The 115,343-nt window shown below is 42.1% G+C and carries 105 protein-coding genes and 2 riboswitches (2 of these 107 only partly in view); of the genes, 54 read left to right on the forward strand and 51 right to left on the reverse strand.

Annotation, left to right across the window (positions count from 1 at the left end; translation table 11 throughout):
• The 7 genes from EGM47_RS03770 to uvrC form a co-directional block, all read right to left on the reverse strand.
• On the reverse strand, positions 1-415 hold the beginning of the coding sequence (locus EGM47_RS03770; protein ID WP_124979410.1) for a tryptophan 2,3-dioxygenase family protein. Its footprint begins 575 nt before the window's first position; only the first 415 of its 990 coding nucleotides appear in the window; its start codon is at positions 413-415; its stop codon lies off the left edge, out of view.
• 136 nt (positions 416-551) lie between these two features.
• Entirely contained in the window at positions 552-1,346 is a 795-nt protein-coding gene (locus tag EGM47_RS03775) for a DUF3108 domain-containing protein (protein WP_124979411.1), read from the reverse strand.
• An 87-nt stretch (positions 1,347-1,433) separates the two neighbouring features.
• Positions 1,434-2,597 carry a 4-hydroxyphenylpyruvate dioxygenase gene (gene hppD, locus EGM47_RS03780; RefSeq protein WP_124979412.1) on the reverse strand — a complete coding sequence of 388 codons (1,164 nt, stop codon included), beginning with the start codon at positions 2,595-2,597 and terminating at the stop codon, positions 1,434-1,436.
• A gap of 108 nt (positions 2,598-2,705) precedes the next feature.
• Complete coding sequence (locus EGM47_RS03785) at positions 2,706-3,293, reverse strand: CCC motif membrane protein (protein ID WP_124979413.1); 588 nt, start codon at positions 3,291-3,293, stop codon at positions 2,706-2,708.
• A gap of 35 nt (positions 3,294-3,328) precedes the next feature.
• On the reverse strand, positions 3,329-4,486 hold the full coding sequence (locus tag EGM47_RS03790) for a homogentisate 1,2-dioxygenase (RefSeq protein ID WP_124979414.1): 1,158 nt from the start codon (positions 4,484-4,486) through the stop codon (positions 3,329-3,331).
• A 188-nt stretch (positions 4,487-4,674) separates the two neighbouring features.
• Positions 4,675-6,936 (reverse strand): patatin-like phospholipase family protein, encoded by a 2,262-nt coding sequence (locus tag EGM47_RS03795; RefSeq protein ID WP_124979415.1) that lies wholly within the window; start codon positions 6,934-6,936, stop codon positions 4,675-4,677.
• Complete coding sequence (uvrC, locus tag EGM47_RS03800; protein ID WP_124979686.1) at positions 6,920-8,722, reverse strand: excinuclease ABC subunit UvrC; 1,803 nt, start codon at positions 8,720-8,722, stop codon at positions 6,920-6,922. The genes EGM47_RS03795 and uvrC overlap by 17 nt, the downstream gene beginning before the upstream one ends.
• Positions 8,723-8,911: 189 nt before the next feature.
• Here uvrC and EGM47_RS03805 point away from each other — a divergent pair, with 189 nt between their 5' ends.
• The 9 genes from EGM47_RS03805 (at position 8,912) to EGM47_RS03845 (ending at position 16,166) form a co-directional block, all read left to right on the forward strand.
• Positions 8,912-9,883, forward strand: coding sequence for a type I phosphomannose isomerase catalytic subunit (locus EGM47_RS03805; RefSeq protein ID WP_124979416.1), 972 nt, complete (start codon positions 8,912-8,914; stop codon positions 9,881-9,883).
• A 91-nt stretch (positions 9,884-9,974) separates the two neighbouring features.
• Entirely contained in the window at positions 9,975-10,268 is a 294-nt protein-coding gene (gene trxA / locus EGM47_RS03810; protein WP_124979417.1) for a thioredoxin, read from the forward strand.
• A 127-nt stretch (positions 10,269-10,395) separates the two neighbouring features.
• A complete protein-coding gene (locus EGM47_RS03815; RefSeq protein WP_124979418.1) occupies positions 10,396-11,796 on the forward strand; it encodes an alpha/beta hydrolase family protein in 1,401 nt (466 codons plus the stop codon).
• Positions 11,797-11,877: 81 nt separating this feature from the next.
• Positions 11,878-12,927, forward strand: a complete 1,050-nt coding sequence (locus EGM47_RS03820; RefSeq protein WP_124979419.1) for a sensor histidine kinase — start codon at positions 11,878-11,880, stop codon at positions 12,925-12,927.
• Complete coding sequence (locus EGM47_RS03825) at positions 12,924-13,649, forward strand: LytR/AlgR family response regulator transcription factor (RefSeq protein ID WP_124979420.1); 726 nt, start codon at positions 12,924-12,926, stop codon at positions 13,647-13,649. The genes EGM47_RS03820 and EGM47_RS03825 overlap by 4 nt, the downstream gene beginning before the upstream one ends.
• An 87-nt stretch (positions 13,650-13,736) precedes the next feature.
• A complete protein-coding gene (locus EGM47_RS03830) occupies positions 13,737-14,123 on the forward strand; it encodes a DUF2237 family protein (protein ID WP_124979421.1) in 387 nt (128 codons plus the stop codon).
• On the forward strand, positions 14,116-14,631 hold the full coding sequence (locus EGM47_RS03835; protein ID WP_124979422.1) for a GreA/GreB family elongation factor: 516 nt from the start codon (positions 14,116-14,118) through the stop codon (positions 14,629-14,631). The genes EGM47_RS03830 and EGM47_RS03835 overlap by 8 nt, the downstream gene beginning before the upstream one ends.
• Before the next feature lie 109 nt (positions 14,632-14,740).
• A complete protein-coding gene (locus EGM47_RS03840) occupies positions 14,741-15,880 on the forward strand; it encodes an Mrp/NBP35 family ATP-binding protein (RefSeq protein ID WP_124979423.1) in 1,140 nt (379 codons plus the stop codon).
• 1 nt (position 15,881) lies between these two features.
• Positions 15,882-16,166 (forward strand): NifU family protein, encoded by a 285-nt coding sequence (locus tag EGM47_RS03845; RefSeq protein WP_317126859.1) that lies wholly within the window; start codon positions 15,882-15,884, stop codon positions 16,164-16,166.
• Between the two features lie 12 nt (positions 16,167-16,178).
• Here the strand turns inward: EGM47_RS03845 and EGM47_RS03850 are convergent, their stop codons facing one another.
• The 9 genes from EGM47_RS03850 to EGM47_RS03890 all read right to left on the reverse strand — a co-directional run bounded on the left by EGM47_RS03850 (position 16,179) and on the right by EGM47_RS03890 (position 24,881).
• A complete protein-coding gene (locus tag EGM47_RS03850; protein WP_124979425.1) occupies positions 16,179-17,141 on the reverse strand; it encodes an L-histidine N(alpha)-methyltransferase in 963 nt (320 codons plus the stop codon).
• A complete protein-coding gene (gene egtB / locus EGM47_RS03855; RefSeq protein ID WP_124979687.1) occupies positions 17,138-18,304 on the reverse strand; it encodes an ergothioneine biosynthesis protein EgtB in 1,167 nt (388 codons plus the stop codon). The genes EGM47_RS03850 and egtB overlap by 4 nt, the downstream gene beginning before the upstream one ends.
• A 160-nt stretch (positions 18,305-18,464) precedes the next feature.
• Positions 18,465-19,109 carry a hypothetical protein gene (locus tag EGM47_RS03860; RefSeq protein WP_124979426.1) on the reverse strand — a complete coding sequence of 215 codons (645 nt, stop codon included), beginning with the start codon at positions 19,107-19,109 and terminating at the stop codon, positions 18,465-18,467.
• Between the two features lie 10 nt (positions 19,110-19,119).
• On the reverse strand, positions 19,120-19,944 hold the full coding sequence (locus EGM47_RS03865; RefSeq protein ID WP_124979427.1) for a thymidylate synthase: 825 nt from the start codon (positions 19,942-19,944) through the stop codon (positions 19,120-19,122).
• A 100-nt stretch (positions 19,945-20,044) separates the two neighbouring features.
• Complete coding sequence (locus tag EGM47_RS03870; RefSeq protein WP_124979428.1) at positions 20,045-20,446, reverse strand: SpoIIAA family protein; 402 nt, start codon at positions 20,444-20,446, stop codon at positions 20,045-20,047.
• Positions 20,447-20,539: 93 nt separating this feature from the next.
• Complete coding sequence (locus EGM47_RS03875; protein WP_206052102.1) at positions 20,540-22,282, reverse strand: NupC/NupG family nucleoside CNT transporter; 1,743 nt, start codon at positions 22,280-22,282, stop codon at positions 20,540-20,542.
• Positions 22,283-22,298: 16 nt separating this feature from the next.
• Positions 22,299-22,910 carry a bifunctional nuclease family protein gene (locus tag EGM47_RS03880; protein ID WP_124979429.1) on the reverse strand — a complete coding sequence of 204 codons (612 nt, stop codon included), beginning with the start codon at positions 22,908-22,910 and terminating at the stop codon, positions 22,299-22,301.
• A 104-nt stretch (positions 22,911-23,014) separates the two neighbouring features.
• A complete protein-coding gene (locus EGM47_RS03885; protein WP_124979430.1) occupies positions 23,015-23,983 on the reverse strand; it encodes an electron transfer flavoprotein subunit alpha/FixB family protein in 969 nt (322 codons plus the stop codon).
• Positions 23,984-24,134: 151 nt separating this feature from the next.
• Entirely contained in the window at positions 24,135-24,881 is a 747-nt protein-coding gene (locus EGM47_RS03890; protein ID WP_124979431.1) for an electron transfer flavoprotein subunit beta/FixA family protein, read from the reverse strand.
• 290 nt (positions 24,882-25,171) lie between these two features.
• On the opposite strand from EGM47_RS03890, the gene EGM47_RS03895 reads away from it, so the two are divergent.
• Positions 25,172-26,152 (forward strand): pyruvate dehydrogenase complex E1 component subunit beta, encoded by a 981-nt coding sequence (locus EGM47_RS03895; RefSeq protein WP_124979432.1) that lies wholly within the window; start codon positions 25,172-25,174, stop codon positions 26,150-26,152.
• Positions 26,153-26,318: 166 nt separating this feature from the next.
• Here EGM47_RS03895 and EGM47_RS03900 read toward each other — a convergent pair whose 3' ends face one another.
• Positions 26,319-27,176 carry a hypothetical protein gene (locus tag EGM47_RS03900; protein WP_124979433.1) on the reverse strand — a complete coding sequence of 286 codons (858 nt, stop codon included), beginning with the start codon at positions 27,174-27,176 and terminating at the stop codon, positions 26,319-26,321.
• Between the two features lie 160 nt (positions 27,177-27,336).
• Here EGM47_RS03900 and EGM47_RS03905 point away from each other — a divergent pair, with 160 nt between their 5' ends.
• Positions 27,337-29,859: a DUF5686 and carboxypeptidase-like regulatory domain-containing protein gene (locus EGM47_RS03905; RefSeq protein ID WP_240642172.1), complete on the forward strand. Its 2,523-nt coding sequence runs from the start codon at positions 27,337-27,339 to the stop codon at positions 29,857-29,859.
• Positions 29,860-29,974: 115 nt separating this feature from the next.
• Here the strand turns inward: EGM47_RS03905 and EGM47_RS03910 are convergent, their stop codons facing one another.
• Both EGM47_RS03910 and EGM47_RS03915 read right to left on the reverse strand, forming a co-directional pair.
• Positions 29,975-30,715 (reverse strand): LVIVD repeat-containing protein, encoded by a 741-nt coding sequence (locus EGM47_RS03910; protein ID WP_124979434.1) that lies wholly within the window; start codon positions 30,713-30,715, stop codon positions 29,975-29,977.
• A 3-nt stretch (positions 30,716-30,718) separates the two neighbouring features.
• A complete protein-coding gene (locus EGM47_RS03915; protein WP_124979435.1) occupies positions 30,719-31,219 on the reverse strand; it encodes an LVIVD repeat-containing protein in 501 nt (166 codons plus the stop codon).
• Between the two features lie 208 nt (positions 31,220-31,427).
• Here EGM47_RS03915 and EGM47_RS03920 point away from each other — a divergent pair, with 208 nt between their 5' ends.
• Positions 31,428-33,908, forward strand: coding sequence for a sodium-translocating pyrophosphatase (locus tag EGM47_RS03920; protein ID WP_124979436.1), 2,481 nt, complete (start codon positions 31,428-31,430; stop codon positions 33,906-33,908).
• Between the two features lie 83 nt (positions 33,909-33,991).
• Here EGM47_RS03920 and metK read toward each other — a convergent pair whose 3' ends face one another.
• On the reverse strand, positions 33,992-35,248 hold the full coding sequence (gene metK, locus EGM47_RS03925; RefSeq protein WP_124979437.1) for a methionine adenosyltransferase: 1,257 nt from the start codon (positions 35,246-35,248) through the stop codon (positions 33,992-33,994).
• Between the two features lie 605 nt (positions 35,249-35,853).
• On the opposite strand from metK, the gene ilvD reads away from it, so the two are divergent.
• From ilvD to argH, 14 genes are all read left to right on the forward strand, one after another.
• Positions 35,854-37,530: a dihydroxy-acid dehydratase gene (gene ilvD / locus EGM47_RS03930; protein ID WP_124979438.1), complete on the forward strand. Its 1,677-nt coding sequence runs from the start codon at positions 35,854-35,856 to the stop codon at positions 37,528-37,530.
• A gap of 17 nt (positions 37,531-37,547) precedes the next feature.
• On the forward strand, positions 37,548-39,281 hold the full coding sequence (gene ilvB / locus EGM47_RS03935) for a biosynthetic-type acetolactate synthase large subunit (RefSeq protein ID WP_124979439.1): 1,734 nt from the start codon (positions 37,548-37,550) through the stop codon (positions 39,279-39,281).
• A gap of 41 nt (positions 39,282-39,322) precedes the next feature.
• Positions 39,323-39,850: an acetolactate synthase small subunit gene (gene ilvN / locus EGM47_RS03940; protein WP_124979440.1), complete on the forward strand. Its 528-nt coding sequence runs from the start codon at positions 39,323-39,325 to the stop codon at positions 39,848-39,850.
• Between the two features lie 10 nt (positions 39,851-39,860).
• Positions 39,861-41,360 (forward strand): ketol-acid reductoisomerase, encoded by a 1,500-nt coding sequence (ilvC, locus tag EGM47_RS03945; protein WP_124979441.1) that lies wholly within the window; start codon positions 39,861-39,863, stop codon positions 41,358-41,360.
• 32 nt (positions 41,361-41,392) lie between these two features.
• Positions 41,393-42,658, forward strand: coding sequence for a threonine ammonia-lyase IlvA (gene ilvA, locus EGM47_RS03950; protein ID WP_124979442.1), 1,266 nt, complete (start codon positions 41,393-41,395; stop codon positions 42,656-42,658).
• 357 nt (positions 42,659-43,015) lie between these two features.
• Complete coding sequence (locus tag EGM47_RS03955) at positions 43,016-43,642, forward strand: GNAT family N-acetyltransferase (RefSeq protein WP_124979443.1); 627 nt, start codon at positions 43,016-43,018, stop codon at positions 43,640-43,642.
• Positions 43,629-44,822, forward strand: a complete 1,194-nt coding sequence (locus EGM47_RS03960; RefSeq protein ID WP_124979444.1) for an argininosuccinate synthase — start codon at positions 43,629-43,631, stop codon at positions 44,820-44,822. Before EGM47_RS03955 ends, EGM47_RS03960 begins: the two co-directional genes overlap by 14 nt.
• Positions 44,819-45,814, forward strand: a complete 996-nt coding sequence (argC, locus tag EGM47_RS03965; protein ID WP_124979445.1) for an N-acetyl-gamma-glutamyl-phosphate reductase — start codon at positions 44,819-44,821, stop codon at positions 45,812-45,814. Before EGM47_RS03960 ends, argC begins: the two co-directional genes overlap by 4 nt.
• 9 nt (positions 45,815-45,823) lie before the next feature.
• On the forward strand, positions 45,824-46,624 hold the full coding sequence (gene proC / locus EGM47_RS03970; RefSeq protein WP_124979446.1) for a pyrroline-5-carboxylate reductase: 801 nt from the start codon (positions 45,824-45,826) through the stop codon (positions 46,622-46,624).
• Positions 46,621-47,745, forward strand: a complete 1,125-nt coding sequence (locus tag EGM47_RS03975; protein WP_124979447.1) for an aspartate aminotransferase family protein — start codon at positions 46,621-46,623, stop codon at positions 47,743-47,745. The genes proC and EGM47_RS03975 overlap by 4 nt, the downstream gene beginning before the upstream one ends.
• The gene (locus EGM47_RS03980) at positions 47,742-48,677 is read left to right on the forward strand and encodes an N-acetylornithine carbamoyltransferase (protein WP_124979448.1); all 936 of its coding nucleotides are present in this window, start codon (positions 47,742-47,744) and stop codon (positions 48,675-48,677) included. Before EGM47_RS03975 ends, EGM47_RS03980 begins: the two co-directional genes overlap by 4 nt.
• Complete coding sequence (gene argB, locus EGM47_RS03985) at positions 48,674-49,456, forward strand: acetylglutamate kinase (RefSeq protein WP_124979449.1); 783 nt, start codon at positions 48,674-48,676, stop codon at positions 49,454-49,456. The genes EGM47_RS03980 and argB overlap by 4 nt, the downstream gene beginning before the upstream one ends.
• On the forward strand, positions 49,453-50,520 hold the full coding sequence (locus EGM47_RS03990; RefSeq protein WP_124979450.1) for a M20 family metallo-hydrolase: 1,068 nt from the start codon (positions 49,453-49,455) through the stop codon (positions 50,518-50,520). The genes argB and EGM47_RS03990 overlap by 4 nt, the downstream gene beginning before the upstream one ends.
• A gap of 10 nt (positions 50,521-50,530) precedes the next feature.
• Complete coding sequence (gene argH / locus EGM47_RS03995; RefSeq protein ID WP_124979451.1) at positions 50,531-51,811, forward strand: argininosuccinate lyase; 1,281 nt, start codon at positions 50,531-50,533, stop codon at positions 51,809-51,811.
• 303 nt (positions 51,812-52,114) lie between these two features.
• Here argH and EGM47_RS04000 read toward each other — a convergent pair whose 3' ends face one another.
• From EGM47_RS04000 to EGM47_RS04055, 13 genes are all read right to left on the reverse strand, one after another.
• A complete protein-coding gene (locus EGM47_RS04000; protein ID WP_240642181.1) occupies positions 52,115-52,633 on the reverse strand; it encodes a YdeI/OmpD-associated family protein in 519 nt (172 codons plus the stop codon).
• Positions 52,634-52,685: 52 nt separating this feature from the next.
• The gene (locus EGM47_RS04005; protein ID WP_124979453.1) at positions 52,686-53,078 is read right to left on the reverse strand and encodes a RidA family protein; all 393 of its coding nucleotides are present in this window, start codon (positions 53,076-53,078) and stop codon (positions 52,686-52,688) included.
• A gap of 80 nt (positions 53,079-53,158) precedes the next feature.
• Entirely contained in the window at positions 53,159-53,848 is a 690-nt protein-coding gene (locus tag EGM47_RS04010) for a helix-turn-helix transcriptional regulator (protein WP_124979454.1), read from the reverse strand.
• A gap of 122 nt (positions 53,849-53,970) precedes the next feature.
• Positions 53,971-54,375 carry a hypothetical protein gene (locus tag EGM47_RS04015; protein WP_124979455.1) on the reverse strand — a complete coding sequence of 135 codons (405 nt, stop codon included), beginning with the start codon at positions 54,373-54,375 and terminating at the stop codon, positions 53,971-53,973.
• A 35-nt stretch (positions 54,376-54,410) separates the two neighbouring features.
• A complete protein-coding gene (locus EGM47_RS16275) occupies positions 54,411-54,563 on the reverse strand; it encodes a hypothetical protein (RefSeq protein ID WP_164510815.1) in 153 nt (50 codons plus the stop codon).
• A 207-nt stretch (positions 54,564-54,770) separates the two neighbouring features.
• Positions 54,771-56,063, reverse strand: coding sequence for an APC family permease (locus tag EGM47_RS04020; protein WP_124979456.1), 1,293 nt, complete (start codon positions 56,061-56,063; stop codon positions 54,771-54,773).
• A gap of 576 nt (positions 56,064-56,639) precedes the next feature.
• On the reverse strand, positions 56,640-57,500 hold the full coding sequence (locus EGM47_RS04025) for a mechanosensitive ion channel family protein (RefSeq protein ID WP_124979457.1): 861 nt from the start codon (positions 57,498-57,500) through the stop codon (positions 56,640-56,642).
• Between the two features lie 113 nt (positions 57,501-57,613).
• Positions 57,614-58,189 carry a hypothetical protein gene (locus tag EGM47_RS04030; RefSeq protein WP_124979458.1) on the reverse strand — a complete coding sequence of 192 codons (576 nt, stop codon included), beginning with the start codon at positions 58,187-58,189 and terminating at the stop codon, positions 57,614-57,616.
• 700 nt (positions 58,190-58,889) lie between these two features.
• Positions 58,890-59,552: a hypothetical protein gene (locus EGM47_RS04035; protein WP_124979459.1), complete on the reverse strand. Its 663-nt coding sequence runs from the start codon at positions 59,550-59,552 to the stop codon at positions 58,890-58,892.
• Positions 59,553-60,103: 551 nt separating this feature from the next.
• On the reverse strand, positions 60,104-61,222 hold the full coding sequence (gene leuB, locus EGM47_RS04040) for a 3-isopropylmalate dehydrogenase (protein WP_124979460.1): 1,119 nt from the start codon (positions 61,220-61,222) through the stop codon (positions 60,104-60,106).
• Positions 61,223-61,354: 132 nt separating this feature from the next.
• Complete coding sequence (gene leuD / locus EGM47_RS04045) at positions 61,355-61,948, reverse strand: 3-isopropylmalate dehydratase small subunit (RefSeq protein WP_124979461.1); 594 nt, start codon at positions 61,946-61,948, stop codon at positions 61,355-61,357.
• A 4-nt stretch (positions 61,949-61,952) separates the two neighbouring features.
• Positions 61,953-63,344, reverse strand: a complete 1,392-nt coding sequence (gene leuC / locus EGM47_RS04050) for a 3-isopropylmalate dehydratase large subunit (RefSeq protein WP_124979462.1) — start codon at positions 63,342-63,344, stop codon at positions 61,953-61,955.
• Positions 63,345-63,419: 75 nt separating this feature from the next.
• The gene (locus tag EGM47_RS04055) at positions 63,420-64,595 is read right to left on the reverse strand and encodes a 2-isopropylmalate synthase (protein WP_124979463.1); all 1,176 of its coding nucleotides are present in this window, start codon (positions 64,593-64,595) and stop codon (positions 63,420-63,422) included.
• 146 nt (positions 64,596-64,741) lie between these two features.
• Here EGM47_RS04055 and EGM47_RS04060 point away from each other — a divergent pair, with 146 nt between their 5' ends.
• From EGM47_RS04060 to EGM47_RS04075, 4 genes are all read left to right on the forward strand, one after another.
• Positions 64,742-66,283 (forward strand): hypothetical protein, encoded by a 1,542-nt coding sequence (locus EGM47_RS04060; RefSeq protein WP_206052103.1) that lies wholly within the window; start codon positions 64,742-64,744, stop codon positions 66,281-66,283.
• A 229-nt stretch (positions 66,284-66,512) separates the two neighbouring features.
• Positions 66,513-66,636: riboswitch (SAM riboswitch) on the forward strand.
• 133 nt (positions 66,637-66,769) lie between these two features.
• On the forward strand, positions 66,770-68,059 hold the full coding sequence (locus tag EGM47_RS04065) for an O-acetylhomoserine aminocarboxypropyltransferase/cysteine synthase family protein (RefSeq protein ID WP_262707049.1): 1,290 nt from the start codon (positions 66,770-66,772) through the stop codon (positions 68,057-68,059).
• Positions 68,060-69,076, forward strand: a complete 1,017-nt coding sequence (locus tag EGM47_RS04070; RefSeq protein WP_124979465.1) for an alpha/beta fold hydrolase — start codon at positions 68,060-68,062, stop codon at positions 69,074-69,076.
• A 22-nt stretch (positions 69,077-69,098) separates the two neighbouring features.
• The gene (locus EGM47_RS04075) at positions 69,099-70,184 is read left to right on the forward strand and encodes a homoserine dehydrogenase family protein (RefSeq protein ID WP_124979466.1); all 1,086 of its coding nucleotides are present in this window, start codon (positions 69,099-69,101) and stop codon (positions 70,182-70,184) included.
• Positions 70,185-70,214: 30 nt separating this feature from the next.
• Here EGM47_RS04075 and EGM47_RS04080 read toward each other — a convergent pair whose 3' ends face one another.
• Positions 70,215-71,447: a tail fiber domain-containing protein gene (locus EGM47_RS04080; RefSeq protein WP_124979467.1), complete on the reverse strand. Its 1,233-nt coding sequence runs from the start codon at positions 71,445-71,447 to the stop codon at positions 70,215-70,217.
• Positions 71,448-71,574: 127 nt separating this feature from the next.
• Positions 71,575-72,780, reverse strand: a complete 1,206-nt coding sequence (locus EGM47_RS04085) for a sensor histidine kinase (RefSeq protein ID WP_124979468.1) — start codon at positions 72,778-72,780, stop codon at positions 71,575-71,577.
• Between the two features lie 343 nt (positions 72,781-73,123).
• Here EGM47_RS04085 and EGM47_RS04090 point away from each other — a divergent pair, with 343 nt between their 5' ends.
• The 8 genes from EGM47_RS04090 (at position 73,124) to EGM47_RS04125 (ending at position 82,579) form a co-directional block, all read left to right on the forward strand.
• Entirely contained in the window at positions 73,124-73,531 is a 408-nt protein-coding gene (locus EGM47_RS04090) for an RrF2 family transcriptional regulator (protein ID WP_124979469.1), read from the forward strand.
• A 578-nt stretch (positions 73,532-74,109) separates the two neighbouring features.
• Complete coding sequence (locus EGM47_RS04095) at positions 74,110-75,177, forward strand: NAD(P)/FAD-dependent oxidoreductase (protein WP_124979691.1); 1,068 nt, start codon at positions 74,110-74,112, stop codon at positions 75,175-75,177.
• A complete protein-coding gene (locus EGM47_RS04100) occupies positions 75,177-75,500 on the forward strand; it encodes a 2Fe-2S iron-sulfur cluster-binding protein (RefSeq protein WP_124979470.1) in 324 nt (107 codons plus the stop codon). Before EGM47_RS04095 ends, EGM47_RS04100 begins: the two co-directional genes overlap by 1 nt.
• 176 nt (positions 75,501-75,676) lie before the next feature.
• A riboswitch (SAM riboswitch) is annotated at positions 75,677-75,777 on the forward strand.
• A 118-nt stretch (positions 75,778-75,895) separates the two neighbouring features.
• Positions 75,896-76,921 carry a homocysteine S-methyltransferase family protein gene (locus EGM47_RS04105; protein WP_262707050.1) on the forward strand — a complete coding sequence of 342 codons (1,026 nt, stop codon included), beginning with the start codon at positions 75,896-75,898 and terminating at the stop codon, positions 76,919-76,921.
• On the forward strand, positions 76,911-79,583 hold the full coding sequence (gene metH / locus EGM47_RS04110) for a methionine synthase (protein WP_124979471.1): 2,673 nt from the start codon (positions 76,911-76,913) through the stop codon (positions 79,581-79,583). The genes EGM47_RS04105 and metH overlap by 11 nt, the downstream gene beginning before the upstream one ends.
• Before the next feature lie 26 nt (positions 79,584-79,609).
• Positions 79,610-80,563: a methylenetetrahydrofolate reductase [NAD(P)H] gene (gene metF, locus EGM47_RS04115; RefSeq protein ID WP_124979472.1), complete on the forward strand. Its 954-nt coding sequence runs from the start codon at positions 79,610-79,612 to the stop codon at positions 80,561-80,563.
• 80 nt (positions 80,564-80,643) lie between these two features.
• Entirely contained in the window at positions 80,644-81,753 is a 1,110-nt protein-coding gene (locus tag EGM47_RS04120) for an acyloxyacyl hydrolase (RefSeq protein WP_124979473.1), read from the forward strand.
• Between the two features lie 13 nt (positions 81,754-81,766).
• Complete coding sequence (locus tag EGM47_RS04125; RefSeq protein ID WP_240642183.1) at positions 81,767-82,579, forward strand: GIN domain-containing protein; 813 nt, start codon at positions 81,767-81,769, stop codon at positions 82,577-82,579.
• On the opposite strand, the gene EGM47_RS04130 is transcribed toward EGM47_RS04125, so the two are convergent.
• From EGM47_RS04130 to EGM47_RS04140, 3 genes are all read right to left on the reverse strand, one after another.
• Positions 82,580-83,179: a DUF2911 domain-containing protein gene (locus tag EGM47_RS04130; RefSeq protein WP_124979474.1), complete on the reverse strand. Its 600-nt coding sequence runs from the start codon at positions 83,177-83,179 to the stop codon at positions 82,580-82,582.
• A gap of 75 nt (positions 83,180-83,254) precedes the next feature.
• Positions 83,255-84,061 carry a tRNA pseudouridine synthase A gene (locus tag EGM47_RS04135; protein WP_124979475.1) on the reverse strand — a complete coding sequence of 269 codons (807 nt, stop codon included), beginning with the start codon at positions 84,059-84,061 and terminating at the stop codon, positions 83,255-83,257.
• A gap of 170 nt (positions 84,062-84,231) precedes the next feature.
• Positions 84,232-84,894 (reverse strand): HD domain-containing protein, encoded by a 663-nt coding sequence (locus tag EGM47_RS04140; RefSeq protein WP_124979476.1) that lies wholly within the window; start codon positions 84,892-84,894, stop codon positions 84,232-84,234.
• Between the two features lie 263 nt (positions 84,895-85,157).
• On the opposite strand from EGM47_RS04140, the gene purH reads away from it, so the two are divergent.
• Genes purH through EGM47_RS04175 form a run of 7 tightly spaced genes read left to right on the forward strand, consistent with a single transcriptional unit; the run spans position 85,158 to position 93,043 of the window.
• Positions 85,158-86,705, forward strand: a complete 1,548-nt coding sequence (gene purH / locus EGM47_RS04145; RefSeq protein ID WP_124979477.1) for a bifunctional phosphoribosylaminoimidazolecarboxamide formyltransferase/IMP cyclohydrolase — start codon at positions 85,158-85,160, stop codon at positions 86,703-86,705.
• A gap of 53 nt (positions 86,706-86,758) precedes the next feature.
• Entirely contained in the window at positions 86,759-87,793 is a 1,035-nt protein-coding gene (locus EGM47_RS04150) for a rod shape-determining protein (protein WP_124979478.1), read from the forward strand.
• Positions 87,794-87,822: 29 nt separating this feature from the next.
• Positions 87,823-88,650: a rod shape-determining protein MreC gene (gene mreC, locus EGM47_RS04155; protein WP_124979479.1), complete on the forward strand. Its 828-nt coding sequence runs from the start codon at positions 87,823-87,825 to the stop codon at positions 88,648-88,650.
• Complete coding sequence (locus EGM47_RS04160) at positions 88,643-89,152, forward strand: hypothetical protein (protein WP_240642193.1); 510 nt, start codon at positions 88,643-88,645, stop codon at positions 89,150-89,152. The genes mreC and EGM47_RS04160 overlap by 8 nt, the downstream gene beginning before the upstream one ends.
• A complete protein-coding gene (mrdA, locus tag EGM47_RS04165; protein WP_124979480.1) occupies positions 89,149-91,077 on the forward strand; it encodes a penicillin-binding protein 2 in 1,929 nt (642 codons plus the stop codon). The genes EGM47_RS04160 and mrdA overlap by 4 nt, the downstream gene beginning before the upstream one ends.
• Before the next feature lies 1 nt (position 91,078).
• Complete coding sequence (gene rodA, locus EGM47_RS04170; RefSeq protein ID WP_124979481.1) at positions 91,079-92,356, forward strand: rod shape-determining protein RodA; 1,278 nt, start codon at positions 91,079-91,081, stop codon at positions 92,354-92,356.
• A gap of 21 nt (positions 92,357-92,377) precedes the next feature.
• Positions 92,378-93,043 carry an O-methyltransferase gene (locus tag EGM47_RS04175; protein ID WP_124979482.1) on the forward strand — a complete coding sequence of 222 codons (666 nt, stop codon included), beginning with the start codon at positions 92,378-92,380 and terminating at the stop codon, positions 93,041-93,043.
• Here EGM47_RS04175 and EGM47_RS04180 read toward each other — a convergent pair.
• The 7 genes from EGM47_RS04180 to EGM47_RS04210 form a co-directional block, all read right to left on the reverse strand.
• Positions 93,009-93,599, reverse strand: a complete 591-nt coding sequence (locus tag EGM47_RS04180) for a phosphatase PAP2 family protein (protein ID WP_124979483.1) — start codon at positions 93,597-93,599, stop codon at positions 93,009-93,011. The genes EGM47_RS04175 and EGM47_RS04180 overlap by 35 nt on opposite strands.
• The gene (locus EGM47_RS04185) at positions 93,599-93,904 is read right to left on the reverse strand and encodes a Sec-independent protein translocase subunit TatA/TatB (protein ID WP_317126860.1); all 306 of its coding nucleotides are present in this window, start codon (positions 93,902-93,904) and stop codon (positions 93,599-93,601) included. Before EGM47_RS04185 ends, EGM47_RS04180 begins: the two co-directional genes overlap by 1 nt.
• 21 nt (positions 93,905-93,925) lie before the next feature.
• The gene (locus EGM47_RS04190; protein WP_124979484.1) at positions 93,926-94,741 is read right to left on the reverse strand and encodes a hypothetical protein; all 816 of its coding nucleotides are present in this window, start codon (positions 94,739-94,741) and stop codon (positions 93,926-93,928) included.
• Positions 94,742-94,827: 86 nt separating this feature from the next.
• Complete coding sequence (locus EGM47_RS04195; RefSeq protein WP_124979485.1) at positions 94,828-97,125, reverse strand: M1 family metallopeptidase; 2,298 nt, start codon at positions 97,123-97,125, stop codon at positions 94,828-94,830.
• 62 nt (positions 97,126-97,187) lie between these two features.
• Entirely contained in the window at positions 97,188-97,781 is a 594-nt protein-coding gene (locus EGM47_RS04200; RefSeq protein ID WP_124979486.1) for a DUF6702 family protein, read from the reverse strand.
• A 19-nt stretch (positions 97,782-97,800) separates the two neighbouring features.
• Positions 97,801-98,331 (reverse strand): hypothetical protein, encoded by a 531-nt coding sequence (locus EGM47_RS04205; RefSeq protein WP_124979487.1) that lies wholly within the window; start codon positions 98,329-98,331, stop codon positions 97,801-97,803.
• Positions 98,332-98,365: 34 nt separating this feature from the next.
• Entirely contained in the window at positions 98,366-99,190 is an 825-nt protein-coding gene (locus EGM47_RS04210) for a carboxypeptidase-like regulatory domain-containing protein (RefSeq protein WP_124979488.1), read from the reverse strand.
• Positions 99,191-99,322: 132 nt separating this feature from the next.
• On the opposite strand from EGM47_RS04210, the gene pepE reads away from it, so the two are divergent.
• From pepE to EGM47_RS04250, 8 genes are read left to right on the forward strand one after another with little or no spacing between them, the layout of a single operon-like run.
• A complete protein-coding gene (gene pepE / locus EGM47_RS04215) occupies positions 99,323-100,045 on the forward strand; it encodes a dipeptidase PepE (RefSeq protein WP_124979489.1) in 723 nt (240 codons plus the stop codon).
• Between the two features lie 55 nt (positions 100,046-100,100).
• The gene (locus tag EGM47_RS04220) at positions 100,101-100,382 is read left to right on the forward strand and encodes a GNAT family N-acetyltransferase (protein ID WP_124979490.1); all 282 of its coding nucleotides are present in this window, start codon (positions 100,101-100,103) and stop codon (positions 100,380-100,382) included.
• Positions 100,379-100,897, forward strand: a complete 519-nt coding sequence (locus tag EGM47_RS04225) for a GNAT family N-acetyltransferase (RefSeq protein ID WP_124979491.1) — start codon at positions 100,379-100,381, stop codon at positions 100,895-100,897. Before EGM47_RS04220 ends, EGM47_RS04225 begins: the two co-directional genes overlap by 4 nt.
• Positions 100,898-100,901: 4 nt before the next feature.
• Entirely contained in the window at positions 100,902-101,354 is a 453-nt protein-coding gene (locus tag EGM47_RS04230) for a GNAT family N-acetyltransferase (RefSeq protein ID WP_124979492.1), read from the forward strand.
• Positions 101,351-102,037, forward strand: a complete 687-nt coding sequence (locus EGM47_RS04235; protein WP_124979493.1) for a M15 family metallopeptidase — start codon at positions 101,351-101,353, stop codon at positions 102,035-102,037. The genes EGM47_RS04230 and EGM47_RS04235 overlap by 4 nt, the downstream gene beginning before the upstream one ends.
• A 33-nt stretch (positions 102,038-102,070) precedes the next feature.
• A complete protein-coding gene (locus tag EGM47_RS04240; RefSeq protein WP_124979494.1) occupies positions 102,071-102,838 on the forward strand; it encodes a M48 family metalloprotease in 768 nt (255 codons plus the stop codon).
• Between the two features lie 43 nt (positions 102,839-102,881).
• Positions 102,882-104,537, forward strand: coding sequence for a M1 family metallopeptidase (locus EGM47_RS04245; protein WP_124979495.1), 1,656 nt, complete (start codon positions 102,882-102,884; stop codon positions 104,535-104,537).
• A 9-nt stretch (positions 104,538-104,546) separates the two neighbouring features.
• Complete coding sequence (locus EGM47_RS04250; protein ID WP_124979496.1) at positions 104,547-104,933, forward strand: RDD family protein; 387 nt, start codon at positions 104,547-104,549, stop codon at positions 104,931-104,933.
• Here the strand turns inward: EGM47_RS04250 and EGM47_RS04255 are convergent.
• The 6 genes from EGM47_RS04255 to EGM47_RS04280 form a co-directional block, all read right to left on the reverse strand.
• Positions 104,894-105,847, reverse strand: coding sequence for a TIGR01777 family oxidoreductase (locus tag EGM47_RS04255; RefSeq protein WP_124979497.1), 954 nt, complete (start codon positions 105,845-105,847; stop codon positions 104,894-104,896). The genes EGM47_RS04250 and EGM47_RS04255 overlap by 40 nt on opposite strands.
• A gap of 1 nt (position 105,848) precedes the next feature.
• Positions 105,849-106,256, reverse strand: coding sequence for a hypothetical protein (locus EGM47_RS04260; RefSeq protein WP_124979498.1), 408 nt, complete (start codon positions 106,254-106,256; stop codon positions 105,849-105,851).
• A gap of 3 nt (positions 106,257-106,259) precedes the next feature.
• Positions 106,260-106,613: a hypothetical protein gene (locus EGM47_RS04265; protein ID WP_124979499.1), complete on the reverse strand. Its 354-nt coding sequence runs from the start codon at positions 106,611-106,613 to the stop codon at positions 106,260-106,262.
• Positions 106,614-106,669: 56 nt separating this feature from the next.
• On the reverse strand, positions 106,670-107,176 hold the full coding sequence (locus EGM47_RS04270) for a GbsR/MarR family transcriptional regulator (protein ID WP_124979500.1): 507 nt from the start codon (positions 107,174-107,176) through the stop codon (positions 106,670-106,672).
• Between the two features lie 124 nt (positions 107,177-107,300).
• Positions 107,301-108,656, reverse strand: a complete 1,356-nt coding sequence (locus tag EGM47_RS04275; RefSeq protein WP_124979501.1) for a UDP-N-acetylmuramate--L-alanine ligase — start codon at positions 108,654-108,656, stop codon at positions 107,301-107,303.
• A 45-nt stretch (positions 108,657-108,701) separates the two neighbouring features.
• Complete coding sequence (locus tag EGM47_RS04280; protein ID WP_124979502.1) at positions 108,702-109,457, reverse strand: tetratricopeptide repeat protein; 756 nt, start codon at positions 109,455-109,457, stop codon at positions 108,702-108,704.
• 119 nt (positions 109,458-109,576) lie between these two features.
• Here EGM47_RS04280 and EGM47_RS04285 point away from each other — a divergent pair, with 119 nt between their 5' ends.
• Positions 109,577-115,343 carry the 5' portion of an alpha-2-macroglobulin family protein gene (locus EGM47_RS04285; protein WP_124979503.1) on the forward strand. The gene runs 635 nt beyond the window's last position, so only the first 5,767 of its 6,402 coding nucleotides appear in the window; the start codon lies at positions 109,577-109,579; its stop codon lies beyond the right edge, outside the window.

Genomic DNA, 115,343 nt, shown 5'->3' on the forward strand with positions numbered 1-115,343 from the left:
CGGGTAACAAAGACATACGGAATTTCAAGAATTGCTCTCGCTCCATTCCTTTGATCATCACTTCAAAGGAGTTGATCAATACATTAAAATACCGATTGATACGCTTGACCTTTTCCTCAAAAAAAGCAGCAGTCAGGTGTTCGTTTTCAATGATCTGAAGTTGCTCGTGGATGATCAGCTTAAAGTAGAGCTCTGTTATTTGATGGTAACCGATGAAGATCATTTCATCGGGAAATTCTGTCGATGGTACCTGCAAACTCAACAAGGTATCCAGTCGTATATAGTCCCAGTAGGTGGTATAGGTGTCATAGAGCAATCCGTCCAGGTAGGACAACATATCTTGACCAGAGTGTTTGAACTTATCTTCCAGTAGAGAGATGCGCTCGGCTATTTCTGGACTTATTTCTTTGGACATCATTAAGTTTTGGAATGTGGCAAAAATACTAATACCCAGCGAGTCTGTCAATACTTTTTTAAGATTGTCTTAACGTATTAACACTATTTATCAGAGCCGAGGATATATGTTTCCAAAGTGAACTATTTTAAACCGTTCAATCTACCTGAATCTTGAAAGAGTGCTTCAGGCCTTTAAAAGCATCCAGGTCCGCAGTTAAGGACCCTACGGCAAGTTTTGCCTGTATTCTCAAAGGAATTTTATTGTCATCCTTAGAAATCCAAACGGTAAGACTTTCTTCTTCCCTGAAAACTCTTCCAGATTGTACATAGGGCCTGAATTGCAAGGCTTTTACCTTGCCAAATTTGGTTTTGATCGTCTCTTCCCCTAAGTATTTTAACTTAAAATCAAAGTTCTCCTTATCAAAAAACATAGGCAATTTGAATTCGTCGCCTTTTTCAAGTGACTCGATGTCCACGATATTGCGTAAGTGATAAAAAGCGCTGACCATGTCTTGGGTATTCGGTTGAATACTTTCTGTGGTTTTTTTCTTGTGCTTCTTGTCGTGAACCAGGGCAGTTCCCGCTTCATGATCAAAATCGATTTGAATGTCCTTGGTATGGCCGCCTTCATCAATCTTTCTGATGAACCTGTAAGGCTTTACCGTTTCCCGATCAATGTAAGTCTCATATTTGTCATCTACTTCAAAAAACAGATGAAGTAAGCCCGTAGATTTACCCGTTCCTTTGATGTGGTAGACAGGTTTCCCTTTTAATCTGGATTTGTTCACCTTCAGTTCTGCATAACTCGCATTAAACATGCCGTAATGGATGCGAAATTTAAACCACTCTCCCTCTTCAAATGCCTGTTGCTCATTATCAGTAATCGTACCTGGAGTAAAGGCTGTGGTCGTTGCAAAAACTGCTAGCAATAATAGTAATGTCTTTTTCATATCTTAAAACCGTAATACGTGAAATAGGTTTCACGCTATACCAATTACAAAGTCCATTCCATAATTATTTAACAAGTCAATGAAACCCTAAAGCGTGCCTCTTAAAGCTTGTTCTCTTTCTATGGCTTCAAATAAGGCTTTAAAGTTACCAACACCAAAGGATTGTGCACCCTTGCGCTGGATTACCTCAATAAACATAGTAGGTCGATCCACGATGGTCTTTGTAAATAATTGTAGAAGGTATCCTTCCTCGTCTCGGTCAATTAAGATACCATGCTTTTTGAGCACCTCTACGTCCTCGTCAATGTCGCCCACACGCTCCAGCAGGTCGTCGTAATATTCATCTGGTACGTATAGGAATTCGACTCCTCGTGACCGCATTGCACTCACCGTAGCTACTATATCATCCGTCGCTACTGCAATATGTTGTACACCTGGGCCATTATAGAAGTCTAAATACTCTTCGATTTGAGATTTCTTTTTTCCTTCAGCCGGCTCGTTGATGGGAAATTTGACCCTGCCGTTACCGTTACTCATCACTTTGCTCATCAAGGCAGTGTACTCGGTAGAAATATCATCATCGGCAAAGGAGATAATTTGGGCGAAGCCCATTACCTCACCATAAAACTTACACCATGTATTCATTTCATCCCAACCTACGTTCCCCACCATGTGGTCAATAAACTTAAGACCTACTGGCTCAGGGTTGTAGTGAGACTCCCATTTTTTGAACCCGGGTAGAAAAGTACCTTGATAATTCTTGCGTTCAACGAAAATATGAACGGTCTCCCCATAAGTATAGATACCAGATCGCACTACTTCACCGTGTTCATCGGTTTCCACTGTGGGTGTCATGAAAGGTTTTGCACCTCGTTTTCTTGTTTCCTCAAAGGCCTTTCGGGCATCTTCTACCCAAAGAGCAACTACCTTAACCCCATCACCATGCTCTTCAATATGCCGATTGATTTCACCGCCTTTTTGAAGGGGAGAGGTGAGAACAAGACGAATTTTTCCCTGCCTTAACACATAAGATACCCGGTCTTTTTTACCAGTTTCCAGTCCGGCATAAGCTTCGGATTGGAAACCAAAGGCAGTTTTGTAAAAATGGGCGCTTTGTTTTGCATTACCGACATAAAGCTCTACATAATCCGTTCCCAAAAGCGGAAGAAAGTCTTCTGCCTCGGTAAACATTTTTTTTAAGGAGTACTCTGTATTTTTAAGGTCTTTGAGGTTTTTTATTTCTGCTGGCATGATGTTATTTTTAATTAAGGCAATGGATTTTTTACATGTGATAGCTGGACTAGTTACCACATGGCTCTCAAGTGAGGTGAAATGTCCATTCGCTGAATATACATCATTCTATATACTATCTATTGGAACTTCTTCTATTTCAATGATCGGCTCTTTCATCATCTCCAAAGAGTCTTGGTCATCTTCCATATATTCCCAGTCATCATCAGTGGTTTCATAGAGGTCTTCTGTGGCCCCATCGTCATAATCGTCGTAAGCTCGATCTTGGAAATCCTTAAGATCAAACTTCCCATCCAAGGCTTGAGAAAAAACAGCGCCAAAGAAAATTAGCATGATCAACCAAAATAACACTGTCACTCCGGATAGAGCAGCACCTATAATTCCGATAATCTTACCCGCATTTACACTTTTATATGTATTGCGGCTGTAGCGTTCAGGGTCTGAACGATAAATTCTTATGGCCTTATTAGCCATTACCCAGGCGATGATGCTTCCCACCAAGGTCAAAATTGATAGCAGGCCATAACAAATGCAACCAATCAGGTATAGCACTAATGATATGATGGCTATAGTGAGCGCGGCCGGGTCGTTAACCAATTTTTCTCCTTCGTAGTCATAACGATAGGAGCGCTGGCCTGTTGGTGATCCGGGTTGTTGTTGCCCAGAATTAGTGTAATTGGGGTTGTTTTCTTGCACGCAGTATGAATTAGATTGCAATAATACTGATTTTGTTATTCCAACCAGCTCTTGTGGTAACTTTCGTCGGCGATAGACAAAGCTTCTTTTGTAAGCATCAGTGGCTTGAAGGTATCGACCATGACGGCTAGTTCTTCTGTTTCTTTTTTACCCAGACTGCGTTCTACTGCGCCTGGATGTGGTCCATGGGGTATGCCAGCTGGATGTAAACTGATGTGACCTGGGGCAATATCATTGCGACTCATGAAGTCCCCATCTACATAATACAAGACTTCATCACTGTCGATATTGCTGTGGTTGTATGGCGCGGGTATTCCATCTGGATGGTAATCGTATAATCGAGGGACAAAACTGCATACCACAAAGGCGTCTGTTTCAAAGGTTTGATGTACTGGTGGCGGTTGATGTATTCTACCGGTGATCGGTTCAAAATCGTGAATGGAAAATGCATAAGGATAATTGTAACCATCATAACCTACCACATCAAAAGGATGGGTGGCATAGATCATCTCGAACATATCATCCTGTTTTTTGATCTTCATCAGGAAATCGCCTTTTTCATCGTGGGTTTCTAAACTTTCAGGTCTCCTTAAATCCCTTTCACAAAAGGGTGCATGTTCCAATAACTGGCCAAACCAATTTCTATAACGTTTTGGGGTGTAAATAGGTCGCCTGCTCTCTACAATAAACAAGCGGTTGTCCTCCGTATCAAAGTCAATTTGGTAAATAATACCTCTCGGAATTAACAGATAATCTCCGTATTTGAACGTAAGATTCCCCAAATGTGTTTTCAGGGTTCCAGTGCCCTTATGTACAAATAGCAATTCATCCGCGTCACTATTTTTATAAAAATAATCGGTAATGGATTGTTGGGGTGCAGCGAGAATGATGGCAACATCGCTATTGACCAAAATAGTTTTGCGGCTATCCAAATAATCTGCTTCAGGTTGAATATCAAAACCTCTCAATTTGTAGGATTTGATGTGGTTTTCCAGCGCAATTTCAGGTTTAAGGCTGTATTGATGGCGTATCTCCTTCACCTGTGTGGGGCGGTGTTCATGATACGAATTGGTAGACATTCCATCAAAACCGATGGTGCCAAACAATTGCTCAGAATACAAGCTACCATCTGGCTTGCGAAATTGGGTATGTCTTTTGGGAGGTATCTTCCCCAATTGGTGATAAAATGGCATGGACTGTCAACTTTGGTCTAAATTTCGGAAATTTCTGGCACCATTCCATGTGAATTCATGTTTTTTTATGGAGGACCATTATCTTAAAAGCAGATGCTCTTTCTATCCTTTAAGGTTTTTGAAATCACAAGAAACATTGACACTTTTCGCTTTAAGCGAAATAGTACACTGCAGAATAAAGCCGGAGTCTAAAAACGATATCCCAATTGCACAAAGAATTGCCCGTCATCCTGTTGCGGACTGAAGCTGTATTTCAATTTAATAGGTCCCAAAAAGGTCTCGATGCCATATCCCAAGGCATATCCGACATACTGCGCCTGGGTAAACCAGTCCCTGCGCTCAAAAAGGTCATCACTCACGTTGGCCAGATTAAAACCAAAACTTAGGTGGTTTTTTTTGAAAATCTCATAGTCGATCTCAGCCCCTGCATTGAGCATCGTATCTCCACCTAGGCTGATAAAGTCATAACCGTAAAAAGGAACTATATTATTAATGCGCCTGGCACCGTATCCTCCTAAGTAGAAATCCAAGGAAGAATTATTATGCTGCCCAATACTGATGCCCAGCATGGCATCCAACGCTAAAGTCCATTTACCCGCACTAATTGCTCTACCCACTTCAATCTGTGCTATCGAGAATTCATTAAAATCATCCCCGAATTCGGTGTTAAAAAGATACAAGTGAAAGTCTGTCTGCACCCACCAGCCGCTGTTAGGAAACTGCGCATTGTCGTATGAATCCAACAGAATTTTACCGTAAATGCTACCTAAGGTTCCATCTGAAAAATACGTGCGGTCGTTTTCTAAATCATTGGTTTCAAGTGTTTCGGTAAATGCGGTAAGCGATTTAATTTCAGCTCCTGCAACAAGATTAAAGGATTTTGCGAGACTCGTTTGAAGATAAAACTGCTGGGTCCAATCCCGGTATTGAATTTCGATAGAATTGACCCCAAGTGGCACACTATTATTGATATCCTCAACCAATGAAGCCCGAATGTCTTGCTCGAATTTTACAAATTCGCTGTGGAGCCCAATAGACCAATATCGTCCTTTATCAATGTAGTAATCAAAGTTGTACCGAATGTTATCGCCCACGATAAAGTCGGCAGATACAATATCATTGTCAAATAGAACATTCTTCCGGCTCAAATTAACCAGTGCGGCGCTGCGTAGCAATTCGTCATAATGCAGTCCAAGTCTAAGATAATTTCGTACATCGCTTTCTTCTACCCTAATCTCCAAAACGGTACCCACTTTCTTTTCTAAAATTTCGTAATTAATTTTTTTGAAATTATTGGTCGCTTGCAGGTTGTTGATACCATTATTGATATCCTCATAGGCCACCATTCCGGGTGTTTTAATTTTGAATCGCCCCTTGATGAATGATCGTGAGTAATTCTCATTACCGGTGATATCCAGATACTTCAAATAGATACTATCCTGGGCAATATTGGTCAATTCTGGTTTTTGGTAATTCCTTTGCCTGTAGGCTTTGAGTTGATTTATTTTTTTTGAAGTTGCGGTGAACCCACGTTGAATGATTTTATTTCCTTGATCAAAAGACACCACGCTGAATTCTGAGATATCTGGAGCGATATAAATATCAGTTTTTGGGATCTTTTGTTCCATATCGTGGATGGTACGAAAATTATTGATCTGAGTAAGAATATCTAATGCTCCATTTAGTTCGTCTAATGTTCTGAGGTCATCTTGAACATCTACGCCAATAATAATATCCATTCCTTTGGCCCGTAACTTCTCAACTGGGTAATTGTCGGTTACTCCACCGTCAATTAACAATCGGCCATCGATCTCTACGGGGGCAAATAGGGAAGGTAAAGCACCGCTAGCATTCACTGCCCTGGGCAAATATCCAGAGTCTAATACCACTTCCTCACCAGTGGTAACATCCGTAGCGATACAGAAAAATGGGATGGGCAAATTTTCAAAATTGTCAATTGACTTAACATTGGACAATAAGCGGGAAAGCAAATTGTAAATATTTTGTCCCTTGCTCAAAGATGAAGGCAGTTGTACTGAAAAATCCTTGAAAGGTAGGGTGACGGCATATCTCTCGTTCTCCCTACGTTCATAAAAGGTTTTCGCTTTTCTAGGGATATCGTCACTGATAATATTATCAAAATTTATGGTCTGGAATATAGAATCCAATTGCTGGCCTGTGTAGCCAGAGGCATATAGAGAACCTACAATTGCGCCCATACTTGTCCCGGCTACATAATCCACCTCTATACCCAGAGAATCAATGACCTTCAGTGCGCCTATATGTGCCAGACCCTTGGCTCCTCCACCCGACAAAACAAGACCAATCTTGGGGTCAGATTTTTTTATTGGACGAATCGTAGCTGTGCTATCCTGTTGAGCGCTGGCAACACTTGCGCAAAACAACAGCGCAATGAAAAAAAGGGGTTGTATGTTATTCTTCTTCTGCATTGATATAAAAATCAATAATTTTCTGTGCCTTGGACGGGCCTATAACTTCCGCAAGTTCTTTTTTTTCAGCCGATTTGATCCGTTTGACGCTCCTAAAGTTTTTAAGCAGTTCAACCGCCGTTTTTTCTCCTATTCCAGGGATCTGGTCAAGCTCGGTTTCGATGGCCTGCTTACTTCTTTTGTTCCTATGATGAGAGATACCAAATCTATGGGCTTCATTTCGCATCTGTTGGATCACTTTTAGACTTTCAGAACGTTTGTCCAGGTATAAAGGTACGGGATCGTTGGGGTAAAAAAGTTCTTCCAGTCTTTTGGCAATGCCGATGATTGGAACCTTGCCTCTTAGCCCAAGTCTTTCTAGGGCAATTACACCGCTGGATAGTTGACCTTTTCCACCATCAACGATCACCAACTGCGGTAGGGGTTCATCTTCCTCCATCAACCTTCGGTAACGTCGGTAAACCACTTCTTCCATGCTGGCAAAATCATCTGGTCCTTCTACCGTTTTGATATTAAAATGCCGGTAGTCCTTCTTGCTGGGTTTACCATCCTTGAATACCACACAGGCAGCGACCGGATTGGTTCCCTGGATATTGGAATTGTCAAAACACTCCATATGCCTGGGTTCTTCATCTAATCGTAAATCAGCTTTCATTTGTGCCATGAGTCGGTTCACATGTCGGTCAGGATCCACGATTTTAATGGTTTTAAACTGCTCTTGTCGGAAGAATTTGGCATTGCGCTCAGAGAGTTCGACCACCCGCTTTTTATCACCTGCTTTAGGGATGGTGACCTTGAGATTTTCTCCTAAATTCACATGAAATGGAACATATATTTCTGTGGACAGGGAATCAAACCTATTGCGTATTTCTACGATGGCCAGCTCTAGCAATTCCTTGTCTGATTCATCCAATTGCTTCTTGAGTTCCATAGTATGGGATCTGGTGATGGCGCCGTGGTTGATTTGTAGATAATTCACATATCCTGCGGCCTCATCGCTAGCGATAGAAAACACATCCACGTTTGAAATGGTGGCATTGACTACGGTAGATTTGGCTTTGTAGCGCGTCAATACATCCAATTTGTCTTTGATGCGTTGAGCGTCTTCAAATTCCATGCGTGAGGCGTGTTCCTGCATTAATTCTGTAAAATATTGCACGGCATCCTTAAAGTCTCCTTTTACAATGCCTCTGATCGCTTCTATATTGCGGTTATAGGAAGTCTCGTCTTGCAATCCCTCACATGGTCCTAGGCAATTTCCGATGTGATATTCCAGACACACCTTGAATTTCCCTTCCTTTATTTTATCCTGCTGCAGATCGTAGTTGCAGGTGCGTATGGGATATAAGGTTTTTACCAGCTCCAATAAAGTTCGGACAGTCCGAACACTGGTATATGGCCCAAAATATTCACTGCCGTCTTTGATCATTTTGCGGGTGAGAAATATTCTGGGAAAACGTTCTTTCTTGATACACAACCAGGGATAGGTTTTGTCATCCCTGAGCATGATGTTATACCTGGGGTTACGGCTCTTGATCAGGCTATTTTCCAACAGGAGGGCATCAGTCTCTGTATCCACCACAATATGCTCGATGCGGTGAATATTCTTTACCATAGTCTTGATACGGAAACTATCGTGACTTTTGTTGAAATAGGAAGCTACTCTCTTTTTCAGCTTTTTAGCCTTTCCTACATATAACAACCGGTCTTTTTTGTCATAATATAGATAAACGCCTGGCGATAAAGGCAGGGTTTTGATCTGTACCTCAAGCGGTGGTGATTCCATAGCAAGGTAAAGATAGGGATTGTTTTGGGTACGCTTTCGCGAAAGCGAAATTTTATACCTCAGATCAATTGATCGATCAATCTCAAGACGATCACCGTGTTTTGGCGCACTAGTAAAGTCAAGCCATCTAATCATGGCTAGTTAAAACAGGCTTATTTTGTAAATTGCGCCCGCATGCAAGCCGAACTGATGAAAAAATACCCCTTGAAATTTGAACCTATCTTCCAATATCGCATCTGGGGAGGAACCAAATTAAAAACAGATTACGATAAAGAATTTCAAGGAGACAATATTGGTGAATCATGGGAAATCAGCGCGGTACCTGGAAATGAAACCAAGGTCAGCAATGGGGATTATAAAGGTAAAACCTTGAACGACCTCATTGCAGATTTTGGAACAGAATTGTTGGGGGAACGTATTGATCAACAATATGAGGGAAAATTTCCCTTACTGATCAAATTTATTGATGCCAAAAAACCATTGTCCATTCAAGTACATCCCAGCGATGACCTGGCCAGGCAGCTTCATGGATCTTTTGGTAAAAATGAGATGTGGTATATCATGCCTTCCTTTGATGATGCAAGTATTATTGTAGGCTTTAACACAGATGTTGATGAAGCTGATTATCAAAAGCTGATACAGGAAAAACGTCTTCCAGAGGTGCTCAATGAGATTCCTGTGAAGGAAGGTGATGTATTTTACATCCCTACAGGAAGGGTGCATGCCATAGGAAGTGGCGTGGTGCTCGCAGAAATCCAACAATCTTCTGATGTTACCTACAGGATTTATGATTATGACCGTAAGGATGCACGTACTGGTCAGAAGCGTGAATTGCATACCGAACTCGCCTTGAAGGCTATAGACTTTAATAGGCCTGACCAATACCATACAGATTATTTAAAGAAGCCTAACCAGCCCAATTCTTTGGTGCAATCTTCATATTTTAAAACCAACTTCTGGTCGCTCAATGGCCGAATCGACAGGTCTTTGGATATACTGGATTCTTTTGTGATTTATATGTGCGTCAAGGGAAGCGCCACCTGTCATTATCAAGATAAAACTTATGCTTTGTCTCTGGGACAATGCTTATTGCTGCCTCATGGGGTAAAAGATATTACCTGGGAGGCCAAGGCAGCAGATTTAATTGAGATTTACTTGTAAGCGTCCCGATTTACTCCTTTTGATCAAGGCTACTTTATTAAATTCCTAACGTAATTCAAGCAAAAACCATCGTATTTTTAAAATAAAAATCATGGCCAGTTTTAAAGAACTCACCAACGGAGATGCCCCTGTTTTAATCGATTTTTACGCCACTTGGTGTGGGCCTTGCCAGACCATGTTACCTGTATTGGATCAGCTGAAAAAAGATCTAGGTGATCAAGTGCGCATACTCAAAATCGATGTTGATAAGAACCAGGCGCTCGCCCAAAAATTTGCCATCAGAGGTGTTCCTGCTTTTATGATCTTCAAAAATGGTAAGCAGGTGTGGAAAGGTGCTGGTGTACAACCGTTGAGCGAACTCAAACAAAGGTTGCTGAGTGCCTGATCGTTAAGTTTTTAAAACCGGTACCCTTTTTGAACCGTTGGACTTTCAACAATTACCGTTCGTCATAATTTGCTTTCTAGCGTGAGTCATAGCCTATAGATTTGAATTGATCTTTAAATTTATATCCATGAAAAATTTCACCCAAAAATGTATTTGGATCGCCTTTATCTTGGCATCCTTTTTTAGTCAAGCCCAAGATTTCGTCGGACCTTGGAACGGCAGCATCGGTGGTTTACCGTTGGTTTTTGAAATCACCAAAACCAGTGAGGGTTACGAGGGCAGCATGCAAAGTCCTAAACAATCTGAGGCCTATTTTCCACTGGACAAGGTAGAAGTAAAGCAGGATAGTATTTTTTTGGAGCTCAATTCCTTTAAAATCAAATATAAAGGTAGTCTTTCGGGTGATGAGATTAAAGGTTTTTTTAATCAAGGACCAGGTGGCCAGCCGTTAAATCTTCAACGTGGTAACTACACCGTCAAAGAACCAACCAGACCTCAAACACCCAAAGCACCATTTCCTTATCAAATAGAAGAAGTGGTTTTTACCAACAGTGCAGCTAACGGTATCAAGCTGGCAGGAACCTTGACCCTTCCTCAAAACAATAATCAGCCACCGGTAGCTATTTTGATTTCTGGTTCTGGACCACAGAACCGCAATGAGGAAATTTTTGGGCATGAACCTTTCTGGGTTCTGGCCGATCACCTGACCAGACAGGGTATCGCAGTATTGAGGTTTGATGATCGTGGCGTAGGGGAAAGTGAGGGAACTCAAGCCGGTGCTACGAGTGCAGATTTTGCCACAGATGTAGCTGCGGCTATTCAATTTCTAAAAGCTAGAAATGATGTCGACGACAAGGCAATCGGATTAATTGGCCATAGCGAGGGCGGATTAATCGCACCGATTGTCATGGCGGCACAACCAGAAGATGTTGCCTTTTTTATATCGCTGGCAGGACCTGCTATAAAAGGTGATCAGGTATTATTACCACAAATGAGAAAAAGCGCAGCCCTTCAAGGCGCACCAACTGTCGAATTGCAAGCTGAGATGGATTTGATGGAGCAAATATTTAAGCACATGAATTCCTCACCTAAAGCCACGGATGAAGAGCTGCAAAAGGATTTGATAAAAATGATTTCCCAGCGCAGATCTGCTTTACCAGAAAGCCTTCAGCCTAAATACAACGACACCTATATTGAAAAGTTTGTCAAAGAATTTTCATCCCCATGGATGCGCTTTTTTCTTGCCTATGATCCACAGCCGAACCTGGAGAAAATCACTGTTCCCACGCTAGTACTCAATGGCTCACTGGATTACCAGGTGATTGCATCTGATAACCTGCCTGGTTTTGAAGTCGCTTTCGCGAAAGCGAAACTCAAAGACTACAGCATCAAAGAACTCCAAGGTCTCAACCACCTTTTTCAACGTGCAGAAACAGGTGGAAGCAATGAATATGCACTTATTGAGCAAACCATAGATCCCTCGGTCTTACAACTTATGACCGAATGGATCCATAGCAGATTCAATTGATTATTTTAGGATTACCTTGCTTGATATCCTTGCGATGCTAAAATTGATCCTTTGTAGTACAAAATTGTTGTCAATCCACTCATGAAATTATCACAGAAGCATTTATACTGGTTGCTACAGGTACTAGGATGGGGAATACCATTTGGCCTGAATGCGGTCGCAAAAATTTGGATTGATAACCGCTTGAGCCACTACTATATTTTGGTGGAAAATGCGTCTATCATCATTTTGGGGATAGTGACTTCCCATAGCTTGAGATTTTTATGTAAAAATTGGATAGGATGGCCTGGTGAATGGAGTTGGATTAAATTGATAAAAACTGTGCTGAGTTTATTGGTGCTCGGATTCGTACTGACTTTTCTGATAGAATATGTATGTGGCTGGGCGTATGGTTATTTTGAACCTGAACAGTTGAATCGCAATCTTTCCCAATATGTCATTGCCTATATCAATACGGTGATTTACCTGGTATTGTGGTTGGCATTATATGTGGCCATTACCTATTTTCTACGTAGTCAGGAAATGAAGTGGGAACGATTACGGTTAGAAAATATGGCCAAAGAAAGTCAGCTCAACACGCTTAAAGGACAGGTCAATCCACATTTTATGTTCAATAGTTTGAACAACATCAGGGCGCTGATGTTAGAAGATGTAGACAAGGCAAGAGATATGCTGACCCAGCTTTCAGAAATGTTGAGGTTTTCGCTTACGCGAAATAATCAAAACCTGGTTCCTTTGAAAGAGGAATTAGGAATAGTGCGCAATTATATTGCTCTGGCCAAAATACACCTGGAGGATCGCCTGGCGTATGACGAAAATATTGAGGAAGGTCTTCAGACGGTTGATGTTCCACCCATGCTGTTACAAATGCTGGTGGAAAATGCAGTCAAACACGGAGTTTCTGAGCTCACCGCAGGAGGTTCAATAGTATTAAATATAGCAATCGTAGGAGATCAAGTAAGTATTAGATTGACCAACGATGGCCAGCTCAGGCAGGATACTCAGGGGACTCAGGTGGGCGTGAATAACATCAAAGAGCGTTTGCGTCTTATTTACGATGGTAAAGCTTCCTTCCATTTGGAAGAGCAAGAGAAAAAGGTAGTGGCCAGCGTCTTAATTCCTATCTCATGAAAGATGTTAAAGCCATTATAGTTGAAGATTCGCGTTTGGCCCGCAATGAGCTTAAACGACTGATCAAAGCCTATCCAGAAATCGAGTTAATTGGCGAGGCCGAAAACGCTGACCAAGCCCTAGAAATAATGAAGAGTGAGCGACCCGACCTTATGTTTTTGGACATCCACCTTCCTGGTCGAGATGGCTTTGAATTATTGGAATCGGTGGACTGGGTACCTAGCGTAATTTTTACAACCGCCTATGATGAATATGCAGTCAAATCCTTTGAATACAACGCATTGGATTACTTGTTAAAACCTATCAGTGCTTCGAGATTCCAGAAAGCCATTGAAAAGGCTTTAGAGAATATTAATGATTCAGAAAGTATCCAGAAATCGGAGATGCTGGAAGCTCACAGCAAATTATTTATCAAGGATGGGGAGCGATGCTGGATGGTTAAGGTAGGAGAAGTGAGTCTTTTTGAAGTGGAAGGTAATTACACAAAGGTTTACTGGGGTGCGCAATGCCCCATGATTTATAAATCACTGCACCAAATAGAAGAGCGATTAGATGACGCCATGTTTTTTAGGGTCAATCGGCAGCAACTCGTTAATTTAGAGCATATCGATAAAGTGGATCCCTATTTTAAAGGTAGCTTCAAAATCAAACTTAAAAATGGTTCGATCGTCAAGGTTTCCAGAAGGCAGGCCGTTATTCTGAAAGAAAAGTTTGGTATTTGAAATTCAACACTAGTTTCACATCATTAGTTTTCAACCATTAACCGCATTTTCACAATAGGCGTCCCCTAATTTTCTTACATTGAGGGCATGGAAGAAATACCCTCACACCCCAAACAAAAAAATGTTTATGGAAATCCGCTGATTTCCTGTTGTACAGATCCGATGACTGGATATTGGCGTGATGGTTTTTGCAGGACTGCCTTAGAAGATCATGGTACGCATGTAGTTTGTGCGGTGATGAACAAAGAATTTTTGGAATTTACCAAATCCAAGGGTAACGACCTATCTACACCAAATCTGAGGTATAATTTCCCAGGATTACAGGAGGGCGATCAATGGTGTCTTTGCGTGATGCGATGGGTAGAGGCAGAAAAAGCAGGCAAAGCACCAAAAATTTATTTAAAAGCTACTGCAATTCAGGCATTAGAGCACGTAAGCCTGGATACTTTGAAAAAATATGCTATCGATGAGTAGAGGTTTTGTCAAAGAAGGGGACCAAGAAGAACCTGTCATCATCCCGCAACGTGCAGTACTACCAGATCAGGTGATCAATTATGTGACTCCGCAAGGATATCAAGCACTTAAAGAAGAGCTCGATCAATTGGAACATGATTTCAGTCATATCGTTGAAACCAATGAAACAGAACGTAGACGGGTCCAAACTTTAATTTCAGGCAAAATTCAACTTTTAAAAGAGCGTTTGGCCAGTGCCAGACCAATTGACTTGCAGGAACAGCCCCAAGGGGAAGTGAGATTTGGGGCGAGGGTTAGTTTATATAATGCTGCGATAAAGAGCAAACAGGTATTCACCATTACTGGAGTCGATGAAGCTAATGTCAATGAGGGAAAAATCGCTTTTACCACACCCATCGCCAAAGCCTTGATGGGCGCCAAGGTTGGCGAAACCGTCGAATTTAAATTAGGGAATGAAGTAAGACTGTTAAGGGTCGATGAAATTGATTACACTTACGTGAAAGACTAATCCACTGGTCATTCCCTATAAATCCTTATAAAACACCTCATTTCTTTTATTTAGAATGATTTTTAATTGATCCGTTCGAACCTTATCTTTGTCGTCTCTAACAATTGTAATGAAGATAGAAAAGAAAGACGTGCTCAAGGCCTTAGAAAGCCTTTCTGTACCAGGAGAGGGTCAAAACATGGTGGAAAGCGGCGCCGTTAAAAACGTATTGGTTTTTGGTGAAGAAGTGGTAGTAGATATCACTATTAATAATCCCAGTCTTCAAGCTAAAAAAAAGGTGGAAGTGTCCATCTTAAAGACAATCCACGATCAAGTTCACCCCAAAGCCGAGGTAAAAGTCAACCTTAAAGTTGAGGTGCAACAAACCGCTGATAAGAAACCTGAAATCAAAGGAAAACCTATTCCAGGTATAGATAATATCGTAGCGGTCGCCTCTGGTAAAGGAGGTGTAGGAAAATCTACTGTTACCGCCAATATTGCGGTATCGCTAGCAAAAATGGGATTTAAGGTAGGTTTGTTGGATGCTGATATTTATGGTCCTAGTGCGACGATTATGTTTGATATCATCAACGAGCGACCTCTATCTGTTACTGTTGATGGTAAATCAAAAATGAAACCAGTAGAAAGTTATGGAGTTAAGGTGCTTTCCATTGGATTTTTTACCCAACCCGATCAGGCGGTAGTATGGCGAGGCCCAATGGCTGCCAAAGCGTTGAACCAAATGATTTTTGATGCCGCGTGGGGAAATCTAGATTTCCTGCTCGTGGATTTACCACCAGGAACTGGAGATATCCACTTGAGTATTATGCAATCGCTTCCTTTAACCGGTGCTGTCGTAGTTTCTACCCCACAAAATGTTGCACTGGCTGATGCACGTAAGGGAGTGGCCATGTTTCAACAGGAAAGTATCAATGTACCTGTTCTAGGTATCGTAGAAAATATGGCTTATTTCACTCCACCAGAATTACCGGATCACAAATATCATATTTTCGGTAAGGATGGTGCCAGACATTTGGCCGAGGACTTGAAGGTGCCTTTCCTAGGAGAATTACCGTTACAACAGAGTATTAGAGAAGCTGGGGACGTAGGTCGTCCAGCCGCCATGCAAGAGGGAACGGATATAGAAAAAGCCTTTGAGGAAATTACAAGAAATGTGGTTTCTGAAACGGTAAGGAGAAATGATGCCTTGCCGCCTACCAAAGCCATACAGATTACGACCATGGCGGGTTGCAGTGCCGTAAAAAAATAATATGATGACTGGAGCAAAACTTACCGCAGCAGTAGAAGCAGGTCTGGAAGAAATCCGCCCCTTCTTACAACGGGATAATGGAGATATTGAATTAGTTTCCATTAAAGATGATAAAGATGTGACCGTGAGACTTTTAGGAACTTGTGTGGGATGTCACGTCAATCAAATGACCCTCAAGTCAGGAGTCGAGCTGACGATTAAAAAACATGCTCCGCAAATTCAGACTGTCACCGATATTTCAGGTCAAGAACTGGCAGAGGACTATCGTGACCAATTGGACGACTGATTTTCTAGACTTTTATTGTTTGCGGAAGAGATAATCCTTGAAAAGATGATCGCTGTCTTCAAATATTTCTTCTATTTCTAGTGAAGCTTGTTCAGCGAGCCATTCCACGGTAGGATCGTCGTATTTCTGAGAGATCTCTGTATGAATAGTCTCCCATTGTCTGAAATCAATATTCAAATTTAACTTCTCTAATCGCACTTTACAGGCTTTGGTGGCGATAAGGTAACTTTTGGCTGTTCCGGACTCTGGATCATAGGCCTCCCAATGTTCAAAGATTTCGACTGGAAAGTCAGCACCGAATTCCCGATTCAATCGATGTAACAGATTACGGTTGAATTCTTGGGTGACGCCAGTTGGGTCTGCATAGGCAGTTTGTATAGTCAACGGGTCTTTCTTCTGGTCAAATCCCATAAATAACAAATCTGCCGGAGACATGCTCTCCTGAATTTCATGCAAGAATTGAATCGCTGCTTCGTGTTTAAGGTTACCGATATTGGACCCCAAAACCATGATCACCTTTGGTCGGGCATTGTAGCTAGACAGCTCTTTTAGCACCTTAAAATAGGTGCCTTGTTCCGGCTGAATCTCTAGTTCAGGCCATTCTGCTGTCAACCTTTCAGCCAAATCATCTAAAGCGTGTTGGCTGATGTCTATTGGAATATAAGTAAAATTGGTCTGGTGGTTAATTAATTCGCTCAGTAAGACTTTTGTTTTTTTTCCGTCACCAGCACCCAACTCGATCAGATCAAAGCCTTTGTCATTGCCAAATCTTTTGCGTAAGTCTGGGGCGTACCGCTCCATAATATTATACTCGGCATTGGTGAGGTAATATTCAGGGAGCGCCATAATCTGCTGAAATAAAGCATCTCCTTTATCATCATAAATGTATTTTGAACTTAGAAATTTGGGCGAACTCGTTAGTCCTTTACGGACGTGATCTTCAAATTCCTGTTGAAAGGATTCCTGTTTTGTCATAAAGATTGGGCCAATCTCAGGCTAGTGAACTGCCAACGCAGTGGTGGATGGAAAAAATTTCTATAGGTGGGTCTGGTGTGAAGGGATGCCGTGGCTATCGATCCGCCTCTCAGGACTTTTTGATTCACCATGAACTTACCATTATATTCTCCCAAAGCACCTTCTGGTTTTTGATAATTGGGATAGGGTAGGTAGGCACTTTCTGTCCACTCCCATCTCTTGCCATGATTAAAGTTAGATTGGGCCACTTCCCACTCAAATTCAGTAGGTAATCTCATGCCTTTCCATTGTGCGTAGGCAAAAGCCTCATAATAGGAAATATGGGTAACAGCTGCCTCACTATCAACGGGTCGAGTACCACTCAAAAGATATTGCTCCCATTGGCCTTGGCTATTGTGCCAATACATAGGACTATCAATCTTATTCTTTTTTACCCAATCCCAGCCTTCTGTATGCCAAAGCAATACCTTCTCGTAACCACCGTCTTCCATAAAATCTAACCACTCACCATTGGTTACCAGCTTTTTGGAAATCTCGTAAGCTTCCAGAAAGACCCGATGTTTAGGCTTTTCATTGTCGTAACAAAATTTGTCACCTCCATAGCCGACTTCATAAATTCCTTCTGGGATGGATATCATGGAAGCCGGTGTTGGTTCAAAGTATTCTTCATCCCCGGTCTTACCGTACATCGGCAACAATGGATTATGTCCCAGAATATATTTAATATCAGTAAGCAATAATTCCTGATGTTGCTTTTCGTGATGGATACCTATTTCCAATACAGGTAACCAATCCTCAGAAAAATGATTGCGTATCAAATCGGCCATGTGTTCAGTTACATGGCTGCGGTAGGCATAAATTTCTTCTACGCTGGGTCGGGAAAGGTTTCCCCTATCGGTGCGCACCACACGTTTGCCGACACTTTCGTAATAACTATTGAATACGTAGGCATATTGATCATGATATCTGGTGTATCCAGGTAGGTAAGGATCCAAAAGAAATTCTTCAAAAAACCAGGTGGTATGACCTAGGTGCCATTTGGGAGGCGACACATCTACAATAGGTTGCACCACATAATCCTCTGTTTGGAGAGGTCGACAAATCAATTCGGTCTGGGCTCTGGTATCAGAAAAAAAGCTTAGAAAGGATGCCTGGGTTGCCATGTATTTCAAAAGTAGGATGTTTTTAGGTTTTCCGCTTTCGCGAAAGCGTTAACCTCTCGTTAAAGCCTATCTACTTGATGAATATGTGCATTAATCAATGGAATATTTTTCCTCGATGAATATTTTTTAGCGGGATAAATACATTTCAATGATCCATTTCTTATTCCCACCCATCTGAATAGTCGCGGTTTTCCAAAATCCTATTTTCCCTGGGATCTCGATGTCTGGTCAGGTAGCGAACGAGAAAAATGACAAGGGTGGTAAAAATAGCCAGCCCTAAAATTACTGCCCCTATTACAATCAGCCGAACCGTTCCCCTTAATTCCTTTTCTGCTTTTAGCTGCTCTCTTCTCTTCTGAATGGCCTGATGACGTCGGTCCCTATCTGATATGATTTCATTTTTTCGGGTGACTTGTTGGGCAAGTTGGGCCGCAGTCAAGGGACGGTGGATGACTGTTTTTGGTTTGCCCAAAAGATTATTGGACAATGGCATGATTGTGTAATGAGCATTGGCCGGTCCAATAATGAAGTCTTTGCGTTGTATTTGACGATAAAATAATTCGCTGACACTAGAATCTCTGATCTCCACCAAAAATTTCTTGATAGATTTGTGTGCCACCCAGCTTACCTTGACCTGATTGGGTTGGTCAGTATCTTCTGCCCGCAATCTTTTCACGTAAAAACGATCTGACATTGGAAAACTGATGGTATCTACCTCACGATATCCAGCGTAAGGATCCTGCGCAGTCGCTTGAGCTTGGATTGCACTCATTAAAAAAAGCACAATGACTATGGCCTTGTTCATATTGACTGACTTAGACCGCCACAACGCCTTTGATGGCCGGATGCGGATCATAATTTTCCAGCTTAAAGTCTTCGTAGGTAAAATCAAAGATATTTTTGACGGATGGGTTCAGTTGCATGGTAGGCAATGGCCTGGGCGCTCTGGTTAATTGTAATTCCACCTGTTCCCTTAAATTATTGTAAATGTGAACATCCCCAAAACTGTGAATGAAGTCACCGTATTCATAACCACAAACCTGGGCCATCATCATGGTTAACAAGGCATAACTTGCAATGTTAAATGGCACACCCAAAAATACATCAGCACTGCGTTGGTATAGTTGACAGCTCAGTTTGCCATTGGCCACGTAAAATTGAAAAAAGGCATGACAAGGGGGCAAGGCAGCTTTGCCGTTAGATACATTCTCGGCAAAACTTTTGCTAGTGTCTGGCATAACACTTGGATTCCACGCAGTGACCATCATTCTTCTACTGTCTGGATTGGTTTTTAAGGTATGTATCACTTCTTTAATCTGGTCGATTCCCTCGCTGTTCCAGTTTCGCCATTGGTGTCCATAAACAGGACCTAGGTCTCCGTTTTCATCGGCCCATTCATTCCAAATGCGTACGTTGTTATCTTTTAAATATTTGATATTGGTATCACCAGACAACAACCATAATAATTCGTATATAATGGATTTTAGATGTACTTTTTTAGTGGTCACCAACGGAAAACCTTCACTGAGGTCAAATCTCATCTGATGTCCAAATAGGCTACGAGTTCCAGTTCCTGTGCGGTCTCCTTTATCCACACCTTCATCCAAAATAAGTTGTAGTAAATCTTGGTATTGCTTCATAATCATACGGATTGATCCTTGCTAGTTGTCCCAGCTTTCACAAAATACTCGAAAATTTAGATCAGATAAAAGTCAGGGTGCAAGAAGATATACTCAGTTATTAACCGGTAGGTTTACTTAGCTTATCCTGAACAAATGTTTTGGCCCAAAGTACTGCACTTTCCATATTGTTGAAATATCCAAATGAACCGTTGTACAGGGATTGTTCTGTAGTGGCCTGGATACGTTGAATGGATGAGTTTCCAACGATCGCAATCCCAATCATTTGCTTGGGGTTGATCAGCTTATAAACTTTAGGATCTACGCTATGTCCGAATTCACGGTTGGAAATATAAACCACTTTATTTTTGCCATAGTGGGATCGTATATCTGACAAAAGCTGTGTGGCAAGGGTAGTAGTTACCAATGAATCTTCGTCCAGCTTGCCGATCACATAATGGTCATAACAGAACAACTGGCCGAAATCATAATTAAATTTCTTATGGTAACCTTGTGGAATCATAAATGTGCCGGTGAATAGCTGGTTTTAAAAACAAAGATACAATATTTGGATTAACAAAACATTAAGAAACCTAAGTTTCATCAATATTTTTGATCAACCGAACAACATCCCTGCGATGGTAGCTGTAAGCAAGGCTGCGCAGGTACCTCCGATAAGTGCCTTAATACCAAATTTTGCCAATACCTTACGTTGTGAAGGAGCCAGCACACCAATACCGCCAATTTGAATACCTATGGAGGCAAAATTGGCAAAACCACACAGGGCATAGGTAGAAATGACAATGGATCGATAATTAGTCAATACACCTGTGTTTTTAAGCGTACTTAATGAACCATAGGCAAAAAACTCATTCAATATTGTTTTTTCCCCTAATAATTGCCCTACGCTCACGATGTCTTCAGAAGGAACGCCGATTAGCCAGGCCACAGGAGAAAACAAATTACCCATGATATATTGCATGGAAAAACTATCGTAGCGACCATCGGTAGAGTCAGCAATCCAACCATTTAGTCCGGTGGGTGCGCCAATCAGATCTCCCAGACCCCAATTGACTACTGCCATAATAGCCGTGAACACGAGAAGCATGGCTCCCACATTGACAGCAAGTTTAAGACCATCTGTAGTACCAGTAGAGATGGCATCCAATACATTGGAACCAATTTTATCTTTGGAGATATTCAATTTACGGTCAATTTTTTCAGGCGCGTCTTCTGGGAACAACATTTTGGCGATCAATATGGCTGCAGGCGCGCTCATAATGGATGCCGTGAGCAGGTGCTTGGTGAATATGACTTTTTCAGCATCGCTGTCTCCACCTAAAAATGCAATAAAGGCCGCGAGTACACCACCCGCAATGGTGGCCATTCCCCCGACCATGAGGCATAGAATTTCAGACTTGGTCATTTTTTCTAAGTAGGGTTTAACTACCAAAGGCGCCTCAGTTTGACCGATAAAAATATTGGCAGCAGCTGCCAGTGATTCTGCTCCACTCAATCGCATGGTTTTACTCATCACCCAAGCAAAGGCATAAACGATCTTTTGCAGAATCCCTAGATAATAAAGTAATGAAGTAAAGGCCGAAAAGAATACAATCGTAGGCAAGACTTTAAAGGCAAAAATGTATCCCATGCTGGCTGAAGGATCGATCAATTTTCCAAATACAAAATCTGCTCCTGCTTCTGCGGTATTTAAAAAGTTCACTACACCTTTGGAAACGGCATCAAATCCAGCTGCGACCCAATCCACCTCCAATACTAATACCGCAAATACAATTTGTAGGAACAATCCAGTCCCAACAAGTTTCCAGTCGATCTTTCGTCTATTGGCGCTCAAGAGAAAGCATACACCCAAAATAAAGACTATACCGATCACCCCACGATAAAAACTCTCAAAGGTAAAGCCCAATCCATTGGAAGGATCGATGGCAAAACTAGCTTTGCTATCTACAGGATCCACAGCAGTCGTTTCCAGCGGCGCTGTTTTACTTTCAAATGCATAGCGGTACTGACTGTTTTCAATGACCAATCCATCATTGGTCAAGGATTGTACGTCAAAAATACTGGTCACAGCCTTGGGTTGATAATAATGTAAGTTAAGCTGATTATTGGCTAAGGAGTAATTTCCGCTAGCCACAGTTCCATCAGCCTTGAAGGATTCAAAGTTTCCATTGAAAAACCTAAGGGAATCCACTTTGAAATCTGTACTATCGACAGCTGTGAATTGTTGACTATTGATCCAGGTACCTTCAATAGAAACCATGGATTCCTGAGCGACTCCGGTGCTGATAAAAAAGATAAACAACAATAGACTGCAGAGTCGGTGTAATGGATTTGTCATAAAAAACGAAGTGAGATTAACGCTTGGAGATCTCGTCTCTGATTTGGGCGGCTAGCTCATAATTTTCATTAGAAACAGCTTCGGCCAGCATGTTATTCAATTCCTTAAGACTATAACGGCTATAGTCTTCTCCTTCTGAACTGGCAGTGCTGATTAGCTCCTCGATCATTTCCTCATCATCGAGTTCAGTCATCTCCAATTCCTTGTCTGGTTTAATGTGCTGTTGGATTCCGGCTTCTTCCAGTATGTTTTCATAGGTAAATACCGGCGCTTTAAACCTAACGGCCAACGCGATAGCATCACTTGTACGGGCATCGATAATTTCTTCAATCCTGTCCCGTTCACAGATCAGGCTGCTGTAAAATACACCATCCACCAATTTATGGATGATCACCTGCTTGACCACAATGGAAAATCGCTCGGCAAAACTCTTAAATAAATCATGGGTAAGTGGTCGCGGCGGACTTAATTCTTTTTCCAGTGCGATGGCAATACTCTGTGCCTCAAAAGCACCAATCACGATGGGCAACTGCCTTGAACCGTCCACTTCCTTTAAAACTAGAGCATAGGCCCCATTTTGGGTTTGACTGTAAGAGATGCCTCTAATGTTTAATCGCTTTAGGCTCATGTGGCTTTGTGAACTGATATAATGAAAAAGCTGTGCAAAAATGAGATTTTTCTCGTATTGCACAGCCTTAAATCTAAGAAATTCTAAACGAATTATTTTTTTTCCTAGGCATTTGCCGCTTTAAAGGCCTTCAGTTTCTCAATCAAAACAGGGACTACTTCAAAGGCATCGCCTACTACACCATAGTCTGCCGCCTTAAAGAAAGGAGCTTCTGCATCTGTGTTGATGACAACTTTAACTTTGGAAGCGTTGATACCAGCCAGGTGCTGAATGGCTCCTGAAATACCAATAGCAATATATAAATTGGAAGCTACTGGTTTACCAGTTTGTCCAACGTGCTCGCTGTGTGGTCTCCATCCCATATCACTTACAGGCTTGGAACAAGCGGTGGCCGCACCTAATACATCAGCTAATTCTTCAATCATGCCCCAGTTCTCTGGTCCTTTTAGACCACGTCCAGCACTCACCACAATCTCTGCATCGGCAATAGTGACCTTATCTGTAGCCTTATCTACAGACTGTACTTCTACCATGAAGTCACCGTCAGATAGAGATGGAGTGAATTCCTTAACTGTACAATCGGTAGGGTTTTCTTTTAGTCCATAGGCGTTTTTACTGAGGCCAACCAATTTTACATCCGTGTTGATAGAGCTGTTGGCAAAGGCTTTGTTGGTAAATACCGTGCGTTTCACTGTAAAAGGCTCGGTAGAAGATGGCAATTCAGTTACGTTGGAAACATATCCAGCTTCTAAATGGACACTCAGCAGTGAGCCCAAATATTTAGCATCTGCACTAGAACTGATCACCACTACCTTAGCGCCAACTTCCTTAGCGGTTTGGGCGATGGCTTTTGCATAAGCTGCAGCTTTGAATTGTGACAATTGATCGTCTTTGATATTGTGCAGACTGCTTACCCCATAGGTCCCTAGCTCTCCGGCATCATTGGCATTAAAAGCAACCGCTGCCACATCGGTGCCCATCATGTCGGCAATTCCTTTGGCATAACTAGCCACTTCATAGGCAGTCTTTTTAAAAGACCCATTTTCTGATTCTGTATATACGAGTACTGACATATTCTATTTTTTTGTTGCGATTTGTTTGGAAATCGCGTTCCTATTTTAAGTAGGCTCAGCTGGTCAAACGACTTTTTGTGAAAACGCTTTCGCGAAAGCGGAACCTCTAATAATTAAACTGTAATGGTTGTCATGAAAGCATTTAGTCCACTTATATGGCTTTTGCTTCATTGTGCAATAAATCAATTAATTTGTCCAAGTTATCCGGCTCTACCAAGGTGACTTGGCCTTTTGGTGCTGGCTTTTCAAAGCTTACGGTCGCTGTTTCAGCTGAGGCGTCTACCGCCGGAATGACATTCAGCGGTTTTTTTCTGGCCATCATGATACCGCGCATATTAGGTATTCTTAAATCACTTTCCTCAACCAAACCTTTTTGACCACCAATGACTAATGGAAGGCTAGTGGTAACAGTTTCTTTTCCACCATCAATTTCACGGATCGCCGTCGCTTTATCGCCATCAATTTCCAAAGAAATACAAGTGTTGACAAAACTGGCATCTGTCATGGCAGCTACCATTCCTGGAACCATTCCGCCATTATAATCAATAGATTCACGACCAGCAATCACTAGGTCATAACCACCATCTTTAACTACCGCACTGATTTGCTGAGCTACAGCATATCCATCTGTTGCTGGAGTGTCTACTCTAATGGCTGTGTCTGCACCTATAGCCAAGGCTTTACGCAAAGTAGGTTCTACATCAGCGCCTCCTACGGTCACTACATCTACACTAGCACCTTGCTTTTCTTTGAACCACATGGCTCTGGTCAAACCAAATTCGTCGTTAGGATTAATGACAAATTGTACACCATTGGTATCAAATTGGGTATCGTTATCGGTAAAGTTGATTTTTGAAGTGGTATCTGGCACGTGGCTGATACATACTAATATCTTCATGTTTTATAGGCTTTAATGATGTTTTTCAATCGATTGCGAAATTAAGGAAAAAAGCACTAATAAACTATGCATGCATAATAAAAAAATCTTCAAATTTTGTTTAAGCCCTGAAAATCAATGGCTAGCAAAACCGGTTTCAAAAGGTTAAAATAAGCCCAATAGAATAGTAGGTTGTCTCAACTGTAATGATTGGTCCTTAAAATTGTACGTTTTTTACCTAAATTTCTTAGTATGCTTGCTTGCTGTAGGTTATTTTTGTTTCCTTGAAATTGAGATAATATCATTTCCATATGAAGACAATCCAGTTCCGCGAGGCGATCGCCGAAGCGATGAGTGAAGAGATGAGACGAGATGAGTCCGTCTATTTGATGGGAGAAGAAGTTGCAGAATACAACGGTGCCTACAAAGCCTCCAAAGGTATGTTGGACGAATTTGGTGCCAAAAGAGTGATTGATACACCTATTTCAGAATTAGGTTTTGCGGGTATCGCTATCGGTTCGACCATGACAGGAAACCGACCTATCGTTGAATATATGACCTTCAACTTCTCGTTGGTTGGGATTGATCAAATCATCAACAACGCTGCGAAAATCCGCCAGATGTCTGGGGGTCAATTTAAATGTCCGATCGTTTTTCGTGGTCCAACTGCCAGTGCTGGACAGCTGGCCGCTACCCATTCGCAGGCTTTTGAAAATTGGTTTGCCAACACTCCTGGTTTAAAGGTGATTGTACCTTCTAATCCTTATGACGCTAAGGGTTTATTGAAAGCTGCGATTCGCGATGATGATCCAGTCATCTTTATGGAGTCTGAGCAAATGTACGGTGACAAAGGTGAGGTGCCAGAGGATGAATACGTACTGCCTATTGGCGTGGCTGAGCTCAAAAGAGAAGGGACGGATGTGACCATTATCTCTTTCGGAAAGATCATTAAAGAAGCCTATAAAGCTGCTGAAGAACTGGAAAAAGACGGTATTTCATGCGAAATTATCGATTTGAGAACTGTACGTCCATATGATAAAGAAGCGATATTAGAAAGTGTAAAGAAAACCAACCGATTGGTGATTCTTGAAGAGGCATGGCCTTTTGGTAACGTTTCCACTGAAATCAGCCATATGGTACAAGCGGAAGCTTTTGATTATCTGGATGCTCCTATTTATAAAATCAATACCCAGGATACACCAGCACCTTATTCGCCCGTTTTACTGGCCGAATGGCTGCCTAATCATGAAGACGTGATCGAAGGGGTTAAGAAAGTAATGTACCGCAATTAAGCAAAACTAGTTGTTCTGTTGCAGTGGATGGAGGCTCCCTATAAAAAGCCCATCAGCTAGAATTTTGTCAGTCTGAGCTTGTCGAAGTCGTTCTGATAATCGGAAACGTAAAAATTTTTACGAGACTCAGTTTGACAGGAGAAAGTTACGCTAAGAGGCGCCCTCTCTATTTGTTGATAAGATAGCCGTTCATCACGCCAGAGTTTCTCATGTGAACGATTTGTCCTTCATCTGCAAATAAAGGCATAGCTGAAGGTCTGGCGCTGGATCCATCAGCGTTATTTGTACCTAAAAAAGCGACGGGCATTCCGTCAATCGTTATTTCGTTGATGGGATTATTGGTTGGTTGATTTGAATTTAAATACACAAATATCTTACCTGCAGGAACCATATAGGACATAGTTGCATAGATCGGATCAACCGTGGCGTCAGCAATAAATCCATTGATCACACAATTTCCACCAATAAAGTCATTTTGCCTACAGATCAGCGGATTCTGAAAACTTGGATACGCATAGGAAGCTCTGGTGTTGCTTACCAATACAAAAGGCAAGGATTGAGTGGAGTCAAAAACATTTAATGTGACTTGTGCACTACCGCTATTAGTCAAAGTTGAAGTGATATAAAGGTTTTTACCCGCAGGAATGGTATAATTACCTAAGGATAAATCTGCGGTGATGGGTTCGATACCTTTCATCCCATCTGGAAATTTTGGATGGGTCAATCGATCAAATTCGTTGCCATCCCCATCCAATAATTTTTTCCATCCACTACCGTCCTCATAATACCAATAACCTTTGCCAGGTGTTCCTGATCCGGTACAATAAATCATTAAGCCATCCTGATCTGCACTGACAAGCGCAGGAAATTCGTCCATTCGCGGTAGTAATATTCCATTGAGTTCGTCAACACTCCCGGCAGCAATATGCAAATTGGCCTTAGGGTCACTGGTATTGATACCTATCTGGCTATGAGCAGTCAATGATAATAAAATAAAGCAGAGTGGTATAAGTAGTGATTTCATTAATCAAAAAATTTATTGTACAGTAAATGGGTAGTAGCGGAAATTTGCTACATTCATCTATTGATGTACTCATCCATAAAAAGGTTAACATCATTTTTTTTGTGGCGGAATGCTTAGGCTTAAGGCAAGTATGTATATATTCGGCCATTTAATCTGTTACATGTACATAATGCATTTTCTCGCTTTCGCGAAAGCGAAATCCTCCCATATATCCATCCTGCTGTTCTGTTTGATCAGCTTTGGATTGCAGGCACAGACAAAGGTAGGAGGCGTGATATACGACGAGTTTGGTGATACGGTACCTTTTGCCAATGTGGTGTTTCCCGGATCTAGTGAAGGGACGATCTCCAATGACGATGGGAGATTTTATCTACAATCCGACCAGACCTTTGAGAACATTGAGGTTTCTTTTGTAGGTTATAAGACACAGTTGGTTCCGCTAGAGGGACGAGTGCAATTGGATTTGGTCATTAAATTGAGCACAGATACGGCAGAGCTAGATGCGGTGGTAGTGTACTCAGGGAAAACCTCTAAGAAAAACAATCCAGCCATTGATATCCTGCGCAAGGTTTGGGCCAATCGCAGAAAAAACGGCCTGTCACAATTCAACCAATACCAGTACGACAAGTATGAAAAACTGGAATTTGACATGAATACCATCGACAGCGCGATGATCAATTCAAAGTTGTTCAAGGGGATGGAATTTATTTTTGACTATGCTGATACCAGTAAAGTCACCGGTAAAACCTACTTACCCATCTTTATTAATGAATCCTTGTCTACGGTTTATGGGGATAATCAATTGAACAAAGAGAAGGAAGATGTCAAGGCCAATAAAAACTCGGGTTTCTCTCAAAACCAAACCATTATTGCTTTTGTCAAGGATTTATACAACGATATTGATGTTTACGATCGCTATTTAAAGTTCTTTGATAAAAGTTTTACCAGTCCGGTAGGGAAGAGTGGTATAGATACTTACAATTATGTACTGAGGGACACGGCCATGGTCGATGGGGTGGAAGCTTATAATATTGTTTATTATCCCAGAAGGAAAAACGAACTCACCTTTAAAGGAGATTTTTGGGTGGCGGCAGACTCTTATGCGATCAAAGAGATCAATATGCAGGCCACTAAGAGCGCCAATATCAACTGGGTCAAAGAAATTTATATCGAGCAGGAATACGATGTACTGAACGATAGTCTTTTCTTAATCACCAGGGATTATTTTTTAAGTGATTTTGCACTCAATAAAAAAGAAAAATCCAAAGGCATATACGGAAAACGAACCACCTTATTTGATGATTATCGTTTTGATGAGCAAAAGCCAGAAGATTTTTACAGACGCCGGGTCAATGACTATGATCCCGAAATATACAACAGGGATGAAGCCTATTGGGATGAGCATCGCTTGGAAAAACTGAACAAGGACGAGAAGCAGGTCTATACGATGCTGGACACACTCAAGGAAAACAAAAAATTCAAGCGACTTTATAATTTAGGGACTATCCTGGCATCAGGTTATTATGAGATTGACAATTTTGATATTGGTCCGGTGTTTTCTGTGTTTGGTTTCAATGAGGTAGAGGGACTGCGATTACGAGGAGGTGGGCGTACTTATTTTGGTGCAAATGATCCTTGGCGTTTGGAGGGCTATCTGGCTTACGGATTTAGAGACGATAAAGTTAAATACGGGATTTCTGGAAAATGGTTGTTGGACAAAAAGAGCCGACTTACCCTGTATGGTGGGAATAGGAGAGATGTGGAGCAATTGGCCGCCAGCTTAACCAATACCAATGATGTCTTGGGACGTAGCTTGGCATCCAGTGCATTGATTACTGCAGGAAACAACGGCAGGCTTTCCTCCATCAATCTATCCACTTTTGGGCTGAGTTTTGAACCATTATACAATCTGGAGTTCCGTATAGGTGCAAGTCACCGTACAATTAAGACTGCCAATCCAGGTGTGTTTAGTTTAGATTATAGAATTCCTGGGACGAGTATTGTAACTGGAGAGGTGTCCCAAACCGATGTATCCCTAACTACCACTTATACCCCAGGTCGCAAAACGTCCAATTATGGCGTAGACCGTACGATCATCAATGATGGGGACTATCCAATTCTATATGTCAACTACACCCGCGGTATTGAAGATTTTTTGGATAGTGATTTCAATTATAATCGGGCCCAATTTTATTATTCCCATCCATTTCAGATTGGGGCTTTCGGTCAGCTTACCGCTAGAGTAGAGGCAGGTAAAACATTTGGACAAGTGCCCCTGGCTTTATTGGATGTGATTCCAGGAAATCAGACTTACTTCAACTTGGCTGGAGCTTTTAACACCATGAATTTTTACGAGTTCGTTACCGATCAATATACCACCCTTCACCTCAATCATAATTTTAACGGTAGATTATTCTCTAGAGTTCCTTGGTTAAGAGATCTCAATCTTAGGGAGCTGGTAGGGCTGCGTGCAGTATATGGAACCATCAGTGATGAAAATATTGCGATCAACCGCAGTAATCTAGAATACCGGGCGCCAGAAGATATTTACTGGGAATACAGTGCCGGTATTGGCAATATCTTTAAGATCCTACGCATAGACGTAAGTTTCAGGGGAAGTTACAACTACCTGCCTGACGCCAGAAGTATTGCGGTTACTGGTAGTTTTGGGTTTAGTTTCTAAGACTACGCAACAGATTTTTCACTGTAGAGGGCTTACTTAATGATATTTTTTTACAGCTTTCCGTACCATGTTTCTGGTTCGAGAGTTGTTACAATTAATGAAAATAGGCTTAGACTTAATAGGTAAGTCGGCTGATCATTGTTGTATTGCTTATTTGTGCTGGATCTAGGTCAAATTGGATGATCTCCTCTGGGCCAATCGCAAAAAGCTGATGGCCTCTTACAATCACATCATAAGTATCGGCTGTAATTTGGTACACTACATGGATAGACCTTGGGTTAGTTATATCCAAAAACCGGATCTTATCTAAATCCGATAAAATTAAATAATCCTGATAGATGCCCATACCAATCGGCCGTTCAAAAGGCATGGTTCCCAGAAGAACAGGATGAGTAAGGTCGGAAGTTTCATAGACCTCTAATTGATTCAGTTGGCCCTGACAGGTGGCGTTGGTGTGGAGACTGACAAAGGTGTAATTGTAATTACTGACGACCGGGTCACAGGAACGCAGGTGATTGGCTTCTGACAGCAGTTGCGGACTGGTCGGATCGTCTAGCCCATAAATATACATACCCAGCTGGCTGCCTAAAAACAATGTGTTTTCAAACGAGTAAATGGTTTCAATACCAAAACCTATATATTGGCTATTCACTTTTACAGGTGCTTCAGCTTGATGAATGTCAAAAACGTGAAGGCTTTCCTCGTCCACGGTATAGAGATAGTCTTCTACAATGATGAATCTGGCTAAAGAACCACCCTGTCCAGTACCCTGATCGTTGAATGTAGTGCTGTCAGAATCGGCACTGCAGGAAATCGCCAGTGTTGCCAAAGCAATGAGAAAAATTATTCTATTCATGGTTTATAGGATTCTGTAATCAATAATAATGTGGTCTTCAGGGATTTCAAAATGATCTGCTGACCATCCGTTTGGGGTCTTAAGTTGTGGAAAAACATCTGGGCTGATATGTACTATTTGTAGATTACCTACGGTAAAATCAGGTCTTATGACTACCAGATCCGTATAATGATGAGCGTAGATCAAATTTCCCTTGATGGATATGTCGGTAATCCCGCCAATAGCGATGAAAAATTTAGGTACAGGTGTATTTCGGTTACTGTTATCATACACATGGATTCCCATGTCTTTTTCAATTACAAATAGAAAATCGTCTTTGATATAAATCTTGCCGGTATTGATGGACGTCTGGTGATCGGTCATTTCTATTTGAGCGTGCAATACAGCCCTGGAGACGCTGATGGGCTCGTAAATACTTGGGGGTTCAGTCAAAATATCATCCTCACCGCCGTAAAATAAACATGAGTTAAGTGCAAAAAAACAGAGGTATAAGAGACGTCTCATCAGTAGTTGGTTTTTGATTGGATGGAAAAAGTGCTTAAAGGTTGCCTAATAAAATTGCCTATTTTATTATTTTCTTACCAAACCCTAGTTTTTTTGTGCATTTGTCCGCCCAGTTACACCCACATTATGGGATCAGGAATCCTCAATCGTTTTCTTAACATTATTTTATTACATTTAGCCTCATTAAAAACCAAATACTTTAAAACATATGGAATCATATATGATTTATCTGCCGCTATTGCTGGCTGTTTTGGGCCTTGTTTACATGGTCGTCAAAAAATCTTGGGTTATGAAACAGAGTGCCGGTGACGGCAGTATGAAGGAGATTTCAGACCATATTTATGAAGGAGCATTGGCGTTCTTGAAAGCTGAATACCGCTTGTTAGCCATATTTGTCGTAATTGTCAGCATCTTATTGGCCATAGTTTCCTTTGTAGTCCCAACGACCCACTGGATGATCGTGATTGCTTTTGTTTTCGGAGCTGTGTTTTCAGCTTATGCAGGTAATATCGGGATGAAAATTGCTACCAAAACCAATGTGCGTACCACTCAGGCGGCACGTACCAGTTTGCCGAATGCCTTGAAAATTTCTTTTGGCGGTGGAACGGTGATGGGATTGGGAGTTGCCGGTCTTGCGGTATTGGGACTAACGGCCTTTTTTATCTTTTTCTATTGGTACTTTATGGGTAGTATTTGGGAGGCTGGAGCCTACAATGGCGCCGAGTTGCAACCTACCGAATTAATGACTGTTGTCTTGGAAACCTTGGCAGGATTTTCCCTAGGAGCAGAGTCTATAGCTCTATTTGCTAGAGTAGGCGGCGGTATCTATACTAAAGCTGCCGATGTTGGAGCAGACCTGGTAGGTAAAGTAGAGGCTGGAATCCCAGAAGACGATCCTCGTAACCCGGCCACCATCGCAGATAATGTTGGTGACAATGTGGGTGATGTAGCAGGTATGGGTGCTGATTTATTCGGTTCCTATGTGGCTACCGTTTTGGCTGCGATGGTACTTGGTAATTATGTGATACGCGATGTGGTCAAGTTCAATGGTGATATGTCAGGTGATGCCAATTATGGATTTATGGATGCTTTTGGTGGTATTGGTCCTATCTTATTACCGATGGCCATTGCTGGGGTAGGTATCATCATCTCAGTGATCGGAACCATGCTGGTGAAGATCAAAAATAATGAAGCCAAGGAAGCTCAGGTAATGGGTGCATTGAATGTAGGTAACTGGACTTCTATTATACTTGTAGCCATCGCTTGTTATGCATTATGTACCTGGATGTTGCCAGAAACCATGGAAATGAAATTCTTTGGTGAAGGATATCTCAGGGTATCTTCCTTGAATGTGTTCTTTGCTACCTTGGTTGGATTGGTAGTGGGCGCTGTAATTTCGTCAGTGACTGAATATTATACTGGATTGGGTAAAAAGCCGATTTTGAAAATCGTTCAACAGTCTTCTACTGGTGCAGGAACCAATATTATTGCCGGTTTGGCGACAGGGATGATCTCTACTTTCCCTTCTGTGTTATTGTTCGCCGGAGCCATTTGGGCTTCTTATGCCTTGGCTGGATTCTACGGTGTTGCCTTGGCAGCAAGTGCTATGATGGCCACCACCGCCATGCAATTGGCTATCGATGCATTCGGACCTATTTCAGACAACGCAGGTGGTATTGCCGAGATGAGTGAGCAAGATCCTATTGTGAGAGAGCGAACTGATATTTTGGATTCCGTAGGAAATACGACTGCGGCTACCGGTAAAGGTTTTGCGATCGCTTCTGCGGCCTTGACCTCACTAGCTTTATTTGCTGCATACGTAACTTTTACGGGAATTGACGGGATCAATATTTTCAAAGCTCCCGTATTAGCCATGCTGTTTGTGGGAGGGATGGTACCTGTTGTATTTAGTGCGCTGGCCATGAATGCGGTAGGTAAAGCTGCTATGCAAATGGTACAGGAAGTGCGGCGTCAATTTAAAGAGATTGCCGGTATCATGGAAGGTACGGGTAAACCAGAATATGATAAATGTGTAGACATATCTACCAAAGCTTCTCTTAAGGAAATGATGCTGCCAGGTCTACTTACCATTGGATTTCCATTGGTGATTGCCTTTTTACCCATGGCTTTTGGTATGAACCACGTATTGATCGCCGAAATGCTGGGTGGTTATATGGCTGGAGTAACCGTAAGTGGTGTTTTATGGGCCATATTCCAAAACAATGCTGGTGGTGCATGGGACAACGCTAAAAAGTCTTTTGAGGCGGGTGTAGAAATCAATGGAAAAATGACTTATAAAGGTTCAGATGCTCATAAAGCTGCCGTAACTGGAGATACTGTCGGAGACCCATTCAAAGATACCTCTGGACCATCCATGAATATTTTGATCAAACTTACCTGCTTGATAGGTCTGGTTGTCGCTCCTATCTTGGGCGGACACACCCTGAGCGATGAAACGGAATTAGGTGCAAATATGTCTTCTGAGGTGAAAGAAGTAGAATATGTTTCCGACAACATAAAAGTTCTCAAAACCCAAGATGAAGATACAGGTTTGGTAACTGCTGAGGTAACCATCACCACCAAAAAAAATGGAGCCAATATCTCCAAAACACAAGTCATTACTGGGACTGACGCTCAGGTAGACGCCAAAATCGAGTCACTCGAAAGGTCTATCGACAACTTTAGATAAGAAGTCTAATTGTTGCTTTCAACGAAAACCCCATTTCAAATCATTGAAATGGGGTTTTTAACTATTATTTACTCAGTGAGCGTCTACAGACCAAATGCTGCTTTCACTTGATCTACATAATCCAACTTTTCCCAAGTGAACAATTCAACTTCGCGTTCGACGCGCCCATTATAAGGCGATTCGAACACCAGAGTCTCCATTCGTGGTGTACGACCCATATGGCCATAGGCCGCTGTATCGCTATAGATCGGATTTCTCAATTTCAACCTGGACTCAATCGCTGCTGGTCGCATGTCAAAAATTTCCGCTACTTTTTTTGAAATTTCGCCATCGGTCATATCTAAGGTAGAAGTGCCATAAGTTTCTACATTGATGGAAGTTGGCTCAACGACTCCAATTGCGTAGGAAACCTGTACCAGCACTTCGCTCGCCAATCCAGCGGCCACCAGATTTTTAGCGACGTGTCTGGAAGCGTAGGCAGCGCTGCGATCTACCTTGGAAGGATCTTTCCCTGAAAAGGCTCCTCCTCCATGAGCTCCTTTACCTCCATAGGTGTCCACAATAATCTTTCGACCGGTAAGTCCAGTATCACCATGAGGCCCGCCAATTACAAATTTACCCGTAGGATTTATATGGTAAGTGATGTCGTCGTTAAACAACTTTTGTGCATATTCTGGTAATTGAGCTATCACTCTCGGTATTAATATCTCCACCAAATCCTTTTTGATCTGGGCCAACATCGCATCATCATCTTCCAAAAATTCGTCATGTTGGGTGGATATAACGATAGCATCTATACGTTGTGGTACATTGTCGTCGCTGTACTCAATCGTGACCTGAGATTTGGCATCGGGCCTGAGGTAGTTGATTTGATCTGCTTCTCTGCGCAAAGCTGCTAGTTCGATCAATATTTTGTGAGAGATATCCAGCGCCAACGGCATATAGTTTTCAGTCTCATTGGTGGCATACCCAAACATCATTCCTTGATCACCAGCGCCTTGGTCTTCCTTGGTTTCACGATCTACACCTTGATTAATATCTTGGGACTGCTCATGGATAAGGGATATGACGCCACAGGAATCTCCAGAGAATTGATAAGCACCTTTGGTATAACCTATTTTGTTGATTACATCCCGGGCAATTTGTGCAGCATCGATATAGGTATTGGATTTTACTTCACCTGCCAATACCACCTGGCCAGTAGTGACCAAGGTTTCACAGGCCACTTTTGACTCAGGATCAAAAGCAAGAAAGTTGTCCAATAAGGCATCGCTGATCTGGTCAGCAACTTTATCCGGGTGTCCTTCACTCACGGATTCTGATGTAAATAAATATGGCATCTTTAAAATGTGCGCTTTCGCGAAAGCGTGAACAGTACAAGCTTCGCAAGATTAATAATCACAAGAAAAAATAGGCTGTCGTCTGATATGCAGTACACTGTTTTAGCGTTTGTGCTCCATTGTCAATGGAACGAGGTCGCAAGCAGCCAAATCTTTCCTCATGCTGAAGGGCAAATGTAATAAACTCATAGGTTTCTCCCCAAGCCTAAGAAAGGATAATTAAAGTAAGCCATCAGATCAATTGATTTCATTACAATGGGCAGGGTATGCATAACCACGAAACACCTCGTAGTAATCTCAAATATGATTCAGTCTTGCTGGGACAGCTACCTCACAACTGATGTTTTTACTGGTGGCATAAGTTCAGCGCATTAAAAGTTGCTTTTTTAAATCCAATTCTCAGGTTGGATCTACCCTTGACTATCATATATAGAATTGGTTCAAATCATTGTAAATGAGATTACTAAACCTAAGTCTTTGCTTTTGGGCAACAGTAGTATTGATTTTGAACCGTTTCAAGGGAATTGTTGCTTTTTAGTTTTGGTAAAGAATAGGCGATACAACCAGGTCATGAGGAAAATACGGACCTGCCAACAACCTGATAATTGATGATTAATAAATATAGTAAAACCGTTACCCAAGATCCTACCCAACCCGCAGCTCAGGCCATGCTACATGCCATTGGCTTGAGCCGTGAGGATTTAAAAAAGGCTTTTGTAGGAATTGCCAGTACAGGCTACGAGGGCAATCCGTGTAATATGCACCTAAATGACTTGGCCAAATTGGTGAAGAAAGGTACTCAGGACAGCGATTTGGTCGGACTTATTTTTAATACAATTGGCGTTAGTGATGGTATTTCCATGGGGACTCCGGGTATGCGTTATTCCTTGCCTTCCAGAGATATTATTGCCGATTCCATGGAAACCGTTGTTCAAGCCATGAGTTATGATGCCTTGGTGACGGTAGTGGGGTGCGATAAAAATATGCCGGGTGCGCTTATGGCTATGATCCGTTTGAACAGGCCCTGTGTTTTGGTGTATGGAGGAACCATTGACTCTGGTTGCCATAATGGCCAAAAACTGGATGTTGTATCAGCCTTCGAGGCCTGGGGCAGCAAGGTAGCTGGAACGATGCAAGAAGAGGAATACCAAAGCATTGTAGAAAAAGCCTGTCCAGGAGCCGGTGCTTGCGGTGGTATGTATACAGCCAATACCATGGCCAGTGCCATTGAAGCCTTGGGCATGTCGTTACCTTTTAACTCTTCTAATCCAGCCTTGAGCCAAGATAAAAAAGAGGAGTCCATCGCTGCGGGAAAAGCAGTGCGTAAGTTGCTGGAGAAGGATATTAAACCTTCTGATATTATCACTCGTAAATCTCTGGAGAACGCAGTACGCCTGGTTACAATTCTAGGTGGTTCTACCAATGCTGTACTCCATTTTCTAGCCATTGCCAGAGCTGCACAAATTCCGTTTGACCTATCCGACTTTCAAAAAATTAGCGATAACACACCATTTTTGGCCGATCTTAAACCCAGCGGAAAATACCTTATGGAAGATGTCCATCGGGTAGGTGGTATTCCAGCAGTGATGAAATACCTTTTAGAAAAAGGTTTGCTCCATGGTGATTGTTTAACCGTTACTGGCCAAACCCTTGCCGAAAACCTGGCGTCAGTATCACCACTTACGCCAGGGCAGGACGTAATTAAAACCATCGATTCACCCATCAAGATTTCTGGACACCTCAGAATGCTTTACGGCAATCTTGCTAGTGAAGGAAGTGTGGCCAAGATCACTGGAAAAGAGGGTTTATACTTTTCTGGTTCTGCCAGGGTTTTTGATGGAGAATATGCGGCAAACGATGGAATCAGGGATGGCAAAGTGAAATCCGGAGATGTGGTGGTGATCCGCTACGAAGGCCCAAAAGGTGGTCCGGGCATGCCAGAAATGCTGAAGCCTACCGCCGCAATTATGGGGGCTGGATTGGGCAAAGAGGTGGCCTTGATAACAGACGGCAGATTCTCTGGAGGTACGCACGGATTTGTAGTAGGTCATATTACGCCAGAAGCACAGGATGGTGGAAACATTGCACTTGTGCAGGATGGCGATATCATCACGATCAATGCCGAAACCAATACCATCCACCTGGAGGTGTCCCAGGAAGAGTTGGAAAAGCGTAGAGCCGCGTGGAAGGCACCCCAACTCAAGTTTAATCGCGGCGTACTTTATAAATATGCCCGAACCGTATCCTCAGCCTCCCAAGGTTGTGTGACCGACGAATTTTAATCCAAAATCCCTATGCTATGAAGGAACAGACAGCGTTGAAGCAAGCTCCCTTAACAAAAGACACGGAGCGTTTATCAGGAGCAGAAGCCATCATCAAATGTTTTCTCGCTGAAGGCGTGGATACAATTTTTGGATATCCTGGAGGGGCGATCATGCCTTTTTATGATAAACTGTACCATTACCAGGATCAACTCAAACATATACTTACCAGACATGAGCAAGGTGCTACACATGCGGCACAAGGCTATGCCCGTATTTCTAATAAAGTTGGTGTAGCTGTAGCAACCTCCGGACCTGGAGCAACCAACTTGATCACTGGACTGGCTGATGCGATGATTGATTCTACGCCCATGGTCTGTATCACTGGACAGGTCGCTTCCCATTTACTGGGGACTGATGCCTTTCAAGAAACAGATATTGTGGGAATTTCTACTCCGGTGACCAAATGGAACGCCCAAATTACTAAGGCTAGTGATATACCGACCGTTTTGGCCAAAGCCTTCTACATTGCTCAAAGTGGAAGACCAGGCCCGGTTCTGATTGATATTACCAAAAATGCCCAATTTGAGGAGTTGGATTTTGCTTACGCGAAATGTCATTCCATCAGGAGCTATCAACCTGTACCAGAAACGGATTCTTCCTCATTGCAGGCAGCAGCCGAATTGATCAATGCGGCCCAAAAGCCCATGATCGTTTGGGGTCAGGGAGTGATTCTGGGGGAAGCAGAAAAAGAGTTTAAAGCTGTTGTAGAGAAAACAGGTATTCCCGCTGCATGGACGATATTGGGAGCCAGTGCGCTTCCTACATCACACCCGCTCAACGTCGGAATGGTAGGAATGCACGGCAATTACGCCCCCAATATGCTGACCAATGAATGCGATGTACTCATTGCCATAGGAATGAGGTTTGACGACAGGGTAACTGGCGACCTCAAGCGGTATGCCAAGCAAGCCAAAGTCATTCATTTTGAAATCGATCCAGCCGAGGTACACAAGAATGTATTTGCTGATGTACCCGTGTTAGGTGATGTAAAAAACACACTCGCCGCCATCATGCCGCTACTGCAAGAGCGGAAACACGACGAGTGGCACCAAAATTTTAAAAAGCTGCATGCGATTGAAATAGAAAAGGTGATCAAAGAGGATTTGGAACCCAGTTCAGAAGGTTTGACCATGGCTGAAGTTATCGCGCAGGTCAATAAAGAGTCTGAGGGAAAAGCGGCGATTGTAAGCGATGTAGGCCAACATCAAATGGCTGCCTGTAGGTACGCTCAGTTTCAATACACACGCAGTAATATTACCTCTGGCGGTCTGGGAACAATGGGTTTTGCCTTGCCTGCTGCCATAGGCGCAAAGTTGGCTGCCCCTGATCGTGAGGTGGTGGCTGTGATCGGTGATGGTGGTTATCAAATGACCATCCAAGAATTAGGAACCATATTTCAAACCAAGGTACCCGTAAAGATCTTAGTACTTAATAATGAATTTTTAGGTATGGTACGTCAATGGCAACAGTTGTTTTTTGACAAACGATATGCCAGCACCGAAATGACCAATCCTGATTTCGTCAAAATTGCAGAAGGATACCAAATACCAGCCAAAAAAGTCACCCGTAGAGAAGAACTTGCGCAATCGATTAAAGAAATGATGGAAGCCAAAACTTCCTACTTTTTAGAGGTTTGTGTAGAAAAGGAGGCCAATGTGTTTCCTATGATACCAACAGGAGCTTCAGTGTCTGAATGTCGACTCGAGTAATAAAAAAGCTTTTCTCTACTCACCGTCCAAAACATACCCCAATGGAAAATAAAGAACGCTATACCATATCCATCTATACCGAAAATAATATTGGTTTACTCAATCGTATTTCGGCGATTTTTCAACGTAGACATGTCAATATTGAAAGTATTAACAGCTCTGCTTCTGAAATTGATGAGGTTTCCAGATGGACCATTTTGGTGAATGTCAGTGAAGATCAGATCAAGAAAATCATTGGCCAGATTGAAAAACAGGTAGAAGTCATAAAGGCATACTACCACACCGAAGATGAAACCATCTACCAAGAATCCTGTTTATTTAAAATCAAATCCGATCTTCTATTTGAAGAGCGCCAGATTCAAAATATCATTAAAGATAGCAACGCACGCATCGTTACAGTCAATAAAGATTTCTTTGTGCTAGAAAAATCAGGTCGTAGCAGCGAGGTGGATTTGCTTTATCGCGAACTCAGTGCTTTTGGAATACTACAGTTCAACCGTTCAGGTCGAATCGCTGTGACCAAAGAGGCCATGGAAATCACCAAATTACTTCAAACATTCAACCCATAAACTATTCAGCATGTCAAATTATTTCAACACTTTATCCTTATCCCAAAAACTGCAGCAGCTTTCTCAATGCAGATTTATGGAGCCAGCCGAGTTTGAGGATGGTGTTCAAGCTTTAAAAAACAAAAAAATTACCATCATAGGTTGCGGCGCACAGGGACTTAATCAGGGATTGAATATGAGAGACTCTGGTTTGGATATTTCTTATGCCTTACGCCCAGAAGCCATCGAATCAAAGCGTGCTTCTTATCAAAATGCAACTGAAAACGATTTTAAGGTAGGAACGTATGACGAATTGATCCCAAATGCTGATTTGGTTTTGAATCTTACGCCAGACAAGCAACATGCCAATGTGGTAGAAACAGTCATGCCCTTAATGAAGAAGGGAGCTACTTTATCTTACTCACATGGCTTCAATATTGTTGAGGAGGGTCAACAAATTAGAGAGGACATCACTGTTATCATGGTGGCTCCCAAATGTCCGGGTTCTGAAGTTAGAGAGGAGTATAAAAGAGGTTTTGGAGTACCTACCCTGATTGCAGTACACCCAGAAAATGACCCTGAAGGAAAAGGCTGGGAACAGGCCAAGGCCTATGCCGTTGCCACAGGAGGTCATCGCGCAGGGGTTCTTGAATCTTCCTTTGTGGCAGAAGTCAAGAGCGATCTAATGGGAGAGCAAACTATTTTGTGTGGGGTGCTTCAAACGGCATCCATCCTCTTATTTGATCGTATGATCGAATTGGGCATCGAGGAATCCTATGCCTCCAGATTGATTCAATATGGATGGGAACGTATTACAGAAGCCCTAAAACATGGCGGTATAACCAATATGATGGATCGCTTGGACAATGCTTCAAAGATAAAAGCCTATCAATTGTCAGAAGAACTGAAACAAATTTTGAAGCCGCTCTTTGAAAAACATATGGACGATATCATGTCAGGTCACTTCTCAGCCACCATGATGGAAGATTGGCACAATGATGATGTTAATTTGCTGAAATGGCGAGCGGCTACAGAGAATACTGCCTTTGAGCAATCTAACGCTCAAGAAGCTACTCTGCCTGAACAGGAATATTTTGACCATGGTACGGTAATGGTGGCTTTTATCAAATCTGGAGTCGAGTTGGCTTTTGAAACCATGGTTGCCTCTGGAATTGTAGAGGAAAGTGCGTACTACGAATCCTTGCACGAACTTCCGCTTATTGCCAATACGGTAGCCAGAAAAAAATTGTTTGAGATGAACAGGATCATTTCAGACACGGCAGAATATGGTTGCTATCTATTTGATCATGCCTGTAAGCCATTGCTTGCGGATTTTGTAGATCAATTGGATAAATCCTTGATTGGTCAAGACTATGCCTATAAAACGGAAGGAGCATCTTCAACATCCCGAACCAAGAAACAAGTGGATAACCTGGAACTAATTGCTGTCAATAAAGCGATTAGAAATCATCCAATCGAATCTGTAGGTGAAAAACTTAGGGACTCCATGACGGCTATGAAATCCATCTAATAACTATCAGAAATAGTTTTGAATAAATAAACATGAACGACAAACGACTTGCCTATTATCCAAAACTGGAAGACATCCGGAAGGCTGCTTTACGGCTGAAAGACGTGGCCTGTCGTACACCTTTGGAATTAAATGCCTGGTATTCTGACCAGTGGGATTGCTCGGTTTATTTTAAACGAGAAGATCTACAGCCTGTCAGATCTTATAAAATTAGGGGAGCCTATAACAAAATCTCCTCATTGAGCAAAGAACAGCTGGACAAAGGAGTGGTTTGTGCCAGTGCTGGCAATCATGCACAAGGGGTCGCTATGTCCTGCAAACTGCTACAGTGTAAAGGTGTAATTTATATGCCCACGCCTACGCCTGTCCAAAAAATTGAGCAGGTCAGAATGTTTGGGGGCAGCTACATCACTATCCTTATGCAAGGTGATACCTATGATGATGCTTATGCCGCTGCCATGGAAAAGAATAAAAAAGCTGGGATGACTTTTATCCACCCATTTGACGATGAGCAAGTGATTGAAGGTCAGGCTACAGTTGGTTTGGAAATTATTGACCAAGCCAAAGTGCCGGTAGACTACGTCATCATGCCTGTTGGAGGAGGTGGATTGAGCGCTGGCGTGTCTAGCGTGCTTAAATATTTATCACCAACGACCAAGATCATTGGGGTTGAACCCAAAGGAGCTCCATCAATGGGTACTTCATTGTTCAATGAGGTCAATACTACCTTAACCCATATAGATAGCTTTGTAGATGGTGCAGCAGTCAAGCGGGTGGGAGATCGTAATTTTGGTATCTGCCAGCAAAACCTATCTCAAGTGATCGCAGTGACTGAAGGCGCCATTTGTCAAACCATCTTGGATTTATATAACAGCCAGGCCATAGTGGTGGAACCTGCAGGAGCCATGTCCATCACCGCCCTGGCCGAACTAAAGCAAGAGATTACGGGAAAGAATGTAGTATGTGTGATCAGTGGAAGCAATAACGATATCACCCGTACGGCCGAAATCAAAGAACGCGCTTTGCTGGAATCCAGGCTCAAACACTATTTTATCATTCGTTTTCCACAGCGGGCAGGTGCTTTGAGAGAGTTTGTAGAAAAGGTCTTGGGCCCAAACGATGATATCACTCATTTTGAATATACCAAGAAAACAAACCGCATCAATGGATCGGCAGTAGTCGGTATAGAACTCAAGGATACCGCAGATTTTGACGCGCTCGTGGAACGTATGAAAGCTTTGAACTTTTACGGTGATTATCTGAATGATAATCCTACGCTCTTTGAATTCCTGGTCTGATAACCATTATAATAAGCTTAAAATCTGCAGTTATGTTTTTGTCAATTAAAAAAATAGAGTACTTTTACTTTATGAGTCAGTCACTGAATATGGAAAAAATACCGATGCCCTTGCGCCGCAGGGAGCGCCGTCGCCGTTTTTAATCAGGCCGTATTTTCTCACTATTCATTCTTATCACATTGACTTTTTCTTCTCACATATTTTTAAGCAGTATCAAACCCTTTAATTCCAAGGGGGCACCTTTGTTGCGCTGTGTGTTGAATCGCCGCCCGTAAGGGTGTAGCATTTATCGGGAACCAGGTGCGTCCGGTTCTTCTTTTCAAGTCAGCTTTTTTTCATTCACTCAAATCGATTACCATGGACATCGTTATTGCCCATAGTCAACATACCATTTATGCGCCTATCATCTGTGATACCATCGCCGAGGCCGCCAAAGTGCGCGGTACCGGGATTGCCAAGCGCACCCCAGAATATATCCGCACCAAAATGCAAAACGGGAATGCCGTCATAGCCTTGGATGGCGAAAAGTTTGCCGGCTTCTGCTATATAGAACAATGGGGACACGGAAAATTTGTCGCTAATTCTGGATTGATCGTTCATCCGGATTACCGCAACCAGGGACTGGCCAAATTGATCAAGAAACGCGTTTTTCTACTTTCTAGGGAAAAATTCCCAGAAGCCAAAATTTTCAGCATCACTACCGGATTAGCAGTGATGAAAATGAACAGTGATTTGGGCTATCGTCCGGTAACTTTCTCAGAACTCACCGATGACCAACAATTCTGGAACGGTTGTCAAACCTGTAAGAATTACGATATCCTCCAGCGTACTGAACAGCGCATGTGTCTGTGTACCGGGATGATTTATGATCCAGAAAAACAGGCCTCCAACAACACCAAGCCCATCAAAAAATCGGTTTTCGATCGGCTCAAACAAATTAAACAACACTTGATCCTTAAAAATGATTCCCATGAAAAAAAATAAGAAATTGGTATTGGCCTATAGTGGTGGTTTGGATACCTCTTACTGCGCTGTCTCCCTTTCCAGGGAACACGGCTATGAAGTACATGCCGTATGCGTGAATACCGGTGGCTTTTCAACCGATGAGATCAAGACGATTGAGTCCAATGCCATAAAAATGGGGGTGGCTTCTTTTACAGCTATCGATGCGGTAGAGACCTTTTACCAAAAAGTGGTCAAATACCTTATTTATGGAAATGTACTTAAAAACAATACTTATCCTTTATCGGTCAGTGCTGAGCGTATAGTGCAAGCCGTCGAGATTGTAACCCATGCAAAAAAAATAGATGCTGCCTATATCGCTCACGGTAGCACTGGAGCTGGTAATGATCAGGTGAGATTTGACATGATCTTTCAAACTCTGGCTCCAGCCATAGAAATTATCACCCCCATAAGGGATCAATCGCTTTCGCGAAAGCAGGAAATCGACTATCTCAAAGCACAAGGAATCGATCTGTCCTGGGAAAAAGCCCAGTATTCCATCAATAAGGGATTATGGGGAACCAGCGTGGGTGGATCCGAAACCCTGACTTCCAGACATCCATTACCGGAGGAAGCCTATCCCTCGCAGTTGAATCAAACCCAACCCAAAGAGCTCCAACTTTCTTTCCAACATGGCGAACTTGCCGCTGTCAATGGACAGACCGGAACTGCGGTTGCGCTTATTCAAATGGTACAGAACGAGGCAAGCGCTTATGCCATCGGCAGGGATATCCATGTGGGGGACACCATTGTTGGACTCAAAGGCCGGGTTGGTTTTGAAGCGGCAGCCGCCTTGGTGATTATTAAAGCACATCACTTACTGGAAAAACATGTGCTCAGCAAATGGCAGTTGCAGCATAAAGATTATCTGGCCAATTTCTACGGAATGCACCTTCATGAAGGTCAGTATCTGGATCCGGTGATGAGGGATATGGAAGCTTTTTTACAAAGCAGTCAGCGGCAGGTAAGTGGGGAAGTATTTGTACGTTTAAAACCATATCACTTTAGCCTGGAAGGTGTGGAAAGCAACCAAGATTTGATGAATGCAGAATTTGGTACTTATGGCGAAGAAAACACGGCATGGAATGCTCAGGAAGCCAGAGGTTTTATCAAGATTCTGGGGAATAGCAATAAAGTATATCACCAAATTAATGCCTCATGATAAAAGTAGGAATTATAGGAGGAGCGGGATATACCGCTGGCGAACTCATCCGGTTGTTGCTGAATCATCCGCAGGTTGAGCTTGATTTCGTTTTTTCTACCTCCAATGCGGGTAACCCCATTCATCATATTCATCAAGATCTTTTGGGATCGATGGATCAAGACTTTACGGATCAAATCAATGCTGAGGTTGAGGTATTGTTTCTTTGCCTAGGCCATGGAAACTCTAAAGAGTTCCTGACTACCCATGAGTTTTCGTCAACTACCCGGATCATTGATTTGAGCAACGATTTTCGCCTTGAGCGTGATGCAAACCCGCTATTAAAAGGGAAAAGTCATCCCAGCCCATTTGTTTATGGGCTAAGTGAATGGCAACGAGAAAAGGTGCAGAAGGCTCAATATATTGCCAATCCAGGTTGTTTTGCCACGGCCATCCAATTGGCTTTACTTCCCCTGGCATCCTCTGGATATTTAACCAGAGACGTCCATATCAACGCGGTGACAGGTGCAACTGGTGCAGGAACCAGTCTTTCTCCTACTACGCATTTTACCTGGCGGGACAATAATTTTTCCCATTATAAGGCTTTCCAGCACCAGCATCTGGACGAGATCCAAGAGAGCCTGTCTGCTCAACAATCTGCAGCTATAGGCTCCTTGATGTTTTTGCCCCATAGAGGGAACTTCAGCAGGGGGATTTTTGCTACTTCATATACAGAAGTTGAGGCCAGTCTAGAAGAGATCAAGCAAATTTATGCTGATTGTTACAAAGATGCTGCCTTTGTACACTGCGCTGCATCACCTTTGCACCTCAAACAAGTAGTGAACACCAATAAGTGTTTTCTTCACCTTGAAAAACATGGGAAATACGTATTGATCACCAGTATCATTGATAATTTGCTGAAGGGGGCCTCAGGACAAGCCATTCAGAATATGAATTTGATGTTGGGTTTCCCAGAAGAACAGGGACTCCAATTAAAAGCCAACTTTTTTTAAAACTACAGCATGAAAATAGCGATTATAGGAACCGGAAACTTGGGCAGGTCAATCGCCAAAGGCTTGATTGATACGAATGCCATCACCAGCTTGTATCTCACTAAAAGAAATACAGCCGATTTGCAGGAATTTGCCGATTTTAAAGGTGTTCATATCACATCAGACAATGAAAAGGCCATTTCTAACAGCGATATCATTATTTATGCTGTGCAGCCCGCACACCTTAAAGATATCTTAGAACAATCTGTTCATTTACTCCACGATAATCACGTATTCATCTCTACAGTTACTGGGTTTACGCTGCAGGGACTGGAAGAGGCACTTGGGGCAGATCGATATATTATCCGCGCGATGCCCAATACAGCGATTGCCGTCGGTAAATCCATGACCTGTTTGTGTGGTAGCGAACAAGGAAAACAACGCATCAAAGTGGCTCAGGCGATTTTTAACAGACTGGGAGCAACCCTTGTCATCCCTGAAGAGCAAATGCAGGCAGCCACTGTGGTATGTGCCAGTGGCGTTGCTTTTTGGATGCGTTTGATCAGGGCCAGCACCCAAGCGGCTATCCAATTGGGTTTTGATGCCAAAGAAGCGCAAATGTTAGCCATGCATACGGCTGAAGGGGCCGCCAACCTGCTTATCCATACAGGGAACCATCCTGAAGAAGAAATCGACAAGGTGACTACACCCAAAGGATGTACAATTGAAGGCTTGAACGAAATGGAACACAAAGGCCTGAGCTCTTCGCTTATTCAGGGAATGATCGCGTCCTTTCAAAAAATTAATAATATCAAGGAGAGACAGATATGAGCTTATTTGATGTATATCCTTTATTCGATGTAAATCCGGTAAAAGGCCGTGATGTTTATGTTTATGATGAATCGGGTAATGAGTACCTTGATCTCTACGGTGGTCACGCGGTGATTTCCATCGGCCATTCCCATCCAGAATTTGTAAAGGCTCTAAAATCCCAATTGGACCAATTGGCTTTTTATAGCAATGCGGTTCAAAATCCGCTGCAGTCTAAGTATGCCGAGACCCTGGTTAAGGCCTCAGATTGTGCCAACTACCAGTTATTCCTATGTAACTCTGGCGCAGAAGCTAATGAAAACGCGCTAAAACTCGCTTCCTTTCACACAGGAAAAGCTAAAATTGTTGCTTTTAAAAATGGATTTCACGGACGTACATCAGCCGCTGTAGCAGCTACAGACAATCAAAAAATTATTGCCCCACTCAATCGGCAGCAACAAGTGGAACTGGTCGATTTAGGGGATCTTGAGGTGGTAGAAATAGCGCTTTCGCGAAAGGATTGCTGTGCGGTAATCGTGGAATGTATTCAAGGCGTGGGTGGTCTGGACGAGGGTGCAGGAGAATTTTTCAAGGAGTTACAGCGGTTGTGCAAAAAATATCAATGCCTGCTGATCGCTGATGAAGTGCAGTCGGGCTTTGGACGCAGTGGCGAATTCTTTGCCTTTCAAAAACACGGTCTGGAACCCGATATTATTTCTATGGCCAAAGGTATGGGTAATGGCTTTCCCGTCGGCGGAATTTTAATCCATCCTTCCATTAAAGCTTCCCATGGGTTGTTGGGAACCACTTTTGGTGGAAATCATTTGGCTTGTGTCGCTGGATTAAGTGTTCTGAAAGTATTGGAGCAAGAACAATTAATGAAAAATGTCAAGCAGCAGCAGGCGTATGTGCAGCAACAAGTCGAGCAAATTCCGGCCATTAAGAAGTTAAAGGGACGCGGATTGATGCTGGGTCTGGAGTTTGACTATCCAGTGTCTGATTTGCGTAAAAAGCTACTTTATGAGCACCATATCTTTACTGGAAGTGCCAAAAACCCTAACCTCTTGCGTATACTACCTCCATTGACCGTTCAAACACAACACTGGGATCGATTTTTTCAAGCCTTAAAAGCATCTTTATGAAGCATTACACCTCTATACAGGATATCAGCGAGTTGGACAGTTTGGTTAAAGATGCCTTTTCGCTCAAGCGAAATCCACGTGCTTTTGAAACTCTAGGTAAAGGAAAAACGCTGGTGATGCTTTTTTTTAATGCCAGCTTACGCACCAGGCTGAGTACGGAAAATGCGGCCAAGAATCTGGGAATGGATGTACAAATACTCAACGTTACGGACTCTTGGAAACTCGAGTTTGCCGATGGCAGTATAATGAATGCCGATACTTCTGAACATGTAAGGGAAGCCGCACAAGTAATTGCGCAATACGCAGACGTGCTAGCTGTTCGCGCTTTCCCCAGCCTGACCGATAAACAGGCCGACCAACAGGAAATGGTGTTGAAGTCATTTATCAAATATGCTGGCATCCCTGTGGTCAATATGGAAAGCGCAACCCAGCACCCGCTGCAAGCACTGGCAGACTTGATCACGATTGAAGAAAACAAAACCATAAAGCAACCGAAGGTGGTATTGTCTTGGGCGCCACACCCCAAAGCCTTACCCCATGCGGTGGCCAATTCTTTTATCCAAATCATGCAGCGTGCTGAGGTAGATCTAAGTATTACCCATCCTGAAGGCTACGGACTCGACCCTAACATTGTGCAAGGTACTCCGGTGATCTACGATCAGGAAAAAGCGCTGGAGCAAGCAGATTTTGTCTACGTAAAAAACTGGAGTTCGTTTGAGAATTACGGCAAGGTGTTATCGCAGGATCCATCATGGATGATGACGACCGACAAACTAAATCATGCCCGGTTCATGCATTGTTTGCCAGTACGCCGAAATGTAGTCGTGGAAGATGCCGTATTGGATAGTGATCAGTCCCTGGTGATTCAACAGGCGGGAAACAGGACCTTTTCAGCCCAAGTCGTGTTGAAAAATATATTGGAAAAGCTATGAAGGCATTGACGATTGTGAAAATTGGCGGCCACCTGATCGATGATGACCAAGCCTTAAAAAAGGTACTGGTTGATTTTGCTGGGATCCAGGGTCCTAAAATCCTGATCCACGGCGGTGGACGTGCAGCTACTGCTTTGGCCAAAAAGCTGGATTTGGAGGTGCAGATGTTGGAAGGAAGGCGTATCACCGACACCGATATGCTAGAAGTAGCTGTAATGGTATACGCTGGTAAAACAAATAAATTCATGGTGGCTAAATTGCAAGCTTTTGGATGTATGGCCATTGGACTCACTGGGGCGGATGCCGACTTGGTCAGGTCCAAAAAAAGATCAGTGGATCCTGTGGATTACGGTTGGGTGGGTGATGTAAAGAAAGTCAATGCAGGTTTTTTAAGCCAATGGCTGGAAGGAGCGCAGCCAGTTGTTCCTGTATTTTGTGCCATTACCCATGATGGAAACGGACAATTACTCAACACCAATGCAGATACCATGGCGGCTGAAATCGCGGTGGCGATGACAGAATTTTATACAACCAGCCTGATCTATTGCTTCGAAAAACCAGGAGTCTTACTGGATATATCAGATGAGGATAGTCTGGTGACCCAATTGAATCAAAAAGACTATGACCGGTTAAAAAAGCAAGGTGTCATCGCTGATGGTATGTTGCCAAAATTGAAAAATTGCTTTTATGCCTTGAATCATGGCGTAGAAAAGATCAGCCTGGGTCATCCGGAAATCCTAAGTGACCCACATTATAAATGTACAAGAATAAGCTTATGAATCTGCAAAACCAACTTACCGTCAGCGCCATAGAATTGCTTAAAAACCTGATTAGTACCCCATCCTTTTCTGGAGAAGAGCAGAATACAGCCCTATTCATTGAGCGGTGGCTGGCTGACCAGGACATCAAATACCAACGTAGGCAGAACAATATTTGGTCGGTGAACAAAGATTTTGATGCAACCAAACCTACGGTGCTGCTCAATTCACATCACGATACGGTCCAACCCAACAAAGCCTACACCAAGGATCCATTTGATCCGGTGTTGGTAGATGGCAAATTGTATGGCTTGGGCAGTAATGATGCCGGCGGTTGTTTGGTATCCTTGCTGGCCAGCTTTGCTTATTTCTATCATCAAGATGATTTGGCTTATAATCTCGTGATCGTCGCCAGTGCAGAAGAAGAAAGCAGCGGTCCTAACGGCTTGAACAGTATGTTGGAGGTCATACCGCCCATCGATGTAGCTATTGTGGGTGAGCCCACTCAAATGCAGTTGGCTGTAGCCGAAAAGGGGCTCGTGGTCTTTGATGTTTATGTAGAAGGAACTCCTGGACATGCGGCACATCCGAATGACAATCATGCCATTTATAATTCCATTGCATTACAGGAATGGTTGCGGGATTATAAATTTGAACGGATCTCAGATCAATTGGGAGAGGTGAAGATGACCTTGACCCAAATCAATGCTGGTGTACAACATAATGCGATACCTTCTGAGGTGCACCTGGTGGTAGATGTACGAGTGAATGATTTATACAGCAATCAGGAGATCGCTGAATTGCTGAAAACAGAAGCGCCCTGTGATCGAATCAAAGCCAGAAGCTTAAGACTCAACTCAAGTTCGATCCCGGTTTCCCACGAACTCGTTCAAGCCGGATTGGCATTGGGTAGGGAAACTTATGGCTCACCAACCCTTTCTGATCAGGCCTGTTTGACCGTACCTTCCTTGAAATTAGGTCCCGGCGATAGTACCAGGTCACACAGCGCGGACGAATTCATCTATCTTTCAGAAATTGAAGAGGGAATAGATCTTTATATCAAAATATTACAGCAAATCTTATAATATACCTTTTATGAAACTTTGGGAAAAGGGCTTGGCCATCGATAAAAAAATGGAGCAATTTACCGTGGGAAACGACCGCCAAACAGATCTATACATCGCAACTTATGATGTGCAGGCATCTCGAGCGCATGCCCGAATGCTTAAAAAGGTAGGGATGCTATCAGAAGCCGAATTAAACCAACTAGAGTTAGGGTTGGACCGGATCGATCAGGAGTTGGAGCAAGGAACTTTTGTCATCAATGATGAATTTGAGGATATTCATTCCAAAATTGAATACGAACTCACCGAACAATTGGGTGAAGTAGGCAAAAAAATCCACACGGCCAGATCCCGAAATGACCAGGTATTGGTGGCTTTGCAATTGTATTATAAAGATAACCTTAGTCAAATCAGAGGCCAGGTTCATCAGTTGTTTGAGACCTTATTGTCGCTAGCCGAAACCTACAAAGACAAGCTTCTTCCTGGATATACACATTTGCAGGTAGCCATGCCGTCCTCTTTTGGTTTGTGGTTTTCTTCTTATGCAGAATTACTGGTTGACGATGTTTATATGCTGGACGCTACTTTGAAAGTGGTGGATCAGAATCCGCTGGGAAGTGCAGCTGGCTACGGGAGTTCATTTCCTATTGACCGGGAATTTACCACGGATCAATTAAATTTTGCTGAGCTAAAATACAATGTAGTAGCTGCCCAACTCACCAGGGGAAGAAATGAGCGCATCATTGCTTCCAGTCTGGGGCAAATTGCGCAAACCTTGTCCAAGGCCGCTATGGATGTGTGCTTATATATGAGCCAGAATTTTGGATTTATCAGTTTTCCGGATGCATTGACTACTGGGAGTAGTATAATGCCACATAAAAAAAATCCAGATGTTTTTGAACTGATCAGGGGGAAATGCAACAAGATACAGGCACTACAAACCGAAATGCTCTTGATCTCCCATAACCTTCCTAGCGGGTACCATAGAGACTTCCAATTATTGAAGGAAAATCTGATACAGACCATAGAAGATCTTAAGGAGGTCTTGGATATTTTTGATTATGCGATCCGTCAGATTATTATCAAGGATATTGATCTAAACGAGCCCAAATATGAATACTTATTTACCGTAGACAACATCAACCAGTTGGTCGTGGAAGGTGCCAGTTTTAGAGATGCCTACCAACAGATCGGCCAACAAGTACAGGAGGGCAGTTATGTGCCAGATCGGTCCAAGCAGCATACCCATTTAGGAAGTATGGGCAACCTGGGTCTGGACCAAATACGCAGTAAGTTTCCTGATCAGGCTTAGGACAAAGGAAGGTTTTACCATTTATAGTCCAGTATTGACTTCAGCATGTTACAAATGATTCATTTAAAAGTTGCTTACTACAATTCTGCCCTTATAAAATGGAAGTTGTATGTTTTTAAACTTCTTTTGTACAGATTTTGATTCTTCCATTTAATGTGGTTTAACAGCGACGTATATCACTATAAAGGGATTTTAAGCTACCCACTTTTCAATTTGTAAAATACTTAAGTGAAGAGAAAAAGGGATTCAAGTTTATAATCACACCGCTATTGCTTATGCTTGGTATTGTTAGCTAATTTTTATTTATCTGAATTGTTTCGGCTTTTGTCCGTTGCTTGCCAATTTTGCAATTTCATCAATGCGGTTTTGTCTGGTTTCTTGTCGCTTGGCAGAAACTACCCAATACAATAACATTTTTTTGGTGGATTTGCTTTGCCTGTCAAAGTAATCAAAAGTATTTTTAGAACTCATCAATGCTTCCTGTAAGTCTTGTGGCAAGATCAATTGCTCTATTTCATCTAAAATTGTCCAAGAACCGTTTTGCTTTGCCACTTCAATACTTTTCAAACCAGATTCTTTCATCAAACCAATTTTAATGAGTTGTTCTACTTTCTCCTTGTTGAATTTTGACCAAGTACTCTTCGGTTTTCTTTTTGAATAATATTGCCGATAACTGAATTCGTCAATGGTCTGTTTTTTGCTATCAATCCAACCAAAACACAGAGCCTCATCCACCGCATCACTCCAACTAATAGATTTCTTTTCTGACTTGTATTTATAAAACACGAGCCATACAGATGTCTTGGTTTTGTGATTTTCCACTAACCAATTTCGCCAATCTGTACGGCTTGTTGGACAAAATGTATCTATGTTTTTATTTGACAACTGTGGCTTCTAATTCTATTGTCAAAGTAGCGAAAAGTGCTTTAATTTCAAGTAAGCTTGTTGCTTGTTTTATACCGTACTTTTGTAAAAAAGGCACATACACATCCATACATGTTGTGAAAAAATCTTGTGTTGAAGTTGTGTAGACATTGAGTCTTACAATGTTTTTACATTCATATCCGGCATCATTGATCAGCGTTTCTAAATTCCGAATGGTTTGAATTAATTGAGAACGCATATCTGCGGTACTTGGCACACCGTTCTCGTCGATGGCAACCTGGCCGGAACAGTACAAAGTTCCTTCTACCTTTTTTACTTCTACAGCTTGTGCAGAGTTAGTTTGTTCACCCCATTTCCAAGGGTCAATCGTTCTTTTTTCCATTTTAAAATATTTTACTCATTTAACTTGAGACAAAACTAAATTGGAGTTGTGACAGCCCTATGTCAGGGGTGGAAATAAGCCTAATAATATTTATCAAAATACTCTTGCAAGGTCATTTTGTGTGGTTCAAAATATTCGTTGAGCACTTGTAATTTTTTAATTCTGTCTAAACGGAAAAACCGAAATTCTTTCCGTAAACGGCAGTAAGCAACTAACAACCAATTTTCCGTGCTTAGAAGGGCAAATGGTTCTAAAATTCGAGAGGTGGGCTTGTTGTCAGCATTTAAGTAGTCAACACTGACAAGTAGAAAATTAGTCAAGGCAAATTGTAATTCGGATAAATTGTTACTGTTTCTTTCGCGATTCAGGTTTTGACTGAATCTTGTCCTTTCAGATAACAAATTGACTTTGTCTTGAAGATTGTATTTCAAAACCGCTTTGACTTTTTCAATTGCTTCTGAATACTCTTTTACAAAGGAAGCATCTTTGTTTTTTAATACTAATTGTTCGGCTGTGATTAATGCGTTGGCCTGAGATTCAGTAAACATTACTGGCGGAATTTGATAACCTTCCATTAATGAATAGCCTTTGCCTTCTTCTGTGATGATGGGAACTCCAGCTTGTTCCAATGCTCGAATGTCTCTATAGATTGTTCTAACGCTTACCGAAAACTTGTTGGCTAATTCTGTTGAAGTCAAAAGTCGCTTCGTTTGCAACTGCGTTAAAATGGCAGTCAATCGTGGAAGTCGTTTTGTTTCATTTTCGTTCATTCTTTATTTCTCGGTCGTTGTTCCCTGTGTGGTATGGGAAATTTACGGGCTTTAATCACTAAGTTTTCAGAAAGCAAGATACTTTTTTAACGCAAAAACGATCCAAGTAAACACTTAAATCGCTATTGCTTATACCAGTCTATATTGTCCTGCGTTTTTCTAACTTCCACAGCTAATAATTTTATAAACTTCCAATCTCCTCTTTCCATCGATTCGCCAACCGTTAGCTCCATAATTTCCTTGCCAAGCGATAGCGTCTCGGTAACAGCATCCTTCCATTCATCATGACTTGTTGGAATACCTAACTTGTCAGAAACAGCATTGACGTTAAATGCTAGAATAACACCCTCTTTTTCCATTTTTTTTACTTTCTCTCTAGTAATAGTAAGATTTTTCTTCCATTTTTTTGAATTCGTCCCTTGAGGAACTTTCGCTCCGACAGTCAGTCCTTTTTTAATCTTAAAAACTGGTTCAAAGTTTTCATCAAAAATAACTAGACCATAAGCACCTTTTCCAGTGCCTGACATCCCACTTCTTCTAACATCAAAGCTTACGTCTAATTTTAAATTGTCGCCAGATTTGTACAGGTGATACGACCTTTGGCTCTGGTCTCTCCCTTTGTACTTTTCATATTGTCTTTGGCAATGGTCTGTCCAAATGAATACATTCCGACAAAAAGGAACATAAAACAAATCAATAGATTTTGAGTTTTCATAAATTTATAGGTTGATAATTATTCCTCTAAAACTATTATTCAGGGTTTTATGCTACAATACCTATACTGGGGATTTTCTCGAATGCATTGCATCAGACTTCTTCCGAATATGAAAAGCAGGGCTGGAAATAAGCGATCACCTGTTGGATGTAATGCAAGCAGAATAACAACCATGTGCTGAATTAAAAAGTGCTGAAGAAAGTGTTCTTAACTCAGTTCTTTATGGGCCTGCCTCTTTTTGTAGAAGAATTCAAGTAAGAATGAAAATATAATTATTCCAACAGCGACGATTACACCTATACTATTTGTCCCAAATTGCTGAACTAATAGCGTTATGAATGCTAAAATACACAACACACCAGCCAAGAGGTGTATCCATTTTTTAGAGTTTAATTCTTTGTGTTTTTTATATCCAATAAAGTTGACCACTGCAAAAATCAAGAGAAAACCAGCACTTCCTGCGGTAGATATGCTTTGTAAATTGAAAAGGTTGACCAATGCAACAGATAAAATGGCGGTTACCAAAAATCCTATTGGTTTACCCCAAAATTTGTGGCAAAAATATTTTGGTAATTCGTTGTCTTTGGCAATATCGTAATTGACACGACCACTACCTAGAACAGTGGCGTTAATGGCAGAAAATGTTGATATCAGGGCTGTTATAGTAATTACTGTAAAGCCAATATGCCCCAAGGTTGGTTCAGCAGCCTTGGCCAAAACGTAATCTTGAGCGCTTGCAATTTGATTGAAAGGTAAAGCACCTACGGTAACGATAGCAATCAAGATATATAGGACAATAACAAACCCCACTGCTCCAAAATAAGCCTTTTCGGTATTTTTATCTCTGTTTTTCAGATCGGAAATCGAGTTGGCAATCAGCTCAAAACCTTCATAGGCTACAAAAATTACCATTCCGCCGGAGAGCAGGAGTAGTGGGTTTTCCCAATTTGGTGGTGAAAGCTGATGTAAATTTTCTGGATGGTTTGAGAGTCCGTAAAAGCCTATACCTATAAAAGCTATTAAAATCAGTAGTTTAATGATAACTGCAACAGACTCTATGCCGCTCACTAATTTTACACTCAAATAGTTAATCAACAGGGCCAACAAGAGAATGCTCGTTTGATAAATATGTGTATCAATATTTTTTGAACCGGTGATTGAAATTAATTCGGCACCATAAGAACCAAATGCCGAAGCATAGAGCGCAAGCATCACAATATAACTGAGCCAAAGAAGATTGTTAATGCCACCTGAAAAAATTCCTTGACCAAATTGGCTATTAACGAATTCAACAGTACCGCCATCTTTCGGATATTTTTTTGAAAGTTTGGCATAGGAATAGGCGGTTAATAAGGCAATTAAGCCTGCAAAGCAAAACGCAACTGGTGTTCCACCTTTGGCTAATGAAACTGCAAGGCCAAGCACGGCAAAAATTCCACCTCCCACCATACCGCCAATGCCGATGGAAATAGCATCTTTTAAACTTATTTTTTCATTCATAGGATGTTGTCTTCTCAAATCTCCCCCTCCTGAAATGTCTAAAGGTTATTCCCAAAAACTATCGGGTGATGTAGACCGTGTTTGTCTATCATTTCAGGTGTTTATCATCTAAAGATAAATCTAATCTCACAGAGTTGTAGAAGTAAATTGGGTTTTTAGCGGCAAGCTTTGCCTATTTGTCAACTTCACTTGAAGAGCAATAATAGCATAAGAACAATGAACACAGCTCAAATTAAATGATTACGGTAAGTACAAAGCAACGCAGGTGAACAGATGAGAATGGAACCCCATCGTTAAGCCAGTGTCAGTTTGATCACTCAAAATCAAAAAGGCGCTCATTTCTCCGATGGGTAGGTCAAATGAGAGTAAGATATATTGACCGCTCAGGCGGTGAATCACCTAGAGGGTGTTGAGCGAGTTACATCGTATGTAAATCTTCACAAACCATTGTGAAAAGGGAGAAGTTAGTCCTTATTTGGAGACTATAAATATTTCATTATTAACGGATTAAAATTAATAACACCGTTGAAAATTTTAAAAACACAATTCATAAAAGCCGTAGTCGTGGTGGCGCCTTTATTTTGTCTCTTTAATAATAATGTTCTGGTAGTTGTAGGGGATTTCTATGTTTTCTCGGTCAAAACGTTCTTTTATTGAGCGCAGTAGATCACAATACATTATAAATCCATTGGCTGCATTGTCCGAATAGGCCCAAACTTTTAATGTAATGGAAGAATTTCCCAATGCGGTAACTCTTGAAACAACTTCAGGCACATTATTTTCTACATCTGCTGCAGTTCTATTATCTATATGTAACGGATGTTTTAAAACCTCTTCTTCCATCAATTTTAAAGCTCTTCCAATGTCGGAATTATATCCAATTCCAATTTCAATCATTTTACAAATTCTCGTGTCATTTAAGTTGGTATTGACAATAACATTAGAGCTAATAACTGAGTTGGGTACTACAATCCTATTATTTTCAAAATCCCGAAGAACCACTTGTCTTAAATTAATTTCTTCGACAGTTCCAGTATAAGTTTGGTTAAATGTAATTCTATCGTTGATTTTGAATGGTTTGAATATCACAATGAGAAATCCACTCATGATATTACTTAAGGCCTGTTGCGATGCTAACCCTGCTACAAGTGATATGATTCCAGCACCTGCTAACAAAGAATGACCTATAGTCTTCATTTGAGGAATTTGTATCAGAGCAAATGAAAAACCTACAATAAAAATAAGTGCTGTTATAAGGTTCGTTACAAAGAGGTAGCTTGTAGGATCAACATGTTTTGTTTTTACTAAGGAATCTATTTTTTTCTTGGATAAATACTTAAAAATCAAAGCAAAAAAAATGGTTAGCGCAATTATAATTCCGATGATGATTATCATTTTAAAATCAGTAAAAAAGAAGCTATCAAAATCTATTATCATTTTTTCTTAAGAGTTTTTAATTTTTTATGTCCTTTATGGACAGGAATTACAAGGAATGTAATATGAATAAAGTTGACGATAAGTCGCTTATACTTATGTTTTTATTGTGCTTATTATTTCTTGAATACTTTTTTAAGTTTCCCAAGAAATCCTGATTCATTGCTCTTTCTTTCCTTAGTCATTTCTTTTTCCTTGTTATGCACTTCATTAACAAGTTTTCCTGGCTGCTCGTCATCATCTCGATGTACCCTTTTGACCTCAGGCACTTTCAAACCAGAAAGGAGTTCGTACTGTTCTTTAGCCTTTTTGAAAATTTCGATTTCTGCTTTTGTTCTTGTGTCTACTTGGGTCATTTCAGGGAAAAGTCCACTTGAATTTTTAACAGATTCACATTCAAAATCACTCAACATTCCTTGGTAGATTTGAATAGCTTGTTGTGTTTGTCCAACATTCGCATAAGATTCAGCAAACTGTAATAAATCTTTTCCTATATCTTCCTTCTTTAGTAAATTTCCAATTGAGGTAGTTATTTGAGCTTTTGAAGCAGAAATATTAGCTATTGATTTTAGATCATTCTTTTCTTTAAGCAAATCAATAAATTCTTGGAATTTTGCTCTCAAATCAGAATGCACTTTATAAATATCAATATCAGATAAATAAACTCCATTTCTCATAGCGGTATCTGCCATAAGTTTTGTGAATCCACCAGTCTTAAAAGCCAACTGAACTAATATGTCTGAATATTCTTGAAGTTGTTCTTCATCAATTTCTGATTCATTAAGTGCTTTATAGATCTCTAAACCTTCAAAATATTCTTCATGATATTTTCAGCTTTAAAACTTTCTCTGTCAATCGTAACTTTTCGTCCTTTAATTACTTTGAAAAGGAATTTATGAATATCAAATGAATTTTCAGAATTCGAGAGTTCCTGTTCAAGTTCTTCAAATTTATTCTGTTTTATTAGATCTATCATTTTTGTTTTAATGTCAAATCCTAAAATGTCTAAAGGTTATTCCCAAAAACTATCGGGTGATGTAGACTGTGTTTGTCTATTATTTCAGGTGTTTATCATCTAAAGATAAATCTAATCTCATAGAGTCGTAGAAGTAAATTGGGTTTTTAGCGGCAAGCTTTGCCTATTTGTCAACTTCACCTGAACAGCAATAATAGCATAAGAACAATGAACAAAGCTCAAATTAAATGAATACGGTAAGTACAAAGCAACGCAGGTGACCAGATGAGAATAGAACCCCATCGTTGAGCCAGTGTCAGTTTGATCACTCAAAATCAAAAATGCGCTCATTTCTCCGATGGGTAGGTCAAATGAGAGTAAGATATATTGACCGCTCAGGCGGTGAATCACCTAGAGGGTGCTGGACGAGTTGTCATTTAAAATTTAATCATTTCTAACTCATCAAAGTCTTTTATTTCAGACAGTGTAATTAGGTTGTTTATTTCAACATTACTCCAAGTTTCCTTAAACATTTCGTCTTCACCTGCTGCATTTTTATTTAAGTTTTCCTTGATTAGTTTCTTTTTTGTCAAAAAATTGATACTTGTTTCTGTCAGTGTGATTGGTCCACGATTGCTACTTGAATCATACCCAATCAATTCAAAATTTGAGTTTTGATATCTGAAGGTATATTCCCAATATCCATATCTGCCGTGCCCGTAATGGATGTAAAGCTTTTCGTTTTCAATTTTAATCCATAATTCTGGCGGGAAATAAACTCCGCCATCTTCATTTTCTGATGAAAAGCAGTTATAGTTTTCATCGGCTAGTTGATAACCTTTCTCACTTTTAAATAAGACAATAATTCCACGTCTATTTCTGTCCACTTTTTCGTCAAAACGATTGGTGACGATGTTAGCTGTATTCGTCTCTTTGATGATTAAAACACAATCCTCCAACCCGTCTTTATTGAGGTCTCCAAAAACCTTGTCAAATTCAGTATATCCTTTCGGAATGAAATCAGATGGTTCTTTACCCGGTTTTTTAAAACCTAGAAATATCAGTATAAGAATGGGCAACAGGAATAAAATATTTTTCATTGTGTATTTAGCTTTTGGCAGTTGATTGAAATGTCTCACAACATTGTTCTTTATCGCGAGTTGGCTGTGTAGGGAACGCGAATTTGTCGATTTAGTATTGTTTTGTTTTCGTAGATTATTATTAAGACTAGAATTGGCATGGTTCTCAAGTCGGATCAAGTTTTGCTGCTGGGTTGCTTTCCGCACACTGTATAAGGAGCAGCAGAGTGAAACATTAAACCACATGATATAAAATGAGGGTTCAAATCACGCAAAACTCGTTAAATCCACTCAAATCTACCCATATTTAATAAAGATCTCTGAATCATCGCATGCTTGGGTAGGTGTTATTCAGTGTACATCATGAATGGTTTCACTTTTTTCGCGAAAGCCTTTGTTCAAAAAATAGTCTGGCATTTTGATCGATGTTCCACAAAGCCATACATAAAAAAAGCACTCCGTAGAGTGCTCAGTTCAAGGGTCGTTTCTAAGGCGGGTAGTCCGTCCTGCCGGTTGGTTGGTTAGGTGTTCGGCAGGACGTGTTCCCCAAGGGGAGGCCAATTCAACGCTTCCTAAATAATGGTACTTTGTCCTAAATGCACATTGGCAAAATTGATATTGCTATCATTAGGATGGCTAATAAAATCTTCAATAAAGTCACCCACTTTCGACGTGGTTATTTGTGTGTTTTCGGGATGCAAGTCGGGGGTAGTTATTTTTAATTCCAGGGATCGATCCACAGCAGTTTTGATCATGCCAGCCTCACTGTACAAACCAAAATGTTCCAACAACATTGCCGCGCTTAAAATAGAGGCCAGCGGATTAGCAATTCCTTTACCAGCGCCCTCTGGAAACGAACCGTGGATAGGCTCAAACATCGCATGTCGATCTCCTACAGAGGCCGAAGCTAGCAATCCGATGGATCCGCCGATCACACTGGCTTCATCGCTGATCACATCGCCAAAAAGATTTTCGGTCAGCACCACATCAAATTGAGTGGGTCGCAAAATCAATTGCATAGCGGCATTGTCCACAAACAAAAAGTCCAACTCCACCTCAGGATAATCGGTCGCAATATCCTTGACGACACGTCTCCACAACCGGGAGGTCTCCAGCACATTGGCTTTGTCTACCAGCGTCACTTTTTTACGTCTGTGTTGCGCTGCCTCAAAAGCCTTTCGGGTAATGCGTTCGATTTCTTCTACGCTGTACGCACATAGATCCGAGGCCTGTTGGCCATCTTCACTCAAATGCTTTTCGCCAAAATAAATTCCGCCAGTCAACTCCCTAAAAATTGAGATGTCGGTCCCGGCAATCCGCTCCTTTTTTAAAGGCGATTGTTCCAGTAAGGCATCATAGGCCTGTACCGGGCGTATATTGGCATACAACCCCAATTCCTTACGCAGCTTTAACAACCCCTGTTCCGGTCGTACCGCAGCATTAGGGTCGTTGTCGTATTTAGGGTGTCCAATGGCACCAAATAATATGGCGTCTGTTTGTCGGCACAATGAAAGACTTTCTTCCGGCAAGGGATCATTGTGCGAATCAATAGCCGTAGCTCCAACTGGCGCATGGGTAAAAATAAAATTGTGGTCAAATTCCAAGGCAATCGCCTTCAATACCTTGATGGACTCGGCCGTCACTTCAGGCCCAATCCCGTCGCCTGGCAATACAGCAATCTCTAATTTCATAAACTTGTGGTGCTAAGTTGATTTTTGTTTTCTGGGCGATTTCCCTGGCTGCCCACAGCCAGAGAACCGCGCTTTCCGTTATATTCCCGATTTCCATCGGGAGATGCCACTGCAATCGCTATCGCAAGAGCATCATAGCTTACTTCCTGCCTTTTCAAAAGCAGCAATCTTTTCTTTTTTGCTTAATAAATAATCTATATCGTCATATCCATTGAGCATACAGGTCTTTTTATACACATCAATGTCAAAATCTTCCTTAAATGAGGTGCCTTCTACCTTGATATGTTGTTGTTCAAGATCTACAACCAATCGGATGTCAGGTTGGCGCTGGATCGTGTCCATCAGTACTTTTAAAAAGTCAGGCGTTACTTGTACGGGCAGCAGTCCGTTGTTCAGGGCATTTCCTTTGAATATATCTGCAAAAAAACTGCTGACAATTACCTTAAAACCATAATCTGCCAAGGCCCAGGCTGCGTGTTCTCTACTGGATCCACAACCGAAGTTATTCCCTGCCACCAAAATCTCGCCTTGGTAGGTGGGATCGTTTAATACAAAGTCCTTTACGGGTTTTCCCTCCTTGTCAAATCTCCAGTCCCTAAAAGCGTTATCGCCAAAACCTGCACGGGTGGTCGCCTTTAAAAAACGCGCCGGAATGATCTGGTCGGTATCAATATTTTCAATCGGCAGTGGGATCGCTCTGGATGTCAATCGCTCAAATTTTTCCATAGTGTTATAATGCTTGTGGTACCCGTTCTGTAATGTCTACAATTCTTCCTTCAACTGCCACCGCTGCGGCCATCAGCGGGCTCGCCAAAATAGTACGACTTCCGGGACCTTGACGGCCTTCAAAATTTCGATTGGAAGTAGAAACACAGTAGGCGCCGGCGGGAATTTTGTCTTCGTTCATGGCCAAACAGGCGCTGCAGCCGGGTTGACGCAATTCAAAACCAGCTTCTTCAAAAATCTGTTTTAAGCCTTCCTGCTCAATTTGTGCTTCTACCTGTTTACTGCCAGGAACTAACCATGCGGTTACTTGTGGGGCTTTTTGTTTTCCCTTAATATAACTGGCGGCTGCCCTGAAATCTTCAATACGCGAGTTGGTACAACTACCGATAAATACATAATCTATAGGTTGATCCAGTAAGGAGCTACCTTGTTTAAAATTCATGTATTGGAGTGATTTTTCAAAGGATGTATTAGAAGCTACAGGAATAGGTTCACTGATTTTAATTCCCATGCCTGGATTGGTACCATAGGTAAGCATGGGCTCAATATCCTGGGCGTCAAATTCATATTCTTTGTCAAATTTGGCGCCCTGATCCGTCGGCAGACTTTTCCAATACTCCAGTTTTTTATCCCAGTCGGCACCAGTAGGAGCAAATTGTTTTCCTTCTAGATAATCATAAGTGGTCTGGTCAGGTGCGATCATTCCGCCTCGAGCGCCCATCTCAATGCTCATGTTGCAAACGGTCATACGTCCTTCCATGGACATATTTTCAAATACCTCGCCAGCATATTCGCAGAAATAACCAGTGCCGGCATTGGTACCTACTTGCGAAATGATATACAGAATAACATCCTTAGGCAGAACTCCTTTTTTTAATTTGCCGCGAACGCTGATCCGCAAACTTTTAGGTTTGCTGAGTAATAGGCATTGACTGGCAAAAACCTGAGCGACCTGGCTTGTACCTATGCCAAAGGCAATAGCGCCAAAAGCTCCATGGGTAGAGGTGTGGCTGTCACCGCATACAATGCTCATTCCTGGCTGGGTGATACCCAATTCTGGTGCCATCACATGAACGATACCATTATAGGGGTGGCCCAAACCATAAAGAGTAATACCGTACTTTTCGCAATTTTCGGTGAGCTGTTGTAATTGTTGTCTGGACAAGGCATCCTTGACCGGTAAGTGTTGGTTTTGGGTAGGCGTATTGTGGTCGGCTGTGGCGACGATCTGGTCGGGTCTAAAAACAGGAATACCGCGGTTTTCCAATTCCTGGAATGCCTGCGGACTCGTAACTTCATGGATCAGGTGTTTGTCAATATATAGCACCTGTGGGCCATCCGGAATGGATTCTACCACATGTGCATCCCAGACCTTATCAAATAATGTTTTCTTCATAAATCTTTCTCAATTTTCTTTTCATCCAGCACTATTTACACTTGTTTCTCAACATTCAGCACCAGTCTTTCAATTTTAAGCCGATATAATTTCTCTGTACAAATGACTGTTTTCTACGATGATATGGATGTCCTGATCGTGCACTTCTTTATGGCGATCTGCATAATCCAAAAATTGCTGATATACCTGATCCAATTGCAATTTGGTCAATTCGTAGCCTACCTGTTTAGCCCGATAGGCGAGTGCAGCCCGTCCGGATCTGGCGGTAAGCACAATAGCCGACTCGGTTACTCCAACTTCTTTGGGATCTATAATCTCATAGGTCTCTCGATTTTTGATCACTCCGTCCTGGTGGATTCCCGAACTATGAGCAAAGGCGTTGGCACCTACGATAGCTTTGTTGGGTTGGGTACGTATTCCCATATGCTCACTTACCAGCTGACTCATTCCATAGAGCATGGTACTATCGATGCGCGTATCCATGTTCAAACTGGGATGTTGTCTCAAAATCATGACTACTTCTTCGAGTGCGGTGTTTCCCGCACGTTCTCCAATACCATTGATGGTACATTCAATTTGTCGAGCACCGTTAATGACACCTTCGATAGAGTTAGCGGTAGCCAACCCTAAATCATTGTGGCAGTGGACGGAAAGAATAGCTTTGTCGATGCCTTTTACGTGTTCTTTGAGGTATTTGATTTTGGCCCCATATTCTGCTGGAAGGCAATATCCTGTCGTATCTGGAATGTTCAGTACGGTTGCACCAGCTTTAATCGCAGCTTCACAGACCCGGGCTAAATAAGCATTATCAGTACGTCCAGCATCTTCGGCATAAAATTCCACATCTTCTACAAAGGATTTGGCGTATTTGACCGCATCATAAGCCCGTTGGACAATACTTTCCCGATCCGAATTGAACTTAAACTTTATATGCGAGTCTGAGGTGCCTATCCCTGTATGAATTCTAGGTTTGACTGCTTTTTCTAAGGCCTGAGCCGCGGTTTTGATGTCTTTTTCTACCGCCCTGGTCAGACCACATACACTGGCGTTTTTGACAATCCTTGAAATGGCATCCACCGATTCAAAATCTCCAGGACTGGACACTGGAAAACCAGCTTCTATCACATCGACGCCTAACTGGTCCAGTTGACGTGCGATCTTTATTTTTTGCTCGGTGTTTAATTTGCATCCGGGAACTTGCTCACCATCCCTAAGGGTGGTATCAAAGATCTGTATGTTTTGGATCGCCATACTATTGCAGGTTTAGGGTTTTTACCAAAGACTAAGTTATATTTACCAGCTTATTCCGTTGGGTAAAAGCCAGTTGTATATACGATGTTCAAACGGGAAATAATTTTTTAACGAACTGATAATTAAACAACTATAACAATCTTGGCATGATAACTAAAGGTCAAAACGATATGCTTTTTACCTTGATCAAGTCCCTGACGAAGTCAGAAAAAAGGCAGTTCAAACTCTATGTGGGTAGGCTGGACGTCAATCACCACAGTAAATTCCTGTCACTTTTTGATGTGCTCAATAAGGCCAAATCCTACAACGAGCGAGACATCCTTCAATCTACCGAGGTCACCAAAAAACAATTGGCCAATGTCAAGATGCATTTGTACCGTCAAATCCTGGTGAGCCTTAAACTTAACCCGGCCCACCAAAACATACGCTCGCAAATCCGAGAACAAATGGATTTTGCTTCCATCCTTTATCACAAAGGCCTATACAAACAAAGTCTGCGGATTCTGGATAAAGCCAAGGAACTGGCCGTTTCTCACGAGGAGAAAAACCTGGCTTTTGAGATTGTCGAACTGGAAAAGGTGATCGAAAGCCAGTACATCACCCGCAGTATCAGCACTCGTGCAGATGAGCTCTGTATACAAGCCAAGGAACTGAGCGCCGCCAATGTAATTGCTTCCAAATTGTCTAATTTGTCGCTGCAGCTTTACAATATCTTGCTCAAGACGGGTTATGTCAAAGACGAAGAGCAAAGCAAACGCATTACCGAATACTTTTCTGCACGTCTGCCCAACTATGACTTGCGACAATTGGGTTTTAGGGAGAAACTTTGGTTATACAAGGCCTATTTATGGTATAGCTTTTTAATGCAGGATTTCCTGAATTGCTACAAATATGCCTTAAAATGGGTGGAGCTTTTTGAGGAACATCAACATATGATTCAACTCAATCCGGTATTTTTTCTCAAAGGAAACAATTACCTGCTCGAGGCCTTGTTTTTTCTCAAGCAAAAAGTAAAGTTTGACCAGCGCTTGCAACAGTTTGAGCAAATCACTGCATCCAACAGTTTTCCGAAAGATGAGAATATTGAAGCACTGGGCTTTCTCTATATCAACCTCAATCGGATCAATGCCCATTTTATTGACGGTAGTTTCAAACTGGGATTGGGGCTGATTCCCAAAATCGAAAAACAATTGCCAGCATATACCGATCGTATCGATGAGCATCATGAAATGGTATTTTACTACAAGTTTGCCAGTATGCATTTTGGGTCAGGCAACTATGCCGAAACCGTGCACTATCTCGATAAGATCACGGGTAACAAATCATTGACCGTTCGCGAGGATTTACTTTGTTTCTCCCGTATCCTGAGCTTGATCGCGCATTATGAAGCAGGGCAGGATGAGCACCTGGACCAACACCTGCGTGAGGTCTATAAGTTCCTGATTAAAATGAATGATCTTTATGCAGTTCAAAAAGAGATGATCAAATTTATCCGTGGCTTGCAGGATATTTATCCGCATGACTTAAAAAATGCGTTCAGGGAACTGTTGGAAACATTGCGGGTCTATGAGGATCACCCCTATGAACGTAGGGCCTTTTTATATCTGGATATCATTTCTTGGTTGGAAAGCAAAGTCTACAACAAACCAGTGGATCAGGTCATACGGGACAAATTCCTGGCACAATAAGATCAATTCTTGTCAAAATATCATTCTGAAGCGACAATATTCTACAAGTAGATGAAGTCCTGGACTACACCCGAAGAAAAAATATTACATTATTTAAACGACTGATAAACAGAGTTATATCTATTAATTATCTTTACCCTACTAATTTTATAGACAAAAAATGTCGTCAATAATTTGGATATTCCGATTATATTTTTGAATCTTTACACTCACGTTCATAACCATACTGAAATTATCAAGAAAGGACGAGGGAACAGACCCATCGACTCCTTAGCAACCCTTCATTTAAGTCGACAATAAAATGAAGAAGGTGCTAATTTCTGCCACGCCTATTAGGGTGGACAAGATGATGCAAACAAAATGTAGGTTATTCTACCACAAGTTTCTTTTTTGATTTTCCATTCCGTAGCATTTACGGAAAGGGAATTCCTATTTCTCATTGGTTCTGGGCATTCAATAATTTTTTAATTTTTAAAAGAAACTATTATGTCACAACAGTTTTCAACCCAAGCCCTTCATGCAGGTCATGATGTTAAGAACAATGGCGGTACACGTGCCGTTCCATTGTATCAATCCACCAGTTATGTGTTCAACAACAGTGATCACGCTGCCAATTTATTTTCTCTGGCCGAGCCTGGTTTTATTTACACCCGTATCAACAATCCTACGGTAGATGTGCTGGAACAGCGATTGGCCGCACTAGAGGGAGGAATTGCCGCAGTAGCTACCGCCTCAGGAACAAGTGCGATCTCCACCACTTTATTGACGCTATTGCGCGCAGGCGACCACATTGTAGCCAGCAACTCGCTTTACGGCGGTACCTACAATTTGCTGTCGGTCACCCTACCGCGTTTAGGGATCACTACTACTTTTGTCAATCCCAATGATGATGACGCTTTCGCGAAAGCGGTACAAGAAAATACCCGAGCTGTATTTGTCGAGTCCTTGGGGAACCCAAAATTGGATGTACTTGATCTGAAAAAGATTAGTGCACAAGCCAAATCAGCTCGTATTCCTTTAATTGTCGACAATACGGTAGCTACCCCTTATTTGCTCAATCCTATTGAACACGGAGCCAATATCGTGATCCATTCCCTGACCAAATACATCAATGGAAACGGAACGGCTTTGGGAGGTGTAATCATTGATGCGGGAACCTTTGACTGGACCAATGGAAAATTTCCGGAATTCACTGAACCTAGTCCAGGTTACCACGGTTTGGTTTACAGTGAAGCCCTGGAAGCAGCAGCTTTTATCGCCAAGGTGCGTATTGAGGGACTCCGTGATCTGGGAGGTGCTATTTCACCTTTTAATGCCTGGCAGATCATCCAGGGATTGGAAACCTTGCAACTGCGAATTGAAAAACATTCCCAAAATGCCCTGAAATTGGCAGAGTGGTTACAGGACCAATCCGAAGTCGCCTGGGTCAACTACCCTGGACTGAAAGACAATGAATACTTCAACCTGGCCCAAGAATACTTGCCTAAAGGTCAAAGCGGTATCGTAACTTTTGGGGTCAAGGGTGGCTATGAATCGGCCAAAAAGGTAGTGGATCAGGCGCAAGTATTTTCGCTGCTCGCCAATATCGGTGACAGTAAATCCCTGATTATTCACCCAGCCAGTACCACGCACCAGCAACTTAAGGATGAAGACCAGCTCAGTACCGGAGTCACCAAGGATTTGATCAGGCTAAGTGTGGGATTAGAAAATGTCGAGGATCTGATCCAAGATCTGGAACAAGCTTTTGCCAGCATTTATGCCAAGGCGACCGTTTAAATGTCCAAGAAATTAGAACATATCACATTGACTGATTTCCAGCTGAAGTCTGGAGTCAGGCAGGATTTGAACCTCAGTTATCAGGTCAGTGGGCGCAGCTTACACAGTGCGCCCATTATCCTGGTGACACATGCGCTGACCGGGAATTCTTCGGTAGGCGAGTGGTGGCCTGAATTGGTCGGAGCAGGTAAATTGATTGATACGGATCAATATACAGTGTTGTGTTTTGATATTCCTGGCAACGGTCATGATGGTATTGTTGACCATTTGGTTTTTAATTACAAAGACTGGTGTCTGGCTGATGTGGCCTCCGCTTTTGCGAAAGCGATACAACAATTGGGTATCGATTATATTGAATTGGGAATAGGAGGGAGCATTGGAGGTGCATTGCTTTGGGAATTACTGGTCCAGCAACCTGGTTTATTGGGAACCATTGTCCCTATAGCGGCCGATTGGAAAGCCAGCGACTGGGTAGTAGCTTGCTGTCACATCCAGGAAGAGATTCTACGTACGTCGAATTCGCCAGTTGCCGTAGCTCGTAAACATGCCATGACCTTTTATCGGTCACCCATCGGACTCAAAGAAAAATTTGCTCGTCGTCGAGATTCATCAGCCTTTAAAGTTACGGGCTGGCTCGATCATCATGGTAGAGAATTAAAAAGCAGATTTTCCTTGCCTGCCTACCGATTGATGAATCACTTGCTGTCATCGGCAGATGCGGCTGGTGAATATGCACAGGATCTCAAACAAGCCATTGCGACATCTGAAACAGCCATTGAGATGATCGCTATTGACACAGATGGACTTTTTGTAGCGGCTGAAGATCGGGATACCTATGAATTACTCAAGAGTACGGGTCGGGTGGAATACCACGAGATTGCTTCGGTACATGGGCATGATGCCTTTTTAATCGAGCATGATCAGGTAGCCGAGATATTGGCTGCTATTTTTGAACGCCGTGGCCTCACAGGATGCCCGGCACAACAGACAACGGACCGAAAATGTATATCGGTCTAATGATCTATCCAAAATTTAACTAATGAAACAAATACATATTTACCTATTCGGTATAGGTAACGTGGGCAGTACCTTGATTAAACAGGTGCTAGATGCCCAAACCTATTTTAAACGGAACCAGCATATAGATTTGCGTATCGTGGCCCTGGCCAATTCGACCAAAGTGCTGTTCAAGCCAGAGGGTATAGATCAGCACTGGCGGAACGACTTTGCCCTGGAAGGAAAAACGCGAGAAGCCGATAGCTTTTATCAATTTTCTCGGGTTGATGACCAAGAAAAAATTGCCGTTGATGCCACGGCTAGTCAAGCTTTGTCTCTTTGTTATCCGGAGTTGATCCAACATGGATTTCATGTGGTGACAGCCAATAAGATAGCCAATACCTTAGGACAAAATTTTTATGACCAGTTGAGAATGCTGGCTCGACAACATCAACGCAGTTTTGCTTATGAGACCAATGTAGGAGCTGGTCTTCCTATCGTGCAAAGTATTGCCGATCTCGTTGCCTGTGGTGAAGAAATCTTTACCGTGAATGGCGTTTTTTCAGGATCGCTGAGTTATATCTTCAACCGTTTTTCAGAAGAATCACAATCTTTTTCTAGCATAGTTCTGGAGGCCTTGAGTGAAGGTTACACCGAGCCTGATCCCAGAGAGGATCTTGCGGGCAATGATGTAGCGCGGAAATTGCTGGTGCTGGCTAGGGAAACCGGATTAAAATTGGAATTGGAAGATATTGAAGTAGAAGACCTGATCATTCCTGACTTAAAATCGGCCAGTCTCAACCAATTTCTAACCAAAATCACAGCCTTAGATCCGCTGCTCGAACAACGTAAGCGTGAATTAAAGCCTCATCAAGTCCTTCGTCATCTAGGAGAACTAGACGTTCAAAATGCCAAGTTGCAGGTGCGGTTAAAAGCGGTGGACAGGGATAGTCCTGCCGGGCAATTGCAGGGAAGCGATGGTTTTTTTGAGATCTATTCAGAAAGTTATGCGGCACAACCATTGGTGATCAAGGGAGCTGGTGCGGGCAAATTGGTTACGGCGCGTGGTCTGCTGTCTGATGTAATAAAGGTCGCCAAGACCAATTGTCAAAAACTTATAGAAGTTTAACGTTACAATAAAAATAGATCGGCAGGACTTTTATTCTGAAAGTTCTGCCAATCGTTTCTTTAACGCTTCAATTTCCAACTGTTGCTCCTGTACCGCTTTGACCAACACTGGAATCAGTTGTTCATAATCTACAGCCAGGGATTTGTCCATGTCTTCGCCTACCTTTACGATACTGGGAATGGATTCCTGTAGCTCTTGGGCGATAAACCCAAATTGCTGACGTTGTTTTGGATCCTGTGTATAGGTGTATTGATAAGTCTGCAGGCCTTTAATGGTTTCTAAACCTGTGCTAAGTTTTTGGATATTACTTTTTTTTCTGCGGTCAGATGTTCTGAATGCATTTCTATAGTAGAGTTCGTTCCAAGAATTTGCACTTTGACCTAAATTTTTAACGCCGTCTGCTACGGGAAAATGCGCAAAATCACTGAACATATAATCTGCAGTCGTATTACCGCCACTACCGATGTTAATACGTAGTCCTCCGTCGGTCGCATTGTCATTGGTATGTATACCTTGGGTGTAAACCCTTCTGAAATGTCTGCTAAATATCCCAAGATCATAACCAGTAGTGCTTACATTGTCAGTAGCATTGACAACTGGATACATCCTGTTTTGGTCCACTACCAATTTATCGCTTCCATTGAATCTATAAACCAATAGCCCATTGACATCAGAATTCCTTATACGTAAAATGTTGTCTGTTTGAGTGAACTCAGAAAAATCGTTTCCTCTCTGAATTCTTAATCCTTGTCCATTGGCCGTGGTCTGTAAATGTAATTGCTGATCTGGTGCTCCAGCACCTATCCCAACTTGTCCGCTGGTATCAAAAAACATGCGCTGCGTGGAATTCGTGGCCAAGACCAGGTCCACATTATCTGTGGTACCTAAAAAATTACTGGAGGGGTCTGTACCAGCGGTGGTTCCAGCGTTCCCAGAAATCTTCCAGAACTCATCGCTGCCTCCCTGATTGGCGGCGGTCGTAGGTGTCAAAAGCGGCTCCCACATAGTTCCATTCCAAAAGTGAAATCCTTTTCCTGTCCCTGTATTGACATTATAAACCAGAAGACTTTCCTCCATGTTTCCAGTGATGGGTGCTTGATCATTCAAGTTGGCGATATTCACCCTGGGCAACAGTAATCCTTTATCGCCCAGGCTGGTCGTGATATGAAGGATACTGCTTTCGGCTGGTACGTCTGTACCAATACCTACTTGGGCAGAGGAGAAGACGGTAAAGAAAAGCACGAAAAGTAAGATTGGTTTCATATATCTATTTTTATTGATATACGATATATGGCTGCCGCACGGTTGTTAAATGTGCGTTAAATTCGATAATAAACCTAGGAATAGAAACAGGTGATTTGCTTTCGCGAAAGCGGGGACTCTACGCGATTTATTTGGCCAGATTGAAACTAAAACAGGTGAATTTACCCAGTTCTGAATGTACATTAATAACTCCCCCTAGGGTATTGACGAGCTTCTGGACAGTAGAAAGTCCGATCCCGTGTCCTTTATAACCTTCGCGATCGTATTCACCTAGTGTAGAAAACAATTCAAAAATTCGGTCCAATTGATCCTCGGGAATACCTCTACCATTATCAGTGATTTTAAATAGATAATGAGAGTCAGTTTCCTCGAATTCGATATCGATCACTGTTTCAATTTTGTCATTGTATTTAATGCTGTTCCCTATAAGATTCAAAAATATTTGCTCCAAGGCAACCCGGTTGCAATAAATATTATGATTCATCTCTGGCAGATGAATATCACAATGGTGCTTGATATTGATGAGTTCGATGATGTTTTCCAATAAATCATTCAGATCAAAATTGCTGCGGTCATCGATTTCATATGAACTACTCTCGTAATGTTCCAAAATGTTGGTAATGTAATTGCTAAGAGAGATAGAAGATTTTTTAAGATAGGAAAGGTATTCTTTACCGGTATTGTCGATGGTGCCGGCATACTTTTTATTTAGGATATCTGAAGTGAGAATCAAATTGGCCAAAGGCATTTTCATATCATGGGAAACAGTTCCAGCAAAATCTTTAAGCAAATCATTGTGTTTTTTAAGCTGGGATTTGGAATTTTCTAGTTGTAGATTGAGCAGTCTCAACTTCAGTAGCTCCTGAACCTGTGTGGCCAGATGGGTAAGGGATCTTTTTTGTCGTTCTGACAATTTTTTGGGTTTATGATGCAGTACACACAACGTACCCAAAGCATGGCCATCCGGACTGAGAATTGGCATCCCAGCATAAAAGATGACTGGATTTTCAACATTTTGAACAAGGGGATTGTTTTGGAACCTGTGATCTTCTCTGGCATTGGTAATTTCCATGATCGACATGGGTTGCATGATCGCATGAGAGCAAAAACCGATGTCCCGGTTGGTTTCACAAAAATTCACCCCTATTTTACTTTTGAACCACTGCCGATCCTTATCTACCAAAGAGATCACCGCGGTATCTGTTCCGCAGATTTCTGCTGCTAATTCAGTGATGTTGTCGTATTGTTTTTCTGGAAGGGAATCCAGAATGTTGAGTTGATGCAAGGCCGATAATCTAGCCAATTCATTCACTGGTTTTTGGGCAATCATCATACGGCTGAATTTAGGAGGTGGAAATCTATAAGTATTTACCTACGCAAAGGTAGTTTAAATATTGTACAAAAACTTTGAACAAATCAAAAAATAGGTAAGGATAAAACGTTTAACCTCTTGATACTTAGTTAACGAACTGTATTTCAATTTGTTTACAATGACTGTAATTGTCAAAAATGAGCTACTGTCCTGATTATTTTTGCCCGAATTTGGATGGATGGATGGATGGAAGTATCTTTTCAGCGTTACGATTTTAAAAGGTATTCCAATTTGATAACTGAAGAGATTGTTGATCCAATATTTTATGCAGTGCATAATAACGTAGAATGAATTAGATTTGCCTATGCTCTCTAGAAAAACAAAATACGGTATCAAAGCCCTTACTTATCTTGCACGCCTAGATAACAAAACTCCAGTATCCATCGCTACCATTGCCGAATCAGAAGATATTCCTCATAAATTTCTCGAGGCTATTCTGTTGGAACTCAGAAAGAACAGTTTATTGGGCAGTCGCAAAGGTAAAGGCGGCGGTTATTACCTGATGCAAACACCAGATAAGATAAGAATGTCTACCGTCCACCGCATCCTAGAAGGACCTATTGCCATGTTGCCATGCGTGAGTCTGAATTTTTACGAGAAATGCGAGGACTGTAAAGATGAAGACGCCTGCTCTGTAAACAAGCTCATGATTTTGGTTCGGGATAATACCCTGGAGGTGCTGGAAAACCAAACCTTGGCCGATTTATCTTAAGTGCCTTACCGATTTATCGATCATTGACCACCTATTCGTCAACTGTTTTCCGTGATTTATTGGCGCTTTCGCGAAAGCGGAGTCCCCTCTATTCTTTTAATGAAAATCACAATCGATTGATATTGAGTGATTTATTTTCTCTTTCTTGTCTTGAAAATACCAGATTGTTATTATTCGAGATCATTTTTATCGATAACATAAGAATTTTCTTATAATATTATTAATACATTATTAACCTATCTGGTTGGTAGGATTAAATTATTTATATATCTTTGACCTGTTAAGTTTTAACGAATAGTTTTGGATAGGTCATATATCGCGAGCTGATTATGATATTAAGATGGGCTGTTTTCTTATTTTAACAGTTCGCGTGCTGACCGTTCAAAAATGCCACCATCAATAGAGGTGGTTTTTTTATGTCCGTTGGTAAGGTTATTTCTTATCAAAACGATCTTCTATTATAGAGATGGGTAAGACTGCCCAATCCCATTCCTGAGATATAATTTGTTTTACCGCTTGCTGTTGCCGACCTTTGCGCTCGCTAATTTATTGGCCTTAAACTTGCTATGGAGAAACAAATGATCACTACTGATATTTTGATAATTGGTGCTGGACCTACCGGGTTGTTTGCCGTATTTGAAGCTGGATTGCTGAAGTTAAAATGCCACCTAATCGATGCGTTGGCTCAGCCAGGTGGGCAGTGTTCAGAGCTCTATCCCAAAAAGCCCATTTACGACATCCCTGGGTTTCCAGAAGTCCTAGCGGGTGATTTGGTCGATAACCTCATGCAGCAAATCGCTCCTTTTCAGCCTGGTTTTACCTTGGGTGAACGGGCAGAAACGATAGAAAAACAAGAAGATGGAAGCTTTATTGTGACCACAGGGAAGGGAACAAAGCACCACGCCAAAGTTGTAGCCATTGCGGGTGGACTAGGTTCTTTTGAACCGAGAAAACCAACTATTGACGACCTTGATCGCTATGAAGATAAAGGCTTGTCCTATATGATTAAAAACCCTGAAGACTATCGTGATAAGAAGGTTGTATTGGCTGGTGGTGGAGATTCTGCTCTGGATTGGACCATCTTCTTGGCCGACATCGCCAAAGAAGTAACCCTGGTTCACCGCAGGGAAGAATTTAGAGGCGCCTTGGACAGTGTCGAAAAAGTGCAGGAGCTCGTGGATCAGCAAAAGGTCAGGCTCATCACTCCAGCTGAAATCTTAAAAATCCAAGGAGAGGATAAAGTGGAGGCGGTATTATTACAACACAACGATGAAGCCAAACGCATGGAAGAGATTCAATGCGATGCTTTTATTCCTCTATTTGGTTTAGCACCTAAACTTGGTCCCATTGCGGATTGGGGATTGGAAATTGAAAAGAATGCCATCAAGGTGAATAACAGTCTGGACTACCAAACCAATATTCCAGGTATCTATGCGATTGGAGATGTTAATACCTATCCCGGAAAACTTAAACTTATTCTTTGTGGATTTCATGAGGCTACCCTGATGTGCCAGAGTGCTTATCAGCGTATTTATCCCGACAAACGTTATGTCATGAAGTACACAACGGTAGGCGGCGTGGATGGATTTGACGGATCCCGTAAAGTGGCCGAAAAAGCAGTAGTCAAAAAAATTGGGAGTAAATAATGTCTGACGTAAACATTACTATCATTGACCGAGAAGGGGTAAGGCATGAAGTCCTCGCACCTACAGACATGAACATGAACCTGATGGAAGTCTGTAAGTCTTATGAACTGCCGGTACAGGCGGTTTGCGGCGGTATGGCCATGTGTGCCACTTGCCAGTGCTACATCATAAGCGATCACGATCTGGGAGAACGCAATGATGATGAGGAAGCCATGTTATGGGAGGCGCAAAACGTTCAAGAAAATTCTCGCTTGGGATGTCAAATCCCGATCTCTGCAGATTTGGAAGGTCTGATCGTTGAATTGGCTCCGGAAGAAGATTAAAATTCTCTAAAATTATTCTTGACGATACCCTACCGACGACCCATAAAGCCTTTTTGTAGCTAACTTAAAAGGCTCAATCATTCATGTTATGTGATTTGGGAGGTCATGCTTTTTATACAAAAACTTGCACAGCTCGATTCCATCCGCCATATTTGCGTTGTTCTTACACATACTGATTGTTATAAAGAAAGGTGAAGGGAATAGACCCGTTGAAGCCTTGGCAACCCTACTTAAGTAGAAGGTGCCTCATTCTACCAGTCCGCTGGGCAGATAACAACATAAGTCCTATTACTTATCTTTCTTTATTCATTTTCATACTTTCCATTAAGCCTAATAGCTGCATTGGTGAGCTCGAAATTTATCAGTAGTGTTGGCCGTACTTAAAAACAGACCAAGTGACAAAACCATCAATTCAACAAATCCTCCAGAAACGCATTCTCGTGTTGGATGGCGCCATGGGAACCATGTTGCAAAAGCACAAATTTGAAGAAGCAGATTTTAGAGGCGACCGATTCAAGGATCATCCTTGTGATGTGAAAGGAAATAATGATTTGCTTTCCATCACCCAGCCAGAAGCCATTGCGGGCGTGCACGAAGCCTATTTCAAAGCCGGCGCCGACATTGTCGAAACCAATACTTTTTCGGCCACCAGCATTGCCATGGCAGATTATCAGATGGAACACTTGGTCGACGAACTCAACGAGCAAAGTGCGCGCATCGCTAGCGATGTGGCAAAGAAATTCACAGAACAAGATCCCAATAAACCCAGATATGTCGCTGGTGCAATAGGACCAACCAATAAGACCGCCAGTATGTCTCCTGATGTGAACGACCCAGGATATCGCGCCATTAGTTTTGATGAATTGCGCCAAGCTTACAAACAACAAGCAGCCGCATTGATCAAAGGAGGAGTGGATATTCTACTGGTAGAAACCGTTTTTGATACACTAAATGCCAAGGCGGCTCTTTTTGCTATTGAAGAGCTCAAAGAAGAGATGGGCCTAGATATCCCAGTGATGGTAAGTGGTACCATTACAGATGCTTCGGGTAGAACATTAAGTGGTCAAACGGCCGAGGCTTTTTTGATTTCCATTGAGCATATTCCGTTGCTGTCTGTAGGATTTAATTGCGCCTTGGGCGCTCAACAACTTACACCCTACCTCGAGTCCGTTGCCTCCAAATCAACTTTTGCCATTAGCGCTTATCCCAACGCAGGTTTGCCCAATGCCTTTGGCGAATATGATCAAACACCTGAACAGATGGCTGATCAGATCAAAACTTATTTGGAAAAATCATTGGTCAACATCATTGGAGGTTGTTGCGGCACCTCGCCGGCCCATATCGAGGCCATCGCCAATATTACCCAAAACTATTCCCCAAGACCGCTACCGAAAACCAACCCACTAGTCCATGTCAAATAATATCCGACCATTAAAACTCAGTGGTCTAGAACCACTAGTGATCACCCCTGAAAGCAATTTTATCAACGTGGGTGAGCGTACCAATGTTGCTGGGTCCAAGAAATTTTTAAGACTAATTAAGGAGGGAAGTTTTGAAGAAGCCCTTGAAATCGCCAGGGAACAAGTGGAAAATGGTGCGCAGATCATTGATATCAATATGGATGATGGTTTGATTGATGGTAAAGAGGCCATGGTAAGATTTCTCCATCTGATCGCAGCCGAGCCGGATATAGCCAGAGTTCCCATCATGATTGATTCCTCCAAATGGGAAATTATCGAGGCTGGCCTTCAGGTCGTTCAAGGAAAATCCGTAGTCAATTCTATTAGTCTAAAAGAAGGCGAAGAAGAGTTTCTTGAACAAGCCAAAAAAATCAAACGTTATGGGGCTGCTGTAGTCATTATGGCCTTTGATGAAAAAGGACAAGCTGACACCTTTGAGCGCCGTATCGAAATCGCTGAACGCAGTTACCGGCTGCTCGTAGATAAAATCAACTTCCCACCGGAAGATATAATTTTTGACCTCAATATTTTTCCCGTTGCCACCGGTATGGAAGAACATCGCTTGAACGCATTGGATTTCATTAGAGGAACGGCTTGGGTCAGAGAGAATCTACCCTATTGCAGTGTGAGCGGCGGTGTGAGTAATGTGAGCTTTAGTTTTAGGGGAAACAATAAGGTAAGGGAAGCCATGCACAGCGCTTTCTTGTACCACGCCATTAAGGCAGGAATGAATATGGGAATTGTCAATCCTGCCCTCCTAGAGGTCTACGACGATATCGATCCAGTGTTGCTCACTTATGTCGAAGATGTATTGCTGAACCAGCGGGATGATGCGACCGAGCGACTGCTCGAATATGCGGAGTCGGTTACTCAAAATATTAGGGTGGCCAAAAAAGATGATTCCTGGCGACAGGATCCACTTCAAGATCGCATTACCAGATCCCTGGTGAAGGGAATTGATGCTTATATTCAACAGGATGTGGAAGAAGCCCGTCAATCTGTGGACCGACCCATTGAAGTGATCGAGGGTCATTTGATGACCGGGATGAATGTGGTAGGAGATTTGTTCGGTAGTGGTAAGATGTTCTTGCCCCAGGTGGTCAAAAGTGCCCGGGTGATGAAAAAGGCGGTAGCTTATCTACTTCCATTCATTGAGGCGCAAAAAGAAGGTGTTGCTTCCACTAATGGTAAGGTGCTCATGGCCACGGTCAAAGGTGATGTGCATGATATTGGAAAGAATATTGTATCCGTGGTACTGGCCTGTAACAACTATGAAATCATCGACTTGGGAGTCATGGTGCCGCCAGAAAAGATTTTAGATACCGCCATAGAGCATCAGGTGGATATCATTGGTTTAAGCGGATTGATCACACCGTCTCTCGATGAAATGGTTTTTCTGGCCAAGGAAATGAATCGGCGTAATTTTAAAGTGCCACTCATGATTGGTGGTGCGACAACTTCCCGGGCCCACACCGCGGTAAAAATTGATCCTGAATACGATTGTACTGTCGTACATGTAAATGACGCGAGTCGAGCAGTAACTATCGCAGGAGAATTGCTTCCACAGGAGAATGATCATCATATCGCTTTCGCGAAAGCGAAAAAAGAAGAATACGCTAAGCTGAGAAAGGACTTTTTAGGTAGAGCACGAAAGAAAGAATACTTAAGCATTGAACAAGCTAGAGCCAACAAATTACAGCTGAATGTGGCTGATTATGACCCTTATATGCCGAATCAGTTGGGGATTCAGGTACTCACTGATGTGGATTGGGATGAATTGGTCAACTTTATTGATTGGTCACCGTTTTTCCGCAGTTGGGATTTGCACGGTAGATTTCCTGATATTTTGGAAGATGAAGTGGTGGGAGAGCAGGCACGCGAACTTTTCAAAGATGCGCAAGAAATGCTGGCTAAGATCATTGAAGAAAACTGGCTCGAGGCCAAAGCTGTTTTTGGACTGTTTCCAGCCGCTAGTGTTCAAATAGATGATATTGAAGTTCAGGCTGAGCAAACCTATACGTTTAGAACTTTACGACAACAATCCAAAAAAGCAAAAGGTAAACCCAATCTGGCGTTAGCTGATTACATCCTTCCAAAGGAATCAGGCAAACAGGATTATATAGGTGCCTTTTGCGTTACAACTGGTTTTGGGGTTGAGCAAAGAGCAAAAGCCTTTGAAGCCGAGCACGATGACTACAATTCCATCATGCTCAAAGCCCTGGCCGACCGTCTCGCTGAAGCCTATGCCGAAATGTTACACCTCAAGGTACGAAAAGAGTATTGGGGGTATGCCAGTGAAGAAAACCTGGAAAACGAGTCTCTTATTAAAGAACAATATACCGGAATACGTCCGGCACCTGGCTATCCCGCCTGTCCGGATCATCTGGAAAAGGAAACCATCTGGGAATTGCTTGATGTCGAATCCCATACTGGCGTACGCTTGACCGAGAGTCTTGCCATGTGGCCAGCTGCGAGTGTTTCAGGTTATTATTTTGCTCATCCTGAGGCCAGGTATTTTGGGTTGGGTAAAATCAAGAAGGACCAGGTGTCGTCATATGCCCAACGTAAACAAATAGCCATGGAAAAAGCCCTAAAATGGCTGGCCCCCAACATTGCCGATTAACACGGATCTTTACCTACTAAGACTATATGAAAATCATTGACCATATTAAGCAATCGGAGTCTACGCTCTTTAGTTTTGAGATTATACCGCCTGTCAAAGGGAAATCTATCCAGCAGTTATATGACAATATTGACCCGCTGATGGAATTTAAGCCGCCTTTTATTGATGTAACCACTTCACGAGAGGAATATATCTATATCAACAAAGGCAATGGCCTTTTGGAAAAACGACTGACCAGAATGAGACCTGGTTCGCTGGGAATTTGTGCTTCCATTCAAAACCGCTATCAAGTGGATACCGTCCCTCACTTGCTCTGCGGTGGATTTACCAAACAGGAGACAGAATATCTGCTTGTGGACTGTCAGTACCTGGGTATTGATAATGTCATGGCCTTGCGAGGAGATGCCAGGAAAGAAGAACGTCGTTTTGAACAAACCGAGGATGGTCATGCCTATGCGATTGATCTGGTGCGACAGATTCAAGATCTCAATCAGGGCTCTTATCTACATGATGTGATAGAAATTAGCTGTGACGTTGATTTTTGCATAGGAGTGGCGGGTTATCCTGAAAAACATGAGGAATCTCCTAGTATGGCTTCAGACCTCAGACGTTTAAAGGAAAAGGTGGAAGCCGGTGCAGATTATGTGGTCACACAAATGTTTTTTGACAACAAAAAGTACCTTGAGTTTGTCAAGCAGGCACGGGACATGGGAATCGAGGTGCCTATCATTCCCGGAATTAAACCATTGGCTACCAAAAATCATTTAAAATTATTACCGCAGACCTTTCATTTAGACCTTCCAGAAGATTTGGTGCAGGCAGTAGAGGCTTGTAAGGACAATAAAGCGGTGCGTCAAGTAGGCGTAGAGTTCTGTATAGCACAATGTAAAGAGTTGATGGCACATGGTGTCCCTGTACTACATTTCTACAGCATGGGTAAAAGTGACAATATAGAAGCTATCGCCAAAGCCATTTTCTAGTCTTAACTTTACTTTTTGTCATTTATCGATTTTTGGATGATTTAGGAATGGATTGGATCTAGATATACTAGTTTCGGCAAATGGGAAAAAGCTGCTGGCATCTCTTATTGTGTTTTGCTTTCGCGAAAGCGTTGATCGCCCAGGGCCAAGAATCTCCTCCCCGCGTGGCCACACTAGATGTTTCTTTGATGCATGGAACAATTTTGGAACACAATCCAGATATCGCCCATTTGATCACCCATCACCCCACGGCAGTACTGCTGAGTTATAACCGTAAGACTTTTGGCGAGCAAGAGTGGGAATCTCGGTACGGTTTTCCAGATTGGGGAATCAGCGGTGCCTATCAAGATATGAAAAACAGCGACCTGGGAAAGGCTTATAGTCTGTACGCACATTATAATTTTCATTTCTTTGACCGGATGTTTCAGTTCCGTATCGGACAGGGGTTGGCTTATACGACTAAGCCTTTTGATCCGGTAGATAACCCCAGAAATAATGCCTACGGGACAAGGATAACCAGTTCCACCTACCTCAATGCCATCTTTAGAAAGGAAAACATATGGAATGGATGGGGAATTCATGCAGGCGCAAGCATTATTCACTATTCCAATGCCAATGTGAGGGCACCTAACAATTCTACCAATACCTGGTTTTTTCAAGCTGGACTCAACTACATCCTGAACCATCAATCGATCCCACCCTTCAAGCATTGGGAAAAAAGAAGCTTTACTGAAAAGATTCATTATAATGTAGTCGCACGCATGGGATTCAATGAAAGCGACTATAGAGGTAGTGGTCAATTTCCCTTTTATGACTTTTCCTTCTATGCCGATAAACGCATCAATATCAAAAGCAGCTTGCAGCTAGGGACAGAATTATTTATAGGTGAATTTTTAAAAGAATACCGGGATTATTTGGCCAATAGCTTTCCCGAGGAAGGAATAGATGGTGACGAAAACTTCCAGCGTGTCGGAATCTTTGCTGGTCATGAATTGCACCTTGGGAAAACCAGCCTGCTCACTCAGCTGGGCTACTATGTGTACTGGCCCATACCATTTGAATCCAGAATTTACAATCGTATTGGACTGCAGAGACGACTTACAGAGAACGTCTTTGCCAGTGTAACTGTTCATTCTCATGGAGCTGCTGCGGAAGGCGTAAGTTTTGGCATGGGTTATAGATTCAGGTAATAGTAATATTAAAATGAGAAAAAAAGTAATACATCCATCAACTTTTAACTTTGACCAATCGATGGGATTTAATTTCTATAAACTTGGATTACTTGTGATCCTGAGCTTGCTGTGGTCCTGTGATGCCGAGGATGGCCTGAATTGTACCCAAACAGCCGGAGATCCAGTCATTGAGATCCGGGAGCTGGAAAGCTTTGATCGAATTCTGGTAGAAGAGCGGGTACGTTTGGTGATGGTGGATGGTCCTGATCAGCAAGTGGAAGTCATTACTGGTCAGAATCTATTGAACGATGTTTCCTGTACGGTTCAAGAAGGACAATTGGTTATCGTCAACAACAATGGATGTAATGTGGTGCGGGACTATGGTTTGGTAACGATACGGGTAACATCGCCTGAAATTAATGAGATCAGAAGCAGTACTGGAATAACCATTGAAAGTGACGGCGTGCTTTCCTATGACCGTTTACATTTGATTTCTGATGATGGTCCAGAAGAGGATTTTTATCATTCTAACGGTGATTTTGATTTGCAACTGGACCTGAGAGAATTACGGATCACAACTAGTAATCTGAGCAACTTTTATTTGACCGGTAGCGTCCAGGATGCTTTCTTGGAATGGCAAAAAGGCGATGGACGTTTGATAGCAGAAAATCTTGAGATACAGCGCACCCAAATTTTTCATCGAGGCACAAATGTTTGGAATATAGATGTAAAACAAAAAATCGCCGGAACCATTGCTGGCTACGGCGATGTTAGATTGATTTCCCGACCAGGTACGGTCCAGGTAGATGAGACCTGGCGTGGCCGATTAATAATTGCGGACTGATTACATGAGTTCGATAGGCAGCTCTGCGCGGTAGTTACCCCAACCTGTTTTGAGGTGAACCACATTGTTTTTCTCAGGGGAATACAAGGCGATGCTCAGGTTTTCCAAGCTTTCATCAGCCATAGTAACGGGTACGCTCACGGTGACTAGGTCCATGGACGGTTTGTGGGAATAATTCCCCCATCCGTCGTTTTCTTCATTGATATGAAAAGTCCATTTATCTGCTGTAGGTGTGACCACAATAGAATAACGACCCGCCTTAAGCATACGATCACCAATTTTGGCATCCTGCATCAGCAACAACTCTGTGCTTTCATTGGCGCCCAGTCTCCAGGACTCGCCATACTTAGTGATACCATCTTCCCTATCGTCCGTACTGCGGAATATAGTTCTGCCGTTGAGGTAAGGACGACTATAAAGTACTCTGATTTTCGGTTCCAAGGCCATTTTGGCTTCATCAGTTTTGGCAAATTGTCTCATTGCGGCCTGTGCTGGATAAAAAGCAGCATCCATCGGACTTTTGTCCATTTTTACAAAGTCCTGCGCCATTAGACTTCCACCGCCCAATAGCAGGGCCATAAGCATTATAATATTTTTCATAAGGTAAATTTTTGAATGTGTTAAAGATAGCACCAGAAAGTCACGAAATCATCACCTTCAATATTATTTTTCAACTCAATGCATGTCAGTGCGATAGAGCATCAACCCACTGGGAGGGGCGATATGGGATAAATGAATGCGCTTGCTGCCGTCCAGGGTCTCGAGAAAATCCTCATAGCTGAGTTTGTGCATACCCAGATCAAATAGCATCCCCATCATTAAACGTACCTGATGCCTTTTGAATCCTTGCCCGCTTACGCGAAAAACAAAACTCTCCTCTGGAAAAAAATTGGCTGTAAATAAATCATTTATTTCAATTTTGGCTGAGGTGATGCTGACCTCGGTTTCAGTCGTAGGGGAGGGTTTATAGGTATAGGACCAAAAATCGTGAGTTCCTTCAAAACTCTTGGCCGCTTTTTGCATCAATGGGATATCCAATTCAGTTTTCATATACACCATCATAGAGGCGCAGAACGGATGAAATTTCTCACCGTGGGAAAACAAATAAATGTATTCCTTGGTTTTTGGCGCTTGAATGATATTAAAATTGGCATCCGTGACCTTGATCTCTAATGCCCGGATATCACTGGGCAGGTTAAGATTAAATTCCTTCAGGAATTCAGCTGTATTCAGTGGATCACTGTCATCCAAAAACAATTCGATCCAAGTTTCGTTCACGCTTACCTTGGCGTCTGTTCTACCAGCAGCGAGTACCTTAAATTTACCATGGTCAAAAACGTACCTAAGCGTGCGCAATACCATGCGTTCCACAGTAGGTATATTATTGGGTTGCTTTTGCCAACCGTGAAATCTAAACCCCAGATACTGTATCTTAATCAGGAAAAACTGTCGTTTATTTTGCTGGAATGGACCTGGGTTCATAAATCGGAATTTGGAATTTTATTTGATTAGGCGCGACAATGATAATTGAGGAACAAATGATAATTGATCTAAATGCTCAAAATTCAATAGCTGTATATCGCTAAGGATTGCATTCAAAAAGCTTTTTACATTATTGGATAGCAATAAAAGGCTATTCCTTGTTTGTAGGTTTATCTTTTTCCGTTCCACTCTGCGTGAAATTGTGCTAGATATTGAACCATAAATTCATGACGGGCTTCTGCAAGTTGCCTGCCAGTAGTGGTATGCATGAGATCTTTGAGTAATAATAATTTCTCGTGGAAATGGTTCAGGGTAGGCTGGTTGGCTTTTTTGTAGGTTTCCTTGTCCATGCCCGGGTTGGGAGGAATTGCCGGATCGTAAATAGCATTGTTTTTAAATCCGCCGAAATTGAAGGTACGCGCAATACCTATTGCTCCCATTGCATCCAAACGGTCGGCGTCACGGACAATTTGCAATTCGAGACTATCAAAAGTACCTTCTCCGTGACCACCCTTAAAGGATATATTTTCAATAATTTTTACGACATGTTGGCTTGTCGCTTGAGCCAAACCAACGGACGCCATAAACTCCAGTGCAATGCGTGGGCCTATTTCTTCATTCCCGTCGTGAAATTTTGAATCAGCAATATCGTGGAGAAGAGCTGCCATTTGTACCACCAATACATCATGTCCGTTTTCCTGGGAAGCGATTTGCATCGCATTATTGTACACCCGTTGGATATGAAACCAATCGTGTCCACCTTCGGCATTTTTAAGACGATCCTGGACAAAGGCCTTGGTTTTTTCTACAAGTTGGCTTGGGCTATATTTCATCAAATAATTTTGCAGGCTTATGAGTAAACCTCTGTTGGAATGAATTGTTTTGTCACAAAGGTAAGCAAGGCTGAAAAAGGAAGTAAGTAGGGCCAAAGTAGGACGAAGCGGCGGTTATAATTAAAGAGGAAGAGTTCAGGACCCCATCTGTTTTGCGATTGTCCACTATATGTTGAATACTTTGGCGGAATAGTGTACTAAATTGTGGGGGCTATTGTTTGTATTGGGTTATTTTTGGGTCTTTCCACAAATAAGCAAACAACATGAGCCAAATTGCTGCCAAAAGCGCGCTGATTTCCGTATTTCACAAAGACGGACTAGCTCCTATCGTTCAAAAGATGAATGAATTGGGCATCACGATTTATTCCACTGGGGGAACCGAAAAATTTATCAAAGATCTGGGAATCGATGTGGTTCCCGTAGAAGATGTAACTTCGTATCCATCGATTCTGGGTGGCCGGGTTAAAACATTGCATCCCAAAGTTTTTGGTGGTATCCTGAATCGCAGGGGGCATGATGGAGATGAAGCCCAACTGGTCGAATTTGATATCCCACAGATCGACATCGTGATTGTGGACCTTTATCCATTTGAAAAAACCGTCGCCAGTGGTGCTGACGAGCAGAATATTATTGAAAAGATCGATATTGGTGGGATTTCTTTAATACGTGCTGGTGCCAAAAACTACAAGGATACCCTTTGTGTAGGTACCATGGACGACTATTCAGATCTATTGGAAGTATTGGAATCTGGGAATGGCACCACGACTCTTGAACAACGTAAGAAGTTTGCAGCCAGTTGTTTTAATATTTCTTCCCACTACGACAGTGCGATTTATAACTATTTTGCTGGAGACACGACCGATAAAGCCTTAAAGGTGAGTGAAACCCATGTGATGCCTTTGCGTTATGGCGAAAATCCGCATCAGCGAGGTTGGTTCTATGGTGATTTCAACGAGATGTTTATCAAGCATCACGGTAAGGCGTTGTCTTATAACAATTTGTTGGATGTGGATGCGGCTGTGAATTTAATGAGTGAATTTGTAGGAGAAGATCCAACATTTGCCATCTTTAAACACAATAATGCTTGTGGTGTTGCGCAGCGTAACTCAGTGTATGAAGCCTATGTGGATGCTTTAGCTGGGGATCCGGTATCTGCCTTTGGAGGAATTCTGATCACCAATACTGAAATTGACCTGGCCACGGCCGAAGAGATCCACAAATTATTCTGTGAGGTAGTTATTGCTCCTTCTTTTGCTTCTGATGCGCTTGAGGTGTTGAAAGGTAAAAAGAACAGAATCATGCTGGAATTGGTGGATGGTGCGCTTTCGCGAAAGCGAGATACCAACAAACTTGAGGTAAGGGCTTCGCTCAATGGATACCTGGTTCAGGATCCTAACCTGAAGACCGATATGACCGAAGATCTTAAAACGGCCACTCATCTGTCCCCCACACAAGAACAAATCAGCGATTTGCTATTTGCTTCCAAAATCTGCAAACACACGAAATCTAATACCATTGTACTGGCCAAAAACAAACAACTTTGTGCCAGCGGTACGGGTCAGACCAGTAGGGTGGATGCGCTCAATCAAGCCATACATAAAGCCAACTCATTTGAATTTGAACTGGAGGGAGCGGTAATGGCCAGTGATGCATTTTTCCCTTTTCCAGATTGTGTGGAAATTGCCGATAAGGCTGGAATTACAGCGGTTATTCAACCTGGAGGATCGATCAAAGACGAACTTTCCATCGAATATTGCAATAAAAATGATATTGCTATGGTTTTCACAGGTACAAGACACTTCAAACACTAGAAATTGTCTTAGCTTTGCAAAACCCTAAATATTAACCTTTTTCCCCTTTTTTTATGGGATTTTTTGACTTTCTGACAGAGGATATTGCGATCGACCTAGGTACGGCCAATACACTTATCGTCCACAATGGTAAAGTGGTAGTAGATAGCCCATCCATCGTTGCCCGTAACCGTGCTACCGGTAAAATTATCGCCGTGGGTAAGGAAGCTGCAATGATGCAGGGAAAAACCCATGAAAACATCAAGACCATTCGACCATTGAAGGATGGTGTTATCGCCGATTTTGATGCGAGCGAAAAAATGATTTCCATGTTCATTAAGGAAATTCCCGCATTAAAGAAAAAGTTATTCCCGCCTTCCCTGCGCATGGTGATTTGTATCCCTTCAGGAATTACCGAAGTGGAAATGCGTGCTGTAAAAGACAGTGCCGAACGTGTGAATGGTAAGGAAGTTTATCTGATTCATGAACCTATGGCCGCAGCTATAGGTATTGGGGTGGATATCATGCAACCCAAAGGAAACATGATCGTAGATATAGGTGGAGGAACTACAGAGATTGCGGTGATTGCTTTGGGCGGAATTGTTTGTGACAAATCCGTTAAGATTGCTGGGGATGTTTTTACCAATGATATCGTGTATTACATGCGTACCCAACACAACTTATATGTAGGTGAGCGTACCGCGGAAAAAATCAAGATACAAATCGGGGCTGCAACAGAAGACCTGGAAGTACCGCCAGAAGAGATGAGTGTTCAGGGTCGTGACTTGTTGACGGGAAAACCCAAAGAGGTAAAAATCGGGTATAGGGAAATTGCCAAGGCACTGGATAAATCAATCTTGCGTGTCGAGGATGCCGTGATGGAGACGCTTTCCCAAACACCACCAGAACTGGCTGCCGATATTTATAATACAGGTATTTACCTAGCGGGTGGAGGGTCCATGCTGAGAGGTCTGGACAAACGATTGTCCCAGAAAACGGATTTACCAGTATATATCGCAGAGGATCCGTTGAGGGCTGTTGTAAGAGGAACAGGTCTTACCTTAAAAAACCTGGACAAATACAAAAGTGTTTTGGCCAATAAATATTGATACCGATTTTTTTATTGAAGTAAAGGCAAATGCAACAAATCCTCAATTTTCTGATCAAATACAGAAACTTGTTGCTGTACCTTTTCTTATTGGTGATAGCTCTGGTCTTTACCGTGCAATCCCATAATTACCACAGAAATACTTTTATCCATTCTACCGGCAGGATTACTGGGAGCTTCATGGATACACGCAGTGGGATATATGATTATTTTGATTTGCAAGACCAAAACCAACGCTTGAGCGAGGAAAATGCCCGATTACGCATGAGGCTATTGGAACTGGCGGATAGTTTACCAGGTCCTGAACAGACTACCTATTTTTCAGATAGTTTGCCTTATACGATACAGCCGGCTAGGGTAATCAAAAATGATTATTACAAAACTGATAATTATATCACCATAGATATAGGAATGGAACAAGGGGTAGAACCAGACATGGGTGTCATTGCTCCCACTGGAATCGTTGGAATCGTGGATATTGCCAGCGATAGATACGCCCGAGTGATTTCGATCCTGAATTCGCAGATGTCTCTCAACGCCCAGATCAAGGGAACTTCGACCATTGGTTCCTTAAAGTGGGAAGGGAAGGATCCTTATGTGATGAGTTTGCAGGACGTGCCCAGGCTCGCCCAGGTCAAAAAAGGAGATACCATCATCACTGGACGCCAGTCTACGACCTTCCCTCCAGATATTCTGATCGGTACAGTTAAAGATGCCCGACTGGTAGAAAATGGCAGTCGCTACCAAATTGATGTGGCGCTTTTTAATGATATGACGGATTTAGGATATGTAAGTGTTATAAAAAATAGAGACAAAGCAGCACGTCAGGTTATAGATACTTTGGGGACCAATGAATAGTAGTTTTTTAAATAATCTGTTGAGGTTTGTGGTGCTGTTGCTCGCCCAGTTGTTCCTGTTTGATCAGATCAATTTTATGGGCTATATCAACCCGATGGTTTACCTATTGTTTTTGGTGCTGTATCCATTAGAAAATAAGCCGGCTTATTTTATGTTGGTCGCTTTTTTCTTAGGCTTAATCATGGATACCTTTCAAGATACGGGTGGTGCACATGCGGCTGCCTGTCTGACTTTAGCATTTACTCGACCCTTCTGGCTGCGGTTGGTGTTTGGGGAAGGTTATGCCATGAAAAACATCAAGCTTTTAAGGTCACCTTTGGATAGGTTGTTGTTGTTTTTAATCTTGTGTGTAAATGTGCATCATTTGGTGTTTTTTGGCTTGGTAATTTTTAACAACCAACAAATAATTTATACCATGAAACTCACGTTGGTTGTTGGGCTGGCGAGTCTAGTGGTCAACAGCTTATTTTTGTTATTGTTCAAACCTAAGTTCAAATCATGAAAAAGCTTTTGCTTTTATTTATTGTCACCTTGGTCGGATGTATCTACATCGGTAGATTGTTTTATCTACAGATCTTGTCTGATGATTTAAAAGTCCAGGCCGAAAACAATGCTGTAAAAACCGTATATGAATATCCTGAGCGTGGGTTTATCTATGATCGCAATGGAGAATTGATGGTGGCTAATCAGGTGGCTTATGATGTAATGATCATTCCAAATGAGGTCAAGGAATTTGATACGTTACAGTTGTGTCAACTCCTACAAATAAAAAAAGAACACCTGAGCAAAAAGATCGCCGACGCCAAGCATTGGTCCTGGCGCAAACCCAGTGTTGTGATTCCTCAACTTACGCAACTGGAATATGCGCCCTTACAGGAGAAATTGAGAAAATTCCCCGGTTTCTATATCCAGCGCCGTTCGCTGCGCAAATACATGGTCGACCATAGTGCGAGTGTACTTGGATATATCAGAGAGGTCAACCAGGCCAAGATTGAACAGGATGATTACTATCAGTTGGGTGATCTGGCAGGTAAAAGCGGGATCGAATTACAATATGAAGAGGAGCTAAGAGGTGAAAAAGGCTATAAAAAATATACCCGAGACCATTTCGGCAGAGCAATAAAACCTTATAAAGAAGGAAGCCAAAACCTGGATCCAGTAGCAGGAACTGACCTGACGGTAACTCTGGACACAGAACTACAGGCCTATGCAGAACAACTCATGGTCAACAAACGCGGTGGTATTGTGGCGATTCAGCCGAAAACAGGTGAGATTTTAAGCCTGGTGACCGCCCCCAATTACGATCCCAGTATCTTAATGGGAAGGGACAGATCAAAGAATATTAACGCCATCATCCGTGACTCGGTGCGATTGCCTAATGTGAATCGTGCATTGCAGGCACAATACTCTCCTGGATCTCCTTTTAAAGTCATTAACGCTTTAGTGGGCTTACAGGAAGGTGTGGTTTCAACTAGTGAGCGTTTCCGGTGTAACCATGGCTATGATTATGGAGGGCGTAAAAAGTTAGGTTGTCATGCGCATGCTAGTCCGCTGGCGATGGAAAAAGGTATTGCGGAAAGTTGCAACTCTTATTTTGCTCAGGTGTACCGACGTATCATTGAAAAAGGCGACACCAGTGCAGAAGGAATGGATACCTGGAATAAGCATGTGACCAGTTTTGGATTGGGGAATTTTCTGGGTTATGATCTGCCTGTAGGTTTGCCTGGGAGAATACCCGACGGCGACTATTACAATGCCAGAACCAAATACAAATGGTATGCACCCATGACCATATCTAACGCGATTGGACAGGGAGAAGTGGCTACTACTCCTATCCAATTGGCCAATATGACGGCAGCCATCGCCAATAGAGGTTATTATTATACGCCGCACATCATCAAAGCAATGAATGGCAAACCTATCAATGATCCAAAGTATACCGAAAAGCATTTTACTACCATCGATCCCCAACACTTTGAGCCAGTGATCGAGGGTATGAACGAGGTGTACAATTCCGGAACCGCAAAATGGGTACAGGTGCCAGGAATCGAGATCTGTGGTAAGACGGGTACGGTAGAAAACAAAACTAAAATCGACGGTAAAACTGTCCAACTTACTGACCACTCAGTGTTTATCGCATTTGCCCCAAAGGATGATCCGCAAATAGCTCTGGCTGTCTTTATCGAAAATGGATATTGGGGCTCCAGATATGCGGCCAAAATTGCGAGTCTGTTAATTGAAAAACACATCAAAGGCGAAATCACGCGTACAGATTTGGAAAACTACCTCATGACCCACAGTCTTGAGTACGAATATGCCAAACCCTACAGTGGGAAGGAATTCAAGATCAACGAGGCTATAGATAATGGTTTGATCAAGCCAGGAGATAGCCTGCATCGTCCAGACCCAAACGATATCCTAAAATAATATGGGAATAGGAGATAAGCCACGCTATGATCCATGGACCATATTGATATACATGGGCCTAGTAGTGATGGGGTGGTTCAGTATCTATAGCGCTGCGCCAGTCGTGGAACATGGTAGTTTGTTGGATATGGAAATGGTGTACGGTAAACAGCTCCTTTGGATAGGAATGGCCTTATTTCTCATCGTTATCATTCTAGCGATTGAGGTCAAATTTTACGAAAGATTTGCGGGATTGATTTATATCATTGCCTTAATTTCCCTGATCGGACTCTTTGTGTTTGGGAAGGAAATCAATGGGGCGGTATCCTGGTACGGTATTGGTCCCATGACATTACAACCTAGCGAATTTGCCAAATGTGCTACAGCTTTAGCCGTTGCCAAGTACCTAAGCCAGCTGAATGTTTCCCTTAAAAACCCCAAGGATTTTATGATCGTAGCTGGGATCATTTTACTTCCCATGCTGTTGATTATCCCCCAACCTGATCCTGGAAGTGCTTTGGTCTATGCAGCCTTTTTCTTCGCCTTACACCGTGAAGGCTTGTCTTTGTGGTACTTGAGCCTTGGAGTCATAGCTCTGGCTTTATTTTTGGGATCCCTGGTCATCAGTATTTGGTGGATCTTTTTAATCGTGGTCGCTGTATTGGCTTTGATGTATACGCTTTCGCGAAAGCGGAATCACAAAAAGCGCCTACCCAAACCCAATCCTTATGTGTATATTATAGCTGGAATAGTTTGCATGGGTTATTCTTTGTCTTCCAGTTATATCTTTGAGAATGTACTCAAAGATCGTCACAGGAACCGAATCAATATTGTATTAGGAAGGGTAGAGGATGACGCTGGTATTGGATACAATATCAACCAAAGTGAGATTGCACTGGGCAATGGAGGGTGGACTGGAAAAAGTCTGTCAGAGGCTACGCAAACCAGAGGAGGCTATGTGCCTGAACAGCATACCGATTTTGTTTTTAGCGCCGTGGGTGAAGTCAGCGGATTTCTGGGAGCGACCCTAGTGATTGTCTTCTTCATGCTGTTGATATACCGCATCATCATCATGGCTGAACGCCAACGCAACCAGTTTGCACGTATTTATGGCTACGGTGTGGCGGGTATTTTTTTTCTGCACTTTTTTGTCAATATAGGTATGGTTATCGGTTTGCTGCCCACGGTAGGAATTCCTTTGCCTTTTATGAGCTATGGGGGTAGCGGTTTATGGGGCTTTACTATACTCCTATTTATTTTTGTAAAACTAGATGCCCATCGAATGAGTTACGATCATTGATCCGAACCACATAAAAATATTATGTTTTTTCTTCCTAAAAATCTTGACGAGTATATCGTGAGCCACAGCCAGGAGGAGCCTGTTTTGTTGCAAGACTTGACACGTGAAACTTATCAAAAGGTGTTGCAGCCTATTATGCTTTCTGGGGCTTACCAAGGCAGGGTCTTAAGTATGATCTCTCAACTGGTCACTCCGAAACGCGTGTTGGAGATTGGCACCTTTACCGGATACTCAGCGCTGTGTCTTGCTGAAGGCATGCCTAACGGCGCAGAGTTGATAACGATCGATATTAATGAAGAGTTGGAAGAACTCACCTCTAGCTATTTTGAGAAATACAATCGGGAGCTTGAATCTACAGGTAAGGGTCCTATTCATTTCAGCCAACTCATTGGGGATGCCACGGAAATAATTCCTGGGCTAGAAGGGTCTTTTGATTTGGTCTTTATTGATGCCGATAAGCCTAATTACATTACCTATTTCCATCAGATCATGGAGAAAGTTCATGCAGGTAGTTTAATTATTTCTGATAATGTTTTATGGCATGGCAAAGTAGTAGAACCAGTACAAAAAAAGGATTCATCTACTCCCGTATTGTTGGAATATAACCGATTGCTCAAGGAAGATCCCAGATTACAAACCGTATTGCTTTCTGTCAGGGATGGTCTGACCTTGAGTCGCGTAATTTGAATTGATCTAGTATCTTGTAAAAAAGCACGCATCCCACATATCCCAGGGTTAATCCCACCAGCATTCCGACACTGATGTCGGCTGGATAGTGAACGCCGACAAAAATTCTAGAAAGGGCAAAAAGGATGGGCCACAGGTAAAATAAATATATCCAGGGTTGAGCACCTTGACGTTTTAAACAAAATACCACAAAAGTAGTAATAGCAAAGCTTACAGCACTATGTCCGCTCCAAAAGCTAAAATTTTCTGGCTTTTGAAGAATGATAATACTGTCCATCAACATTGGTTCATTGTTAGGTCTGAGGCGCTCTACCATGTTTTTAACCCAATCAGTCAAGAATAGTGTGATAGCGACCAGGGAGAGTAGAGCTCCTATAGATAACCATCCTTCGTTTCGTTTGTGGTATCGGTAGAGCAGATAAAAGAAAAGAAAGTACAGGGGAATCCAATATCTGATCTGTGTAATAAATAGCCAGAATTCCTGAAATCGGCCGATCTCCAGGCTGTTGATGAATCTAAAAATATCCTGATCTATTTCAACGAGTTGTTCCCACATTAAAATTTACGCTTGATGGAGCCAGTCTCTTCTATTTCATCCTTCACCTCCTCTATCTTTTGTGATATTTCCTTGATATCACCGGTAAAACCATGCTCGTCTGCACTTTTAGTGATTTCGTTTTTAATATCATCTGTGGCATTACGTACTGTTTTCATGGCCCTGCCGAGACCTCTTGCAATTTCTGGAAGCTTGTCAGCACCAAAAACCAGAATAACCACTAAACCCACAATCATGAGCTCTGGAGTACTAATAAAAAGCGGTAACGCATTCATATGGCAAAGATAGGGTATAGTAATTTCCATCCTTGTTCAAGCGCGTTAAAATCAACGGTAATTAAAAAATTCAAAACTCGTAGTACTGCCTGACATCTCCGTGAGGGTTACCTCTCGGGAAACAGGGAATTGATCTTCTCTGAGTTGGTAGGTATAACTAATGCTACGCAGTAAAACTGTATTGCCTGAGGTCAAACTAAATTCCCTCTGTTCCAACGGTAGATAGCGGGTGTAAGGAACAAAATCAGGAAAAAGGAGCAAGCGCAATACATCATTCATATCCCTGAAAGGGTTGTTGTTGAATTCATAGTCTAATTCTACATAAGAAATTAGGTTGGAAGCTGCGTCAAAGTTGTTGATGCGTGTTACATTAAAATTTTGGTTATACTCAAACCTGCGATCTAAAGACTGCATTCTATTTCCATTGCTATCTGTAGAAAATTCTAAAATTCTATTGATGCGGTTTTGTGTGTCTGTGAATAGTCGTCGTTCGATCTGTGTGTTTCCCTCTGTAAAACTCATCACAATTTCATCAGCGGGATAATTGATGGTATAGGCAATAGAATTATTGCCAGAAGACTGTATTCCAATGAGCCTATTATTATCAGCATAGGTTAATTCATAGGTAAGATTTAAGCTTCCGCCGAAGTTGATTAATTCGATCAATCCGTTATTATCGTAAGAGAGTTGTATTTGATCCGTAATGTTGCCTGGTTGATTTTCTGCAATATCGATAGAAGACAACTCGACCAATGATGGCATAGGCTCCAAAATCTCATCACCTGAAGTATCGCCTTGATCCAACGATGGATCATCGCACCCGGGTAGTATCAACAGGAGTAAGATCAGTAAATACGAATGTTTCATGGGATAAAGATAAAGGCTAGCATAGCTATAAACACAAAAAAGCCGAATTCATTGTGAATCCGGCTTTTAAAAATTGTCGTACAAGCTTATTGCTTCATCTCCTCAAATTTGTCTACAGTAGGTTCTGCAGGCCATGTATTATTTGAAGTATCAATATCAGCAGTTTCAAGATTTGGGTCAATCACGATACCAACAATTTCCTTATCACTGGCTTTACTGATTCCAACTTCCTTGTCGTTATATCTCCATATCTCAGCAGGATGAGTAACCGTTTCTTTGGTTCCATCAGCATAAGTGTATTCCAGAATGATGGGCATTACCAGACCTCCTGGTTTTTCTACAGTAATTTCATAGAAGTATTTTGGAGCTTTCATGGCCGCTCTTTCTTCAGCGGTAAAGTTGTCCATCATATAGGTTTTCAACTCGCTAACTACTTCAGATGGCTCTTTGCCATTTAGTTCCTCATTATATTCATCACTGCCTTTTTTGACCATGTATACCAGTTGCGGAACACGGCTTTTATCAATACCTCTCTCTTCAAGATATTCAATCATGGCAGTATTCATTTCGCTGGACACAAAATATTCGTCTACTGACTTTAGCCCCATGTCATTGTACTGCGTGGTGTAGAACCATCCTCTCCAGAACCAATCTAGATCTACCGCACTGGCGTCTTCCATGGTGCGGAAAAAATCTTCAGGGGTGGGGTGCTTAAACATCCAGCGTTGGGAATAAGTACGGAAAGCATAGTCAAACAAATCACGTCCCATGACCGTCTCCCTTAGAATATTCAAGGCGGTGGCAGGTTTTCCATAGGCATTGGAACCAAATTGGTAGGTATTCAAACCTTTACTCATGATAGGAGCGATGTAGCGTTGATCGCCAGCCATATAAGGGACGATTAATGCTGCAGGACCTCTACGTGAGGGATAGGCATCCAAACCTTCAATAGCTTCAGGGTAATTTTCACCAAAATCCTTTTCGGCTACATATTGCACAAAAGTGTTCAGTCCTTCATCCATCCAAGTCCATTGGCGCTCATCACTGTTGACGATCATTGGGAAGTAGTTGTGTCCAACTTCATGTATGATCACCGAGATCATTCCAAACTTAACCCGGTCGCTATAATTTCCACTTTCGTCTGGACGACCATAATTCCAGCAGATCATAGGATATTCCATTCCTTGATTCTTGGCATGAACGGAGATCGCCTTGTGGTAAGGGTAATCAAAGGTCATGCGGGAATAAGACTTTAGGGTCTGGGCTACGGCTTTTGTAGACCATTGCTCCCATAGCGGATTACCTTCTGGTGGGTAGATGGAAACAGCCATTATATCTTTTCCTCCTACTTTAACGGCCATCGCATCAGCTACGTATCGACGGGAGGATGTCCAGCCAAAATCACGAACATAGTCTGCTTTTAATTCCCAGGTTTTGGTGCCTTTTGCGCCTGACATCATCGCTAGTTTTTCAGCTTCTTCCTGAGTTCTAATAACTACAGGTTCGTCATAACTTTTGGTAGCACGCTCATACCTCTTTAGCTCGGTATCAGTATAAACTTCTTTACGGTTCTGAAGTTTTCCAGTTCCATCCAACCAGTGATCTTCTGGTACGGTAATATTCACTTCAAAAGTTCCAAAAGGAAGGGCAAACTCATCACGACCCCAGAACTGGCTGTTCTGCCATCCTTCAACGTCGTTATAAACTGCCATTCTAGGATAGAACTGCGCAATCACGTAGGCTCTATGACCGTCAGGGAATTGCTCGTAACCGCTACGACCTCTTCCATCAACATGGTTGTTGATATTGTAATCCCATTCGATATCAAACTCAAAGCTTTTACCAGGCTTAAGTTTTTTAGGCATTTCTACCCGCATCATGGTTTGGTTGATCATGTATTTTAACGGCTTACCATCATCGTCCAAGACTTTAGTGATATTAAAACCACCGTCAAAAGGTTCTTTTAAATAAGAGCTTGTAAAGGCACTTGTCTGCATAAATGGCTGGACACCACCTCCTTCAATCAATGGAGATTTGGAGTCTTTGGCACGCACATTTTGATCCAACTGTACCCAAAGATAGTCCAGGACATCTGGTGAGTTGTTGGTGTAGGTTATAGTTTCGTAACCGTAGATATGGTGATTGGGATCATCAAGACGGATATCCATTTTATAATCGGCCCGCTGTTGGTAGTATTTAGGTCCCGGTGCTCCACTGGCACTGCGGTATTGATTGGGTGTGGAAAATTCCTGATACAGCTGGCGGAATTTATTAATGTTCTCATGTTCCTCTGCTTTCGGCTCGTCTTTTTGCGTGTCTTCCTGTGCGACAGCGCCAAATGACAATAGCATCATGCTGATAAACAATAGTTTAACTGATTTCATGTAACTAATTTAAATTAAGGTTCGCTAAATTAAGGAATATGAAGTGTTTATAAAGAGTTTAACTAAAACTTTACACTATCAGAATTCTGACTTTGGTGGATTAATAATGTTTTTCGCTTCCCTCTAATTTTAAGGTGAATCAGGTTTCTTTGCTCCGAAAACAATTCTAATAAAGCCGTAAAACCCATACTGACTTGCTGAGGGGCCTGCTGGGCAGGTATTTCAATATAAAGTAGGATTTGGTCGGATTCATATTCGGCTCCTAAAAATCGTACATCTGCTGTTTTACCATCCAATTGTACGGATAACTTTTTGGAAATATATCCACCCAATATAGGTTTGAGTTCTTCTAGACCTTCTGGATCTCCCAGCACTACGGGTTGTGATAACCTGGCATTTAATACGTCCTCCATATCGTCGATAAAAAACCTACTGACCATTTGCAGGCTTTTCGCGGAAGCGTTATACTTTACATTAGAGACGGAGATATAGTATTTATGCCATTCCAGCAAATCCAATTGAATAGGACATTCTTCTACATCCAGATCAATAGGCTTATGGAATACTGGCGTGCTAGCGAAAGACGGCACCACGCATACGAACAAAAAATTGACGGCAAAAAGGCTCTTTAAAATATTGTTTCTGTAGGATAACATGAACTACTAAATATTAGAATTAATCCAATGGGATGATCGGGCCAGCGAATATCCCGTGAAATCCATCTCCATTGAAGTCAGTCGCATTAACTTCAATAACATATCCATTCCTATAAGCTTGAAGGATGACATATCCGTCTGAAAAATTGACTAGAGGATTCAAATTATTACTATCAAACTGGGAATTATATCCTGCAATTACATTTCCCACTTCTTGATCGTTCGAAATGTTATAAATTCCTTCTTGGAATCCTTGTGCCCGATTGCCATAAAAACTTAGTTCTAATAAAAAACCAGAACCCTCGAGATTATTATTGTTTAAGCTAAAGTTGGCGTCTGTAATTTTTATGGGAGTGTTAAAAGTATCGGTGTTTATCATGATGATATCATTGGAATAACCCGCGTCAGAGACAAAAATTTCTTGATCTGGGCCATAGCAAAATTCATTGAATACAATTTGAGGCAACACCACATCGTCATCGCTATCACAAGAAGTTTGTATTACAGCACTTAAGATTAGCATGATCCAAATTAATCGACTCTTTTGCATGACTTTTTATTTATTTGAGGCTATATAGATAAGCTTAGTAGCCTTTCTTTTTCTTAAATCTTTCGGCCTGAACTGAAAGAAACTCCAGTAGTTTTAACTCGTTTTCTGGTTTAAACATGCTTTCATTCAAACCGTGATCTTTGGCAAAATACATAAACTCATAGAGGTCCTCCTCAGGGATCTTAAGGTAATCCAATAGATATTCCGTACTGAATTTGTTCTTTAGAACATAAACATCAAATTCTTTCTTAGTGGGTTTTGGACCCGAACTGGTTTTAAAATTTAATCCATCCAGATTACCTATCAGGGCCATGGATGCCAAGGCGCCAAAAATGTTGATCATGTTAAATCTGGGTTGGCTTTGGTTAAATGCCTCATTACGAATGGCATATTCTTCAGGTTGTTTGACCCGATCAGAAAAGGTGTTTTCCATCCTGTCTACGGCTCTTGTGCGTACGTTGGATTCACTGACCATGTCCAATTTTGGGTCCACGCTAATTCTCTTTACATCAATCTGCATCAATCCATCATCAATTACCACTTCGTCCAACACATTAACGCCTTCTCTCAAAGAAAGCTGCGCTTCTCTTTTTTCAATAACCGATGCTGATACGGTCAGTACAAAAGATTCGTATTGCACAGCTTTAAAAGCCAGACGATCACCAGTTCGCGCATGAATATAAAATTGACCAGCTTCATTGGACACGGTGCCTTCTAGTGATCCCTGATTAAAAATAGCTATGCCTTCAATAGGATCGCCCAAAGCATCCAATATTGTGCCCTGAATTTGGACACGGTCTGTTTGGGCCAGCGAGCATACTGTCATTAAGAATATGGTCAAAAAAAGCAATCGTTTCATAATTGGAGAATAAGACCTGAAAAGCTAAAGCCAAAAAAATGTCAAACAGGCCAGGATACTACAAATAACGTCTATTTAAGCCTATAATTGTAGCCCATTAACTATGTTTAACGACATTCAAGTCTGTGTTTTATGAGAAATATGATGGTGGCCAGCACTTCTACTTTACATGGTAGTGAATATCTGGCCTATTTAAAAGATCAACTCCTTCAGGAGTTGCGCCAGCTACATTGTGAGGAGGTATTGTTTATTCCATTTGCTCGTCCAGGAGGTATTTCTCATGATAATTACACTGAAAAAGTTAAGAATATTTTGGAACCTAGCGGTATCAAGGTTACAGGTATCCACGAATATTACGACCCCATAGCGGCACTGGAAAAAACGCCAGCTATCTTTACTGGTGGTGGAAATACTTTTGTCTTAGTAGAACAGTTGTATCAACTTGATTTAATGTCAACCTTAAGAAAGCGAATGTATGAAGGGGTCTTTTATTTAGGCACCAGTGCTGGCAGTAATATCTGTGGGCTCAATATGCGCACAACTAATGATATGCCTATCGTTATGCCGCCCAGCTTTAAGACTACAGGGGCCTTGGGTTATAATATCAATGCTCATTACCTCGATCCCATCCCAGGTTCAACACATATGGGTGAAACAAGGGAACAGCGCATCGCTGAGTTTCACTGCTACAATAGAATTCCTGTCGTTGGCTTGCGGGAAGGAAGTTATATTCGAGTGCAAGGTGATACTGAAATATTGATTGGGCCTCACCAAGCCCGTGTTTTTAGAGCTGGTCAACCCGCAATTGAGGTGCTTCCCGGTTATGATTTTGCCCAACTCAGCAAATCAACTTAAATTTAAGTCCGCTGATCTTAATTTCAAGGCCTTTAAAAATTAATCTTTTTGAACTATGCTTCCCATACAACACAGTGAAAACGATTCTAGAGGTATTTTTTATATCAAGCAGGATCATCAAACCATTGCAGAGCTAACATATTCCATCAATGATGACGTCATGGTCATTGATCATACTGAGGTCCAGCCTTCGCAGGAAGGTAAAGGACTAGGTAGCAGATTGGTTAAAAGGATTTATGAATTTGCCAATGAGAATAAAAGGAAGATCAATCCTTTGTGTCCATTTGCCGAAGTGGTATTTGATCGTCACTCAGAATGGAATCACCTCAGGGTATGAATCTGAGATTGGAATCCAAGCGCTTGTTGTTGCGGCCTTTTCAACCTGAGGACGCGCCATATTTATTGGAATTAAACAATGACGAGGAGGTCATGCGCTATACTGGGGATAAGCCTTTCAAAGATCTAAAAGAAGCCCTCGAGTTTATTGAAAAATATGGCCATACTTCGGAGAGTCCAAATGGTAAATACGGAATTGGTCGTCTAGGCGTTGTTCATAAAGAAACCCTGGAATTTTTAGGTTGGGCTGGTTTAAATTGGCAAGAAGAAGAGCAGGAAATCGATATTGGGTATAGATTTTTTAGGCGTCATTGGGGTAAGGGATTTGCCACTGAAGCTGGCCAATGCATTTTTGATCATGCTTTTTCGGATCAGGCTTTATCTAGCATTATTGCTTATGTTCATGAACTCAACCTAGGGTCACAAAAAGTGGTTGAAAAATTAGGCATGCATTTGACCCATAGGTTTCTATGGGAAAACAGAGAGCCTGCAAGATATTATAGGATTACAAAATAAACGAATGGAGATCAGACCTATCACTGCCCGGGAAACCTTTCCTGTGAGACATCCAGTATTGAGAAAGGGACGCCCCATGGAGGAATGCCGATTTAGCGGCGATGACTTGGGTACTACCTTTCATCTCGGTGCTTTTGATCAAGATCAACTGGTAGGCGTTGCCACTTTTTTGATGAATAAGGATATTCATATTCCAGAGATTGCAGAACTTAAGATCCACCAATGTTATCAATTACGCGGGATGGCCGTTTTAGAGCAATATCAAGGCAAGAACATTGGGAAGCGACTGCTGAAGAAAGCCCTGGAAGAGTTAAAAGACAAACAGATCAAAGTACTGTGGTTCAACGCTCGTGCAGGAGCTGTAAGTTTCTATGAAGCTCAAGGTTATCAAATTACCGGAGAGATCTTTGAGGTTCCAGGAATAGGACCGCACCTTAAAATGTTCAAGAAATTATGAAATACTTCTTCATTGTGATCTTCATGATAACTACAGGCTTGCAAGCCCAGGAAATATCGACCCTTACTGGTCAATCTTCCAATCCTGAAAATTTGCTTGAACCTAAGGCACAGAAAGCTTTTGAACAGATGAAAGCAGCAGCTTTAAAAGATGGAATTAAGATCCAAATTGTGTCTGGTTATCGCAGCTTTGACCGTCAAGCTGCCATCTGGAAGCGTAAATATAAAAAATACGAATCCCAAGGATTGGGTCCAGATTCCATTTTCGATAAAATCGTGGAATATAGCACGGTTCCAGGTACCTCCAGGCATCATTGGGGAACAGATATCGATATCATAGATGCTGGAGCCGATTATAATGGTGATGTTTTGGTACCATCAAAGTTTCATGGGACTGGACCTTTTTGCCGACTGAAGGAATGGATGGAACTGAATGGATCGACCTATGGTTTTGAACTGGTATACACCTTGAATGAACAACGCACAGGTTTCAAATATGAGCCCTGGCACTATAGCTTTGCACCGCTTTCGCGAAAGCGATACCAACAATACCTTCAACATATCGACCTGGCCAATTTTCTAAGACAACAGAAGATCACCGGAATGGATCAAATCAGTGATCATCGTTTAAAGCGGTATTGGGAGGAACATATCCAGGGAATAAATCCGGAATTAAAGCACTGATTTGCTTAAATTAGTCTTTTGTAAAACCAAACCATGAAACGCGGAGCAGGAAAAATTAGATTATTTATCGGACTCGCTATTGTACTGTTTGCCGTCGTCAAATATTGCTCTAGCGCATCTACCAATGAGCATACTGGCGAGACACAATACATAGATTTGACAGTCCAAGAGGAAATCGCTTTGGGGCTTCAGGCGGCTCCCAGCATGATCGAACAACATGGAGGGCTTTATTCCAATCAAGAATATCAGGATCTGGTTGATGAGGTGGGAATGAAATTGGTCAATAGCAGTATCGCCAGAGAAACTGAATACAAGTTTGAATTTCACCTGCTTGCCGATGAACGTACTATCAATGCTTTTGCCTTGCCAGGAGGCCAATGCTTTATTACCATGGCCTTGTTTTCACAATTAGAAAATGTTGATCAGCTAGCAGGAGTCTTGGGACATGAAATCGGTCACGTCATTGCCAAACACAGCGCAGCACGTATCAGTCAGCAAAGTCTTTCTAACGGTGTCGTAACCGGAGTAAGTGTAGGTGTAGAAGGAGCAGGTCAGGCCGCGGCAGCCGTGACCCAAATGATCAACATGAAATACGGGAGAGATGATGAGTTGCAAAGTGATGACCTGGGAGTTAAAATGATGCTGGATGCTGGGTACGAGCCTGAAGCGCTGATTGGTGTTATGCAGATCCTTAAATCTGCGGCTGGTCCTAATCGCACACCCGAATTCCAGAGTACCCACCCTGATCCGGATAATCGCATCGAACGCATCAAGGAATCTATTCAAAAATATCGTGGCTAGATTATTGTAAATATTGTAGCTTATAACGCCCCATTTTTAATTTATGAACAAAAAAATAATTCTTTTGCTCATCCTATTCGGTATGGTAGGTCAGGTGGAAGCACAATTACTCAGAGACCGTCAGCAATTTGATCGGCAGGACAGTCTGCGCGGATCCATAACACCAGAACGCGCTTGGTGGGATCTTAAATACTATGATCTTGATGTCCAAGTTTGGCCTGAAAAGAAATACATTAAAGGTAGCAACACCATTTCTTATACCGTAATCAAGCCTTATAACACCATGCAAATTGACCTGCAGGCACCCATGGAAATGACCAAGGTGGTTCAAAACGGCAATGAACTCCAGTACCGTCGCGAGGGAAATGTTTATTTCATTGAAATGGCAAATCCTCAACCTCAAGGAGCAGAAATGGAGTTGACTATAGATTTCCAAGGACATCCACGAGAGGCCAAAAATGCGCCTTGGGATGGTGGTTTTTCATGGAAAAAAGATAGTCAGGGGAACCATTTTATTGCCACCTCCAATCAAGGGTTGGGAGCAAGTGTTTGGTGGCCCTGTAAAGATCATATGTATCAGGAACCTGAAGGAATGCGCATTGGTGTCAGGGTGCCTTCAGACTTGATGAATGTGTCCAACGGTCGGTTAGTAGATACCCAAGAACACAAGGACGACACCACCACTTATGTTTGGGAAGTCAAGAACCCTATTAACAATTACGGTGTCAACATCAATATTGGGAATTATGCCCATTTCTCTGAAGTTTATCCGGGAGAGGCAGGAGACCTTGATATGGATTATTACGTGTTGGAGCATCATCTGGAAAAAGCTAAAAAACACTTTACCGATGCAGGTAGAATGATGAAAGCATTTGAACATTGGTTTGGGCCATATCCTTTTTATGAGGATAGCTTTAAATTAGTGGAAGTACCCTATTTAGGGATGGAGCATCAGAGCTCGGTGACTTACGGAAATAAATTCCGGAAGGGCTATTTGGGAATGGATCTATCAGACACTGGTTGGGGGCTGAAATTTGATTTTATTATTATCCATGAAGCAGGCCATGAATGGTTTGCCAATAGCATTACCAATCAAGATATCGCCGATATGTGGATCCATGAAAGCTTCACCGCTTATGCTGAAAATTTATTCTTGGATTATTATTATGGTCAAGAAGCCAGCGCGGCCTATGTAATTGGGACCCGCACTAATATTGAAAATGACAGACCTATCATTGGTCTTTACGATGTCAACCATGAGGGCAGTGGAGATATGTACTATAAGGGTGCCAACATGATTCACATGATCAGACAACTCGTAAATGACGATGACAAATGGCGTCGAATATTAAGAGAGATGAACCTAAAGTTCCGTCATCAGATTGTGACAACCCAAGAAATTGAAGGCTTTTTATCTGAGGCTACGGGTATGGAACTGGATGCCTTTTTTGATCAATATTTACGCGATGTACGCATTCCTGTTTTGGAATATCATTTGAAGGGTGGAATATTGCAATATCGATGGAACAATGTGGTAGATGGATTCAAAATGCCGGTTGAATTAATAGGGGTGGGCGAGTCACACTGGATTTATCCGACTACTGAAACCCAATCGATTAAACTAACAAAGAGCCTTGTTGAAGTCAAAGTGGATCCGGATTATTACGTGACAACCAGTAAATCAACCGAAAAACTCTAGTGATTACATATGCAATATGCCAACCTTCCCCAGCGAGTGAAAGCGCTGGTAGTCGATCAGATCATTCTGATCGCTTTGCTTTATATGACCTCAGAATTTTTAAGTACAATGGAGGATGTGCCTGATTATGTAAGATTGGGGCTGTTTATATCCTATTTTCTGCTATACGAACCGATTTTTCTCAGCCTATTTAAAGGGACGGTAGGTCATATGTTCATCAACATCAAAGTGACCCGACAAAATGATGACCAGCAGGCCATTCCATTGCACAAAGCGGCGATTCGTACGCTGTTAAAATTGTTGTTGGGTTGGGTTTCACTGCTTACGATCAGTGGTAGTGATCGCAAACAAGCCATTCACGACAGTGTTGCAGGTTCTGTGGTGCTGGAAGGATAAACTAGTACTTTCAAGGCACCTTCCAACTTGGGGTGCTCAAACTTGAAGCCATCCTTCAACAAGCGCTCGGGATATACATTCCGACTTTTTAAAACCAGCTCGGACTCTGTACGCATTAAGACACACCCCAATTCTATCAGCCATTTAGGTTGGGGAATTCCTATTCCGATACCCATTTGACTTCTTAGGGCTTGCATAAATTCTTTATTTGTCACAGGTTCAAGCGCAGTCAGATTAACTGGACCTTCAAGCGTGCCGCTTATCAAATGGTCTACTCCCTTACAAAAATCTACCAGGTGTATCCAACTGAGCATTTGTCTTCCGTTACCTTGTTGACCGCCCAGTCCACATCGCACTATACTTTTTAATTTAGGGAAGGCTCCTCCTGTATTCCCCAACACGATGGAAGTGCGCAGCGCAACTTTTCGCGTTTCTTTCCAGGACTTGGAAAAGAATTCGTTCTCCCAACTTTTGGCCACATTCATGGAGAAGTCATCGCCTATGATTCCATTGGACTCCGTGTTCAATCGAGTTTCAGAATGAATATATATGGTGGCTGTACTTGAATTAATAAAACATCCAGGTTTTTTGGTTGCCTGATCCATTGCAAGATTGAGCACTTTAGTACTTAGAATCCGGGAATCCAAAATTGCTTTCCTATTATTGGATGAATAGCGACAGTCTACTGATTTTCCTGAAAGATTGATCAGTGCTTCAGCACCTTCAAGCTGTTGGACCCACGGCCCTATGTTTTTTCCGTCCCAATGTACATGTAGGATGTCGTTGTTAGGTGAGGATGTTGATGGTTTTCGCTTTCGCGAAAGCATAATTATCCTGTATCCCTTCTTATTAAAATATTTGCTTAAGGCGGTTCCCAAGAAACCGGAACCGCCAGCTATAACAATTGTTTTCATCTTAGGCTTGGGGACGTTTTATGATCACTTCACGCTGGATTTGCTTTTTGTGCGAATTTTTACTGCGCTTTCTTCCTCGGAAAAAGAGTAGAAGATTAAAAAATAGCATGATTCCTAAATAGATGGAGAAACCACCTATCTTGCTGCTTAATATCTCGATGAGGTGTTGGTAGGTATTTTCAAAACGACCGCTAATTTCTAGGATCCACAGTCCAAACCCTAAATTAAGCAGATAAAATCCAACCTCAAAGAGTTTGTTGGTAGATTGGGCAATATCCTCCCTGCCATGAAAGATATCTAGCATGAATATCTTCCCGTTTTTAAAGAGCGTGCGTGAGACAAAAAAGGTCATGCATAGAATAACAGGTAAATAGATAAGGTAACCAATTAGAATTTTTGAAATTTCCATAATTTAAGATTTAAAAGATTGATAAGGTTTTAAAAACAACCGCAAAGCGGCGATGTTGACATAATGAAGCAATCCCAGCATTAAGATGATTTGAGATAAATGACGGGCAAGACTTTCGGCTGCTGTGCGCCAATCTTGTAATTGCTCCCATTCTGAAATGATATAAATAGCATAACCTAAGTTGACCAGATAATAGCCTACCAACAGCAACCTATTGATTTGATGATTGAGGTCTGGGGAAGCTGGTATCAAAGCATGTATAAAAACATGACCGTTCCGGTAGCACAGATGTCCCACGTATAGAATGACAGAGCATACCAAAAGAAAATAAAAGCTATAGGAAACCAGGTTGTACATAATTTTTGTTTTTAAACTTTCAATAAAAAATGAAAGTTTGTTACAAATAAAAAAGATCAGGACAATGCTTTGATCAATTTTTTCATATAGTTGTTATTGTTGATTTTAGTCATAAGGTTGGTTAGATTTTCCATTTGATGGACAAAGTCTGCCAGATCTTTTAGCAACTCTTGAAAATGTTTAATTTCTTCCGGGTTACCTTTAAATTGAGTGCTGATCAATTGCTGAAGTAATCTACGTACCGGTTCCAGTTCCCTGCGTTTTCTTTCCTCCATGATGTGCTGCGCGATGGAGTGTACGTCATGATCGGCCACAAAAAATTCTTTACGCTCACCTAGAATGGTTTCCTTCCTGACCAATTTCCAGTTGATGAGTTCACGCAAGTTGGTATTGACATTCCCTCTACTCAGCTGTATTCTTTCCATGATTTCATCGGTGCTCAATCCTTCTGGTGTACTGAGCAACAAGGCGTGGATCTGTGCCATACTCTTGTTGATTCCCCATGAACTTCCCAGAGATCCCCATGCCTGAATAAACTTATGTCGTCCTTCTTCCAATTGCATGGGACAAATGTATGAAATATTATTAAACTTTCAGAAATTATTGAAAATTAATTTTAATCAATCCTTCAATTGCTTTGAAGTGCCTATTTAAATAGCTGGTTGATAAGGGATAAACAGATTTAATCTATCCAATCAATTCCTGCAATTGATCAAAATCCAGTCCACCATAATTACCACTGCTCATCAATAACAACGCAGTTTGGTTCAGTTCCTGTTGAAATAACCAAGATTTAAAGTTGGCCGGATCGGTCATCACAATAAGGTCATCCCGATCAAAGGCTTGCATGATTTGTTCTGGGGAAACTGGTGCCAATTGTTTGATGGCCACTGCATCGGGGCTGTAAAAAACTACGGCTAGTTCGGCCGCATCTAAAGCATGCGCATACTCCTTCAAAAATTCAGGATTAAGACTTGAATAGGTATGTAATTCCAGACAGGCAATCAACTTACGTTCGGCATATTGATGCGCTACTGCCGCTGTGGTAGCCGCTACTTTACTGGGAGAATGGGCAAAATCCTTGTAGATCACACTGGACGCTGACTCTGCTATTTTTTCCAGACGTTTAGAAGCTCCTTTGAAGCTGGCAATGGCTTCATAGAAATCGTCTTCGTCAACGCCCATGTGTTGGCAGATCCATTTGGCTCCAGCCAGATTGCTCAAGTTGTGATTTCCAAAAATTTCGATAGGCATATCTCCTTCTGGGGTGTCCAGATAAGTGGTGCCATCAATGATTTGGTGTTCTGGTGTTGTGTAGGCATGTTTTCTGGTGGGTTGAGTAGCATTCTCTGCAATTTCCCTGACGGCGGGATCCTCTTCATTATAGACCAAAATACTACCATCTCTCATCAACGCTACAAATTGCTCGAATTGGCTGAGGTAATTTTGGTAAGTAGGAAATACATTGATATGATCCCAGGCTATACCAGATATCAATGCAATGTTGGGTTCGTATAGGTGAAACTTAGGTCGTCGGTCAATCGGACTGGACAAATATTCATCTCCTTCCAACACTATGAATTCGTTTTCATCAGTGAGGTGGACCATGGTATCAAAGCCTTCCAATTGCGCACCCACCATATAATCCACGTTTTTGTCGTGGTAATGCATGACATGCAATATCATAGAAGTAATGGTGGTCTTTCCGTGGGATCCACCTATGACCACTCTAGTTTTATCTTTGGCTTGTTCGTAAAGATATTCTGGGTAAGAATAAATTTTAAGCCCCAATTCCTGTGCGCGGAGCAACTCCGGATTATCTTTTTTGGCATGCATGCCTAGGATAACCGCGTCCAGATCAGTCGTGATCTTGTCGGGAAACCAGCCAAAGGCCTCTGGCAGTAATCCGCAATTGTCCAATCTGGTTTTGCTGGGTTCAAAGATGGTATCGTCGCTACCAGTGACCTTGTAGCCTTTGGCATGTAAGGCCAGAGCCAGATTGTGCATGGCACTACCACCGATGGCAATAAAATGTACGCGCATGACATGAATTTTTAGCGGTTGTGGTAAAACTAAGGAATATTGGGGTCAATCACCTACTGCCAACTCGCTTTCCAGTTGCTCTATCTCTTTTTTTAAAGAAGCTTCTCCATGCGTTTTCGCAGCCTCTCTTAGTACGTCTAGCGCCATTGACTTCTGGTCCAGCTTATCGGCATAAACTGCAGCAAGCCTACGGTAAGTGAGCAATGAGCCACCTGTCTCTACTGCCTTGGTGTACGAATTGATCGCCGCCTCGTAATCCTCTTCATACTCATCTATGAAGCCATGGGCCAAATGTCCATCCACTGGAGATATTTTTAAAAGGTCGTCAGCATAAGATCTACTTTTACTGATCGACCCGCCTACGATTCCAGGTAATTCACAGTAGAGTTGGGATAGCGCATGTCTGGATTCTATATGGTTAGGATCCAATTTTGCTGCCTTTTTTAAATAATATTTGATATCGTCCAACATGCCTAGGGCTTTAAATTTTGAAGCTCCCTTGGCATACAGACCCATAGAACCTCCATATTTAAAGTTGTAGTGGGCATCATTGGGTTTTTCTTCTACCAGGACTTTGTAATACGACATGGCGGTTTTGAAATCTTTTCTGTGACCAGCAATATCTCCTATGCGTTCGATCACATCCAAATTATTCTTGTCTTGCTCGTACAATTTTTCAAAGGCTACCAGTGCCTTCTCGTATTGTTTGTTGCGATATAATTTCTCCGCTTTCGCGAAAGCGGACTGACCGTAAGCAGTAAAGCCCACAAAAAATAGCATTCCTAAAAAGACATATCTCATGCTGTAAAAATATCAAAAAGCAAACCAAAATCACACTGGCTCATCGAAATGCAGCTTTTACTCATTATGACCTCTAGGATTGAAGCTAAGCTTGTACCTTTATTGAAAATGCTTGTCTTATGAAATTATCGGTGTGGATTTTAATGCTATGGGGTTGCTTGTGCACCGCCCAGGATTACTATCAAGAGCAATGGCAAAAGGTAGAACAACTGGAAGTTGAAAATAAAATTGAAGAAGCTCAATCCTTGGTGGAGAACCTGACCAAACGTGCTAGAAGAAAGAAAGATCATGATCAACTGGTGAAGAGCTTTCTGTTTAAAGCCAAATTTGACATGGTCAAAACCGAAGACGCCCAGCAAAAAATTCTGAGCGAACTCCAACAACTGATTGATCAATCAAAGTTTCCGCAAAGGAATATTTACCATAATATCTATGCACAGCTATTGAGCCAGTATGTGATGCAAAATCGCTGGCAGATCCAAAACCGTACGGCTGGCGCTACCAACGCATTATCGGATTTTAAGACTTGGGATGTCTCTACTTTTTATGCTGAAATTGATCAGCATTTTCAGGCTTCTTTGGAAAGCAAAAAAGACTTAAGTAAAATACCAGTCACTGACTATGAAGCTATTCTTTCCCTAAATCCAACCGGTCGGTCCTTAAGGCCTAGTTTGCTGGATTTATTGAGTCATCAGGCCCTGGAATTCTATAAAGCTGACTTTATGAACTTGACCCGTCCTAAAGCGTCTTATACCATCACAGAAGCCAATGCTTTTCTACCTACTGACCAACTCCTGCAGACCAAACGACCAGTAGGAGACAGTATTTATTCCAAATATGATGTGCTGCAACTCTTTGCAGGTCTCGAGCACTGGCACAAGCAAAAAGGTAATGACGCACCTTACGTGGCGATCGTATTGAATCGGCTCGCCTATGAGTTGCAATTTCTGGATTCACAAAAGTCTCAACCCAGATTTGTTAAATTTCACGAGCGATTGCAAAAAGAATATGCCAGCAAGTCAGAACGCGCCATGGTTGATGCCCAACTCGCCAGATACTATTATGATCAAAGTTCGTCAGTAGAAAAGGAAAAGCGTGATGAGCTGCGATCTAAGGCGATCAACCTGGCCAAACTGGCGGTTGAAGATTATATGGATTCTTTTGGCGGACTTCAAGCAGCTGCATTGCTATCCGAAATCTATACCCCTCAATTGGGCGTGCAATCCCAAAGTCGCATCCTGCCTAATCGGCCTCATTTGGGCGTGGTGAATTATTCTAATGTCGATCAGGCTACATTATATTACATCAAAGTAGAACATGATTTTTCTCAGCGTCAAGGTTACCGAGACTCTATTTATCGCAGCGAACTCCGCAGTGCTCAACGAGGTGATCGCATTCAATTCACTAAGAAAGTGGATCTTCCAAGCGCCGATGATACTTTTGCTCATAGTTATGAATTTGAAGCTCCTCCACTACAAGCTGGCACCTACTTGCTACTTGTCACCCATCCAGGCAAAGAAGAATTACAAATCGCAGGCGCCATAATTCAAGTCAGTAGCTTATCGATTTTCAAAAATAATAAGGGCAAAAGATCAGAAATTCGCGTCCTGGATCGGGAGTCCGGGAAACCCCTGAAAGATGTATCGCTACTGCTATCCAGACAAGATGGTAAAGGGAGTCGGAGGGCGACTACTGACCAAAATGGTTTGGCAAGTATCAGCCCTTTCAACGATCGCTACCAACGTATCATGGCTTTCAAATCAGGGGATACTATTTCAGAAAGCTTTTACCACTACGATTACCGCAATACGCGTCAGAGAGAGCAAACCCAGGTACGTACATTTATGTATTTGGATCGTGCGATTTACAGGCCCGGACAGACCGTTTATTTCAAAGGAATTGTGCTTTCGCATTACCAAGAGCAAACCAATATTGTAACAGACCAAAGCTTTAAGATCAGTGTGACCGATGTCAATGGTTCAGAAGTTTTTACCCAAGAAATGACGACCAATGATTTTGGTAGCTACCACGGTGAGTTTAACCTGCCAGAAGAAAGTCTAACTGGACAATTTCGGATTGAGGCGGTACCCGTAAATAGCAATGCATTAAAAAGTGGATTGAAATACTTTGAGGGAATGTCCAGTAGAGTAACCTCTTTTCAGGTCGAAGAATATAAGCGACCCAGGTTTGAAGTGGACTTTGAGCAAATGAAAACATCTTATGCGATTAATGATAGTGTTCAGGTTACCGCTTTCGCGAAAGCCTATTTGGGGTCCAATATCACCGGTGCTGATGTTCATTATAAAGTGACTCGTCAAGCCTTTGTGCCGTGGTGGAAATATTCTGGCTACTATCCGTCTGACGAGCAAGTCATCATCGATAGCGACGAGCTGGAAGCCGAATTCACTACCGATGACAAAGGAAAAGTGATCTTATCCTTTCTGGCCTCACCCGATCAGGAATTGGTGCAAAAAGATATTCATCCCATTTATACCTACACGATCCAAACGAGTATTACTGACGTCAATGGAGAAACACGTACTGGGACTAAGAGTTTGCGCATAGGTCGTCAGCCTATCGAATTACTGATCAATGCTCCGGGCGTTTTGGGTCCAGACAACAATGAGTTAAGTGTTTATGCCCAGAATCTCAATGGAGAGCCCATCAAGGCCATCATTGAAGTTCAAATCCGTAGACCACGCCAACCTGATCATGTGGTTGTTCCTTCACAACTACCCTCAGCCGAGTTTCACGAATTGGATGAAGCTGCTTATGAACTAAAGTTTCCTTATGGTCCTCCCAGATACGCACAGGAACAGGACCAATGGAAACAGGCGCCCATACTTTTTAAAAAACGCATCACCACAGATTCATTGATGACCATTCAATTGCCTATTACCCAGGAATGGAAAAATGGAGAATATGTCATTTATGCCAAAGCCATTGAGGCGGATCAAGGAAAAGATCTAGATCAGGTAGAAGAGGTTGTGGAGCAGATCGAGCAAAAACCTTTATGGGCAAATCCATCCTTGCCGCCAGTTCCCAGCTTGATATCTCATCAGATGGAAATAAAGGATGGGATTGCCAATGTGGATTTCTTTACGAGTATGGATGGTGTGTATGTGCACCTGGTGACTTATGATGAACAGGAATTGGTAGAGGATTATACTTTTTTCATCACTCAAGGCAAGACATCAAAAAGCTTTGATCTGACCAAACATGAAAATGGCACCCTCAATTTTTGGTATGCTGCCCAACGGGAAAACCATTATGAAACAGGTAGATTGATGGCTCGATTGCCTCAAAAGGTCAAAGATCCGTATCAAATTACCACACAGAGCTTTAGAAACAAACTCTATCCCGGTGTGAACGAAGAGTGGTCTTTTACCCTGAAAAATGAGGCTGGTAAAGCGATGGAAGCCGAGGTACTGGCCAGTATGTACGATCAGAGTTTGGACGAATTTGCCATAAGTCGATGGAGTGATTTTTCTTTTTATAGCAACAGGCAGCGTTACAACCCGTCTTTTTTTGAGCAAATGACGGCCAAAACTTCTAACAATGCCTATGTTCAATTAGATTATGATCGTAAAAACACACCCCAGCTACTGTTCGACCGCTGGAATTTTTACGGGTTGACCTTTCAAAATTTTAATTGGGAATACAGAAGGTATAAGAATAGACTTGCCGCCAAACTTCAACCGCCCAAAGCTGTTCCGGGTAAAATTGTAGGAAAAGTGATGGATATCAATGGTGAACCTTTATATGGGGTAACAGTAGTAGTTAAAGGCACCACCGTAGGAAGTACCACGGATTTTGATGGTCATTTTGCCATTGAAGCAGATACAGGAGATACGCTGGTGGTGAATTACATCGGTTTCCAAACCCAGCAGATCAAAGTCAGGAAAGACAGGGTAATCACCATTGTTTTGGAAGACAATGTTAGCCAATTGGATGCAGTTGTGGTGTCGGGTTATCGAATGAAGTCTAGTAAAAGGTCCAGTGTTTCCTCAGCTGTAGTCGTTAATGAAGAAGTCGTTGAGATGGATATGATGTTAGATGATAAGGACGGTAGTCCAGCAGATACTCCTATGGATTCCATCGGAGACTTAAATCAGACAGGCTCAAATACTGAGGCTCAAAATACTAAATCAGTAGATTTTTCCAACGTACAAGTCCGCAAGGACTTAAAAGAAACAGCCTTTTTTCTTCCTCAATTAATGACAGATAATCAGGGTAACTTGAAGTTTTCTTTCCGCTCGCCAGAGATGTTGACCCAATGGAAATTCAGATTGTTTGCCCATAACAAGCAAGCAGAGACTGCCCGATTCACCCAGGAGGTCATCACCCAAAAAGAATTGAGTCTGGTTCCCAATGCACCCAGATTCCTCAGGGAGAAGGATACCATTAGATTTTCCACCAAAATCGCTAATCTCAGCGATGGCCCTATGCAAGGTACAGCCCGACTTCAGCTCTTTGATGCGTTGAGCATGCAGCCTATAGATAAGGCTCTACAAAATCGGCAGCCAGATAAAAGTTTTCAAATTGATCAGGGTGGCAATACATCGGTGAACTGGGAATTTATTGTTCCCGTTGGTACCCAGGCGGTAACGTATAGGGTGCTTGCACAGGCGGGTGACTTTTCTGATGGGGAGGAAAATCTGCTGCCCGTTATAACCAATAGGATGCTGGTCACTGAATCCAGAGCATTTTGGGTGAGGGCAGGGGAAAAACAAAGCCTCACCATGGATGGGCTACTCGAGAATACTTCCAGCAGTCTGGACAATCACCAAATGGTTTTTGAATATACCTCAAACCCGAATTGGTATGCCATCAAATCTCTTCCCTACCTGATGGAATATGAGCATGAATGTGCAGAACAGACCTTTTCTCGCTATTATGCCAACGCAGTTGCTGCACACATTTTGAATAGTCATCCCAAGGTCAAGGCTGTCTTTGATAGTTGGTCTGCCTCAGGTCAGGATGCGAGTCTGCTGGAGCGCAATCAGGAATTGAAAAGCGTTGTTATTGCCCACACGCCCTGGCTGCGGGATGCGCAATCTGAAACAGAGCAGCAACAGCGCCTGGCAACACTCTTTGACCTGAACCGGACGGCCAAGGCAAAACGTAAAACACTGGCCAAGCTAGAGGCATTACAATTGGGCAATGGTGGCTTTCCCTGGTTCAAAGGCGGTAGGATAAATGAATATATCACCAGACATATTGCGGCTGGAATGGGGCATTTGAACAGACTCGATATCAATGATGGTCATCGACCGCAGACCGATCGTATTTATCGCAACGCTATTCAGGCCGTGGATGCCGAATGGAAGCGTCGTCTCCAATTGTACCTTAAAGATCACAAGAACCTGGAAGATTATTCTTTTGGTGTGGGCTATTGGCATTATCAATATGCCCGAAGTTTTGATAGTCCATCTTCTCGAGAAGATAAGTTGTTACGAGAAGCAAAAAATATCGCTTTCGCGAAAGCGGAAACCAATTTCTCTAGTGCCAGCCTCTATCAGCAATTATTAATGGCTATCGTTTTGCATCGTGAAAACAAAACCAAACTTGCTGCTAAAATTATGGAAGGTCTCCGGCAAACTGCCGTAAGCACCAAAGAAAGCGGGATGTACTGGAAGTCCAATACCAACTCGTGGAATTGGTATGAAAGTAATATTGAAACACATGCACTGGCGGTAGAGGCATTTGCTGAAATTATACAGGATGATCAAATCATTGAAGAACTACAGGTGTGGTTGCTTAAAAACAAGAGGACCAATCGCTGGAAGTCAACTAAGGCGACCGCTGATGCCACTTATGCCTTGTTGCTGCACGACAAGTCTTGGTTGGATACACAGGAAAAAACAAGATTTGAATGGGCTGGAA

The sequence above is a fragment of the Nonlabens xiamenensis genome, assembly GCF_003865345.1.
GTDB lineage: Bacteria > Bacteroidota > Bacteroidia > Flavobacteriales > Flavobacteriaceae > Nonlabens > Nonlabens xiamenensis.

What these genes read in the sequence shown, in the direction of transcription:
- EGM47_RS03775 (WP_124979411.1), bottom strand. Translation starts at nt 1,346, where the DNA reads ATGAAAAAGACATTACTATTATTGCTAGCAGTTTTTGCAACGACCACA.
- hppD (WP_124979412.1), bottom strand. Translation starts at nt 2,597, where the DNA reads ATGCCAGCAGAAATAAAAAACCTCAAAGACCTTAAAAATACAGAGTAC.
- EGM47_RS03790 (WP_124979414.1), bottom strand. Translation starts at nt 4,486, where the DNA reads ATGCCATTTTATCACCAATTGGGGAAGATACCTCCCAAAAGACATACC.
- EGM47_RS03795 (WP_124979415.1), bottom strand. Translation starts at nt 6,936, where the DNA reads ATGCAGAAGAAGAATAACATACAACCCCTTTTTTTCATTGCGCTGTTG.
- uvrC (WP_124979686.1), bottom strand. Translation starts at nt 8,722, where the DNA reads ATGGAATCACCACCGCTTGAGGTACAGATCAAAACCCTGCCTTTATCG.
- EGM47_RS03805 (WP_124979416.1), top strand. Translation starts at nt 8,912, where the DNA reads ATGAAAAAATACCCCTTGAAATTTGAACCTATCTTCCAATATCGCATC.
- trxA (WP_124979417.1), top strand. Translation starts at nt 9,975, where the DNA reads ATGGCCAGTTTTAAAGAACTCACCAACGGAGATGCCCCTGTTTTAATC.
- EGM47_RS03815 (WP_124979418.1), top strand. Translation starts at nt 10,396, where the DNA reads ATGAAAAATTTCACCCAAAAATGTATTTGGATCGCCTTTATCTTGGCA.
- EGM47_RS03820 (WP_124979419.1), top strand. Translation starts at nt 11,878, where the DNA reads ATGAAATTATCACAGAAGCATTTATACTGGTTGCTACAGGTACTAGGA.
- EGM47_RS03825 (WP_124979420.1), top strand. Translation starts at nt 12,924, where the DNA reads ATGAAAGATGTTAAAGCCATTATAGTTGAAGATTCGCGTTTGGCCCGC.
- EGM47_RS03830 (WP_124979421.1), top strand. Translation starts at nt 13,737, where the DNA reads ATGGAAGAAATACCCTCACACCCCAAACAAAAAAATGTTTATGGAAAT.
- EGM47_RS03835 (WP_124979422.1), top strand. Translation starts at nt 14,116, where the DNA reads ATGAGTAGAGGTTTTGTCAAAGAAGGGGACCAAGAAGAACCTGTCATC.
- EGM47_RS03840 (WP_124979423.1), top strand. Translation starts at nt 14,741, where the DNA reads ATGAAGATAGAAAAGAAAGACGTGCTCAAGGCCTTAGAAAGCCTTTCT.
- EGM47_RS03845 (WP_317126859.1), top strand. Translation starts at nt 15,882, where the DNA reads ATGATGACTGGAGCAAAACTTACCGCAGCAGTAGAAGCAGGTCTGGAA.
- EGM47_RS03850 (WP_124979425.1), bottom strand. Translation starts at nt 17,141, where the DNA reads ATGACAAAACAGGAATCCTTTCAACAGGAATTTGAAGATCACGTCCGT.
- egtB (WP_124979687.1), bottom strand. Translation starts at nt 18,304, where the DNA reads ATGGCAACCCAGGCATCCTTTCTAAGCTTTTTTTCTGATACCAGAGCC.
- EGM47_RS03860 (WP_124979426.1), bottom strand. Translation starts at nt 19,109, where the DNA reads ATGAACAAGGCCATAGTCATTGTGCTTTTTTTAATGAGTGCAATCCAA.
- EGM47_RS03865 (WP_124979427.1), bottom strand. Translation starts at nt 19,944, where the DNA reads ATGAAGCAATACCAAGATTTACTACAACTTATTTTGGATGAAGGTGTG.
- EGM47_RS03870 (WP_124979428.1), bottom strand. Translation starts at nt 20,446, where the DNA reads ATGATTCCACAAGGTTACCATAAGAAATTTAATTATGATTTCGGCCAG.
- EGM47_RS03875 (WP_206052102.1), bottom strand. Translation starts at nt 22,282, where the DNA reads ATGACAAATCCATTACACCGACTCTGCAGTCTATTGTTGTTTATCTTT.
- EGM47_RS03880 (WP_124979429.1), bottom strand. Translation starts at nt 22,910, where the DNA reads ATGAGCCTAAAGCGATTAAACATTAGAGGCATCTCTTACAGTCAAACC.
- EGM47_RS03885 (WP_124979430.1), bottom strand. Translation starts at nt 23,983, where the DNA reads ATGTCAGTACTCGTATATACAGAATCAGAAAATGGGTCTTTTAAAAAG.
- EGM47_RS03890 (WP_124979431.1), bottom strand. Translation starts at nt 24,881, where the DNA reads ATGAAGATATTAGTATGTATCAGCCACGTGCCAGATACCACTTCAAAA.
- EGM47_RS03895 (WP_124979432.1), top strand. Translation starts at nt 25,172, where the DNA reads ATGAAGACAATCCAGTTCCGCGAGGCGATCGCCGAAGCGATGAGTGAA.
- EGM47_RS03900 (WP_124979433.1), bottom strand. Translation starts at nt 27,176, where the DNA reads ATGAAATCACTACTTATACCACTCTGCTTTATTTTATTATCATTGACT.
- EGM47_RS03905 (WP_240642172.1), top strand. Translation starts at nt 27,337, where the DNA reads ATGTACATAATGCATTTTCTCGCTTTCGCGAAAGCGAAATCCTCCCAT.
- EGM47_RS03910 (WP_124979434.1), bottom strand. Translation starts at nt 30,715, where the DNA reads ATGAATAGAATAATTTTTCTCATTGCTTTGGCAACACTGGCGATTTCC.
- EGM47_RS03915 (WP_124979435.1), bottom strand. Translation starts at nt 31,219, where the DNA reads ATGAGACGTCTCTTATACCTCTGTTTTTTTGCACTTAACTCATGTTTA.
- EGM47_RS03920 (WP_124979436.1), top strand. Translation starts at nt 31,428, where the DNA reads ATGGAATCATATATGATTTATCTGCCGCTATTGCTGGCTGTTTTGGGC.
- metK (WP_124979437.1), bottom strand. Translation starts at nt 35,248, where the DNA reads ATGCCATATTTATTTACATCAGAATCCGTGAGTGAAGGACACCCGGAT.
- ilvB (WP_124979439.1), top strand. Translation starts at nt 37,548, where the DNA reads ATGAAGGAACAGACAGCGTTGAAGCAAGCTCCCTTAACAAAAGACACG.
- ilvN (WP_124979440.1), top strand. Translation starts at nt 39,323, where the DNA reads ATGGAAAATAAAGAACGCTATACCATATCCATCTATACCGAAAATAAT.
- ilvC (WP_124979441.1), top strand. Translation starts at nt 39,861, where the DNA reads ATGTCAAATTATTTCAACACTTTATCCTTATCCCAAAAACTGCAGCAG.
- ilvA (WP_124979442.1), top strand. Translation starts at nt 41,393, where the DNA reads ATGAACGACAAACGACTTGCCTATTATCCAAAACTGGAAGACATCCGG.
- EGM47_RS03955 (WP_124979443.1), top strand. Translation starts at nt 43,016, where the DNA reads ATGGACATCGTTATTGCCCATAGTCAACATACCATTTATGCGCCTATC.
- EGM47_RS03960 (WP_124979444.1), top strand. Translation starts at nt 43,629, where the DNA reads ATGAAAAAAAATAAGAAATTGGTATTGGCCTATAGTGGTGGTTTGGAT.
- argC (WP_124979445.1), top strand. Translation starts at nt 44,819, where the DNA reads ATGATAAAAGTAGGAATTATAGGAGGAGCGGGATATACCGCTGGCGAA.
- proC (WP_124979446.1), top strand. Translation starts at nt 45,824, where the DNA reads ATGAAAATAGCGATTATAGGAACCGGAAACTTGGGCAGGTCAATCGCC.
- EGM47_RS03975 (WP_124979447.1), top strand. Translation starts at nt 46,621, where the DNA reads ATGAGCTTATTTGATGTATATCCTTTATTCGATGTAAATCCGGTAAAA.
- EGM47_RS03980 (WP_124979448.1), top strand. Translation starts at nt 47,742, where the DNA reads ATGAAGCATTACACCTCTATACAGGATATCAGCGAGTTGGACAGTTTG.
- argB (WP_124979449.1), top strand. Translation starts at nt 48,674, where the DNA reads ATGAAGGCATTGACGATTGTGAAAATTGGCGGCCACCTGATCGATGAT.
- EGM47_RS03990 (WP_124979450.1), top strand. Translation starts at nt 49,453, where the DNA reads ATGAATCTGCAAAACCAACTTACCGTCAGCGCCATAGAATTGCTTAAA.
- argH (WP_124979451.1), top strand. Translation starts at nt 50,531, where the DNA reads ATGAAACTTTGGGAAAAGGGCTTGGCCATCGATAAAAAAATGGAGCAA.
- EGM47_RS04005 (WP_124979453.1), bottom strand. Translation starts at nt 53,078, where the DNA reads ATGGAAAAAAGAACGATTGACCCTTGGAAATGGGGTGAACAAACTAAC.
- EGM47_RS04010 (WP_124979454.1), bottom strand. Translation starts at nt 53,848, where the DNA reads ATGAACGAAAATGAAACAAAACGACTTCCACGATTGACTGCCATTTTA.
- EGM47_RS04015 (WP_124979455.1), bottom strand. Translation starts at nt 54,375, where the DNA reads ATGTCAGGCACTGGAAAAGGTGCTTATGGTCTAGTTATTTTTGATGAA.
- EGM47_RS16275 (WP_164510815.1), bottom strand. Translation starts at nt 54,563, where the DNA reads ATGAAAACTCAAAATCTATTGATTTGTTTTATGTTCCTTTTTGTCGGA.
- EGM47_RS04020 (WP_124979456.1), bottom strand. Translation starts at nt 56,063, where the DNA reads ATGAATGAAAAAATAAGTTTAAAAGATGCTATTTCCATCGGCATTGGC.
- EGM47_RS04025 (WP_124979457.1), bottom strand. Translation starts at nt 57,500, where the DNA reads ATGATAATAGATTTTGATAGCTTCTTTTTTACTGATTTTAAAATGATA.
- EGM47_RS04030 (WP_124979458.1), bottom strand. Translation starts at nt 58,189, where the DNA reads ATGGCAGATACCGCTATGAGAAATGGAGTTTATTTATCTGATATTGAT.
- EGM47_RS04035 (WP_124979459.1), bottom strand. Translation starts at nt 59,552, where the DNA reads ATGAAAAATATTTTATTCCTGTTGCCCATTCTTATACTGATATTTCTA.
- leuB (WP_124979460.1), bottom strand. Translation starts at nt 61,222, where the DNA reads ATGAAATTAGAGATTGCTGTATTGCCAGGCGACGGGATTGGGCCTGAA.
- leuD (WP_124979461.1), bottom strand. Translation starts at nt 61,948, where the DNA reads ATGGAAAAATTTGAGCGATTGACATCCAGAGCGATCCCACTGCCGATT.
- leuC (WP_124979462.1), bottom strand. Translation starts at nt 63,344, where the DNA reads ATGAAGAAAACATTATTTGATAAGGTCTGGGATGCACATGTGGTAGAA.
- EGM47_RS04055 (WP_124979463.1), bottom strand. Translation starts at nt 64,595, where the DNA reads ATGGCGATCCAAAACATACAGATCTTTGATACCACCCTTAGGGATGGT.
- EGM47_RS04060 (WP_206052103.1), top strand. Translation starts at nt 64,742, where the DNA reads ATGATAACTAAAGGTCAAAACGATATGCTTTTTACCTTGATCAAGTCC.
- EGM47_RS04065 (WP_262707049.1), top strand. Translation starts at nt 66,770, where the DNA reads ATGTCACAACAGTTTTCAACCCAAGCCCTTCATGCAGGTCATGATGTT.
- EGM47_RS04070 (WP_124979465.1), top strand. Translation starts at nt 68,060, where the DNA reads ATGTCCAAGAAATTAGAACATATCACATTGACTGATTTCCAGCTGAAG.
- EGM47_RS04075 (WP_124979466.1), top strand. Translation starts at nt 69,099, where the DNA reads ATGAAACAAATACATATTTACCTATTCGGTATAGGTAACGTGGGCAGT.
- EGM47_RS04080 (WP_124979467.1), bottom strand. Translation starts at nt 71,447, where the DNA reads ATGAAACCAATCTTACTTTTCGTGCTTTTCTTTACCGTCTTCTCCTCT.
- EGM47_RS04085 (WP_124979468.1), bottom strand. Translation starts at nt 72,780, where the DNA reads ATGATGATTGCCCAAAAACCAGTGAATGAATTGGCTAGATTATCGGCC.
- EGM47_RS04090 (WP_124979469.1), top strand. Translation starts at nt 73,124, where the DNA reads ATGCTCTCTAGAAAAACAAAATACGGTATCAAAGCCCTTACTTATCTT.
- EGM47_RS04095 (WP_124979691.1), top strand. Translation starts at nt 74,110, where the DNA reads ATGATCACTACTGATATTTTGATAATTGGTGCTGGACCTACCGGGTTG.
- EGM47_RS04100 (WP_124979470.1), top strand. Translation starts at nt 75,177, where the DNA reads ATGTCTGACGTAAACATTACTATCATTGACCGAGAAGGGGTAAGGCAT.
- metH (WP_124979471.1), top strand. Translation starts at nt 76,911, where the DNA reads ATGTCAAATAATATCCGACCATTAAAACTCAGTGGTCTAGAACCACTA.
- metF (WP_124979472.1), top strand. Translation starts at nt 79,610, where the DNA reads ATGAAAATCATTGACCATATTAAGCAATCGGAGTCTACGCTCTTTAGT.
- EGM47_RS04120 (WP_124979473.1), top strand. Translation starts at nt 80,644, where the DNA reads ATGGGAAAAAGCTGCTGGCATCTCTTATTGTGTTTTGCTTTCGCGAAA.
- EGM47_RS04125 (WP_240642183.1), top strand. Translation starts at nt 81,767, where the DNA reads ATGAGAAAAAAAGTAATACATCCATCAACTTTTAACTTTGACCAATCG.
- EGM47_RS04130 (WP_124979474.1), bottom strand. Translation starts at nt 83,179, where the DNA reads ATGAAAAATATTATAATGCTTATGGCCCTGCTATTGGGCGGTGGAAGT.
- EGM47_RS04135 (WP_124979475.1), bottom strand. Translation starts at nt 84,061, where the DNA reads ATGAACCCAGGTCCATTCCAGCAAAATAAACGACAGTTTTTCCTGATT.
- EGM47_RS04140 (WP_124979476.1), bottom strand. Translation starts at nt 84,894, where the DNA reads ATGAAATATAGCCCAAGCCAACTTGTAGAAAAAACCAAGGCCTTTGTC.
- purH (WP_124979477.1), top strand. Translation starts at nt 85,158, where the DNA reads ATGAGCCAAATTGCTGCCAAAAGCGCGCTGATTTCCGTATTTCACAAA.
- EGM47_RS04150 (WP_124979478.1), top strand. Translation starts at nt 86,759, where the DNA reads ATGGGATTTTTTGACTTTCTGACAGAGGATATTGCGATCGACCTAGGT.
- mreC (WP_124979479.1), top strand. Translation starts at nt 87,823, where the DNA reads ATGCAACAAATCCTCAATTTTCTGATCAAATACAGAAACTTGTTGCTG.
- EGM47_RS04160 (WP_240642193.1), top strand. Translation starts at nt 88,643, where the DNA reads ATGAATAGTAGTTTTTTAAATAATCTGTTGAGGTTTGTGGTGCTGTTG.
- mrdA (WP_124979480.1), top strand. Translation starts at nt 89,149, where the DNA reads ATGAAAAAGCTTTTGCTTTTATTTATTGTCACCTTGGTCGGATGTATC.
- rodA (WP_124979481.1), top strand. Translation starts at nt 91,079, where the DNA reads ATGGGAATAGGAGATAAGCCACGCTATGATCCATGGACCATATTGATA.
- EGM47_RS04175 (WP_124979482.1), top strand. Translation starts at nt 92,378, where the DNA reads ATGTTTTTTCTTCCTAAAAATCTTGACGAGTATATCGTGAGCCACAGC.
- EGM47_RS04180 (WP_124979483.1), bottom strand. Translation starts at nt 93,599, where the DNA reads ATGTGGGAACAACTCGTTGAAATAGATCAGGATATTTTTAGATTCATC.
- EGM47_RS04185 (WP_317126860.1), bottom strand. Translation starts at nt 93,904, where the DNA reads ATGGAAATTACTATACCCTATCTTTGCCATATGAATGCGTTACCGCTT.
- EGM47_RS04190 (WP_124979484.1), bottom strand. Translation starts at nt 94,741, where the DNA reads ATGAAACATTCGTATTTACTGATCTTACTCCTGTTGATACTACCCGGG.
- EGM47_RS04195 (WP_124979485.1), bottom strand. Translation starts at nt 97,125, where the DNA reads ATGAAATCAGTTAAACTATTGTTTATCAGCATGATGCTATTGTCATTT.
- EGM47_RS04200 (WP_124979486.1), bottom strand. Translation starts at nt 97,781, where the DNA reads ATGTTATCCTACAGAAACAATATTTTAAAGAGCCTTTTTGCCGTCAAT.
- EGM47_RS04205 (WP_124979487.1), bottom strand. Translation starts at nt 98,331, where the DNA reads ATGCAAAAGAGTCGATTAATTTGGATCATGCTAATCTTAAGTGCTGTA.
- EGM47_RS04210 (WP_124979488.1), bottom strand. Translation starts at nt 99,190, where the DNA reads ATGAAACGATTGCTTTTTTTGACCATATTCTTAATGACAGTATGCTCG.
- pepE (WP_124979489.1), top strand. Translation starts at nt 99,323, where the DNA reads ATGAGAAATATGATGGTGGCCAGCACTTCTACTTTACATGGTAGTGAA.
- EGM47_RS04220 (WP_124979490.1), top strand. Translation starts at nt 100,101, where the DNA reads ATGCTTCCCATACAACACAGTGAAAACGATTCTAGAGGTATTTTTTAT.
- EGM47_RS04225 (WP_124979491.1), top strand. Translation starts at nt 100,379, where the DNA reads ATGAATCTGAGATTGGAATCCAAGCGCTTGTTGTTGCGGCCTTTTCAA.
- EGM47_RS04230 (WP_124979492.1), top strand. Translation starts at nt 100,902, where the DNA reads ATGGAGATCAGACCTATCACTGCCCGGGAAACCTTTCCTGTGAGACAT.
- EGM47_RS04235 (WP_124979493.1), top strand. Translation starts at nt 101,351, where the DNA reads ATGAAATACTTCTTCATTGTGATCTTCATGATAACTACAGGCTTGCAA.
- EGM47_RS04240 (WP_124979494.1), top strand. Translation starts at nt 102,071, where the DNA reads ATGAAACGCGGAGCAGGAAAAATTAGATTATTTATCGGACTCGCTATT.
- EGM47_RS04245 (WP_124979495.1), top strand. Translation starts at nt 102,882, where the DNA reads ATGAACAAAAAAATAATTCTTTTGCTCATCCTATTCGGTATGGTAGGT.
- EGM47_RS04250 (WP_124979496.1), top strand. Translation starts at nt 104,547, where the DNA reads ATGCAATATGCCAACCTTCCCCAGCGAGTGAAAGCGCTGGTAGTCGAT.
- EGM47_RS04255 (WP_124979497.1), bottom strand. Translation starts at nt 105,847, where the DNA reads ATGAAAACAATTGTTATAGCTGGCGGTTCCGGTTTCTTGGGAACCGCC.
- EGM47_RS04260 (WP_124979498.1), bottom strand. Translation starts at nt 106,256, where the DNA reads ATGGAAATTTCAAAAATTCTAATTGGTTACCTTATCTATTTACCTGTT.
- EGM47_RS04265 (WP_124979499.1), bottom strand. Translation starts at nt 106,613, where the DNA reads ATGTACAACCTGGTTTCCTATAGCTTTTATTTTCTTTTGGTATGCTCT.
- EGM47_RS04270 (WP_124979500.1), bottom strand. Translation starts at nt 107,176, where the DNA reads ATGCAATTGGAAGAAGGACGACATAAGTTTATTCAGGCATGGGGATCT.
- EGM47_RS04275 (WP_124979501.1), bottom strand. Translation starts at nt 108,656, where the DNA reads ATGCGCGTACATTTTATTGCCATCGGTGGTAGTGCCATGCACAATCTG.
- EGM47_RS04280 (WP_124979502.1), bottom strand. Translation starts at nt 109,457, where the DNA reads ATGAGATATGTCTTTTTAGGAATGCTATTTTTTGTGGGCTTTACTGCT.